The 115,343-nt window shown below is 48.2% G+C and carries 108 protein-coding genes, 2 tRNA genes, 2 pseudogenes and 1 other annotated feature (2 of these 113 cut by a window edge); of the genes and pseudogenes, 63 read left to right on the forward strand and 49 right to left on the reverse strand.

Features of this window, described 5'->3' with window-relative positions; all coding sequences use genetic code 11:
- Together proP and K9N75_RS10900 are read left to right on the forward strand one after the other, a co-directional pair.
- Positions 1 to 423, forward strand: the end of a protein-coding gene (proP, locus tag K9N75_RS10895) for a glycine betaine/L-proline transporter ProP (RefSeq protein WP_039186868.1). The gene continues 1,080 nt to the left of window position 1, outside the view; the window shows 423 of its 1,503 coding nt (coding positions 1,081-1,503); the start codon falls outside the window, past its left edge; its stop codon occupies positions 421 to 423.
- 184 nt (positions 424 to 607) lie between these two features.
- The gene (locus tag K9N75_RS10900) at positions 608 to 751 is read left to right on the forward strand and encodes a hypothetical protein (RefSeq protein WP_020303768.1); all 144 of its coding nucleotides are present in this window, start codon (positions 608 to 610) and stop codon (positions 749 to 751) included.
- Positions 752 to 832: 81 nt separating this feature from the next.
- Here K9N75_RS10900 and K9N75_RS10905 read toward each other — a convergent pair whose 3' ends face one another.
- Positions 833 to 1,111 carry a YjcB family protein gene (locus K9N75_RS10905; protein ID WP_008813388.1) on the reverse strand — a complete coding sequence of 93 codons (279 nt, stop codon included), beginning with the start codon at positions 1,109 to 1,111 and terminating at the stop codon, positions 833 to 835.
- A gap of 172 nt (positions 1,112 to 1,283) precedes the next feature.
- Between K9N75_RS10905 and K9N75_RS10910 the strand changes: the two genes are divergently transcribed.
- From K9N75_RS10910 to K9N75_RS10920, 3 genes are all read left to right on the forward strand, one after another.
- The gene (locus K9N75_RS10910) at positions 1,284 to 2,177 is read left to right on the forward strand and encodes a formate/nitrite transporter family protein (RefSeq protein ID WP_224452571.1); all 894 of its coding nucleotides are present in this window, start codon (positions 1,284 to 1,286) and stop codon (positions 2,175 to 2,177) included.
- 98 nt (positions 2,178 to 2,275) lie between these two features.
- On the forward strand, positions 2,276 to 2,950 hold the full coding sequence (locus tag K9N75_RS10915) for a MarC family NAAT transporter (protein WP_008813390.1): 675 nt from the start codon (positions 2,276 to 2,278) through the stop codon (positions 2,948 to 2,950).
- Positions 2,951 to 3,092: 142 nt separating this feature from the next.
- Positions 3,093 to 3,509 carry a DoxX family protein gene (locus K9N75_RS10920; protein ID WP_008813391.1) on the forward strand — a complete coding sequence of 139 codons (417 nt, stop codon included), beginning with the start codon at positions 3,093 to 3,095 and terminating at the stop codon, positions 3,507 to 3,509.
- A gap of 32 nt (positions 3,510 to 3,541) precedes the next feature.
- Here K9N75_RS10920 and K9N75_RS10925 read toward each other — a convergent pair.
- Positions 3,542 to 4,032, reverse strand: a pseudogene (locus tag K9N75_RS10925) (2-thiouracil desulfurase family protein).
- A 223-nt stretch (positions 4,033 to 4,255) separates the two neighbouring features.
- Here K9N75_RS10925 and K9N75_RS10930 point away from each other — a divergent pair.
- The 3 genes from K9N75_RS10930 to K9N75_RS10940 all read left to right on the forward strand — a co-directional run bounded on the left by K9N75_RS10930 (position 4,256) and on the right by K9N75_RS10940 (position 4,913).
- A tRNA-Ser gene (locus K9N75_RS10930) sits at positions 4,256 to 4,343 on the forward strand.
- Between the two features lie 5 nt (positions 4,344 to 4,348).
- Positions 4,349 to 4,424 (forward strand) — tRNA-Thr (locus K9N75_RS10935).
- A 234-nt stretch (positions 4,425 to 4,658) separates the two neighbouring features.
- Positions 4,659 to 4,913 (forward strand): hypothetical protein, encoded by a 255-nt coding sequence (locus K9N75_RS10940; RefSeq protein WP_004090023.1) that lies wholly within the window; start codon positions 4,659 to 4,661, stop codon positions 4,911 to 4,913.
- Between the two features lie 97 nt (positions 4,914 to 5,010).
- Here K9N75_RS10940 and K9N75_RS10945 read toward each other — a convergent pair whose 3' ends face one another.
- Complete coding sequence (locus tag K9N75_RS10945) at positions 5,011 to 5,187, reverse strand: hypothetical protein (RefSeq protein ID WP_008813393.1); 177 nt, start codon at positions 5,185 to 5,187, stop codon at positions 5,011 to 5,013.
- 242 nt (positions 5,188 to 5,429) lie between these two features.
- On the opposite strand from K9N75_RS10945, the gene K9N75_RS10950 reads away from it, so the two are divergent.
- The 3 genes from K9N75_RS10950 to K9N75_RS10960 are packed head-to-tail and all read left to right on the forward strand — an operon-like array spanning position 5,430 to position 8,251.
- Positions 5,430 to 6,509 carry an ABC transporter substrate-binding protein gene (locus K9N75_RS10950; protein ID WP_224452572.1) on the forward strand — a complete coding sequence of 360 codons (1,080 nt, stop codon included), beginning with the start codon at positions 5,430 to 5,432 and terminating at the stop codon, positions 6,507 to 6,509.
- On the forward strand, positions 6,493 to 7,497 hold the full coding sequence (locus tag K9N75_RS10955; protein ID WP_020303767.1) for a FecCD family ABC transporter permease: 1,005 nt from the start codon (positions 6,493 to 6,495) through the stop codon (positions 7,495 to 7,497). Before K9N75_RS10950 ends, K9N75_RS10955 begins: the two co-directional genes overlap by 17 nt.
- Positions 7,490 to 8,251 carry an ABC transporter ATP-binding protein gene (locus K9N75_RS10960; protein ID WP_375374060.1) on the forward strand — a complete coding sequence of 254 codons (762 nt, stop codon included), beginning with the start codon at positions 7,490 to 7,492 and terminating at the stop codon, positions 8,249 to 8,251. Before K9N75_RS10955 ends, K9N75_RS10960 begins: the two co-directional genes overlap by 8 nt.
- Here K9N75_RS10960 and K9N75_RS10965 read toward each other — a convergent pair.
- The 3 genes from K9N75_RS10965 to kduI form a co-directional block, all read right to left on the reverse strand.
- A complete protein-coding gene (locus tag K9N75_RS10965; RefSeq protein ID WP_224452574.1) occupies positions 8,248 to 8,985 on the reverse strand; it encodes a substrate-binding domain-containing protein in 738 nt (245 codons plus the stop codon). The genes K9N75_RS10960 and K9N75_RS10965 overlap by 4 nt on opposite strands.
- A gap of 227 nt (positions 8,986 to 9,212) precedes the next feature.
- Positions 9,213 to 9,974 (reverse strand): 2-dehydro-3-deoxy-D-gluconate 5-dehydrogenase KduD, encoded by a 762-nt coding sequence (gene kduD / locus K9N75_RS10970; RefSeq protein ID WP_004090015.1) that lies wholly within the window; start codon positions 9,972 to 9,974, stop codon positions 9,213 to 9,215.
- Between the two features lie 65 nt (positions 9,975 to 10,039).
- Positions 10,040 to 10,876: a 5-dehydro-4-deoxy-D-glucuronate isomerase gene (gene kduI, locus K9N75_RS10975; RefSeq protein ID WP_008813398.1), complete on the reverse strand. Its 837-nt coding sequence runs from the start codon at positions 10,874 to 10,876 to the stop codon at positions 10,040 to 10,042.
- 525 nt (positions 10,877 to 11,401) lie between these two features.
- On the opposite strand from kduI, the gene spy reads away from it, so the two are divergent.
- The 3 genes from spy to K9N75_RS10990 all read left to right on the forward strand — a co-directional run bounded on the left by spy (position 11,402) and on the right by K9N75_RS10990 (position 16,048).
- Entirely contained in the window at positions 11,402 to 11,923 is a 522-nt protein-coding gene (gene spy, locus K9N75_RS10980) for an ATP-independent periplasmic protein-refolding chaperone Spy (protein ID WP_008813399.1), read from the forward strand.
- A gap of 297 nt (positions 11,924 to 12,220) precedes the next feature.
- On the forward strand, positions 12,221 to 14,920 hold the full coding sequence (gene acnA / locus K9N75_RS10985; RefSeq protein WP_224452575.1) for an aconitate hydratase AcnA: 2,700 nt from the start codon (positions 12,221 to 12,223) through the stop codon (positions 14,918 to 14,920).
- Positions 14,921 to 15,196: 276 nt separating this feature from the next.
- Positions 15,197 to 16,048, forward strand: a complete 852-nt coding sequence (locus tag K9N75_RS10990) for an ion transporter (RefSeq protein WP_130954872.1) — start codon at positions 15,197 to 15,199, stop codon at positions 16,046 to 16,048.
- Between the two features lie 69 nt (positions 16,049 to 16,117).
- On the opposite strand, the gene K9N75_RS10995 is transcribed toward K9N75_RS10990, so the two are convergent.
- Both K9N75_RS10995 and cls read right to left on the reverse strand, forming a co-directional pair.
- Positions 16,118 to 16,441, reverse strand: a complete 324-nt coding sequence (locus K9N75_RS10995; RefSeq protein ID WP_035502449.1) for an HI1450 family dsDNA-mimic protein — start codon at positions 16,439 to 16,441, stop codon at positions 16,118 to 16,120.
- Positions 16,442 to 16,486: 45 nt separating this feature from the next.
- The gene (cls, locus tag K9N75_RS11000) at positions 16,487 to 17,947 is read right to left on the reverse strand and encodes a cardiolipin synthase (protein ID WP_008813402.1); all 1,461 of its coding nucleotides are present in this window, start codon (positions 17,945 to 17,947) and stop codon (positions 16,487 to 16,489) included.
- A 250-nt stretch (positions 17,948 to 18,197) separates the two neighbouring features.
- Here cls and K9N75_RS11005 point away from each other — a divergent pair, with 250 nt between their 5' ends.
- On the forward strand, positions 18,198 to 18,374 hold the full coding sequence (locus tag K9N75_RS11005; RefSeq protein WP_071603101.1) for a YciY family protein: 177 nt from the start codon (positions 18,198 to 18,200) through the stop codon (positions 18,372 to 18,374).
- 47 nt (positions 18,375 to 18,421) lie between these two features.
- On the opposite strand, the gene K9N75_RS11010 is transcribed toward K9N75_RS11005, so the two are convergent.
- Both K9N75_RS11010 and K9N75_RS11015 read right to left on the reverse strand, forming a co-directional pair.
- Entirely contained in the window at positions 18,422 to 18,913 is a 492-nt protein-coding gene (locus tag K9N75_RS11010; protein WP_004090001.1) for a Dps family protein, read from the reverse strand.
- Between the two features lie 799 nt (positions 18,914 to 19,712).
- Positions 19,713 to 20,009 (reverse strand): YciI family protein, encoded by a 297-nt coding sequence (locus K9N75_RS11015; RefSeq protein ID WP_004090000.1) that lies wholly within the window; start codon positions 20,007 to 20,009, stop codon positions 19,713 to 19,715.
- A 398-nt stretch (positions 20,010 to 20,407) separates the two neighbouring features.
- On the opposite strand from K9N75_RS11015, the gene K9N75_RS11020 reads away from it, so the two are divergent.
- Complete coding sequence (locus tag K9N75_RS11020) at positions 20,408 to 21,079, forward strand: TonB family protein (protein WP_020303766.1); 672 nt, start codon at positions 20,408 to 20,410, stop codon at positions 21,077 to 21,079.
- Positions 21,080 to 21,159: 80 nt separating this feature from the next.
- Here K9N75_RS11020 and yciA read toward each other — a convergent pair whose 3' ends face one another.
- Together yciA and K9N75_RS11030 are read right to left on the reverse strand one after the other, a co-directional pair.
- Positions 21,160 to 21,588, reverse strand: a complete 429-nt coding sequence (yciA, locus tag K9N75_RS11025; protein WP_004089994.1) for an acyl-CoA thioester hydrolase YciA — start codon at positions 21,586 to 21,588, stop codon at positions 21,160 to 21,162.
- Positions 21,589 to 21,706: 118 nt separating this feature from the next.
- Positions 21,707 to 22,252 (reverse strand): septation protein A, encoded by a 546-nt coding sequence (locus K9N75_RS11030; RefSeq protein WP_008813404.1) that lies wholly within the window; start codon positions 22,250 to 22,252, stop codon positions 21,707 to 21,709.
- Between the two features lie 228 nt (positions 22,253 to 22,480).
- On the opposite strand from K9N75_RS11030, the gene K9N75_RS11035 reads away from it, so the two are divergent.
- Complete coding sequence (locus K9N75_RS11035; RefSeq protein WP_008813405.1) at positions 22,481 to 24,253, forward strand: SulP family inorganic anion transporter; 1,773 nt, start codon at positions 22,481 to 22,483, stop codon at positions 24,251 to 24,253.
- A gap of 113 nt (positions 24,254 to 24,366) precedes the next feature.
- On the opposite strand, the gene K9N75_RS11040 is transcribed toward K9N75_RS11035, so the two are convergent.
- From K9N75_RS11040 to hxpB, 3 genes are all read right to left on the reverse strand, one after another.
- The gene (locus tag K9N75_RS11040; protein WP_008813406.1) at positions 24,367 to 25,758 is read right to left on the reverse strand and encodes an L-cystine transporter; all 1,392 of its coding nucleotides are present in this window, start codon (positions 25,756 to 25,758) and stop codon (positions 24,367 to 24,369) included.
- Positions 25,759 to 26,001: 243 nt separating this feature from the next.
- Positions 26,002 to 26,544 (reverse strand): metal-dependent hydrolase, encoded by a 543-nt coding sequence (locus K9N75_RS11045; protein ID WP_020303765.1) that lies wholly within the window; start codon positions 26,542 to 26,544, stop codon positions 26,002 to 26,004.
- 149 nt (positions 26,545 to 26,693) lie between these two features.
- Positions 26,694 to 27,356 carry a hexitol phosphatase HxpB gene (gene hxpB, locus K9N75_RS11050; RefSeq protein WP_040012372.1) on the reverse strand — a complete coding sequence of 221 codons (663 nt, stop codon included), beginning with the start codon at positions 27,354 to 27,356 and terminating at the stop codon, positions 26,694 to 26,696.
- Between the two features lie 226 nt (positions 27,357 to 27,582).
- Between hxpB and K9N75_RS11055 the strand changes: the two genes are divergently transcribed.
- Positions 27,583 to 28,128 carry a YniB family protein gene (locus K9N75_RS11055; RefSeq protein ID WP_004089983.1) on the forward strand — a complete coding sequence of 182 codons (546 nt, stop codon included), beginning with the start codon at positions 27,583 to 27,585 and terminating at the stop codon, positions 28,126 to 28,128.
- Between the two features lie 437 nt (positions 28,129 to 28,565).
- Here K9N75_RS11055 and K9N75_RS11060 read toward each other — a convergent pair.
- Both K9N75_RS11060 and ghoS read right to left on the reverse strand, forming a co-directional pair.
- Positions 28,566 to 29,362: pseudogene (locus K9N75_RS11060) on the reverse strand (fructosamine kinase family protein); the annotation flags it as partial.
- A gap of 283 nt (positions 29,363 to 29,645) precedes the next feature.
- Complete coding sequence (gene ghoS / locus K9N75_RS11065; protein WP_008813410.1) at positions 29,646 to 29,966, reverse strand: type V toxin-antitoxin system endoribonuclease antitoxin GhoS; 321 nt, start codon at positions 29,964 to 29,966, stop codon at positions 29,646 to 29,648.
- 169 nt (positions 29,967 to 30,135) lie between these two features.
- Between ghoS and K9N75_RS11070 the strand changes: the two genes are divergently transcribed.
- The 3 genes from K9N75_RS11070 (at position 30,136) to K9N75_RS11080 (ending at position 34,090) form a co-directional block, all read left to right on the forward strand.
- Entirely contained in the window at positions 30,136 to 30,786 is a 651-nt protein-coding gene (locus K9N75_RS11070; protein WP_020303763.1) for a transglycosylase SLT domain-containing protein, read from the forward strand.
- A gap of 699 nt (positions 30,787 to 31,485) precedes the next feature.
- Complete coding sequence (locus tag K9N75_RS11075; RefSeq protein WP_008813411.1) at positions 31,486 to 32,769, forward strand: SLC5/6 family protein; 1,284 nt, start codon at positions 31,486 to 31,488, stop codon at positions 32,767 to 32,769.
- Between the two features lie 184 nt (positions 32,770 to 32,953).
- Complete coding sequence (locus K9N75_RS11080; protein WP_008813412.1) at positions 32,954 to 34,090, forward strand: ABC transporter substrate-binding protein; 1,137 nt, start codon at positions 32,954 to 32,956, stop codon at positions 34,088 to 34,090.
- 158 nt (positions 34,091 to 34,248) lie between these two features.
- Here K9N75_RS11080 and K9N75_RS11085 read toward each other — a convergent pair whose 3' ends face one another.
- Genes K9N75_RS11085 through K9N75_RS11105 form a run of 5 tightly spaced genes read right to left on the reverse strand, consistent with a single transcriptional unit; the run spans position 34,249 to position 39,053 of the window.
- Positions 34,249 to 34,842, reverse strand: a complete 594-nt coding sequence (locus K9N75_RS11085; protein ID WP_020303762.1) for an ATP-binding cassette domain-containing protein — start codon at positions 34,840 to 34,842, stop codon at positions 34,249 to 34,251.
- Positions 34,842 to 35,648, reverse strand: a complete 807-nt coding sequence (locus tag K9N75_RS11090) for an ATP-binding cassette domain-containing protein (RefSeq protein WP_008813414.1) — start codon at positions 35,646 to 35,648, stop codon at positions 34,842 to 34,844. Before K9N75_RS11090 ends, K9N75_RS11085 begins: the two co-directional genes overlap by 1 nt.
- Positions 35,642 to 36,454 carry an ABC transporter permease gene (locus tag K9N75_RS11095; RefSeq protein WP_224452576.1) on the reverse strand — a complete coding sequence of 271 codons (813 nt, stop codon included), beginning with the start codon at positions 36,452 to 36,454 and terminating at the stop codon, positions 35,642 to 35,644. The genes K9N75_RS11090 and K9N75_RS11095 overlap by 7 nt, the downstream gene beginning before the upstream one ends.
- Complete coding sequence (locus K9N75_RS11100; protein ID WP_224452607.1) at positions 36,454 to 37,407, reverse strand: ABC transporter permease; 954 nt, start codon at positions 37,405 to 37,407, stop codon at positions 36,454 to 36,456. The genes K9N75_RS11095 and K9N75_RS11100 overlap by 1 nt, the downstream gene beginning before the upstream one ends.
- A gap of 56 nt (positions 37,408 to 37,463) precedes the next feature.
- Positions 37,464 to 39,053 (reverse strand): ABC transporter substrate-binding protein, encoded by a 1,590-nt coding sequence (locus K9N75_RS11105; RefSeq protein ID WP_224452577.1) that lies wholly within the window; start codon positions 39,051 to 39,053, stop codon positions 37,464 to 37,466.
- A gap of 294 nt (positions 39,054 to 39,347) precedes the next feature.
- Here K9N75_RS11105 and K9N75_RS11110 point away from each other — a divergent pair, with 294 nt between their 5' ends.
- Both K9N75_RS11110 and mrdA2 read left to right on the forward strand, forming a co-directional pair.
- A complete protein-coding gene (locus K9N75_RS11110; RefSeq protein WP_008813418.1) occupies positions 39,348 to 39,737 on the forward strand; it encodes a DUF805 domain-containing protein in 390 nt (129 codons plus the stop codon).
- A 234-nt stretch (positions 39,738 to 39,971) separates the two neighbouring features.
- On the forward strand, positions 39,972 to 41,885 hold the full coding sequence (gene mrdA2 / locus K9N75_RS11115; protein WP_008813419.1) for a peptidoglycan DD-transpeptidase MrdA2: 1,914 nt from the start codon (positions 39,972 to 39,974) through the stop codon (positions 41,883 to 41,885).
- A gap of 143 nt (positions 41,886 to 42,028) precedes the next feature.
- On the opposite strand, the gene K9N75_RS11120 is transcribed toward mrdA2, so the two are convergent.
- Entirely contained in the window at positions 42,029 to 42,277 is a 249-nt protein-coding gene (locus K9N75_RS11120) for a DUF1480 family protein (RefSeq protein ID WP_008813420.1), read from the reverse strand.
- A gap of 314 nt (positions 42,278 to 42,591) precedes the next feature.
- Here K9N75_RS11120 and K9N75_RS11125 point away from each other — a divergent pair, with 314 nt between their 5' ends.
- Entirely contained in the window at positions 42,592 to 43,650 is a 1,059-nt protein-coding gene (locus K9N75_RS11125; protein WP_008813421.1) for a methyl-accepting chemotaxis protein, read from the forward strand.
- Here K9N75_RS11125 and K9N75_RS11130 read toward each other — a convergent pair.
- Positions 43,647 to 43,850 (reverse strand): DUF1482 family protein, encoded by a 204-nt coding sequence (locus K9N75_RS11130; RefSeq protein ID WP_008813422.1) that lies wholly within the window; start codon positions 43,848 to 43,850, stop codon positions 43,647 to 43,649. The genes K9N75_RS11125 and K9N75_RS11130 overlap by 4 nt on opposite strands.
- Before the next feature lie 110 nt (positions 43,851 to 43,960).
- On the opposite strand from K9N75_RS11130, the gene K9N75_RS22890 reads away from it, so the two are divergent.
- Positions 43,961 to 44,230, forward strand: a complete 270-nt coding sequence (locus tag K9N75_RS22890; RefSeq protein WP_061060075.1) for a hypothetical protein — start codon at positions 43,961 to 43,963, stop codon at positions 44,228 to 44,230.
- Positions 44,231 to 44,662: 432 nt separating this feature from the next.
- Here K9N75_RS22890 and ompC (K9N75_RS11140) read toward each other — a convergent pair whose 3' ends face one another.
- A complete protein-coding gene (gene ompC / locus K9N75_RS11140; protein ID WP_008813423.1) occupies positions 44,663 to 45,811 on the reverse strand; it encodes a porin OmpC in 1,149 nt (382 codons plus the stop codon).
- A 907-nt stretch (positions 45,812 to 46,718) separates the two neighbouring features.
- Here ompC (K9N75_RS11140) and thrS point away from each other — a divergent pair.
- The 18 genes from thrS to arnF all read left to right on the forward strand — a co-directional run bounded on the left by thrS (position 46,719) and on the right by arnF (position 64,050).
- Positions 46,719 to 48,656: a threonine--tRNA ligase gene (gene thrS, locus K9N75_RS11145; protein WP_224452578.1), complete on the forward strand. Its 1,938-nt coding sequence runs from the start codon at positions 46,719 to 46,721 to the stop codon at positions 48,654 to 48,656.
- On the forward strand, positions 48,652 to 49,194 hold the full coding sequence (gene infC, locus K9N75_RS11150; RefSeq protein WP_025801265.1) for a translation initiation factor IF-3: 543 nt from the start codon (positions 48,652 to 48,654) through the stop codon (positions 49,192 to 49,194). Before thrS ends, infC begins: the two co-directional genes overlap by 5 nt.
- A 98-nt stretch (positions 49,195 to 49,292) precedes the next feature.
- Entirely contained in the window at positions 49,293 to 49,490 is a 198-nt protein-coding gene (gene rpmI, locus K9N75_RS11155) for a 50S ribosomal protein L35 (protein ID WP_004089951.1), read from the forward strand.
- 42 nt (positions 49,491 to 49,532) lie between these two features.
- Positions 49,533 to 49,889, forward strand: coding sequence for a 50S ribosomal protein L20 (gene rplT / locus K9N75_RS11160; protein ID WP_004089950.1), 357 nt, complete (start codon positions 49,533 to 49,535; stop codon positions 49,887 to 49,889).
- Between the two features lie 293 nt (positions 49,890 to 50,182).
- Positions 50,183 to 50,307, forward strand: a sequence feature (Phe leader region).
- Positions 50,188 to 50,232, forward strand: a complete 45-nt coding sequence (gene pheM, locus K9N75_RS11165; protein WP_123912837.1) for a pheST operon leader peptide PheM — start codon at positions 50,188 to 50,190, stop codon at positions 50,230 to 50,232. It overlaps the preceding feature by 45 nt.
- Positions 50,308 to 50,521: 214 nt before the next feature.
- Positions 50,522 to 51,505, forward strand: coding sequence for a phenylalanine--tRNA ligase subunit alpha (gene pheS / locus K9N75_RS11170; RefSeq protein WP_008813425.1), 984 nt, complete (start codon positions 50,522 to 50,524; stop codon positions 51,503 to 51,505).
- A 14-nt stretch (positions 51,506 to 51,519) separates the two neighbouring features.
- On the forward strand, positions 51,520 to 53,907 hold the full coding sequence (gene pheT, locus K9N75_RS11175; protein WP_224452579.1) for a phenylalanine--tRNA ligase subunit beta: 2,388 nt from the start codon (positions 51,520 to 51,522) through the stop codon (positions 53,905 to 53,907).
- A gap of 4 nt (positions 53,908 to 53,911) precedes the next feature.
- A complete protein-coding gene (ihfA, locus tag K9N75_RS11180; protein ID WP_004089944.1) occupies positions 53,912 to 54,208 on the forward strand; it encodes an integration host factor subunit alpha in 297 nt (98 codons plus the stop codon).
- 82 nt (positions 54,209 to 54,290) lie between these two features.
- The gene (gene dsrB, locus K9N75_RS11185) at positions 54,291 to 54,488 is read left to right on the forward strand and encodes a protein DsrB (protein WP_008813427.1); all 198 of its coding nucleotides are present in this window, start codon (positions 54,291 to 54,293) and stop codon (positions 54,486 to 54,488) included.
- Positions 54,489 to 54,538: 50 nt separating this feature from the next.
- On the forward strand, positions 54,539 to 55,549 hold the full coding sequence (gene btuC / locus K9N75_RS11190) for a vitamin B12 ABC transporter permease BtuC (protein ID WP_008813428.1): 1,011 nt from the start codon (positions 54,539 to 54,541) through the stop codon (positions 55,547 to 55,549).
- Positions 55,550 to 55,558: 9 nt separating this feature from the next.
- Positions 55,559 to 56,329, forward strand: a complete 771-nt coding sequence (gene btuD, locus K9N75_RS11195; protein ID WP_008813429.1) for a vitamin B12 ABC transporter ATP-binding protein BtuD — start codon at positions 55,559 to 55,561, stop codon at positions 56,327 to 56,329.
- A gap of 282 nt (positions 56,330 to 56,611) precedes the next feature.
- Entirely contained in the window at positions 56,612 to 57,760 is a 1,149-nt protein-coding gene (arnB, locus tag K9N75_RS11200; RefSeq protein WP_185922235.1) for a UDP-4-amino-4-deoxy-L-arabinose aminotransferase, read from the forward strand.
- Positions 57,753 to 58,769 carry an undecaprenyl-phosphate 4-deoxy-4-formamido-L-arabinose transferase gene (arnC, locus tag K9N75_RS11205; RefSeq protein ID WP_020303757.1) on the forward strand — a complete coding sequence of 339 codons (1,017 nt, stop codon included), beginning with the start codon at positions 57,753 to 57,755 and terminating at the stop codon, positions 58,767 to 58,769. Before arnB ends, arnC begins: the two co-directional genes overlap by 8 nt.
- Positions 58,769 to 60,751: a bifunctional UDP-4-amino-4-deoxy-L-arabinose formyltransferase/UDP-glucuronic acid oxidase ArnA gene (gene arnA, locus K9N75_RS11210; protein ID WP_008813432.1), complete on the forward strand. Its 1,983-nt coding sequence runs from the start codon at positions 58,769 to 58,771 to the stop codon at positions 60,749 to 60,751. The genes arnC and arnA overlap by 1 nt, the downstream gene beginning before the upstream one ends.
- Positions 60,748 to 61,668: a 4-deoxy-4-formamido-L-arabinose-phosphoundecaprenol deformylase gene (gene arnD, locus K9N75_RS11215; protein WP_008813433.1), complete on the forward strand. Its 921-nt coding sequence runs from the start codon at positions 60,748 to 60,750 to the stop codon at positions 61,666 to 61,668. Before arnA ends, arnD begins: the two co-directional genes overlap by 4 nt.
- The gene (arnT, locus tag K9N75_RS11220; RefSeq protein ID WP_039186815.1) at positions 61,665 to 63,314 is read left to right on the forward strand and encodes a lipid IV(A) 4-amino-4-deoxy-L-arabinosyltransferase; all 1,650 of its coding nucleotides are present in this window, start codon (positions 61,665 to 61,667) and stop codon (positions 63,312 to 63,314) included. The genes arnD and arnT overlap by 4 nt, the downstream gene beginning before the upstream one ends.
- Entirely contained in the window at positions 63,311 to 63,655 is a 345-nt protein-coding gene (gene arnE, locus K9N75_RS11225; protein ID WP_004089915.1) for a 4-amino-4-deoxy-L-arabinose-phosphoundecaprenol flippase subunit ArnE, read from the forward strand. The genes arnT and arnE overlap by 4 nt, the downstream gene beginning before the upstream one ends.
- Positions 63,655 to 64,050: a 4-amino-4-deoxy-L-arabinose-phosphoundecaprenol flippase subunit ArnF gene (arnF, locus tag K9N75_RS11230; protein ID WP_008813435.1), complete on the forward strand. Its 396-nt coding sequence runs from the start codon at positions 63,655 to 63,657 to the stop codon at positions 64,048 to 64,050. The genes arnE and arnF overlap by 1 nt, the downstream gene beginning before the upstream one ends.
- 46 nt (positions 64,051 to 64,096) lie before the next feature.
- Here the strand turns inward: arnF and K9N75_RS11235 are convergent, their stop codons facing one another.
- Positions 64,097 to 64,360 carry a YjbD family protein gene (locus K9N75_RS11235; protein ID WP_008813436.1) on the reverse strand — a complete coding sequence of 88 codons (264 nt, stop codon included), beginning with the start codon at positions 64,358 to 64,360 and terminating at the stop codon, positions 64,097 to 64,099.
- A 226-nt stretch (positions 64,361 to 64,586) separates the two neighbouring features.
- Between K9N75_RS11235 and K9N75_RS11240 the strand changes: the two genes are divergently transcribed.
- The 3 genes from K9N75_RS11240 to K9N75_RS11250 all read left to right on the forward strand — a co-directional run bounded on the left by K9N75_RS11240 (position 64,587) and on the right by K9N75_RS11250 (position 67,825).
- Positions 64,587 to 65,051: an NlpC/P60 family protein gene (locus K9N75_RS11240; RefSeq protein WP_004089898.1), complete on the forward strand. Its 465-nt coding sequence runs from the start codon at positions 64,587 to 64,589 to the stop codon at positions 65,049 to 65,051.
- Positions 65,052 to 65,276: 225 nt separating this feature from the next.
- The gene (gene lplA / locus K9N75_RS11245) at positions 65,277 to 66,293 is read left to right on the forward strand and encodes a lipoate--protein ligase (protein ID WP_175319920.1); all 1,017 of its coding nucleotides are present in this window, start codon (positions 65,277 to 65,279) and stop codon (positions 66,291 to 66,293) included.
- 89 nt (positions 66,294 to 66,382) lie between these two features.
- Positions 66,383 to 67,825, forward strand: a complete 1,443-nt coding sequence (locus tag K9N75_RS11250; protein ID WP_224452580.1) for a protein adenylyltransferase SelO — start codon at positions 66,383 to 66,385, stop codon at positions 67,823 to 67,825.
- A gap of 873 nt (positions 67,826 to 68,698) precedes the next feature.
- Here the strand turns inward: K9N75_RS11250 and K9N75_RS11255 are convergent.
- The 13 genes from K9N75_RS11255 to K9N75_RS11315 all read right to left on the reverse strand — a co-directional run bounded on the left by K9N75_RS11255 (position 68,699) and on the right by K9N75_RS11315 (position 81,567).
- Positions 68,699 to 69,520 (reverse strand): heme ABC transporter ATP-binding protein, encoded by an 822-nt coding sequence (locus K9N75_RS11255; protein WP_008813439.1) that lies wholly within the window; start codon positions 69,518 to 69,520, stop codon positions 68,699 to 68,701.
- Complete coding sequence (locus tag K9N75_RS11260) at positions 69,513 to 70,514, reverse strand: FecCD family ABC transporter permease (protein WP_061060069.1); 1,002 nt, start codon at positions 70,512 to 70,514, stop codon at positions 69,513 to 69,515. The genes K9N75_RS11255 and K9N75_RS11260 overlap by 8 nt, the downstream gene beginning before the upstream one ends.
- Entirely contained in the window at positions 70,511 to 71,350 is an 840-nt protein-coding gene (locus tag K9N75_RS11265) for a heme/hemin ABC transporter substrate-binding protein (RefSeq protein ID WP_130961551.1), read from the reverse strand. The genes K9N75_RS11260 and K9N75_RS11265 overlap by 4 nt, the downstream gene beginning before the upstream one ends.
- Positions 71,347 to 72,384 (reverse strand): hemin-degrading factor, encoded by a 1,038-nt coding sequence (locus K9N75_RS11270; RefSeq protein WP_039186795.1) that lies wholly within the window; start codon positions 72,382 to 72,384, stop codon positions 71,347 to 71,349. The genes K9N75_RS11265 and K9N75_RS11270 overlap by 4 nt, the downstream gene beginning before the upstream one ends.
- A 124-nt stretch (positions 72,385 to 72,508) precedes the next feature.
- Positions 72,509 to 74,629 carry a TonB-dependent hemoglobin/transferrin/lactoferrin family receptor gene (locus tag K9N75_RS11275; RefSeq protein WP_020303755.1) on the reverse strand — a complete coding sequence of 707 codons (2,121 nt, stop codon included), beginning with the start codon at positions 74,627 to 74,629 and terminating at the stop codon, positions 72,509 to 72,511.
- Between the two features lie 116 nt (positions 74,630 to 74,745).
- Positions 74,746 to 74,949, reverse strand: a complete 204-nt coding sequence (gene hemP / locus K9N75_RS11280) for a hemin uptake protein HemP (protein WP_004089883.1) — start codon at positions 74,947 to 74,949, stop codon at positions 74,746 to 74,748.
- Between the two features lie 113 nt (positions 74,950 to 75,062).
- Positions 75,063 to 75,680: an NAD(P)H-binding protein gene (locus tag K9N75_RS11285; protein ID WP_039186792.1), complete on the reverse strand. Its 618-nt coding sequence runs from the start codon at positions 75,678 to 75,680 to the stop codon at positions 75,063 to 75,065.
- Positions 75,677 to 76,201, reverse strand: a complete 525-nt coding sequence (hutX, locus tag K9N75_RS11290; RefSeq protein WP_224451614.1) for a heme utilization cystosolic carrier protein HutX — start codon at positions 76,199 to 76,201, stop codon at positions 75,677 to 75,679. Before hutX ends, K9N75_RS11285 begins: the two co-directional genes overlap by 4 nt.
- Positions 76,198 to 77,526: a heme anaerobic degradation radical SAM methyltransferase ChuW/HutW gene (gene hutW / locus K9N75_RS11295; RefSeq protein WP_064574020.1), complete on the reverse strand. Its 1,329-nt coding sequence runs from the start codon at positions 77,524 to 77,526 to the stop codon at positions 76,198 to 76,200. Before hutW ends, hutX begins: the two co-directional genes overlap by 4 nt.
- Before the next feature lie 194 nt (positions 77,527 to 77,720).
- Entirely contained in the window at positions 77,721 to 78,776 is a 1,056-nt protein-coding gene (locus K9N75_RS11300; protein WP_224451615.1) for a 3-deoxy-7-phosphoheptulonate synthase, read from the reverse strand.
- A gap of 257 nt (positions 78,777 to 79,033) precedes the next feature.
- A complete protein-coding gene (ppsR, locus tag K9N75_RS11305) occupies positions 79,034 to 79,855 on the reverse strand; it encodes a posphoenolpyruvate synthetase regulatory kinase/phosphorylase PpsR (protein WP_004089878.1) in 822 nt (273 codons plus the stop codon).
- 119 nt (positions 79,856 to 79,974) lie between these two features.
- Positions 79,975 to 80,322, reverse strand: coding sequence for a DUF3024 domain-containing protein (locus K9N75_RS11310; RefSeq protein ID WP_004089875.1), 348 nt, complete (start codon positions 80,320 to 80,322; stop codon positions 79,975 to 79,977).
- A 378-nt stretch (positions 80,323 to 80,700) separates the two neighbouring features.
- A complete protein-coding gene (locus tag K9N75_RS11315) occupies positions 80,701 to 81,567 on the reverse strand; it encodes a beta-1,6-N-acetylglucosaminyltransferase (protein ID WP_224451616.1) in 867 nt (288 codons plus the stop codon).
- Between the two features lie 582 nt (positions 81,568 to 82,149).
- Here K9N75_RS11315 and ppsA point away from each other — a divergent pair.
- A complete protein-coding gene (ppsA, locus tag K9N75_RS11320) occupies positions 82,150 to 84,525 on the forward strand; it encodes a phosphoenolpyruvate synthase (protein ID WP_008813449.1) in 2,376 nt (791 codons plus the stop codon).
- Positions 84,526 to 85,068: 543 nt separating this feature from the next.
- On the opposite strand, the gene ydiK is transcribed toward ppsA, so the two are convergent.
- Positions 85,069 to 86,169: an AI-2E family transporter YdiK gene (ydiK, locus tag K9N75_RS11325; protein WP_008813450.1), complete on the reverse strand. Its 1,101-nt coding sequence runs from the start codon at positions 86,167 to 86,169 to the stop codon at positions 85,069 to 85,071.
- A 683-nt stretch (positions 86,170 to 86,852) separates the two neighbouring features.
- On the opposite strand from ydiK, the gene ydiJ reads away from it, so the two are divergent.
- The 6 genes from ydiJ to K9N75_RS11355 all read left to right on the forward strand — a co-directional run bounded on the left by ydiJ (position 86,853) and on the right by K9N75_RS11355 (position 93,286).
- Positions 86,853 to 89,909: a D-2-hydroxyglutarate dehydrogenase YdiJ gene (gene ydiJ, locus K9N75_RS11330; RefSeq protein ID WP_096080838.1), complete on the forward strand. Its 3,057-nt coding sequence runs from the start codon at positions 86,853 to 86,855 to the stop codon at positions 89,907 to 89,909.
- Entirely contained in the window at positions 89,906 to 90,325 is a 420-nt protein-coding gene (gene menI / locus K9N75_RS11335) for a 1,4-dihydroxy-2-naphthoyl-CoA hydrolase (RefSeq protein ID WP_008813452.1), read from the forward strand. Before ydiJ ends, menI begins: the two co-directional genes overlap by 4 nt.
- A 153-nt stretch (positions 90,326 to 90,478) precedes the next feature.
- On the forward strand, positions 90,479 to 91,471 hold the full coding sequence (zntB, locus tag K9N75_RS11340) for a zinc transporter ZntB (RefSeq protein ID WP_039186775.1): 993 nt from the start codon (positions 90,479 to 90,481) through the stop codon (positions 91,469 to 91,471).
- 395 nt (positions 91,472 to 91,866) lie between these two features.
- Positions 91,867 to 92,181: an antibiotic biosynthesis monooxygenase family protein gene (locus K9N75_RS11345; RefSeq protein ID WP_040012474.1), complete on the forward strand. Its 315-nt coding sequence runs from the start codon at positions 91,867 to 91,869 to the stop codon at positions 92,179 to 92,181.
- Between the two features lie 2 nt (positions 92,182 to 92,183).
- The gene (locus K9N75_RS11350) at positions 92,184 to 92,573 is read left to right on the forward strand and encodes an amino acid-binding protein (protein WP_008813455.1); all 390 of its coding nucleotides are present in this window, start codon (positions 92,184 to 92,186) and stop codon (positions 92,571 to 92,573) included.
- Between the two features lie 5 nt (positions 92,574 to 92,578).
- A complete protein-coding gene (locus K9N75_RS11355) occupies positions 92,579 to 93,286 on the forward strand; it encodes an ArsR/SmtB family transcription factor (RefSeq protein ID WP_061060064.1) in 708 nt (235 codons plus the stop codon).
- Between the two features lie 55 nt (positions 93,287 to 93,341).
- Here K9N75_RS11355 and ttcA read toward each other — a convergent pair whose 3' ends face one another.
- Positions 93,342 to 94,280, reverse strand: a complete 939-nt coding sequence (ttcA, locus tag K9N75_RS11360; protein ID WP_008813457.1) for a tRNA 2-thiocytidine(32) synthetase TtcA — start codon at positions 94,278 to 94,280, stop codon at positions 93,342 to 93,344.
- A 477-nt stretch (positions 94,281 to 94,757) separates the two neighbouring features.
- Between ttcA and K9N75_RS11370 the strand changes: the two genes are divergently transcribed.
- Genes K9N75_RS11370 through K9N75_RS11380 form a run of 3 tightly spaced genes read left to right on the forward strand, consistent with a single transcriptional unit; the run spans position 94,758 to position 96,720 of the window.
- A complete protein-coding gene (locus K9N75_RS11370; protein ID WP_020303752.1) occupies positions 94,758 to 95,495 on the forward strand; it encodes a helix-turn-helix transcriptional regulator in 738 nt (245 codons plus the stop codon).
- 25 nt (positions 95,496 to 95,520) lie between these two features.
- Positions 95,521 to 96,321, forward strand: a complete 801-nt coding sequence (locus tag K9N75_RS11375; RefSeq protein ID WP_130975826.1) for a PhzF family protein — start codon at positions 95,521 to 95,523, stop codon at positions 96,319 to 96,321.
- A 24-nt stretch (positions 96,322 to 96,345) separates the two neighbouring features.
- Positions 96,346 to 96,720 (forward strand): RidA family protein, encoded by a 375-nt coding sequence (locus K9N75_RS11380; protein ID WP_039186755.1) that lies wholly within the window; start codon positions 96,346 to 96,348, stop codon positions 96,718 to 96,720.
- A gap of 82 nt (positions 96,721 to 96,802) precedes the next feature.
- Here K9N75_RS11380 and K9N75_RS11385 read toward each other — a convergent pair whose 3' ends face one another.
- From K9N75_RS11385 to K9N75_RS11405, 5 genes are all read right to left on the reverse strand, one after another.
- Complete coding sequence (locus K9N75_RS11385) at positions 96,803 to 97,219, reverse strand: DUF2000 domain-containing protein (RefSeq protein WP_130954845.1); 417 nt, start codon at positions 97,217 to 97,219, stop codon at positions 96,803 to 96,805.
- 242 nt (positions 97,220 to 97,461) lie between these two features.
- A complete protein-coding gene (gene ompC / locus K9N75_RS11390; protein WP_039186749.1) occupies positions 97,462 to 98,604 on the reverse strand; it encodes a porin OmpC in 1,143 nt (380 codons plus the stop codon).
- Positions 98,605 to 98,953: 349 nt separating this feature from the next.
- Entirely contained in the window at positions 98,954 to 101,017 is a 2,064-nt protein-coding gene (aegA, locus tag K9N75_RS11395; RefSeq protein WP_199372013.1) for a formate-dependent uric acid utilization protein AegA, read from the reverse strand.
- Between the two features lie 450 nt (positions 101,018 to 101,467).
- Positions 101,468 to 105,001, reverse strand: a complete 3,534-nt coding sequence (gene nifJ, locus K9N75_RS11400) for a pyruvate:ferredoxin (flavodoxin) oxidoreductase (protein WP_224451618.1) — start codon at positions 104,999 to 105,001, stop codon at positions 101,468 to 101,470.
- 309 nt (positions 105,002 to 105,310) lie between these two features.
- Positions 105,311 to 105,967, reverse strand: coding sequence for an MgtC/SapB family protein (locus K9N75_RS11405; RefSeq protein ID WP_004089820.1), 657 nt, complete (start codon positions 105,965 to 105,967; stop codon positions 105,311 to 105,313).
- Between the two features lie 284 nt (positions 105,968 to 106,251).
- Between K9N75_RS11405 and K9N75_RS11410 the strand changes: the two genes are divergently transcribed.
- A complete protein-coding gene (locus tag K9N75_RS11410) occupies positions 106,252 to 106,515 on the forward strand; it encodes a putative hemolysin (protein ID WP_004089819.1) in 264 nt (87 codons plus the stop codon).
- Positions 106,516 to 106,592: 77 nt separating this feature from the next.
- Here the strand turns inward: K9N75_RS11410 and hslJ are convergent, their stop codons facing one another.
- A complete protein-coding gene (gene hslJ, locus K9N75_RS11415) occupies positions 106,593 to 107,021 on the reverse strand; it encodes a heat shock protein HslJ (RefSeq protein ID WP_008813464.1) in 429 nt (142 codons plus the stop codon).
- 208 nt (positions 107,022 to 107,229) lie between these two features.
- Here hslJ and K9N75_RS11420 point away from each other — a divergent pair, with 208 nt between their 5' ends.
- Together K9N75_RS11420 and K9N75_RS11425 are read left to right on the forward strand one after the other, a co-directional pair.
- The gene (locus K9N75_RS11420) at positions 107,230 to 107,775 is read left to right on the forward strand and encodes a GNAT family N-acetyltransferase (protein ID WP_130961539.1); all 546 of its coding nucleotides are present in this window, start codon (positions 107,230 to 107,232) and stop codon (positions 107,773 to 107,775) included.
- A 102-nt stretch (positions 107,776 to 107,877) separates the two neighbouring features.
- On the forward strand, positions 107,878 to 108,099 hold the full coding sequence (locus K9N75_RS11425) for a glycogen synthase (RefSeq protein WP_008813466.1): 222 nt from the start codon (positions 107,878 to 107,880) through the stop codon (positions 108,097 to 108,099).
- A 101-nt stretch (positions 108,100 to 108,200) separates the two neighbouring features.
- Here the strand turns inward: K9N75_RS11425 and K9N75_RS11430 are convergent, their stop codons facing one another.
- The gene (locus tag K9N75_RS11430) at positions 108,201 to 109,193 is read right to left on the reverse strand and encodes a 2-hydroxyacid dehydrogenase (protein WP_004089812.1); all 993 of its coding nucleotides are present in this window, start codon (positions 109,191 to 109,193) and stop codon (positions 108,201 to 108,203) included.
- 246 nt (positions 109,194 to 109,439) lie between these two features.
- Between K9N75_RS11430 and K9N75_RS11435 the strand changes: the two genes are divergently transcribed.
- The 3 genes from K9N75_RS11435 to K9N75_RS11445 are packed head-to-tail and all read left to right on the forward strand — an operon-like array spanning position 109,440 to position 112,582.
- The gene (locus tag K9N75_RS11435; RefSeq protein WP_224451619.1) at positions 109,440 to 112,058 is read left to right on the forward strand and encodes a YdbH family protein; all 2,619 of its coding nucleotides are present in this window, start codon (positions 109,440 to 109,442) and stop codon (positions 112,056 to 112,058) included.
- Positions 112,051 to 112,245: a YnbE family lipoprotein gene (locus K9N75_RS11440; RefSeq protein WP_008813468.1), complete on the forward strand. Its 195-nt coding sequence runs from the start codon at positions 112,051 to 112,053 to the stop codon at positions 112,243 to 112,245. The genes K9N75_RS11435 and K9N75_RS11440 overlap by 8 nt, the downstream gene beginning before the upstream one ends.
- 10 nt (positions 112,246 to 112,255) lie before the next feature.
- Positions 112,256 to 112,582, forward strand: coding sequence for a YdbL family probable chaperone protein (locus K9N75_RS11445; RefSeq protein WP_008813469.1), 327 nt, complete (start codon positions 112,256 to 112,258; stop codon positions 112,580 to 112,582).
- Between the two features lie 128 nt (positions 112,583 to 112,710).
- On the opposite strand, the gene K9N75_RS11450 is transcribed toward K9N75_RS11445, so the two are convergent.
- A complete protein-coding gene (locus K9N75_RS11450; RefSeq protein WP_008813470.1) occupies positions 112,711 to 113,316 on the reverse strand; it encodes an FMN-dependent NADH-azoreductase in 606 nt (201 codons plus the stop codon).
- Between the two features lie 351 nt (positions 113,317 to 113,667).
- Between K9N75_RS11450 and hrpA the strand changes: the two genes are divergently transcribed.
- Positions 113,668 to 115,343 carry the 5' end (the start) of an ATP-dependent RNA helicase HrpA gene (gene hrpA / locus K9N75_RS11455; RefSeq protein WP_224451620.1) on the forward strand. Its footprint extends 2,212 nt past the window's final position, so the window shows 1,676 of its 3,888 coding nt (coding positions 1-1,676); the start codon lies at positions 113,668 to 113,670; its stop codon lies beyond the right edge, outside the window.

Consider the following 115,343-nt stretch of genomic DNA (forward strand, 5'->3'; position numbering starts at 1 on the left):
ATATTAGCTATATTGCTGAATGCGTTTACGGGTGTGATGGCGTCTACGCTGCCAGCAATGTTCCCAACGCATATTCGATACAGTGCGCTAGCGATTTCGTTTAATATTTCAGTACTTATTGCTGGTTTGACGCCGACGATTGCAGCTTGGTTGGTTGAAACCACCAACAACCTGTATATGCCAGCCTATTACTTGATGGTTGTGGCGTTAATCGGATTAGCAACGGGCTTGTTTATGAAAGAAACGGCGAATAAGCCTCTTAGAGGCGCAACGCCAGCAGCTTCTGACCGTGCTGAAGCGAAAGAGTTGTTACAAGAGACTTATGACAACATCGAGCAAAAGGTTGAGGATATTAACGAGCAGATTGAAGAATTGGAACGCAAGAAACAGCGTCTAATCGACCAACATCCTAAATTGGATTAAGGTTTTCATTTTCTGTCTAGGGGCCGCTTGCGGCCTCTTTTTATTTCTGCTGCGGGCAACACTCGAACCTTTGGATATAGTTTACGGCATAAATTTACAATTGGTAAACACAGCTTGAATGAGAAAGGTATAGGCTTTTTCTTAATAACGGCAAAGTGATGTTGTCTTTGAGGAGAGTCTGACTATGAACGCGAAGAGAGTTAAAATTGCACAGTCCGTCGCAAAATATGCTGTTGCCCATCATAGTTCGAGCCGTTGGAATACAGCGATGAAAATGCTGAAAGCATCGATTTCTGTCGCGGTTGTTTTACCGCGCAGTGAGCTCTGATTCTATGGATAGCCATTCAAGAGTGGTGGTGCAGGGCACGTCGGTGCTGAACGCGGATGTGCCCTGCAATATGGCGATCAACTACATCATGCTATAGGCGGAGGGTTGGCTCATGACGTCAACAAATACGTCTTTGGCTACGGCCCAAAAGTGGCTCATTCCATCGGTGTTGATTGTCGCGCCAGTGAGTGTCATAACCAACCAACATGCCGTGGCAAACCCGATGCCGCTGAAGGCAAAAGCAACCAAGCTGTGACCTTTCTTACGAAACTTGATGTTCAATGAGCTGGCCACAAACATCATAAAAGTACTCATGATTTCCCAACGGGCGACGATTAGCCCAGTCATAACAGTACCCATGCAACACGATCCTCACTCAACAGTATAATGTGATTTGGATCACATTATATTCTGAGTCATTCAATTCATCTAGCATGTTTCTTCATCAATTAATCTGAGTTTAGCTATCTGCATCTGAAATGAGCGGAATCAGAGTCTACGCTTATTATTGAAACCAACGGAGAGATGCAGAATGAATGATGAGCCCCATAAAGATCGTATTGTTGATGAAAAGCCAGAAAGCGGGTTGAAGGTTGATAATGATGAAGAGAAGCAGGGGAAAGAGATCAATACCGATGAAGATCGCCTTCCGTCACGCGCTGCGGCGGTACATGAAATTATCCGTATGGAAGGTACCAAAGAGCTAGAGCGTGATGTTTGGGCATTGCTCTGGTCTGCTGTTGCCGCTGGGCTTTCAATGGGAGCTTCGCTGATGGCGAAAGGTATTTTCCACGTCAAACTTGATGGGGTACCGGGCGCATTTTTATTAGAAAACTTCGGCTATACGTTGGGGTTTATTATCGTGATTATGGCTCGCCAGCAGTTGTTTACGGAAAATACGCTGACCGCGGTACTGCCTGTTATGAATAAGCCTAATCGCACCAATCTTCTTTTACTGATGCGGTTGTGGGGGCTTGTGTTGCTCGGGAACCTGATAGGCACGGGCTTAGTTGCGTTTATCTTCTGGCATTTGCCGGTATTTGACGTGCAAACGCGTGAGGCTTTCGTCAGCATCAGTCAGAAAGTGATGGAAAATTCGCCGACGGAAATGTTTGCCAACGCCGTGGTATCAGGTTGGATTATTGCCACCATGGTATGGATGTTTCCCTCTGCGGGAGCGGCGAAAATCTGGGTTATTATTATTATGACCTACCTGGTGGCCATCGGCGATCTGACTCATATTGTTGTTGGCTCGGTAGAAATTCTCTATTTGGTATTTTCCGGTCATCGTCACTGGCAGGAATTTATTTATCCATTTGCCGTGCCGACCTTGATCGGTAATATCATCGGCGGCACATTCATTTTTGCGTTAATTAGCCATGCACAAATACGCAGTGAGTTAGATAAAAGCAAGGACAAAAAATGAACATTATTGTGCGAATGGTTTCACTTGAGCTTATTGCCTATACTCTATGGCTTCAATTGACATATAACCCGTCATTCGCACCAAGGATGTGATGCATAATGATTGAATTATTTAAGGCCATAGGGCTAGGATTGGTAGTGATATTACCGTTGGCTAACCCACTGACGACGGTGGCGTTATTCCTCGGCCTAGCGGGAAATATGAACCGCGAGGAGCGAAACCGCCAGTCGTTAATGGCTTCGGTCTATGTGTTTGCCATCATGATGGTTGCCTTTTATGCCGGCCAAGTTGTGATGAACACCTTTGGGATCTCTATCCCAGGTTTGCGGGTTGCGGGGGGATTAATTGTCGCCTTTATCGGTTTCAGAATGCTGTTTCCTCAGCAAAAGATGGAGGATCAGCCAGAGGTTGAAAGCAAAAGTGAAGAGTTAAACAAACACCCAACCGCGAATATTGCCTTTGTTCCGCTCGCGATGCCCAGTACGGCGGGACCCGGCACCATAGCGATGATTATTAGCTCTGCGTCCACCATTAAACACGGCGCTGATTTCCCTGATTGGGTGCTGATGGTGGCTCCGGTGCTGGTGTTTCTGTCCGTTAGTGTCATTCTGTGGGGATGCTTACGCAGTTCTGGCGCGATTATGAAGCTGGTGGGTAAGGGAGGCATTGAAGCTATTTCACGCCTGATGGGATTTTTATTAGTTTGCATGGGCGTACAGTTTATTATCAATGGCATTTTAGAAATCGTGACAACCTTCCACGCGCCTATCTAATTTAATACTCAGATGCAGGCCGCTTTTGTATGAAAGATGGCTTGCTGTTAATGCGATAAATCCTCCGTCATAAATCCTTATTGTGTCCTAGAATTAACACAGGAAGGTAGCAGTTCCATTTTTGCGGATTAAGGAGTCAAAAATGAGTGACGGTATGAAAGACTCACTTATATTGCTGGCTAGGATATTGTTGATGCTGCTGTTCATTATATTTGGATGGTGGAAATTAACCCATTTCGAACTCGCTGTTTCGGCAATGCAGGGTTATGGCGCTCCGTTACCCTATATTGCGGCTATCGTTGCGGTGGTGGTTGAGCTCTTCTTCGGTTTTGCGTTGATCTTAGGGCTGGGGACTCGGCCTATTGCCGCTATCTTTGCGCTCTATGTGCTTGGGACATCCATTATTGGCCACCCATTCTGGAGACTCAGTGGCATGGATATGGTGCTTAACGAAATCAACTTCTATAAGAACATCAGCATAATTGGTGGACTTTTATTGCTGATAGTGACGGGAGCAGGGCGCTACTCTTTGGATTACCGCCTGAGCAAGAAATTGTAGATAGCGTTTTTCTGTCTCCAACTAACGGCCTGCTAGCAGGCCGTTTGCCTATCAGACACAGTGACTGCGGCCTCTAGAGCGGAAAACTCAGCCTCGCTAAAAACGGTAATTCCATTTTTTCGTAATAGATCCGCAGTTAATCCCATTCCTGAGATTTTTTACCGCTGAAGCTACCATCATAAATAAGCGAGCTACCGCAAGAAGGGCTGCCATCGGTGAGTAGGGCAAAACGGCATTGGTGTTTTAATGCCAGTTGTAGGGCGATACTGGCACCAGCCAGATAGCCCGCAGTAACGTCAGTATTATCAGATTCGACGACGGCACGCTCTCCAAGCGGTGAGTAACGAATTTCAGCGCTCAATCGTGGCGTTGGGAAGCCTGCGCTGACTTCAGGGCAGCAGAGTATCAAACGATCTTCTTGCTGCCAGCGTAACAGCGTCGGTGGCATAAATGGTTTTGCGCTGCCGTTATAACGCACTGGGAAGCCCATTAGGCAGGTGCTAACCAGTATTTTTTGTGGGATTAGTCATAAAAAACCTAAAAAACGATAGCTGAACTGAGATAACTCGATACGGTGAGCAGAGTATTATTGCATGAAAAATGGTGATGCTAGAGGCCTAACTGATTAATAAATAGCGATATCTGATTAAAGAAAGTTCATCGTGGCTATTTACTGCGCAGTTGAATAAAATTTTTATTTTAGCGCTGGACAGCCACCGGGAAGGCCGTTAATATCTGCCCCCATTGGAAGGATGGCTGAGTGGTTTAAGGCAGCGGTCTTGAAAACCGTCGAGTGTAACAGCTCCTAGAGTTCGAATCTCTATCCTTCCGCCAAATTCGCCGACTTAGCTCAGTAGGTAGAGCAACTGACTTGTAATCAGTAGGTCACCAGTTCGATTCCGGTAGTCGGCACCATGAGTAAGAAGAAACCACCCTCTGGGTGGTTTTTTTTCGCCGAAAATTTGCCCTCCATTTTGTGTGATCTCCGTTTTGTCAGGCTTATCGGTGATAGTTACATGTTTGTTAATTTAACCACCTTCTGTTTGTGAGCCACATCATAGTTTGGGGGTTATCTCTTTGGCTAATGCTGATGTGATGGGGATAATTAACCGAGTATTAAATTATTAAATCACGTTATGGAAGTGTCGTATGTGTATTTGTGATATCAGCGTTGAAGATACCTTTATACGTCTGCCGTTATCGCCAACGGCTGCATGGATGCTCGATCGTCAGGCAACCCGCGCACTAGGCTGGCGTCGTTTTCTTAAACCTAAACGTGATCAAAAGTTGATGAGCTGGCGTTTAACGCCGCTGAAAGATCGTTATGAAGTGCGGTTCTCACCGAATCGACAGCCTGAGCTTTGGATGTTTAGCGCCGAAAATGCGTTACGCAAGCGTCTTTAGCACTCGTTGATGGATTGTGCCAAACCGCGTAGATCCTATTGCGGTTTGGCTTGCTCTCTTTAGCCTGCATATTCCTACCTCTATTCTTTTCTTGAGATTATTGCTTTTCTTGAGATAATTTCGCTTCCTCTTCGCTGTAAGGCGCCATGATATCTTCTAAGATTTTTAGCCGTTGTTCTGGCGTTAGGTAGAATAAGCCAAGCAATTTATGAGGCTGACGTTCCTGCTGATAGCTCTCTGTAAGCTGATTTAAAAAGCCATAGATCTGTTTCATATTTAACCTCCTACGGGTAAAAATTCATCGTAGGATGTTTAAACATGAACTAAAACTGAACAAATTATTTTTGTTGTTCATGTTTTATATATCTATGAATCATCATGTTTTTATTGCTGTTGTCCGTCCTCGTTAGTCAGGCGGTGTGAGTGGTATAAGCCCCTTAACTCCATAGGGGAACTTGTTTGACACCGGTAAATCGTTATATAGTTTTGTATATAACACAACTTAAGTCACTCACTATGAATCTTTCTACGTCCAAGCTGAGCCATGCGGTTATCGCAGGCGCATCTCTTCTATTCGTCTCTTTTACATCTCTTGCCGACCGCACCGTCATTGACCAACTTGGCCGTCAGGTTACGATCCCCGATCGAGTAAATCGTGTTGTTGTTTTACAACATCAAACGTTGAACTTACTGGTACAGCTTGATGCGGCAGATGACGTCGTGGGCGTTTTATCCAGTTGGAAAAAGCAGCTTGGCCCTGAATTTGAACGTTTTTCTCCACGCTTGGCGACAATACCAATGCCGGGCGATCTGACACAGGTGAATCTAGAAAGTCTGCTAGCTGAACATCCTCAAGTTGTTTTTGTGGCGAACTATGCGCCGCCTGAAATGATTAATCAGATTGAGAAAGCCGGGATCCCCGTAGTAGCGATTTCACTGCGCCATGATGCCCAAAGCGAAAAGGGCAAGCTTAACCCTCAGATGAATGATGAGGAGCAGGCATATAACTTAGGGCTGCAAGAGGGTATTCGTCTGATCGCTAAAGTGGTGAATCGTGAGTCACAAGGTGAAGCGTTGATTGATTATGCCTTCAAGCAACGAGAGACGGTGGGAGCGCGTCTGAAGGATATTCCCGTCGACCAGCGCATGCGCGTTTATATGGCGAACCCCGATCTAACAACTTACGGCTCAGGAAAATATACTGGTTTGATGATGCAGCACGCGGGGGCGATAAACGTTGCAGCGACCAGCATCAAAGGCTATAAGCAGGTTTCAATGGAACAGGTCTTATCTTGGAATCCGCAGGTTATCTTCGTGCAAGATCGCTATCCAGATGAAGTGACTAAAATCACTCGCGATCCGGCTTGGCAGGGCATTGATGCAGTTAAAAATAAGCGAGTTTATCTGATGCCGGAGTACGCTAAGGCGTGGGGGTATCCAATGCCGGAGGCATTGGCTATCGGCGAGCTATGGATGGCGAAACAGCTGTATCCGCAACGTTTTCAAGACATTGATATGAATAAAGCCGCGAATGATTACTATCAGCGTTTTTATCGCACAGCCTGGACGCCAAATTCGCATGCCTCAGTTCAGTAATCGGTACTTTCATTTGCTATTCCCTATGGCGACATTGATTGTCGCCTTCTTTTCGCTCGGCGTCGGCCAATTTACTATTTCGCCGATAGAGGTTTGGCATGCGCTGCTAGCACCTATGCAGACCGATCGGTTAGCGGGGCAAATTATCTGGACGGTCAGGATGCCGCGTATTCTGATGGCCTGTGGCGCAGGAGGCGCGTTAGCGCTGTGCGGTGCGTGTCTGCAGGGAGTATTTCATAATCCACTGGTTGACCCTCACATTATTGGCGTTAGTGCGGGAGCGGCCTTTGGCGGGACGCTGGCAATTTTGCTCGGATTTTCTCCATGGCTGTTGATGAGCTCGACCTTTGCATTCGGTCTGTTAGCTTTAGCGTTGGTCTATGTCATTGCGTCAGCGCTGGGCAAAGAGAATCGCCTGATGCTTATTCTCTCCGGCATTATTCTCAGCGGTTTTTTCTCTGCGTTGGTTAGCCTGCTGCAATATATGGCTGATACCGAAGAGAAGTTGCCGAGCATTGTATTCTGGCTATTGGGCAGCTTTGCAACGGCTAATTGGCATAAGTTGTTGATGATGGCGATACCGCTGGCGATAGCCAGCTTTTTGTTATTTCGGCTGCGATGGCGGATCAATATTTTATCTCTCGGTGATGCTGATGCGCGCACCTTGGGGGTGTCCGTGGTGGGCTTGCGTCGTTTGGTTTTGCTGTTATGTGCTCTTTTAGTGGCGGCACAGGTGGCAGTAAGCGGTGGAATAGCTTGGATCGGCTTAGTGATTCCGCATCTCGCTCGTCTATTAGTAGGGGCGGATCATCGGCGATTACTCCCCGCCGCGTTTTGGTTGGGCGGCGGCTTTATGGTGTTGGTTGATGATGTTGCCCGTACGCTGAGTCAGGCAGAAATTCCACTGGGTATCATTACGGCCTTAATTGGCGCACCGCTATTTGCACTGTTGCTCATCCGCTCGCGGAGGTTCTCTCATGGTGAATAATGTTGCATTAAGCGTTGATGGGCTAACGTTCGGCTATCGGAACGCGTTGTATACACCGCTGAGCTTTGACTGCCGGCGGGGTGAGGTATGCGCCATTCTTGGTGCTAATGGACGAGGAAAAACTTCGTTGCTGAATACGCTAACCGGCGTATTGCCTTTGTTATCAGGTAAAATATCCCGCAGCGCACCGATAGGTTTTGTCGCACAATCTTTCTCAACGGCTTTCGCTTATCGGGTCGTCGATATTGTGCTGATGGGGCGGGTGAATTCTATCGGGTTGTTACAGCAACCAACGCGTAAAGATGAAACTATTGCACAGGAAGCACTGCGAACGTTGGGCATTGAACATCTAGCTGAATGCGATTTTCAGACGCTATCGGGCGGGCAGCGACAGTTAGCCATGATTGCGCGAGCTTTAGCCACCGGTTGCGAAATGCTCATACTCGATGAACCCACGTCGGCGCTAGATCTGTTTAATCAACAGGCGGTTTTGCGGTTGGTTTGCCAGCTAGCGCAAGAGCGCCAGATAAGTGTGCTGTTTACGACCCACGATCCGGCGCATGCACATCTGGTGGCGCATAAATGCCTGATGCTATTAGATGGCAAACGTTGGGCTTATGGCGTCACACAGGAGATGCTCACTGAAGCAAATTTGCTGATGGCATATGGCGTAAGAGTGGAGCGCGCGTCTGTGTTATCGGATGGGCAGCGATATGAGGTACTTACCCCGCTGTTTGAGATTGCTCATGATTAACATGCTGAAAAACCAGCGTTAATGAATTGCTGCTGAAGGCGTGGTGATGAGAGATACTCCGCTAACGGCCGAGCGCTTTCATCACGCAGTGCCAATGCATAAGTGGCAAAAACATTATCTGTATCAGGAATATTGACCACCGCCACGGTCTGATTATTCCGAAGCCACTGTGCATAATGAGTATAACCGACGAAGACATCCGCCAAACCTTGCTGAATGATCCAGCCAGAGGCTATTTCATTTGCCGGAACCTGTAGGCTATCTATTCCTCCCACCAACTGTCGTGCTCGTTGCTTCAGTGATTCACCTGCGTGAGGACGAAGCGCTTCGACGCGATCAAACAACTGCCACGTGTAGTCACCGGAGGGATCACTGCCAGGTGTCGACGTGCCGATGCTAAGTTGCGTATTAGTGAGAAGCTCCAGCCAACTGTCTGATTCGCTGTTCATACATGTGCGTCTAACGGTAAGGCAGAGCCGATTACGCAGGAAGGGCATTATGCTTTGCGCCAGTCCCTGTGCTTGTAGCTTCTGCGGATGTTGCAGGTTAGCTGAGGCAAACAGATCCCACGTTGCACCACGCTCAATTTGCTCGCGCAACAGACCGGCGGGGCCAAACTGCACATGTATATTGATGCCAAATTGCTGGCTAAATTGGGTTAGATGCGGGGAGAGTGCTTTCCGCAAGCTACCGGCGGCGAGCACATTTAGAGATTGAGTTTGGGGTTTCACCATGACACCACGCGATATTAACGATTAAAACGTTATATAAAATTTTATATAGAGTAAGGCACGTTACGGCGGGAGCGTCGGTCTGTCAATGCGCGGGTGATATATCCCCGCCATACTTCAGGTTGTAGGGCGTTGGCGGCACTCACTGACTCCAGACACTTGATGCAATAGTCATTCGAGAAGAGAAAGCTACGCTGACCGGGTATCAGCGTAGCGGGATAGGGCGCTGATTAACGCGCTAACCAACCGCCATCGACGGCGATGGTATAGCCGTTAATATAGTCGGATGCCGGTGATGCCAAGAACACCGCTGGCCCCATCAGATCTTCTGGTAAACCCCAGCGGCCAGCAGGAATTCGGCCAAGAATTTCTTCGCTTCGAGCTTCGTCGGCACGCAGTTGCTGCGTATTGTTGGTTGCCATATAGCCCGGAGCAATCGCGTTGACGTTGATTTTATGCTTCGCCCATTCGTTGGCGAGCAGACGAGTGACGCCCATCACCGCACTTTTAGACGCGGTATAAGACGGCACACGAATACCTCCTTGGAAAGAGAGCATGGAGGCAATGTTGATTATCTTTCCACCTTTCCCCTGCGCAATAAATTGGTGTGCAACGGCCTGAGACATAAAGAACACGGTCTTAATGTTCAGATTCATCACGTCATCCCAATCCTTCTCGCTGAACTCTAATGCATCCTGACGGCGGATAATTCCTGCGTTGTTGACCAAAATATCGATATGGCCAAACTCAGTAGACGCGCGTTTCACCACATCAGGAATGACCGATGTATCGCGTAGATCGGCAGTTAAGCTTAAGAAGCGGCGGCCAAGAGCGGTGATCTTTTCAATGGTTTCGGTGGGTTCAACAATATTAACACCGACGATGTCACAACCGGCCTGTGCTAAACCAACTGCCATACCCTGACCTAAACCCGTGTCACAGCCAGTGACCAGTGCAACTTTACCCTGTAGCGAGAATGCGTCAAGAATCATGTTTTATGTCCTTAAACAGCGGCCAGACAACGTTGGCTAACCGCAAAAGATGAAGTGTAAATGGGTTAGCGAATGTCTTTTACCGCGACGTGATCCATATCGTCGAAGACCTGATTTTCACCAACCATGCCCCAGATAAAGGTATAGGCCTTGGTGCCTACGCCTGAGTGAATTGACCAGCTAGGTGAAATCACGGCTTGTTCGTTATGCATCACAATGTGCCGAGTTTCCTGCGGCTGTCCCATCATGTGGAAAACACAGGAGTCATCGTCCATGTTGAAGTAGAAATAGACTTCCATGCGGCGTTCATGGGTGTGGCATGGCATGGTGTTCCACAGGTTGCCTTCAGCCAGCTCGGTGAGCCCCATTGATAACTGACAGGTTTGTAGTACATCTGGAACCATATATTTATTGATGGTGCGGCGGTTGCTGGTTTTTGAATCGCCCAGCGTTTGTGGTGATGCATCGGCAGGCGTGATCTTTTTGGTTGGATAGGTGGTATGTGCCGGTGCGCAGTTGTAATAGAACTTGGCAGGCTGATTTGTATTTACGCTAGCAAAAACAATGTCACGAGCACCTTTACCTACATAAAGTGCTTCGCGGTGGCCTATTTCAAAACACTCTCCGTCGATGGTAATGGTGCCTGGCCCGCCAATATTAATAATGCCTAATTCACGGCGTTCCAGAAAATAGCTCACGCCTAACTGTTTGCCTACTTCGGCACCGATAGTAACGGTTTTCTGCACCGGCATGACGCCGCCGACGATAATACGATCGATATGGCTGTAAACCATGGTGTATTGGTCTGCATCGAAAATCGTCTCAACTAAAAACTCGCGGCGTAGGCCGTCAGTGTCGAGTTGCTTGGCATGATCGCTGTGGATGCTTTGGCGGACTTCCATCTTTCACCTCGTCGGTTATTCGTTTGAGTATTTATTTGGCATGAACAGAAAGGTTTTCTATCCCTGTCGATGTATGCATGGTAGATCCTTACGCTGCGCAATTCAATAAAAAATGAAACAGTGTTTTGTTTTTATGGGTTTCGTGTTGCGAATTTGGCTATCAGATCACAGACTGTAGGCAAGGGGCTGTGATGAATCATGCCGCTGACTGAGTAAAACAGAGGTTATAGAGACTGAGACAATAAAGCGCTGAGGGTAAGCAAAGTATTAATAATAATGTTTGCTGGAATAAGTGGGGCCAATTTGCTATTTTAGGCGTAATCTTACCGCTGAGTTTAAAATAAACCCACAATCTCCACACTCTCTTCATAATTGCCCATTTTTTGATTTTTCTCCTTTCATTAATTTACTCAGCGTGTAACTACTATATATTTAGAACTATAGACTTAATTCCATCAACACAGTGAACACATTGTTAGAACGACAAATCGTTAGAACGAACACATTATTTGAGGAATGATTACTATGCGTAAATTAACTGCTTTAATGTTGGCTTCATCTTTGGCTCTGGGCGCTTCAATGGCAAACGCAGCGGAAACGACCGCCTCCGCAGCACCAGCACCAGCACCCGCCGCAACGCAGGGGAATGCGACCGCACCCATGATGATGCATCATCAGATGGGTATGAAAGGTCCTCATCGTGGTGGTATGTTTGAAGGGTTGAAACTGACGGATCAGCAACGTGAACAGATGCAAACCATTGCTAAAGAGTTCCGCGCTGAGCATAAAAAACCAATGATGGGCGATCACTTCAAAGAAATGCACAAGCTGGTAGCGAGTGATAAATTTGACGAAAGCGCAGCACGTGCACAAATCGAAGCGAACAATAAAGAGCGCAACGATATGATGCTGGAACGCATGAAAATGGAAAACAAAATGTATAATGTTCTGACGCCAGAACAGAAAAAAGAATTTAATCAGAATTTCGAAAAACGCATCGAAAAAATGCAACAGCGCCATGCTGCGATGGTTGCCGCTGAGCAATAATCGATAAGATTCGACTGGAATAAATATAGCCTCCTGTGCGGAGGCTTTTTTATTTCCCACGATTATTTTCCGCAAGAAATATCCTTCTCCCACTTAACGCGTCGCTATTGGTTTACACCATCTATCGTATCAACTGCCAAATGTTACTAAAACGTTACCATCTATTTGTGTTATCTTTAAAGGTAGCCACAACGTTATCAGGAGATTGCCGCTGGTTGTGATGGTTCTAGACGCTGCATGAGAAGCGTGCTCACGGCCAGCCGGTATCGCTTTAAGCATTATAAGGAAGGAGGAGCTATGTCATCCGATGTGCGAAATCGTCTGAATCAGCAACATCTTGCCCAGCAGTGTGAAAAAACACTAAGTGCCCTGAATACCGAATACCGCTACTACAGTTTGCCCGAGCTGGAAAAACATCTTGGCGATATCAGTCGCTTACCCAAATCCATGAAAGTGCTGCTCGAGAATCTACTGCGTCACCTCGATGGAGACAGCGTGGCTCAGGATGATTTGCAGGCAATTGCCGATTGGATAAAAACGGGACATGCCGATCGAGAAATCGCCTATCGCCCAGCGCGTGTGTTAATGCAAGATTTCACCGGTGTACCCGCCGTCGTCGATTTGGCCGCGATGCGAGAGGCCGTGCTGCGTCTTGGTGGCAACGTTGAGCAGGTTAATCCGTTGTCGCCAGTTGATCTCGTTATCGATCATTCGGTTACCGTGGATCATTTTGGCAGTGAGCAGGCGTTTGGCGAAAACGTTGAGCTTGAGATGGAACGCAACCATGAGCGCTACATTTTCCTGCGTTGGGGGCAAAAAGCCTTTAACCGCTTCCGCGTTGTGCCGCCGGGTACGGGCATTTGCCATCAGGTGAATTTGGAATATCTTGGGCAGACGGTATGGCATGAAGATGTTGACGGTCAGCGCGTTGCTTATCCTGACACCCTGGTTGGTACCGACTCCCACACCACCATGATTAACGGCCTTGGCGTATTAGGCTGGGGCGTAGGAGGGATAGAGGCGGAAGCGGCTATGCTGGGACAACCGGTATCGATGCTGATCCCAGATGTGGTCGGATTCAAGCTGACTGGCAAACTGCGTGAGGGGATTACCGCAACTGATTTGGTGCTGACGGTGACACAAATGCTGCGTAAGCACGGTGTCGTCGGCAAATTTGTTGAATTTTATGGCGATGGTTTAGCCGATCTTCCCTTGGCTGACCGTGCGACTATCGGCAACATGTCACCTGAATTTGGCGCGACCTGTGGCTTTTTCCCTGTCGACGAGGTGACGCTGAGCTACATGCGCCTGAGTGGTCGAAGCGAGGAGCAAATTGCGTTAGTTGAAGCTTATTGTAAAGCGCAGGGGCTGTGGCGAAATGCTGGAGATGAACCGGTATTTACTAGCACTCTGTCTTTGGATATGAGTACCGTTGAATCAAGTTTAGCGGGACCGAAGCGCCCACAGGATCGTGTGCCTCTACCTAAAGTACCTCAGGCGTTTCAGGCTGCGACCGAACTGGAGCTGACCAGTCAGAAGAACCGCGTTGAATTTGAAGCGTTCACGCTGGCGGGTAAAAAGCACCAACTGGAGCAGGGCGCAGTGGTGATTGCCGCGATTACGTCCTGTACCAATACCTCTAACCCAAGTGTTCTGATGGCCGCCGGACTGTTGGCAAAAAAAGCGGTAGAAAAAGGGCTCGTACGTAAGCCATGGGTAAAAACCTCGCTGGCACCGGGATCTAAAGTTGTCACCGACTACCTGAATGCCGCAGGCTTGACTCCTTATCTTGAACAGTTAGGTTTCAATCTCGTGGGTTATGGATGCACCACCTGTATAGGTAACTCCGGCCCGTTGCCGGAACCGATTGAAACCGCGATCAAAGCGGGCGATCTGACCGTGGGTGCGGTGCTTTCTGGAAACCGTAACTTTGAGGGGCGAATTCATCCTTTAGTTAAAACCAACTGGCTAGCCTCTCCACCGTTAGTGGTTGCCTATGCGCTGGCCGGCAATATGAAGGTGAATCTGTCTGCTGACCCGTTAGGTCATGATCAAAAGGGCCATGCAGTTTATCTGAAAGATATCTGGCCAACTGGCCAAGAAATTGCCAACGCGGTAGAAATGGTCAAAACCGACATGTTCCGCAAAGAGTATGCGCAGGTCTTTGACGGTGATGCTGTTTGGCAAGGGATTCAGGTCAAAGGCTCCGCGACCTATGATTGGCAGGAAGATTCCACCTATATCCGTCATCCGCCATTTTTCAGCACGATGCAGGCCGAACCTGAGGCCGTGAAAGATATTCACGGCGCGCGTTTGCTGGCAATGTTGGGGGACTCTGTGACCACCGACCACATTTCTCCTGCGGGTAATATCAAAGCTGAGAGCCCGGCAGGGCGTTATCTGCTGGGGCATGGCGTTGAACGTAAAGATTTCAACTCCTACGGTTCACGGCGTGGTAACCATGAGGTAATGATGCGAGGCACCTTCGCGAATATCCGTATCCGCAACGAAATGGTTCCTGGCGTGGAAGGGGGCGTAACTCGACACATTCCTACCCAACAGCAGATGGCGATTTATGACGCTGCGATGCAGTATCAGGACGAAGGCGTGCCGCTTGCGGTGATTGCGGGTAAAGAGTATGGCTCGGGCTCTAGTCGTGACTGGGCTGCTAAGGGGCCGCGATTGCTTGGGGTCCGTGTGGTGATCGCTGAATCATTCGAGCGTATACACCGTTCAAACCTGATTGGTATGGGGATTCTGCCGCTGGAGTTTCCACAAGGGGTTACACGCAAAATGTTAAACCTGACGGGAGATGAAACATTAGATATTAGCGGATTGCAGCAGCTCACGACGGGGCAAACCGTTAATGTAACCATCACCTACGCCGATGGACATAGTGAAGTGATCCCGACTCGTTGTCGTATTGATACCAGTAACGAACTTACTTATTACCGTAATGATGGGATCTTGCACTATGTGATCAGGAAAATGCTGTAGAAGAATGGCATGTGTCAGGTTCGCGTAGTGTAAGGTTTCAGACTCCCGCCGCTATCATTTTTGATAGCGGCTTTCTTTTGTGCCTTTATCCAGGCGAAACACGCTATATCTGAAACTATGCGAATAACACTGCCAACACACCAACAACCTTAATATGATGAGGCAGGAGTTTACCGTTGGTCACACTTATCTAAATTATCTAAAGCGGTGATGTGATGATGGGATGATAAAATGGGGGAATATAACAGCGGGCTAGCATAATTTTCTGAGGGCAACATGACGGACATGAAAATGGGGACTTGGCGTCAGAAGATATATAGCCACTTGTTTGATATCCGGACCCGCGTTGGCAGAAAGATGGAGTATTTCTGGATTGCTATGGCTGTCGCCAGCGTTTTTCTGGTGTTTATCGAATCTGGTGATCCTCAACCTTTGCGCGTGTTGGTGGCACGTGAGGATCTTTATCTCAAGCTTGAAATATTGTTTACCGCGGTTTTTACCGTTGAATATTTCTTGCGTTTGCTTACGACGCCAAAAGAGAAAAACTATGCGTTTACTTTTCTCGGTGTTATTGATTTATTGACCATTCTGCCACTCTATATTTTGCTGATCTATCCCGAGATGGCAGGGCAGTACGTCACGGTTTTGCGTTTGCTACGAGTACTCAGAGTATTACGAATTTTTAAACTACTGCGTTACATGGGAGCGGCGTCTCTGCTGTGGGATAGCATCATTGGCGTGCGTAAAAAACTATTGGTGTTTTTTACTTTCGTGATGATCTTACTGTGCTTGTTCGGTGGTGTGATGTACGTGATTGAAGGTCCTGAGCATGGCTTTACCAGCTTACCTATTTCAGTCTATTGGGCGGTGGTGACGATGACCACCGTTGGATATGGTGATATCACCCCGCATACCCCAGCAGGGCGAATTTTAGCCTCAATGCTTATTCTGATTGGCTACTCGATTATCGCTATTCCAACAGGTGTTTTAACGGCGCATATGACCGAGGTATTGCAGCGTCGGCGTCACTTGCGTCGTTGCGAGCATTGCCATAAATCGGGTCACGATGATGAAGCCCGATTCTGTAAATTTTGTGGTCAACAGTTAAGTCACTATAGTGATGAATAAACAATAACGCACAGCCTAGGCTGTGCGTTATTGATATAACAAATGATTACGCTAACGTTTAAGGAAAACTTACTCTTTCCACAAGATGTGACAGAGCTTATGGTCTTTCTCGCGGCAAATCAGCACACGGGCAAACACGTCAGTAATATCTTCGGATTCACCATCGGTTAAGCCGATCACGACTTCCACAAAGAAATCAGGATTCAAGTCGAAATCTACGTGATCTTTCCAGTCTTCGGCAGGATCGAATAATTCAGCGGCTCCGCGCTCTTCAAACTGCAGATTAAATAGAATGACATCAGCAGGGTCGAGGTTATCGACAGCCAGCTCAAGGAAAATATCATAGGCCTGATCTAAGGCTTCATCTTCGGTTAGGCGGTTATCTAAATCCATCATAGGAGTGTCCTATCTATCTTGTAAGCATTTTAGCCACGCTATTTACAGCAATGGGCTGAAAAAGTAAAACAGTCGTTCGACTACGCGCTGCCATAATGGGCGTTTTAGCCATTCTGCTTCATCAAGCAGGGTAGAACGAGCGATATAGTCATCTTGTACGCAGGCTAAATCGGCGCCGAAGCCGTCGTCATCGATCACCAACGTAATTTCGAAATTTAGCCAGAGGCTACGCATATCGAGGTTAACTGTACCCACGAGACTAAGCTGTCCATCAACCAGAACACTCTTGGTGTGCAGAAGCCCCCCCTCAAACTGATAGATTTTAACTCCGGCCTCAAGCAGTTCCGCAAAGAACGAGCGGCTTGCCCAACCGACCATCATCGAGTCGTTTTTCTTCGGTACGATGATAGAGACATCGACGCCACGCTGCGCCGCGGTGCAAATAGCATGTAGCAAATCATCGCTTGGCACAAAGTAAGGCGTTGTCATAATGAGCTGCTCACGCGCGGAATAAACCGACGTTAACAACGCCTGATGGATCAACTCGTCAGGAAAACCGGGGCCAGAGGCGATAACCTGAATGGTGTGCCCAGACTCTTCTTCAAACGGCAGTGAATGATATTCAGGCTCGGGAGGAAGAATTCGCTTACCGGTTTCAATTTCCCAGTCACAGGAGAAAATTATCCCCATCGTTGTCGCAACGGGGCCTTCCATACGCGCCATGACGTCAATCCATTGACCCACGCCAGCATCCTGTTTAAAGAAACGTGGATCGACTAAATTCATGCTGCCGGTATAGGCAATAAAGTTATCAATCAACACCACTTTACGGTGCTGGCGTAAATCCATACGGCGCAAGAACACACGCATGAGATTCACCTTCAGCGCCTCAACGACTTCAACGCCGGCATTGCGCATCATTGCTGGATAAGGGCTACGGAAGAAGGTGACGCTGCCCGCGGAGTCCAGCAGTAGGCGACAGTGCACACCCCGTCTCGCTGCCGCCATTAGCGACTCTGCGACCTGATCGGCTAAACCGCCGGGCTGCCAGATATAGAACACCATCTCGATATTGCTACGTGCTAGTTCAATATCGCGGATCAGCGCCTTTAGGGTGTCATCACTGGTGGTCAAGAGTTGTAGCTGATTGCCTTTGACACCGGCAATCCCTTGGCGACGCTCACACAGCTGGAATAACGGCGTGGCGACTTCACTGTTTCCTGTAGCAAAAATGGATTTACAGTTCTTCAGATCGGCAAGCCAATGTGCCGTCGAGGGCCACATTGCCTTGGCTCGCTCTGCGCGCCTTTTGCCTAAGTGAAGTTCACCAAATGACAGATAGGCAATAATTCCTACCAGAGGCAGAATATAGATGATGAGCAACCAGGCCATGGCAGAAGGTACCGCGCGACGCTTCATCAGAATGCGAAGCGTCACGCTGGCAATGAGTAACCAATAGCCGAAAATTGCAAGCCAGCTAATCACGGTATAAAACGTTGTCATAAAGGCGAGTTGTCCTTTCGCAAAAAAGCGTTATCTCAACTGAGTTTACGCACAGTTGTTGAAAGGTAAAACCTTTTCGCTGAGAAAACTAAATGATTTAACTGTCGTATGAGTTTACAGACTGTAACATTAAGTCAATTATGAGATCGCACTCTGCGCGGATTTCTCTGGGGTAAAGCTAAATCGATTGTGTGACAAATGTCACGATGGGTTTATAATGTGCGCGCATTTACCCAGAGAGACGTTTGTCATGCGACGTAGTAGAAATGAAGTAGGGCGCTGGCGTATGTTGCGTCAGGTGCACCGCCGACGCAGTTGCTGGTTAGAAGGCCAATCCCGCAGAAATCGACACATCTATAGTGTTCGCCGCTTACACAAAATTCAGCATCATCGTTCGTTGCTGTATTCTGTTGCTTACGAGTGGTAGAAAAAATTCAGCCCCGCATGGCGGGGCTGGAGCAGATTCTCAGACGTTTATTTGCCCAGATAGGCGTTCAGCATCCAAACCTGTTTCTCTTGTTCCTTGATGTAATCGCTCATCAAAGAAGAAGTACCTTCATCGCCCGCTTCGCTTGCTAGCTCCAGAATTTCACGCTGCTGAGTCAGCAAAATGGAGTAGCCAGACAGCAGACCTTTCAACGTTCCCTTATCGTCAGTAACGTTAGTATCTTCTTTAATATCCGCCGTTTTCAGATATTCGCTGAAGGCATGACGAGGCTGGTAGCCAAGAGTCAGAATACGCTCTGCCAATTCATCAACTTTCAGCAGCAGATCGTTATAGGTTTCTTCAAATTTAACGTGTAATTCAAAGAACTGTGGACCCGTGATATTCCAGTGATAGCCACGTACGTTCATGTACAACACTTGGTAGTTACCGAGCAGGCTATTGAGTGATTCTGCGAGTTTTGCAGATTGTTTGGTATCGAGACCAATGTGAGATTTGGTTGCTTTTTTCGTTGTCGCCATAATCGTAAGTTCCTCATTATTCGGTAAAAGTAATATATCCGTAATAAATCGATATCGATTTTTTGACTCTGAGATCGGTGGACGTTGCTATGGTTGATACCCAGTCATCCAACCTAAAAAAACAGGCTTATGTAAACAATAAGTTAGCACGTGTTTCCTTGACTTCTATCCTGCCAGACTTGATGTAGGAGATCTAGGATCACACGGGTATTTTTGCCAATAGGTGCAATAGGTGCAACAGGTATAGAAAAAGGGATAAACCTGATTTTTCGTCAAGGGAATCTGCAATTAGCGCCAGCTCGTCCTGATAATGCCGCTTAGGAGGATAAAGACCTAATAATATTCTGACTTGTAGGCGGCTTATTCTGCCACTCAGAATATTTATGTACGGGGAAGTGATTGGTGTGAGTGTATCTATTTGAAATTGATGAATATACTTAAGGTGCTTATAAACGAACGCCGTGATGGATTCTTTCTTATAGTGACAATAAGCTGCAAAAAAAAGCCTGAACCTAACTATTAGTGCTGTTTTTTTCAACGAAACGACGGTGTTTTGCTGGTTTAATCATCGTTTTCAAGATGTCTATATAGGTAACCCATAAGTACTAATTATCAGGATGTTGCGGGTCTTGAGGTTTAAGGGTAGACTGCGCAGCATCACTGAATGGTGACAGAAAAGCGCGTTTAGCATTATCAATGATATCTCCATGTAGCCCCGCTAAATGCGCTTCTCTGAATTAGAAAAGGCCTGCTTATGCAGGCCTTTTTTATATCTGAAATTTGGTGTTAGCTCAGTCTATTAGAACACTTTTTTGTACGGGACAACCGTAACGGCCTGATAGACGCCAGCAGCAACATACGGATCGGCGTCCGCCCACGCTTTCGCCTGCTCCAGAGACTCAAATTCGGCAATGATAGCTGAGCCTAAAAAGCCCGCGGCGCCGGGGTCATTGGAGTCAATCGCCGGGAGAGGGCCTGCCGTCAGCAAACGGCCTTCATCGCGCAACACCTGTAGCCGAGCTAAATGGTCAGGTCGAGCGGTCATTCGTTTATCCAGTGCGTCGGGAACATCCTGAGAGAAAATAAGATATAACATGGTGCTAACCCTGATTGGTGGAATGAATTAATGTGATGGAGACAACACCACGTTACGGCATCTGTACTCGGCGTGCAATAAGCCTGTTACCTTGCTGTTAAGGAGTTGAAGAAGGTGGTGTTTTATCCGTCAGTTGAGCGTTTTCTTTTGTTCTGAACGCCTTTGTTCATTGCACATGATTGCTATTTGCATTTAAACTTGACCCCTCGTTAAACGAAGAACATTTGGGTTAAATCAATCCGTCAAATCAGGTTGCTAACACTTTGTCGCTGAAAACATCACCACTGAAGAAGTTTTTTCTGACGCGCCGTCTTTCATGGCCTACGACGTTGTCTGTCTGCTTACATACAACGTTAATCGCAGGCTTACTGTACGCCTCTGCTCAAGAGGTGTTGCATATGCCTGCCGAAGAGCCAGAACCGATTAACGTGGTGATGATTAATCCTGCCATGTTTGCGGCTCCTGCGCCTGTTGCAACGCCACAGCCTGATGCAAAACCTGAAGCTGCACCCCCTCCACCGCCAAAAGAAGAGAGCAAGCCGGAGCCTAAACCGGAGCCCAAGCCTGAACCAAAACCAGAGCCGAAACCGGTGCCTAAACCCAAGCCTAAGCCGGTGAAAAAAGAAGTGGTTAAACCACAGCCTAAGAAAGTTGTTGAAGAAAAGCCGCGTGAAGAAATACCAAGATCGACGGTAACGTCACCGGAGACATCGTCATCCAGCACGTCGACGCATGCGAGCACCTCTACCACTAAGTCGAGTAACAATACGACAAATGCTCCGGCGGTTGCTGCAGCACCGACAGGGCCACAGGCTCTAAGTATTGTGAAACCGGGATATCCAGCGCGCGCTTTCGCACTGAAGCAAGAGGGTAAGGTGGTTGTGCGCTATGACGTTGATAGTGATGGACGAGTGACGAATATCGAGATCCTTTCGGCTGAGCCTCGTAGTCTATTTGAACGTGATGTTAAGCTGGCGATGAAGAAATGGCGCTTTGTACCGGGTCGAGAAGGTAAGGGGTTAACCAAAACCATTATTTTCCGCCTTAGCGGTGATACTGAAATTCGATAGCGTCTTGTTTCTGTTCGGTAAGAAAAAGCCAGTCACATTGCGGACTGGCTTTTTTGTTATTGGATTTCGGTGCTTAAGCGTTAGTCTTCAAAGCCAACGCGAAAGTTTTCTTTTCCTGCTGGCAGCGTGCGTGACTTGTTGTCATCATCAACGGCAACATAGGTAAATACGGCTTCGGTGACGCAATAGCGTTGACCAATAGGGTCTGAGGAGACCTTTTTTACCCACACTTCGATATTTACCGTAATGGAACTACGGCCAGTTCGAATGCAGCGAGCATAGCAGCATACGACGTCGCCAACGGCGACGGGTTTTAGAAACGTGATGCCGTTAACGGCAACGGTAACCACTCGGCCTTCTGCAACTTCTTTTGCCAGAATTGCGCCACCAATGTCCATCTGCGACATGATCCAGCCACCAAAAATATCACCATTGGCGTTAGTGTCGGCTGGCATTGCCAAAGTACGAAGGACAAGCTCTCCCTCAGGGAAACGATGTTTTTCGCTCATAAATGTCAGTCTTAATTCTTTTCAATTACACCCATGATATCTCAAGCTGTCAGCAAATTGCCGCAACTGAATCAATCTAGGGCATATCACTTCCCGTGTATCAGTCTTCGGGAAAACCTTATTTGCTCGTTTTTTGTTCTTCAGCCATATGACGGTAGATATACACACCGCTTAATAACGTGAAGACTAACGTCAGTGCCGTTAAACCAAACACTTTGAAATCAACCCAGACGCTTTGCGGCATCCAGAACGCAACGTAGATATTGGCAAGACCGCAGGCCATAAAGAACAGCGCCCAAGCCGTATTCAAGCGCGACCATACAACGTCGGGCAGAGAAATCTCTTTACCCAACATGCGTTGGATCAATGGCTTCTTCAGAACAATTTGGCTAACCAGCAGCGCAATAGAGAACAGCGCATAAATGACGGTGACTTTCCATTTGATAAACAGATCGTTATGGAAGACTAACGTCAGTGTGCCGAAAATAGCCACCATCACGAAGGTGATGAGCGTCATTTTTTCGACTTTACGATATTTAAGCCATGTCACAATTAATGCGACAGCCGTAGCGGCAATCAATGCGCCTGAGGCAACGTAAATGTCATAAAGTTTGTAACAGACAAAAAATACTACCAGTGGCAGAAAATCTAAAAGCTGCTTCATATACCTGTCCATAAATCAGTTAACCGAGCGACTATACCCGATTCAGTGCGGCGAGGCATTAAAACCCTAACGCGTACCTGTTCTCATTATCGCGCATAATGCGGCTGAGTGGGATGAACACGGCCTATTTTTGCAAATACTTACAAGATGGCATAACGCTTGCTATCACCTTGATAAGTTGGTGACTTACACGCATGATGTAGCAAGAGTGTAAAGAAGGTAAGCGACATGAAATGGAAATTTATTAACGGCTGGATGCCGGGTTTAGCCCTCTTGATGGGGTATCAGCGGGAGTGGCTGACAAGTGATATTCGAGCAGGACTCTCGGTAGCCGCGGTGGCGTTACCCGTGGCGATTGCATATGCCGATCTTGCCGGCGTTGGCGCGATCGTCGGGCTATATTCCTGTGTATTTCCTATGATTGCCTATGCACTCTTTGGATCATCTCGTCAGGTTATCGTAGGCCCAGATACCGCAACCTGTGCGGTTATCGCTGCGGTGGTTACGCCGTTGGCTGCAGGTAATGCCGAACTGCAGTGGCAACTCTGTATCATGATGACGCTAATGACCGGTGGCTGGTGCCTGATCGCTAGCCGTTTCCGCTTAGGTGCATTAGCCGATCTGCTATCGCGACCGATTCTTACCGGCCTATTAAATGGCTTAACGATCACCATTATTGTCGATCAGTTGGGCAAAATATTTGGTTTTCAAACCAAAGCGCGTGAGTTGATTGAGCGTCTTATCTCGCTCCCTCATGATTTACTTTCAAGCCATTGGCCAACCATGTTGCTGTCTTTACTCACGCTGCTGGTGCTTATCGGCGTGAAACGACTGCGGCCAAAGTGGCCTGCACCGCTGATTGCGATGTGCCTCGCGATGCTTTTAGTCTGGTTATTTGACCTGCCATTGTACGGCATCAGAACGATAGGTGGGTTCAGCGATGGTTTACCGATTGTGCAGTGGCCGAGTTTCCAGCCGGGATTGCTGCGCGACTTGGTGATCCCTGCATTGAACCTAGCATTGATAAGCTTTGTCAGCCTGATGCTAACTGCGCGTAGTTTCGCCGCTAAAAATGGTTATGAAGTTAACGCAGATGCGGAGTTTCGCGCGTTAGGTATCGCGAATATCGTTTCAGGTCTGTCACAAGGATTTGCGATCAGCGGTACCAGTTCTCGCACGGCGGTGAACGACGCTAACGGCGGTAAGAGCCAGTTAGTGTCTATTGTGGCTGCCGTGGTGATTGGCGTCGTGGTGTTGTTTTTCACGTCTCCGCTGAAATACATTCCGGTTTCTGCGCTCGGTGTCGTGCTGGTTTATGCTTCGTGGTCGTTGTTGGATTTCCGTACTATTGTTCAATTGCGTCGTCGTAACCCCGCGGCATTTCGCCTTGCGCTATTTACTTTCGCCAGTGTGATGCTGGTGGGGGTCATGCCAGGCATTGGGCTGGCTGTTTTGCTTGGGCTGTTGCAGTTTTTGCGCACCGTTTTTCGGCCAACCGAGCAGTTGCTAGGGGTAAACGAAGAAGGGATGATCCATTCGCTGGGGAATGGGGCGCAGGTGAAAGCCGTAGATGGGGTATTGATGTACCGATTCAACTCGCCGCTGACCTATTTCAACGTCAGCTATTTTAAGCGCCGTGTATTGAATTTGGTTGATGGTATGCCATTCCAGCCACGCTGGGTGGTTATTGATGCGGTTGCTAGCTTTACCTATCCCGATATCAGCGTGATTTCTACCGTGGATGAGTTAAAACGCGATCTTAAACAACGCAACGTTAAGTTGGTGCTGGCGGGGCGTAGAACCGACCTTAAACGCTGGTTTAGTGCTAACCGAGCGAAAGGGGAAGAGAAAGGGCTGCTGTTTGTCTCGGATCTCTATCTGGCGCTTAAGCTCATTCAGAGTAGTGAATGTGTTAACTGCGAACCTTCCCCCGCCGGTGAAAAGAGAATACTCGCGCTGGAAGATAAAACGGCGATGGGACAGATGTCAGAAAAACAGTAGGCGGGAGTTACTTCCGTCAGGTCTTTCAAATAACAACGCCCGATGAATATCATCGGGCGTTGTGCTAAATAAAATCTATGGTTTCGCTTTTGCCTCATGGCAAAGGCGGGTCATCATTGGTGGGCTAGCTCAGCCTCTTCTTCAGAGTCAAAAACATTTTTGTCGGTCTGACGCAGAATTTGACTGGTAATAGTACCTGCCGTCATTGAACCATTGACGTTCAACGCGGTACGCCCCATATCAATTAGCGGTTCAACGGAAATCAGCAGGGCAACTAACGTGACCGGCAGCCCCATGGCTGGCAATACGATCAGCGCGGCAAACGTTGCGCCGCCGCCCACACCCGCGACGCCGGCGGAGCTTACGGTTACGATACCGACCAGTGTAGCAATCCACAGAGGATCCAGTGGGTTAATTCCCACGGTTGGTGCAACCATCACCGCAAGCATCGCTGGATATAAACCCGCACAGCCGTTCTGACCAATTGTCGCACCAAAAGAAGCAGAGAAGCTGGCGATGGATTCAGGCACGCCGATACGGCGAGTCTGTGCTTCAACGTTTAGCGGTATGCTTGCTGCGCTAGAACGGCTGGTAAAAGCAAATGTCAGAACCGGCCATACTTTGCGGAAGAATTTTAGCGGGTTAATACCGGTGAAAGAGAGCAGCAGGCCATGAACCACAAACATAATTGCCAGTCCCAGATAGGATGCAACGACGAAGCTACCCAGCTTGATAATGTCGTGCATATTAGAACCCGCAACGACTTTGGTCATCAACGCCAGTACGCCGTAAGGTGTCAGTTTCATGATCTGACGGACGAGTTTCATGACCAGCGACTGCAGGGTATCGATAGCAGTAAGAACGCGCTTACCTTTGACCTCATCATCTTTCAACAGTTGAAGCGCTGCAGTCCCTAAAATTGCCGCGAAAATAACCACGCTGATGATAGAGGTCGGGCTTGCACCCGTGAGATCGGCAAAGGGATTCTTAGGAATGAATGAGAGCACCAACTGCGGAACGCTCAGATCAGAAACCTTGCTCGCATAGTTCGTGTTAATCGCGGCTAATCGTGCCGTTTCCTGCGTGCCCTGTACGAGACCTTCAGCGGTCAGGCCAAATAGATTGGTGACCAGCACCCCAACCAGCGCGGCAATCATGGTGGTGAATAACAGGGTGCCAATAGAAAGAAAACTGATCTTACCCAGCGAAGACGCGTTGTGCAGCTTTGCTACGGCGCTCAGAATAGAGACGAACACCAGCGGCATCACAATCATCTGTAACAGTTGCACATAGCCGTTACCCACGATATTGAACCAGCTAATGGAATCTTTCAGCAGCGGGTTATCTGAACCGTAAACCAGCTGTAGGCCTAAGCCGAACAGAACCCCCATCACTAAGCCGACGAGTACTTTTTTAGCCAAGCTCCATTTAGTACGACGCGTCTGTGCCAGTAGCAGCAATAGTGCTACAAACACCAACACGTTAATCACGAGCGGTAGGTTCATCCCCATTCTCCATCCAATGTTTTTATATTATGACTGTTTTTATACGTTTCCTGCGGCCCTATAGGACGATCAAGCCTCTTTGGACTTAACACTGACCTACGCTGAAACGTTTAATGTATATATGCTAACAGCACCATTGACCTCGCGCTTATATCCAAAATGAATTTATTATAATTTTTGCATCGAGTTTGTATGTTAAGCCCGCAAAACGCGGAGTTTATAAGCGATGGGATGTGATGTGGGTCATAATTTTTGGCTCACGTATCTGAGTAAATCGTAAAACGGCACGAGATCACCTCCCCAATAGACGGCATATCCCACTAGCGACATGCACAGAATACGTTCCAACTGATTCCCTTTCTGAGAATTGAGAATGGGCAAACGAAAACGCCAACGGATAGGCCACAATAGGGGAACACCAGCCGGTGTGAGCATATCGGCTAGCAGATGGCTGAGATAGCCAATAACCATCGCGTGCATGGCGTCTACGGGGATACCCATATAGCTAGGCATTTCACAATGCAGGAGAAATATTCCGCCGATAACGGCTAACAGACTATGAGTAAATCCCCGATGGCCAAACATGCGGGCAATTGGGGATGATAGCCATTTGAGGCGCTGTCCCAGCACCGATTTGGGATGATCAATATCGGGCCATAAGCAGGTGAGCAGTGCGCCGGGAATGATGTGCCACCAGTCACCATGGGCGAGCGCAGGCGTCAGTTCCGCTTTTTTAGCGAAAATGGCACATGCGACAGAAAAAATGAGATGGCCTTCCGCCGTCATGATAAAACTCGCCGATGCTACTGGTAATTTATCCAGCATATCGGAGTTTTCGCAGGAATCAAGAGGTGACAGCGTAACAGATGGCTGTTTGCTGTATAAATATACATAAAACGGAGCCTAGGCTAGACTCCGTCTATCTTGCAGCAAGATTATGGCTGAATATCTGACGCGCTAAGCTCGTTGAGGTTGTTAAGTTTTACGTCAGCGAGTGCCCAGCGTGGGTCGTTAATATTCTCAGGTGCAGGTACCACGATGGAACGCATGCGGGCTGCTTTGGTTGCAATCATACCGTTGAAAGAGTCCTCCAGCGTGACGCAGTTTAGCGGATCGACGCCCAGCGCGTGGGCTGCATTGAGGTAGACTTCTGGATGGGGTTTACTATAAGGCAAGGCTTCGGCAGACACCACCGCGTCAAAGTACTGGCTGATGTTAAACATTTCCAACACATCGTTAAGCATGTAAAGAGGAGACGCAGAGGCCAAACCGATTTTCATTCCTTGTTGGCGACATAACTTGAGCGCGTGCTCAACGCCAGGCAGCAGCGGTTTGGTGTCACGAACCAGTTCAATCACACGGCGAATGATTCGCTCGGTCACTTCTTCCTGACTCGCGCCTTGCCACGGTGTGCGTTGATACCAAAGCTTAACCACCAGATCGATGCGTAGACCCAGGGTTTCTGGAATGTCTGCTGCATTCACGTCGATACCTAATGAGGAAAAGACATCGTGCTCTCCTTGAGTCCACAGCGGCTCAGAATCTATCAGTAACCCATCCATATCGAAAATTACGGCTTCAATGCGACTCACTGGCATTTCCTCATCTATTGAGATTAACGGCCCCAAGCTGGCGCTTGCAGGCATTCACTTTATTTACTCTAACATTCGCGATGGTTTTGGTTAAGCCAGTTATACTCAACAAGCTTAAAGTTAATCCGAACCCGACCAATCAATTCAACAAGTTGAGATTGCGGGAAGATAAACAGCCACGTAGACTGCCGTTATTCAAGGCGATAACAACGCGAATTAGTAAGGGGATGGTATGACCTACCAACAAGCCGGTTGGGTTGCAGTGATAAAACGGATTTTAGGCTGGGTGGTGTTTATTCCAGCGCTGCTTTCGACCATCGTGTCGGTGCTCAACTTTCTGTATCAGCATAGTCAGAAGCAAGAAGGTTTGAACGCCGTTATGCTGGATTTTGTGCATGTCATGATTGATATGGTCAAATTCAACACGCACTTTCTGGATGTATTCTGGTTCAACTCTCCTGAGCCAGCGCTCGGACAAGGTTTTACCGGTGCCAACATTATGTTCTGGGTTATCTACTGGCTGATATTTGTCGGTGTGGCATTACAGGCCTCTGGCGCACGCATGTCGCGACAGGTTCGTCATATTCGCGAAGGTATCGAAGACCAACTGATCCTCGAACAGATGAAAGGGGCAGAGGGACACAGCCGCGAGGCGCTAGAGAAGCGAATCGTACTGCCGCGCCATACGATTTTCCTCCAGTTTTTCCCTCTGTACATTTTGCCAATTATCGTTGCGGTGATCGGGTATTTTATTTTGAAGTTGCTGGGGATGCTGTAGGTGATTTAAGACAGGGCCTACATTTCGTGTAAGCCCTGTCTAATTATCTCGCTGTTGCGCCCTAAGAAAAAGAACGGCAGAGCTTAATGCCGGTCACTTAAGCGTGATTTTAGGGGAAGTACACCGGGAAGTACACCGATGGGGTCGTAGCAGCTTTAGCTGCCGACAACTTTGCCGGGAGCAAAGTTGAACAACGCTTTAGCGTTGCCCCTTAGGGTGGAACACATGGATGTGTTCCATAACCGCCCCGCGGTGTGCTAGCCCCGTGTATCTCGATCTCTTAAACGATCAGCATTACAGCAGAGCTCGCCTCTATAATTCATTTCCATTCCCCGTTTGCACTCATGTTTACGCTATATCGTTTAGGCCACATCTTTCTCCATCAATTTATCCACTGCCTGAATCGCGGTTTCTAGATGCGGCCCCGCAAACAGGTTGCACATATTGAGCTGATGATAGAGTTGGTAAATTGGCTGGCGATCGATAAACGATGTCGGCAGAGGCCAGACGCTTTGGTAGCCATCGTAAATCTGTGCGGGTAATAAAGGGTATAGCGGCAGCATGGCCAAATCGCACTCGCGATCCCCCCAGTAACAGGCAGGGTCAAAAATTACCGGTCCTTGAGCGCTTAGCCCCATATTCGCAGGCCAAAGATCGCCGTGCAGCAGCGACGGTTGTGGCTGGTGGCCTTGCAAACGTTGTTCTACGGTGCTGACAATGCTGTCGATATCACCAAAGTGAATGCCTTTTTCCGCCGCAAGCTGGAGCTGCCAGCCAATACGTTGCTCGGCAAAGAACTGCGCCCAACGGCGCTGCCACATATTAGGTTGTGGAGAGGTTGAAAGGTGGTTGTCAAAATCCAAGCCAACTGTGGTTGCTCGCTCCACTGATGCAGACGCGCCAGTTGTTGCCCCAGAAGATAGGCATTGTGCGCATCGAGTGGGCGAACCGGCAAATACTCCAGCAGCAAGAAACTCGCTTCACGCGTAGAGCCGACACCGTAAACCTGCGGCGTTCTTACCGTATGGCTACGAGCCAGACATTCAAGCTGATCGGCTTCAGCTTTGAAATCTTGCAGAAAATCAGGGGTGTCACACTTGATGAAAACCTTGCGATCGCCATCGCTAACGCACCATGCTTGGTGAACCTCGCCACCGGCAAGCTCTTGTTTCTCGCGAATGGTAAAGGCTTGGTCAAAATGCCCACTGAGTAAACGACTCACCGCTTGCCACATAGTGTACCCCCTATAATACCGCTGATATTTGAAGCTGCTTGGCGTTAGCTTTGCCTGCTACAACAACTATTTTAGGTATAGATCGTGAAAGGAACTGGCGTTCTATTATCCCGACTCATTGTTGCACGATAGAGTGCGACTCAATAATTCAGGACAGACATATAGGTGAACATAATTGTGTGATGCTATTTTGACCGTAACCGTTGTTGCGATGAACGTAAAGTATAAAAGATGATCACAGGTTATTTTCTGTTAATTGCTTGATCGAAAATAAAGTAGGGCGCTAGTTGCGCCCTTTAGAAGGATTTCTAGCGGCCCAGAGTTGGGTAAAATATTCATCACGCAAAACGGCCTCCACTTCGGGCTCTTGCCCTAATGCGACCTTGCCCAAGGCCTGCGCAAGACGCTCAACGTCACTTTTATCTTGTAGGCTGGTGATGGCGTAACTATTTGGCCCCAGTTCATGCGGGATACCATCAGAATCCGCAACGGTAGTGGCAAACCCCTCAAGCATGAGTTGGTTGTTTAATTTTGCGTTTTCCGCCAGATCGGCCTGCGGATAACTGAAGGTCACTACATAGCAAGCAATAGCAGATTGACTCATGGAGTACCTCAATTGATGCACTTAACTAAATAATAATAGTCTATAAATAAACTAAAAATGTGTATAAAAAGGTGAAATGAGCAACAAAGCGTAAAAATCAACTAGCCAAAGACCTTTTTTTTCTGGCAACATCCACCTCGGACCAACATACGCAGAGGATCTCGCAACGGTGAAGATACGAATCAGTTGCATGTTGGCGGTATTGCTTTTGGCTGGGTGTGCGAAAGAGCAAACACCGCCTCAAACAGTGAAGTTAAACGTCAACAATAATGCTCGCGGTAGTTTTTTAGATGCACGAACGCCACCTGAAGGAGAGTTTGGAACTTACATCCGAACGGCCTCAAACAGTTATGGCATTGATGAAACCTTAATAAAGGCCATTATTCAGGTGGAATCAGGAGGGAATCCTCACGCGGTCAGCACATCCAATGCGATTGGGCTGATGCAGTTAAAGGCCTCTACGGCCGGTAAGGATGCTTACCGCAAGAAGGGGCGAGGCGGGCAACCAACGTCGCGTGAGTTAAAAGATCCTGCTGTCAATATTGATTTAGGCACCGCTTATTTGAATATTTTGCAGAATCAGCAGTTAGCCGGTATTACCAACCCTAAAACCATGCGGTATGCGATGATAGTGTCATATGCCAACGGCGCAGGAGCCATGTTGAGAACGTTTTCGCCAAACCGCAAAGTGGCGATCGACAAAATCAATAGCATGACACCGGAACAATTTTACCAGCATATACAGAAACGACATCCGGCAGCGCAGGCTCCGCGTTATCTGTGGAAAGTAAACACCGCCTATCTGGCGATGGTGCAGTAAGTTGTAAATCAGGCCATGTCCTGACTGTGGTTAGCTTTATAAGGCTGTAGGTTAACCACAGTCATCTCTCCTCTTCTTAATTGAAACCCTAGCGGCGTTGGCTGCATTCACTCACCCGAATCACTTACTCATGTAAGCTCATCGGGATTCGCTCATTTGCCACGTTGCTATGCTTCCAATTAATTCGAGGGGGTAAGCGGCGTTGGCTGCATTCACTCGCCCGAATCACTTACTCATGTAAGCTCATCGGGATTCGCTCATTTGCCACGTTGCTATGCTTCCAATTAATTCGAGGGGGTAAGCGGCGTTGGCTGTATTCACTCGTCCGAATCACTTACTCATGTAAGCTCATCGGGATTCGCTCATTTGCCGCCTTGCTATGCTTCCAATTAATTCGAGGTGAGCGATAAAACCCCGGTTTTTTGTGCTGTAAAACCCAACTTTTGTGACTTTTTTATCAAAATTCTTTATCCTTCTCCCCGCACTTATTCCGCGTAGGTTTTATTTTCTATTTAACTCATTGTTTTTAAACGTTCTTGGAAGTAATGAGTTACCGTTAGCGGAATTGAGCACTGTGCTTCCTGCGCGATATGACCCAGAGGGTCAGCTCCTAACAGCGATCTACAAAATTGCAGGACACATTGGGCAGAACAGGATGTCTGCGTTGGCCCACGTTTCACAAAGAAGGTAAGTGAATTAATGAGTATTATTTCCCCTGATACTGGCCGGGTGGCGACAGAACGCCCGACCAAGTGGAATAAGACAGACACAGTCTGGATGTTTGGGCTCTATGCCACGGCGGTTGGCGCGGGTACGCTATTTTTGCCAATCAACGCCGGCTTAAATGGTCCGCTAGTTTTGATTTTGATGGCTATTTTGGCCTATCCGTTAACCTACCTCCCTCACCGCGCACTCAGCCGCTTTGTATTATCAGGTTCAAGCCGTGATGGTGATATTACCGATGTGGTAGAAGAACACTTTGGCATTTTGGCGGGTAAAGCCATTATGGTGCTGTATTTATTGGCGTTCTTCCCAATCGTGTTGGTGTACAGCATCTCCATTACCAATGCGCTGGAGAGCTTCTTGATAAACCAGTTTCATGTAACACCGCCGCCCAGAGTTTGGTTGAGCTTGGCGGTGGTCGCAGCACTGAGTTTGATCCTGCGCACCGGTAAAGAGACGATTGTGGCAGCCATGGGGATTTTAGTTTTCCCATTGATTGTGTTCCTGTTGGGTATTTCGTTGTACCTCATTCCTTATTGGAACGTTCATGCATTTTTCTCCGGCCTTAGTCAGACGTCGGTGAGCGATCCGCAGCTTTGGCGTTCGCTCTGGCTGGCTGTGCCGGTAATGGTGTTTTCATTTAGTCATGCACCCATTATTTCTTCGTTTTCCTCAACGCAAAAAGGGTTATACGGGGAAGGGGCTGAGCGCCGTTGTGCGCGCATCATGCGCTACAGCTATATGATGATTTGTATCAGTATTCTGTTCTTTGTGTTTAGCTGTGTGATGAGTTTGTCACATGCTGAAATGCTGGCGGCTCGCGATGAAAACATTACCGTGCTTTCCAGCTTGGCGAACAAATTCTCGAATCCACTGATTGCTTATCTCGGACCAGTGATGGCTATTTTAGCAATGTCCAAATCGTATTTAGGGACTTCGCTGGGGGTTACTGAAGGGGCGACTAGCCTGATCGATGGCGCATTCCGCACGGTAGGTAAGAAAGTTTCTTCAGGGGCAACACATAAAATTTCGGCGATACTGCTGTTTGCCATTACGTGGTTAGTGACGTTTCTGAATCCAAGCGCATTGCACATTATCGAGACTATTAGTGGGCCATTGATTGCGGTCATTCTGTTTATTCTGCCGATTTATGCGATTCATAAAGTGCCAGCGATGAAAAAATATCGCTCCATCACCAATCCGTTTGTCTTGATTATGGGGCTGATTGCGTTATCAGCACTGGTTTATAGCCTGTTCTAGACGCAAGCAGAACATCAGAGATAAAGCCGTGCTGAGAAGCGCGGCTTTTTTTTGTATTTATTGCGCCCATTAATACTTAGAAAAGCATTTCGTTTGTAATTAGGTCTAAGATTCTTTATTTTTACGTGCAAATAAAACTTATTATCATTACCAATTGGCCTACTGGTCATTCAAGGAGAGCTTTATGGCACGTAATTTCAACCGATTGGCGTTAGTCTGTATGCTTGCGCTATCAGTTCCCGCGATCGCGACGACTTATCCTTTAACCGTCACCGATACATCAGGACAGACACTCACCCTGAAGCATGAGCCGAAGCGGATCGTGGTGCAAGATGGGCGCGATATTATGACGTTGGCGCTGCTTGACCGGGCCGATCCATTCAGTCGCATTGTAGCGTGGAACAATCTACTGAAAAAAAGCGATCCTGAAACTTTAGCCGTGCTCAACCAGAAATGGCCGGGGGAGGCTGACAAAATTCCGGATATGGGGTTCAGTGATAAAGGCGAAGTGAACTTAGAAAGCGTTATTGCACGCAAACCCGATCTCATGATTGCGCAACTGCGAGCGAAACCCGCGTTGGCAGATACGGGAGTATTGAAGCAGCTTGCGGCGCTGAATGTGCCAGTTCTTTTCGTGGATACCTATTTACAACCGATCGCGAATACGCAGAAAAGCGTTCAACTGCTTGGCGAAGTGCTCAACCGTGAACATGAAGCGAAGGAATATACCGATTTTTATCAGAAGCATTTGCAGGAGATTACATCTATAACCGCTAAAGTGACGCCAAAACCTCGGGTATTCATGGAAGCTAAGGCGGGTGTTGGCGGGGCTGATGCATGTTGCTTTACGCATGGACACGTCGGTTTTGGTGGCATGATTGAAGCCATTGGCGCAGAGAATCTGGGCTCTGCGTTATTACCCGGCGCCAATGGCGATATTGCGATAGAAAAAGTTATCAGCCTTAAGCCTGATGTTTACATAATTTCAGGTGCCCGCTGGAAGAACAAAAACAGTATCGCGGTTCCATTCGGTTACGGTGTCACGCAAAAGCAGGTGGATGATGGTTTTAAGAAGCTGGAAGCGCGTAATGGTTTTAATCAGATAAAAGCGGTGAAAGAGAACCGTTTGTATGGGATGTATCACAACTTCTATAACCATCCATATAACATTGTTGGCTTAGACTATCTCGCGAAGTTTATTTACCCACAGCAGTTTGAAGCGCTAGATCCTGCACAAACGTACCGTACGATTATCTCGACCTTCACCCAGATCCCACCGGCGGATGCCATTTTTGGGGCACAGGCTCCGGTCAATAAATAATTCATAGCATAAGGCCGTAAGCTAACACCGTTTATTTAAGCTCGATTTTAGGGGGAGCACACCGATGGGGTCGTAGCGGCGTAAGCCGCCGGAGCGCCCCGCGGTGTGGTAGACCCGTGTATCTCGATCTTTTAAAAGAACGGTATTAAGCGGCATTTTTACGCCTTAACAGCCACGATCCGTGAACAGATCTGCTCTAGCAGTGCGGTTTGATGGCTGAAAATAATCATGCTCAGCGGGCGCTGTTGCGACTCAATAATCAGTTGTTGCCAGATATCGCGTTGGATGTGGGGATCGAGCTGGGCGGTGACTTCATCCGCTATCAGCAGACGAGTGCGAGGATCGAGAGCCCGTAACAAAGCGATACGGGCTAATTCGCCGCCGGACAGTTGGTTGGGCTTACGTGCTAACCACTCGCGTTTGACATGAAAGCGTGTGAGTTGCATGTCGTCGGGCTGCCATGCATCGCGTAATGCTTGCCCGGTGGTGCGATAGGGATTGAAGGTGAGTTCGGGATGCTGGGGAACCAATTGAACGGGGCAATAGCCTTTTGTCGGCAAAGGCATGCCATCTAACATGATTTGGCCACTTGAACATGATTGCCAATTGGCTAACACGCGACCCAATGTGGTTTTTCCATAGCCACTGGGTGCGGAAATACCTATCCGTTCGCCAGGGGTTACGCTAAGGGAGAAATTATCCCATAGCGTTCGATTATCTTGCTCAATGGTGAGTTGAGACACGCAAAACATCATACGCTCCTCATCGGAAATGAAGCGTCATTGTTAGCAAACAGCGGGTGATATTCTGGCTGTGCCTGCCAGTGTCTACGCAGCGTAGGGCTTCCGTTTCCATTCTTTAAGTCATCAATCGAAATATCATCGCTGATCCGCCCATCATTGAGCGCAACGATGCGATCGGCGAAGCGTGAGGCTAATGACAGATCGTGTGTGACCCATAATACACCGGCACCCTGAGCACTGAGTTCGCGTAGCTGTTGCAGGAGTTGGCAGGCCAAAGGTTCATCGAGCCAAGCCGTCATTTCGTCTGCCAGAATATATTGTGCGCCGCTCAGCGCGGCATTACAGGCCAGAATTCGTTTTGCCATTCCTCCTGAGAGTTGGCGAGGGTATTTAAATAAAACATCGGCCTGCAACTGATAGTGTTTAATTTGCTGATCCAGCGCGAGAGCACAGGTATGGCTGCCGCTCAGCTGTAAGCTACGACTCAGTTGAGTGCCCACTTTTAACAGCGGATTCAGCGAACTTACACCTTGCGGCACATAGCAGAGCGTGTTACCTCGCAGCTGTTGGCATTGCTGCTCATCTAGCGTTTTGCCTTCTAGCTGGATCTCTCCGCGCATACGTAAATTTTGTGGCAGAAGAGCCAGAGCACTTTGTAACAGCAGGCTTTTGCCTTCGCCGCTGCCGCCCACTAACGCCACAATTTCTCCACGGTGCAGCGTGAGGTTGATATCGCTGAGGATTGGTGACCAACGTTTGCGCCCAAACCAGCTATAGCGAGCATTTTCGATGGTGAGATGTTTGAAACTCAGCATGATTGATTCCTTAGCCACAGCTGTTGGATTGCGCGGGCACATTGATCAAAGAGTAAAACGATCAGTAACAGAATGAGCCCTGGAAACACGGCTAGCCACCAGCAGCCATTGCTGAGAAAACGCAGTGCGTCGGCAAGTAAAATGCCCAAAGAAGGTTCATGGGGGGCCAACCCGAACCCGAGGAAGCTCAATGCCGCGCTGTGCAGTACGGCATGAGGAAACATGAGCAGCGTGCCAACAAACCACTGGGGAGCTAGCGCGGGCAGATAATGCGCTCGCCAGCAGTGCCAACGGCTATTACCCAAGCGTTGCGACAGTGTCATATAGTCACTGGTACGAATGCGCTGCGCTTCTGCGCGCAAGATCAGCGCCAGCTTCGGCCAATGAGTCAATGCGACAGCCAATATGACGCCTTGCTTACCGCCGCCCACGGTGAAGCAGATTAAGATCAATAGCAGCAGATGAGGCAAAGAGAGCAGCGTATCAATAATCAAGCGCAGCAGGTGATCGATAGTGGGATGAATTAAGGTGAGACTCGCTACCAGCATGGCAATAATACCGCTGCACAGTGCCGCACCGATGCCTATCTGCAAACTGGTCAAGGCTCCCTGAAAACAACGTAGCCACAGGTCGCGTCCCAGATTATCGGTGCCGAACCAATGAGTCGCACTAGGTGCTTGATACCGCGCTAGCAAGTCCAAGGGAATATCGGCTGAAAGTAAAGAGACACCATACACGGTCAACAGCGCAAGGAGTAAAGCGGAAAGCACAAAACGCAGCAGCGCTGGAGCGGGATTATTCAACATTATTTGTGCTCCAGAATGCGGTTCATTCTTGCAAGTAACATCGTAGACAGCGAGTTGCCGCAAAACACCAATAGGGTGCTGAAGAGTACGATCCCCATCAGTAAGGGAATATCGCCGCGAAGTCCCGCGTCGATGGTGGCTTGCCCTAATCCCGGATAAGCAAAGATTTTTTCGGCTAGCAGCGATCCACCGAGTAATTCTCCGACGGAGGCAAACTGTAGGCACAGTGCCGGCGTGAGGGCATGACGTAGCACCTGCACGCGGAGCAATGACCAGCCGCAGTCGCCCTGGGCTTGAGCATAGCGCACAAAGTCACTGCTCATCACCTCGGCGATTTTCTCGCGCGTGTGCAGCGCGATTTGCCCCAATCCCATCAGACTCAGCGCAATCATGGGTAAAACCAAATGATGAATCCGCTCACCGATGCTGGCGGCTTGGGCATTGCTGCCGGGTTCCCACGCGCAGCAAACCGGAAACCATTGCCAGTGCACAGCAAAAACCACTAACAACAGTAAACCGACCCAAAAGGTGGGCAGAGAAGATAACAGATAACTTAGGCGACAAATGAACCTGTCTGGCCAACGATGAAGATAGCGTCCAGCGGCAAATCCCATTAGCAAACCTAGTCCGCCTGATAGCAACCATGCACCAGCCAAAAGCGCAAAAGACGTGGCAAAGCGCTCACTAATAACCTCGGCGACAGGAGCGTTATACAACATCGAATAGCCGAGATCGCCTTGCAATACCTGTGAGAACCAGTGCCAAAACCTCAGCCATAACGGCTGGTCCAAGCCCCAACGAGCAGCGATCAGCGGGTATTGCTGCGGCGGAACATGCAACAAATCGTTGCCGATATAGGCTCGGATGGGATCTATTGGCGAAAAACTGAGTAGCGTGAAAGTGCCTGCTGACACTAAGGTCAGCAGGCACGCGAGCCTTAGCAGAGTAAACAGTACCCTGCGTAGCGTATGAGAAGACCCCAGACAGAGGCTCGCTTTGACAAGGTGTTTTACTTGCACGTCCACTTCCAATCTTGCAGATTGTTCAATACTGACCAGCTACCATGAATTTCAGGTGCAGGCTTACCTAAGTCGATACACGGATTAGCAAGGTAAGTATGTTGTACATTAAGCAGCCAAGCCCATGCCGCATCGCCTTTCACGCCCACACCGGTTTTGCCGTCCCATTCTACCTGCTGCCAGAAAGGCACGGCTTTCTGCCATGTCGGCGCATCTAATGCTTGCTGCAGATGCTCATCAACGGCTTTATTGCTGTAGTAGCCCGGATTGTAATATTCCACGCCCGCGGCTTTGCTGCTGTAATGATGATATAGCTCCATGGGGTCTAAGCTACCCCAACCAAACAGGGTTGGGTTGGAATGCATATTGCGCTCGACGGTTTCCCAACTACCGGATTGTAGATCCATCTTGATGCCGAGTGGTTCCAACATCGCACGTATGGCCTGAGCAAGGTCGCGACGAGTGCTGTCGCCGCTGGTATACCACAGCGTCAATCTCGCTTCTAATCCGTCTTTGACGCGCACTCCGTCACTGCCCACTTTCCATCCTGCTTCATCTAAAATTTGTTTCGCTTTAGCCAGATCGCCATCTTTAAACGCCGCGTCTTTGCTATCCCACGGGAGGCTTTGCACCGCGCTATAGGCAGGGATAGCATGGCCTTCCATTAGCTGATCGGCGAGAAGTTGGCGGTTAATGGCGTAGTTGATGGCGCGGCGAATGGCGACATCCGCGGTTACATCGTTGCCAATCGGATAACCGTTGGCGTCTTTTTTCCCTGCTGGTGTCATTGGAAATACGATACCGCGGTTTTCAACGCTAGGGCGAACCCAAAGCTTGAGGCCACTTTGCGGTGTGACAGATAAAGAAGGTGGGATGCGCACCAAACCTAGCTGACCACTCTGGGCTGCGGCATAGGCGCTGTCTTCATCTAAGAAGACGAAGACAAGCTTATTAAAGTCGTTTTTATGCCCAGCGTAGTAAGGGTTGGCTTCCACAATCAACTGCTGTCCTGGCTGAAAACTCACTAAGCGGTAGGGGCCTGCGCCAATCGGTTTTTGTGCGTAGGTTTTAGCATCATATTTTTCTGCTGACACGATGCCCAACGAGCCTAATACGTTAACAAAAGTGCTTTGCGGTGCCGATAATACAATCTCTACGCGATGCTCATCTAAGGCCTTTGCAGAGGCAAAATTACCCATATCAATTTTTCCGCCGCCGCGAGCAGCCTGATTATAGGTAAATGCAACGTCTTTAGCGGTCAGTGGCGAGCCGTCTGAAAATTTGAGTTCGGGCTTGAGGGAGAGGGTCCAGATTTTACCGTCTTCGCTGTTGGTTACTTTTTCGGTGAGTAGATTGTCCCAACTCAGGTCGGCTTTCTGTTTCAGTAATGGGCTGTGTAGTAGCAGGTAGCTACCGTGGCTCCATCCAAGTAAAGGATCAAAGCCTTCTGTCGGTTCTTCACCTATTGCCAGTTTGAGCTGATGCTGAGGTGCTGGCGTAGTATCTGCCTGCGTATAAAGAGGTAACGTACTGAAAATCAGAGCGAGGGTATAGGGTAGCGCTTTTAAGTTGAGTGGCATATTGTTTCCTAGATATCTCATTATTTTGTATGACTTAAAGCGGTGGGATTTATAACAGAGGAGGCGGGGCGTAGACATGATTTGCATCAATCCCAGAAGGCAAAGTATGCACTTTTTCCTTTTTTTGCATACTTTACGGTTTGCTGGGTAAATTATGTGCCAATTTTATGGACATACAGTGGATGAAACTATCGCAACGAGACATAATTAATTTTTATTAAACCTGCGCAACTATCACTTGGCAGCAATAGCCGCAGCCAGATGAAGTTTCGGTGCTAGAAATAAGGACAAACGATGGATTGGTATCTAAAGGTTCTAAAAAACTATTTTAACTTTCGCGATCGCGCTAGACGCCGAGAGTATTGGTGGTTTGTGCTCGTTAACGCCATTATTACCATACTTCTCGGTTTTGTGCAGGATGCGCTGGGTTGGAGTAACGCAGAGGGAGAAGGTGCATTAACCATTATTTACGGTCTGTTGCTGCTTATACCTTCGATTGCCGTCATGGTGCGCCGATTGCATGATACCGATCGTAGCGGTTGGTGGGTCTTGATCGGTTTGATTCCTATTGTTGGCTGGTTTGTCTTGATTATTTTTGCCGTGTTCGACAGTCAGCCAGGCACCAACCGCTTTGGGCCAAACCCGAAGGATATTCAAGCGCCGACATCATCCATTATTAGCTGATGTAAAACGTAAACGGCCTAGCACTAGGCCGTTTACACTTGTAACGATGTCCATAAGCGATGTCCATAATAGTTACACCTTGTCATACCCGTTGAATATATTCACATCCTGAAACAATGATGACGATTCATTAGCATCCATCTGGTTTCTCTCGCTTCTTACAGTGTTTAGTCTTAGCGTCCCTTTTCCTGCTGAGTGAATATTACAGGTAGTACGCGTCCTGTAGACTAAGCCATGAGTCGTTTGCCTGAACCTCTACGCGATCACAGCGCTGAAGCTACGCTGTTTGTACGCCGTTCCATTATTGCTGCGGTGGTGGTCGTCCTATTATTCGGCGTTTTAGCATTCAATTTGTACCATTTACAGGTTGAAGAACATGAGCAGTATCAGACTCGCTCCAATGCTAATGATATTAAAACGTTGCCGATTGCCCCCGTTCGCGGGCTTATCTACGACCGCAATGGTATCCCTCTCGTCCAAAACCAAACGCTTTATCAAATCGAACTTATCCCAGGTAAAATTGCCGATCTCGATGCAACACTCAAAGCATTAACTCCGATAGTGGATTTGACGCAGGATGATATCGATAACTTCCATCAGGCCATGAAGTCCTCGCGGCGTTTTGCCGAAGTGCCTTTAAAAGAAGCATTAACTGACGTTGAAGTGGCTCGTTTTTCGGTCAACGAATTCGAATTCCCCGGTGTGTCTATCAGTCGCTATCAGCAGCGCTACTACCCTTATGGTGCAGAGCTCGCGCATGTGGTTGGCTACGTCTCAAAAATTAACGATCGTGATGCGAAGCGGTTAGATGATGCTGGAGAGTCGGAAAATTATGCTGCCGATCATGATATTGGTAAGCAGGGCATAGAGCGTTTTTACGAGTCAGAACTACATGGAAAGACGGGGTCGCAAGAAGTAGAGGTCGACAGTCATGGACGCATCGTGCGTGAACTGGCAGAAATACCGCCTCAGGCGGGTAAAAATATTTATCTGACTATCGACTTGCATCTACAGCAATACATCGAAAAATTATTGAAAGGCCAACGTGCAGCGGTGGTGGTGATGGATCCGCGAGACGGTGGCATTTTAGCCATGGTTTCCAGCCCGAGCTACGATCCAAATCCGTTTGTTAATGGCATTTCTTATAAGTCTTATCAGGCATTGCTAGACAACCCAGACTTACCGCTGATAAACCGCGTCACGCAGGGCGTTTATCCGCCTGCGTCTACCGTTAAACCTTTCATGGCGACGTCTGCACTGTTGGCTGGCGTCATCACACCGCAGACGACATTCTTTGGTCAACCCACGTGGGTATTGCCGGGGACGAATCGCCATTATCGTGACTGGCTAAAAACCGGTCACGGTATGCTGAATGTGACTAAGGCAATCGAAGAGTCGGCGGATACCTTTTTCTATCAGGTCGCCTATGAAATGGGGATTGATCGCATTCATTTCTGGTTAAGTAAATTTGGCTATGGGCAATATTCGGGCATTGACCTGATGGAGCAGGCTAAGGGTGTCTTACCCGATCGTGAGTGGAAGCTGAAGGTTCACAAAAAGGCGTGGTATCAAGGCGACACTATTTCTGTGGGGATTGGTCAAGGTTATTGGACGGCTACGCCGATTCAAATGGTAAAAGCGTTAAGCACCCTTATCAACAACGGCAATACGAAAACGCCGCACTTGATGTATTCCATGAAACAGGGAAATCATGTCGAACGCTATCAGCAACAAGAACATGTGCAGGTTGCCGACCCGAAATCTCCAGTTTGGGATATTGTGAAAAAAGGGATGTTTGGGATGGCGAATTACCCTAATGGCACAGGGTATAAATATTTCCATACCGCGCCTTATGAGATCGCCGCGAAATCAGGAACCTCTCAGGTGTTTGGTTTGAAACAGGATCAGGTCTATAACGCCAAGATGATCCCTGTAAAACTGCGCGATCATATTTTTTATACGGCATTCGCTCCTTATTCAAATCCTAAAGTAGCGGTTGCGGTTATTCTCGAAAATGGAGGGGGAGATGGTGTATCGGCTGCTCCAACGACACGAGCAATATTAGATTACATCTTCGCTCAAACTAAGCCGGAGGAACCCCCTACGCTACCTTCGCCGGATGCGGAACAAATTCGAGATGCGCATTAGCGACATATAAAATGGATGCTGTTTCCAATTTTGTATGTTTAGCAGGTTAACTCAAGATATCCGAGAGATAAGGCCAGACAGGAGGGGGATAACGCCTCAATCTGGCTTATCTAGACGCATTTTTGCCGTAATACCATGGGGTATTAAGCAAAGCGCATAACCCACGCATCGCTTTGACGATCATAATGGTTGCGATATAGCAGCGCATTTTTACCGTCTAGCACGGCAGGAACGGTTGTATGCTCGTCCCAGCCATCAAGCTGCATACATAAATCGGTATTTGATTTGCATGGAATGCTTAACGTGTGGCTGTTTAATTGGGTATCTGGCACGTTTGACAGCTCAGCGTCCTCAACTTCAAAAATCCCGATTCTGACTAACGATTTCCTCATAATTTTTCTCCTGTTTGATTTATTCACCTGCAGGCTGTCATCGAAGAGCCTGTTATTCAGCATAGAAGGGGATATTAAATTTTCCATAAATAAACGGAATTAGTTTCCATTTTTGTTTTTGATATGTGGTTAACTCTTTCTTTTTAATGTTCTTTTTAATTACATAAAAAACACAAAATTTTTACCAAACGACAATAACCTTAAACTTTGTACATCAACTGCCGATAACTTTATGCGTAGTGCATTCTGCTAAGTGAGGCTGTAGCCAAGGCCTTTACCTGATTGATATTTGGCGACATGGAGATCTTCTGACGATGTACACACATTTAAAGCGATGGATTGGACGTAAATGGCACCGGACACTAGAGGTAAAATCGCCAGATTTGGCCTTGCCAACCGAATACGAAGAGAGTGAACACATTGATGGAAAGGAAGATTCCTATGGCGATTGGCTGTGTGATAGCTTTCTTTCAGGGATGAGCGCAGTCGAGATTATCCGTGATTCCTTATTACATTCGAGTCAGAGCTTGATGCAGGAGTTGGTGACGGTTGATGAACTTAACCAAAAGAATGAACTGGCCAGCCAGGGAATGGGGACCCTATCTGAACTCGTCGGTCTTATTGAACATCATTCAGCGGAAGGTATTGGTTACATTGATGAATTAATAGCTGTGCTAAAAGGTATCAACGACAATATCGATGGCATCAATAAGCTTTCAAAACAGACCAACTTGCTGGCGATAAATTCGGCCATTGAGGCAGCCCATGTGGGCGGTAGCGGTGCTGGCTTTTCGGTTATTGCGAAAGAAATTAAACAGCTCTCCTCGGAAATTCAAAGTCAGGCTGCAAACATTACCGATCTGACTCTGGATATAAACCAGCATGCCAAAAACGTCAGCGCTAGCGTGGGTGAGAACAGCCAGTCAACCCACGCGATTCGTATAGCAACAGAAAAAGCTAGCCAGATGTTACAGCAAGTTATCGAGCTATCTGCTCACATGCAAAAAATCATTCGCTTCATTGCAACACAACAGTTTCTCAATACTGTTAAGCTCGATCACGTTATTTGGAAAGCCAAAGTTTATGAGATGATTTTGCATTGTGATATGACTTCAGGCGTCAATAGCCATACTGAGTGTCGATTGGGAAAATGGTACTACGGCGACGCGGGCAGTAGTTTTTCACACTTTAATGGCTTTATCCAATTGGAAGCACCGCATGCAGAGGTTCATCGTTCAGGCCGCGAAGCGCTGGAGGCGTTTAGAGCGGGTAATAACGATGCATTAAAGAAAAGCTTGGCGATAATGGAACAGGCAAGCACCCAAGTGATTAAGCGAATTGATGAATTGTTGACCCAGATTGGGGATGACTAAAATACGCGATGGAAGTCGGCTGCGCGAGTTGCAGGTTGCCAAAAATCGTCAAGCACGTTTTCAAGTGGCAGACAGCCACCACGCTGGATGCGTTGCACCTTCAGCTCTCGCACGCACTGTTCCTCTGTATCAAAACCACCAAGATATAGATTTTCGCAAGAACCATTGAGATAGCAGACCATCATGACGAGCGCGTACATAACCAAACCTTAATGAGTGCTGTGATATTAATATAACCTGTGCCGTCTGTATTTTACTTAAGGAAATTTTAATTTCTCTGTGTAATGATTATTCTAAGACTAATCTTAGTATGGCGTTTGATGAATTAATTGAAACGATTCACCTACGGCTTTACATCAACTTCTTGCCGTTGAAAAAGGCATGTGGAAATCACATAAATGCCCAGAATAGTAAAACAATAGGAAAACTCATAGGCCATGTTAATCCAATAAGAATAGCGGTGAAGATCCTGATTTTTATCGAAGGGTCTGCGCAAGCCTTGAAGGTGAGTAGTGCGGAGATGACTGAGCCGATCAAATACACCGTTTTAACAAAGGCCCATGCTGCTGGATACATCTAATAATTACCTTGGTTTTATCGCTTGTTAAAATGAAAAATCTTTTACGTCATCGATGACACGAGAAAGATGTTATTCGATAGAATTTATGTGGGATAGTGTAACAAATCATGAATGAAAAAACATCGGATTCTCAAATGAAGTCGCGTGGACAAAAATGACAACTGTTCATATATATATACATAGGTGAGAACCAAGCTAACGCTGAGCTTTAAAAGATAATATGTAAAGCAAGATGTTCTCTTGAATAAGTATGCAGAAATAGAGTTGGGTTGTATTTTTTTCGCTTGCTTCGGTGGGAGGTATTTTAGTGGGGGGGAACTAACATTCATTGGATAACGAGGTATGGTGTCATAGATATAAAAAGCCCGAGGTGCCGGGCTAAGATTACTTGTCTTAAATTATTATAATTATGGTTTTTCCCTAAGTGTGCGATTAGAATTGATAAACAATACCAAGTGCAACGGTATCATCGGTATCAATGCCTGCTGATTTAGTAAAATCGTTGTCGTCTAGCATGTTAATTTTATAATCGACATATGCAGACATATTTTTATTGAAGTAGTAGGTGGTACCGAGGTCGATAAAGTTGACGAGTTTCTGATCGCCATAATCACGTGACGCACCACCAGTACCAAGATCTTTGCCTTCCACATAGTTCCAACCGACGAAAGGTTGTAAACCAAAATCAAAGGTATAACCCGTGTACATTTCTACGCCTATTGCTTTGTTAGCATAACCATATGCCTCGTTATGATCGTTTGAATTGCCAAAACGAATCGCATTATAGGATTGCGTGTAATTTGCTGCGGCATAATAGCCACTGTTTTCATATTTAAGGCCAAAGGTATAGGCTTCTGCTTTGTCACCATTCCCCATAATGTTGTTATAGCGACCACCTTTACCGCCGCTATTCTGGTCGTTGGTACGATCAGATTGGAAATAAGCGCCACCTAGACTGAAGCCATACCCAAGCTCATAGGAAAGGGACATACCATACCCATCCCCATTTTGGCCTAACACATCACGACCGCTTTGGTCTTCGGTTTGATCATCATTTTTGCCCTGATATTGTAAGCCAAAGTTTAAGCCATCGACCAATCCAAAGAAGTCACGGTTATGATAGGTTAATACACCTCCAGCGCGTTGGAACATAAAGTTATCAGCACCAACGGTACTGCCGTCGAACTCTGGCTGTAAGTCAGTCCACGACATAATGTCGTAAATAATCCCTGAGTTTCGCCCATAATCTAAGGAACCATAGTCCCCAAACTTCAGTCCCGCAAAACCGAAACGGCTAAAGTTTTTATTATCCTCGCCTTCAGTATGGTTTAGGTTAGCTTGATACTCCCACATGCCATAGCCGGTAAGCATATCGGTGATTTGCGTTTCTCCACTAAATCCACCACGGACATAAGAATGATCGCCGTCTGAATTATCGTTATCTGAAAGATAATGTAGACCGTCAATTTTAAAGTGGAGATCTAGCTTATTGCCGTCTTGATTGTATATTTCAGCTGCTTGTGACGAATTTGCCAATGCCATTAATGCTGGAATTACCACTGCGAGTACTCTGTGCTTCATTTTTATTTTCCTTAATAAGTCTTGTTATGGCCACTTTTTTCTTTTAAGCGTTTAACGATATTTTTCGATATTAATGGGACTAGAATCGATAAACCGTGCCGATATTGTCGCTTTTGCAATTACAGTGAAAGCGCAAAAAATGCTGAAGATAAATAAATATTAAAGTATTGATGTCTGTCACTTTATAATTATTTAACGTAAGCGTCACTGTATTGAACTATAACGACAGTCATCTACATTAGAAGCACATTTTGTTAATTCGTTTTTAGGTTTGAGATATATTGTCTTAACGCCACTGCATGCCAATGCAGATTACGTGGATTCAAAGTGATTAACTCAATTTAGTTAATCACTGTCCATTAATTTATATTTTATTGCCGGGCTGTCTTCTCGGCATTTTTATTTATATTGTTTCAGACTAGCTAAATCTCAATGCAATGACGCGTCGTCTAAATCCACTTATTCACTATGGGTTATTAGTATTCTGAAGGCATAATTATGCACGAGATGGATTTGACTGCGGGGAACGAACAAACTCAGAGCAACATCGAGCGTATAGGTAAAGAGGCCTAAAATACGGAGCAATCCCAAGGTGTGATCTATTTGAAAAATTTGGAAATATCTTTCCTCTAACCGCGCATTATTTGATCTAACGTAACTTTCAGCTAGGGCAGAGCAGGTAAGAATCGTTGGGTAGTCGTGTTTTTGTTTAACCCATTCTCTGTGGGTGTTAATATTGACGGCTGTGGGTGTGAGTATTCAGCAGTACATGTGTTTTGTGTATCTGCCTGCGTACAGATCTTGCAAAGTACAGCAGGATGGCGCTCATAAAACGATGATTTTAAATACAAATTGTTTTCTATATGTGGCCTGTCGTGTGGGTCACCACTGTAGATAAGGAATATAAATGCCTGTTATTACACTTCCTGACGGTAGTCAGCGCCAGTTCGACAAACCTGTATCCGTAATGGATATTGCCATGGATATCGGACCAGGCTTGGCGAAAGCCTGCATTGCGGGTCGCGTAAACGGTGAGTTGGTTGATGCCTGCGATCCTATTACTGTCGATGCCAATGTTTCCATCATTACCGCAAAAGATCAGGAAGGGTTGGAAATTATCCGCCATTCCTGCGCACATCTCTTGGGTCATGCAATCAAGCAACTGTGGCCAAATACCAAAATGGCGATTGGCCCAGTGATCGACAATGGTTTCTACTATGACGTCGATCTTGATCACACCCTGACGCAGGAAGACCTTGAGCTGCTCGATAAGCGTATGCACGAGCTGGCAGATAAAGATTATGACGTTATTAAGAAAAAAGTGAGCTGGCAAGAAGCCCGCGACACTTTTGAAGCGCGTCAAGAACCGTACAAAGTGGCGATTCTGGATGAGAACATCAGCCATGATGATCAACCAGGTCTGTATCACCACGAAGAATACGTTGATATGTGTCGTGGACCGCACGTGCCAAACATGCGTTTCTGCCATCATTTCAAACTGCAGAAGTCGTCTGGCGCGTATTGGCGTGGCGATAGCAACAACACCGTTTTACAGCGTATCTACGGCACTGCGTGGGCAGATAAAAAACAGCTCAATGCCTATCTGCAACGTCTGGAAGAAGCCGCAAAACGTGACCACCGTAAGATCGGTAAGCAGCTAGACTTGTATCATATGCAGGAAGAAGCTCCGGGTATGGTGTTCTGGCATAACGACGGTTGGACAATCTTCCGCGAGTTGGAAGCGTTCGTACGCGTTAAGCTGAAAGAATATGATTATCAGGAAGTGAAAGGTCCGTTCATGATGGACCGAGTGCTGTGGGAGAAAACAGGGCACTGGGAGAACTATAAAGATGCCATGTTCACCACGTCCTCAGAAAACCGCGAGTACTGCATCAAACCAATGAACTGCCCAGGGCACGTTCAGATCTTTAATCAGGGTTTGAAATCTTATCGTGATTTGCCGCTGCGTATGGGTGAATTTGGTAGCTGCCATCGCAATGAGCCATCGGGTTCCCTGCATGGTCTGATGCGCGTGCGTGGCTTCACTCAGGATGATGCGCATATTTTCTGTACTGAAGAACAGATCCGCGACGAAGTTAACAGCTGTATCAAGATGGTATACGACATGTATAGCATCTTCGGCTTTGAAAAAATCGCGGTGAAACTGTCGACCCGTCCAGAAAAACGTATCGGTAGTGATGAAATCTGGGATCGTGCAGAAGAAGACTTGGCCGAAGCGCTGAAAGAAAACGGTATTCCGTTTGAATATCAGCCGGGTGAGGGGGCCTTCTACGGACCTAAGATTGAGTTTACTCTGCATGACTGTTTGGATCGTGCATGGCAATGTGGTACTGTGCAGCTCGACTTCTCGTTACCGGGGCGTTTGAACGCATCCTATGTCGGTGAAAACAACGAACGTTTAGTTCCTGTAATGATTCACCGTGCTATTCTGGGTTCAATGGAACGCTTCATCGGTATTCTGACTGAAGAGTATGCTGGGTTCTATCCAACTTGGCTGGCACCAGTACAGGTACAGGTGATGAATATCACCGATGCACAGGCTGATTATGTCGACAAATTGACCAAAAAGCTGCAAGCTGCTGGTATTCGTGCTAAATCAGACTTGAGAAACGAGAAGATAGGCTTTAAAATCCGCGAACACACTTTACGTCGTGTCCCATACATGTTGGTTTGTGGCGACAAAGAGGTCGAATCTGGCAAAGTAGCCGTTCGTACCCGCCGCGGCAAAGACTTGGGAACCATGGACGTAAATGAAGTGATCGAAAAGCTGCAAAAAGAGATTCGCAGCCGTAGTCTTCACCAATTAGAGGAATCGAGTTATTAAAGGCGGAAAAAGAGTTCAACCGGCGCGTCCTAATCGCATCAACAGAGAAATTCGCGCCCAAGAGGTTCGCTTAACAGGCGTTGATGGCGAGCAGATTGGTATTGTCAGTCTGAATGAAGCTTTGGAAAAGGCTGAGGAAGCAGGTGTTGATTTAGTAGAAATCAGCCCAAATGCCGAGCCGCCAGTTTGCCGAATCATGGATTACGGCAAATTCCTCTATGAGAAGAGTAAGGCGACCAAAGAACAGAAGAAGAAGCAAAAGATTGTTCAGGTTAAGGAAATCAAATTCCGACCTGGAACCGACGATGGCGACTACCAGGTAAAACTCCGCAGCCTGGTTCGCTTTCTGGAAGATGGCGATAAAGCCAAAATCACTCTGCGTTTCCGTGGACGTGAAATGGCGCACCAACAGATCGGTATGGAAGTGCTTAACCGCGTGAAAGAAGATCTGAGTGAACTGGCAGTAGTCGAATCCTTCCCTACGAAGATCGAAGGCCGCCAGATGATCATGGTGCTCGCACCCAAGAAGAAACAGTAAGGCTCTCAAGTAATATTGCCAGCGACGAATTTCGGTTCGTTGCTGGCGTTATTCGCCTCACTGATTCATGTAATTAACAATGCGAAGTGGAAATCGAAATGCCAAAGATTAAAACTGTGCGTGGCGCTGCTAAGCGCTTCAAAAAAACCGCCGGTGGTGGTTTTAAGCGTAAACATGCTAACCTGCGTCATATTTTGACCAAAAAATCTACTAAGCGTAAGCGTCATCTGCGTCCAAAAGGTCAGGTTTCCAAAGGGGATCTGGGCTTAGTCGTAGCGTGCCTGCCGTACGCATAAGTAACTATTTTTTGAATCAAGATTAAGACTTAAGGAGAGCATATGGCTCGCGTAAAACGTGGTGTAATTGCACGCGCACGTCACAAGAAAGTAATGAAGCAAGCGAAAGGTTACTACGGTGCCCGTTCGCGCGTATATCGTGTTGCCTTCCAGGCAGTAATCAAAGCAGGCCAGTACGCTTACCGTGACCGTCGTCAACGTAAACGTCAGTTCCGTCAGCTGTGGATTGCACGTATCAACGCTGCTGCACGTCAGAACGGTATCTCTTACAGCCGTTTCATCAATGGTCTGAAAAAGGCTTCTGTTGAAATCGACCGTAAGATTCTGGCTGACATCGCTGTATTCGACAAAGTAGCATTTGCTGCTCTGGTAGAAAAAGCGAAATCTGCTCTGGCGTAAGCGAGTAGTAGATAATCGAAGAAGAGAGCCTTTAGAGCTCTCTTTTTTCGTTTATATATCGAAGTCGCTCTGAATGTTAAGAGCTGTATCGCGAAAACAGATAGCTGCTTTTGTCTCTCCACGAGCAGGTATGATAGTCGCTGGTGAGTAGAAACGTCGCTGTGTACTGGAGTGTGAGTACTATTTTTCGGTAAAGTGGCGTGTAACGAGCATAGTCTATTGACTTTGCACTGTTTTACGCTTTCAATAGCCTTGCTATCACGTGGATTAATTGGTTTAATATAAAGGTAACGCAAGCATGCACGCTGCTATTTTCCGTTTCTTTTTTTACTTTAGCACCTGAGTTCAGGAGGCTTTGCGCGTAAGAGAAGAAACGAAAAGTAGCGCAGAAAGCCTCCCTCGTGGAGGCTTTTTTTTTGCTTTAGCATGATTTACCGCTTCAGGTTTATTCATGAGCATACTAAGAAGATCGGTACCCCAAACGATTGAAGTTGCGCCAGGGCAGCTTTAAACATGAAGGGTATATACCCTGAGCATTTGAAGTGGCGGTTTCTATAGCAGCAACTTCAAGTGCAAAGGTGAAACTCTCACATCGACAATCGAGCCTAACGGGCTGGAAGAAGAGGAAAGCAATGCCACATCTCGCAGAGTTGGTTGCCCAAGCAAAGGCAGCCGTAGAGAATGCTCAGGATATTGCCACGCTGGATAATGTGCGTGTTGAATATCTGGGTAAGAAAGGCCATTTAACGCTGCAGATGACGTCACTGCGCGAACTGCCGGCAGAAGAGCGTCCCGCTGCGGGCGCTGTGATTAACCAGGCTAAACAGGAAGTTCAGGATGCGCTGAATGCCCGTAAATCAGATCTGGAATCAGCAGCGCTAAATGCACGTCTGGCCCAAGAGACTATCGATGTTTCTATGCCTGGACGTCGCATGGAAAACGGTGGTCTGCATCCTGTCACTCGCACTATCGAACGCATTGAAACTTTCTTTGGTGAACTGGGCTTTGCTGTTGAAACTGGCCCAGAGATCGAAGATGACTATCATAACTTTGATGCGCTGAACATTCCTGCTCACCATCCGGCACGTGCTGACCACGATACTTTCTGGTTTGACGCTACGCGTCTGCTACGTACTCAAACCTCAGGCGTGCAGATCCGCACCATGAAAGAGCAGCAGCCGCCAATTCGTATCATTGCACCGGGCCGCGTGTACCGTAACGATTACGATCAGACCCACACGCCAATGTTCCATCAGATGGAAGGTCTGATTGTTGATAAAGACATCAGCTTCACCAATCTGAAAGGTACGCTGCACGACTTCCTGAATAACTTCTTCGAAGAAGATTTGCAGATCCGTTTCCGTCCTTCTTACTTCCCATTTACAGAGCCTTCCGCGGAAGTTGACGTTATGGGCAAAAACGGTAAATGGCTGGAAGTGCTTGGCTGCGGTATGGTGCATCCAAATGTGCTGCGTAACGTAGGTATCGATCCAGAAATTTACTCTGGCTTTGCATTCGGTATGGGGATGGAGCGCTTAACCATGTTGCGCTATGGCGTGACCGATCTGCGTGCATTCTTCGAAAACGATCTGCGTTTCCTAAAACAGTTTAAGTAAGGCGGGATTATCACATGAAATTCAGTGAACTCTGGTTGCGCGAGTGGGTTAATCCTGCCATTAGCAGCGAAGCATTATCAGAACAAATTACCATGGCCGGTCTGGAAGTCGACGGCGTAGAACCGGTTGCGGGTGAATTCAACGGCGTATTCGTCGGTGAAGTCGTGGAGTGCGGTCAGCATCCAAATGCAGATAAGCTGCGTGTGACGAAGGTTAACGTTGGCGGTGAGCGTCTTCTCGACATCGTGTGCGGTGCACCGAACTGCCGTAAAGGCCTGAAAGTTGCTGTTGCAACCATCGGTGCGGTACTGCCGGGCGACTTTAAAATTAAGGCCGCTAAACTTCGCGGTGAGCCTTCCGAGGGGATGCTGTGCTCATTCTCTGAGCTGGGTATTTCCGAAGATCATGATGGCATCATTGAATTGCCTGCAGATGCGCCGATCGGTACTGATATCCGCGAATATCTACAGTTGAACGACCACACCATTGAAATCAGCGTAACGCCAAACCGCGCCGACTGCTTAGGGATTATCGGTGTGGCTCGTGATGTTGCTGTTCTCAACAAGTTGGCGTTGAACGAACCCGCTATGGACGCTGTTCCTGCGGCTATTCATGATACTTTCCCGATTACCGTCGAATCACCTGAAGCTTGCCCACGTTATTTGGGGCGCGTAGTGAAGGGGATCAACGTAAAAGCGGCGACGCCATTGTGGATGCGTGAAAAACTGCGTCGCTGTGGTATCCGTTCTATCGATCCCGTGGTTGACGTGACCAACTATGTACTGTTGGAGCTGGGCCAGCCAATGCATGCGTTCGACTTGAACCGCCTTGAAGGCTGTATTGTTGTGCGTATGGCGAAAGAGGGCGAGAAGCTGACTCTGCTGGACGGTAATGAAGCCACATTATCCTCAGATACTTTAGTGATTGCCGATCAGCAAAAAGCGCTGGCCATGGGCGGTATTTTCGGCGGCGAGCATTCTGGTGTAAACGCCGAAACCCAAGACGTGCTGCTGGAGTGTGCTTACTTCAATCCACTGTCTATCACCGGCCGTGCTCGTCGTCAGGGTTTACATACGGATGCGTCTCATCGCTATGAGCGCGGCGTTGATCCTGCTCTACAAGCTAAGGCGATGGAGCGAGCTACCCGTCTACTGCTCGATATCTGTGGTGGTCATGCCGGTCCGGTGATTGATGTCACCAATGAAGCTGCCCTGCCAAAACGTGCCACAATCACGCTACGCCGTGAAAAACTGGACCGTCTGATTGGTCATCACGTGGCTGATGCACAGGTTACTGATATTCTGGAACGCCTTGGCTGCAAAGTCAGCTTTGCTAATAATACATGGCAGGCTGTCGCGCCAAGCTGGCGTTTCGATATGGAAATCGAAGAAGATTTAGTGGAAGAAGTTGCCCGTGTATACGGCTACAACAATATTCCAGACGTACCTGTAAAAGCCGATCTGATTATGACTTCACATCGTGAAGCTAATCTGCCACTCAAGCGTGTGAAAACGATGCTGGTCGATCGCGGCTATCAGGAAGCGATCACTTACAGCTTCGTTGATCCTAAGATTCAGGCTCTGCTTCACCCTTCTGAAGCGTCGTTGATTCTGCCAAGCCCAATCTCTGTTGAGATGTCGGCGATGCGTTTGTCTCTGTGGAGTGGTTTGCTGTCTGCGGTGGTGTACAACCAGAATCGCCAGCAATCACGTGTACGTTTGTTTGAAACGGGGCTACGCTTTGTTCCTGATAGTGCTGCTAATCTGGGTATCCGTCAGGATGTCATGCTGGCTGGCGTTATTGCAGGTAACCGCTACGAAGAGCATTGGAATCTGGAGCGTCAGGTTGTCGATTTCTACGATCTGAAAGGTGATTTAGAAGCCATTTTAGATTTGACCGGTAAACTGGATGATGTCCAATTTAAAGCGGAAAAGAACCCCGCTTTACATCCAGGGCAGAGTGCGGCAATTTATTTAGCGGGCAAACGTGTTGGTTTCATTGGTGTTGTTCATCCTGATCTGGAACGTAAACTGGATCTGAATGGCCGCACGGTAGTATTTGAAATCGAGTGGGAAGCCCTTGCAGAGCGCCGTATTCCGCAGGCTCGCGAGATTTCACGCTACCCAGCAAACCGCCGAGATATCGCTGTTGTGGTGGCTGAAAATGTCCCTGCAGAAGATATTTTGGCAGAGTGTAAGAAAGTTGGCGTAAATCAGGTAGTTGGCGTAAACTTGTTTGACGTGTACCGTGGTAAGGGTGTTGCCGAGGGTTATAAGAGCCTCGCTATCAGTCTGGTATTGCAAGATACCACCCGTACACTGGAAGAAGAGGAGATTGCCGCTACCGTCGCAAAATGTGTAGAGGCATTAAAACAGCGATTCCAAGCATCCTTGAGGGATTGAACCTATGGCGCTTACTAAAGCTGAAATGTCTGAACACCTGTTTGAGAAGCTTGGGCTTAGCAAACGGGATGCCAAAGACCTCGTAGAAATATTTTTCGAAGAGGTTCGCCGTGCTCTGGAAAATGGCGAGCAGGTTAAGTTATCCGGTTTCGGTAACTTCGATCTGCGCGACAAAAACCAGAGGCCGGGACGTAACCCGAAAACCGGGGAAGATATCCCGATTACGGCGCGCCGTGTTGTTACTTTCCGTCCGGGGCAGAAGCTCAAGAGCCGGGTCGAAAACGCGACACCGAAAGAGTAATACGCAAGACAAAAAGGCCGCCTGCGGGTGGCCTTTTTCTTATCCTAACTTCCATCATTCTGATGTGAGAGATAATTAGCCGATGAAAGTCAACGATCTGGTCAGTGTAAAAACCGATGGCGGACCGCGCCGCATGGGTAAAATTATTGAAGTGGAAGAGTTCAGCGAAGGCATTATGTATCTGGTGGCGCTGGATGATTATCCGAATGGTGTCTGGTTCTTCAATGAGATCGACAGTCACGATGGCACTTTTGTTGAGCCTTATCACGGCGATGAGTAATCGCATCTCTATGCTGCATCATGCCCAATCGTTCTATGCAAAATTCTGACATGCCGATGCTGTCTCATTTCTCTTTATTACAGCAGCGCCAACAGGCGCGCGATCGTAGCCGATTGCGCATTTTGGCGTTGTTCCTGTTGCTGGCGGTCATTGTTAGCTTGTGTGCAGGCGATCTTTGGCTATGGCCTACGCAGTGGTTTAGTGAAAGTGCCAAACTCTTTGTTTGGCAAATAAGGCTACCACGCGTCATCGCGGTGATGGCGGTCGGTGCCTCACTTGCTGTTGCTGGGGCTGTCATGCAGGCGCTATTTGATAATCCACTTGCGGAGCCTGGGTTGTTGGGCGTATCCAACGGTGCTGGCGTTGCCTTGGTCTTAGCCGTGCTGCTAGGTCAGAGTTTGCTGCCTGTCTGGGTGCTGAGCACATGTGCCATATTGGGGGCGCTGGCAATTACGGCAATCCTCATGTTGTTCGCCCGTCGTCGATATTTGACTAATTCTCGCCTATTACTGATTGGTGTAGCGCTGGGGATTGCCTGTAGCGCAGTGATGACTTGGGCCGTGTACTTCAGTTCAAGTCTGGATTTACGCCAGTTAATGTATTGGCTTATGGGTGGTTTCAGCGGGATTGATTGGAGACAAAAATGGTTGGTGCTGGCATTGGTACCGATTTTTTTGTGGCTGTTACGCCAAGGGAAAGTATTAAACCTCATGTCGTTAGGTGATATTCAAGCTCGGCAGCTAGGACTTTCTCTCGTCGTGTGGCGCAATTTGCTGGTCGTGGCAATAGGTTGGCTGGTCGGCGTTAGCGTAGCATTAGCAGGGGTCATTGGTTTTATTGGTTTAGTGGTTCCGCATATGTTGCGGCTGATGGGGATCACAGACCACCGTGCGCTTTTACCTGCCTGCGCGTTAGGTGGGGCAGGTGTTTTATTGCTGGCTGACGTTGTTGCCCGGGTTGCATTGTTCTCGGCGGAATTACCTATCGGCGTTGTGACTTCTTCGTTAGGGGCTCCGGTGTTTATCTGGATGCTGCTGCGACCGTTGAATAACAAAGAGTAAATGATAAGCATGAGTACAAAGCCACTTATCTTACACAATGTTTCCGTTGGGACGCGTTTATTGCCCTTCAGTGCTCAGGTTGAACGCGGAGCGCTCATTCATATCATTGGCCCAAACGGTGCGGGCAAAAGCACGCTACTCGCGCGGATCGCGGGAATTTTACCCGGAGAAGGCAGGGTGATGCTTAACCAGCAGAATCTCGACGCCTTAACTCCAGCAGAGCTGGCGCGTTGTCGTGGCTATTTACACCAGCAACAGCAGCCTAGTGCATTGATGCCTGTTTTCCAATACCTTGCGCTTCATCAGCCCGTGGGGTGTGATCTTGCTCTGGCTGATCGTGTGGTAGGCGACTTGGCCACGTCATTGGCGCTGGGTGACAAACTTTCACGCCCGTTAACCCAGCTATCTGGCGGTGAATGGCAGCGTGTACGTATCGCGGCTATTTGCCTGCAAGTCTGGCCGGCGCTAAATCCTCAGGCTTCGCTACTATTGTTAGATGAACCCATGAATAGTTTGGATATTAGCCAGCAAGCAGCGGTCGACCAATTACTTCATCAGCTTACCGACGCAGGGATCAGTGTTATCGTCAGCGCGCACGATCTTAATCATACCCAATTGCATGCACATCAGGTTTGGATGTTGCGCGCGGGTGTTATGCAAGACCAAGGGCCGACTACCGAGGTGATGACCGTAAAAAGCCTATCCAAACTTTATGGAATTAATTTTCGAGAGTTAGAAAGTGAAGGGCAGCGTTGGTTTATCTACCAGAATCATATTTGATATAGATAATAAATAATAAGCATGGAAAGTAATAAGCCTAATATTTAATAAACAGTATCCTCAAATTTCTGCGCTATCTCACTTAAATCAATATTTCCTCAACCAAATTCGTACTTTCTTGTGTACATTCGCTATGTTTAGGCTGCGTTTATCTTAATGTTAATCTAAGCTTTTATACTTATTATCGCGCTTAGATAATCGCTAGAACTCATTGATTATGTAGTCACTTGGGTCGACTGTTTCGAGTCAAATCCTCTGCATAGATAAATTGTAAGGTAACGGATGAAAGAGTTTCTCCCATTTTCAGTCCCCTCAATGGGGGAGGATGAAATCGCTGCAGTTGCTGAAGTATTACGTTCAGGTTGGATTACCACAGGACCTAAATGTCAGCAGTTAGAATCGGCTTTTAGTCAATATGTTGGCGCTAAACATGCTATTGCGGTTAGCTCTGCTACGGGCGGTATGCATGTTACCTTAATGGCGTTGGGTATCGGTGCTGGCGACGAAGTTATTACTCCTTCCCAAACGTGGGTCTCTACGCTCAATGTTATTACCTTGCTAGGCGCAGAGCCGGTGATGATCGACGTTGACCGTGATACGCTAATGGTTCAACCCGCCGAAATTGAAGCGGCTATTACGCCGAAAACTAAGGCCATTATACCGGTGCATTACGCTGGTGCTCCCGCTGATTTGACCGCGCTGCGCGAAATTGCCGCGCGCCATAATATTCCATTAATTGAAGATGCTGCGCATGCGGTTGGTACTCGTTTTGGCGAACACATGGTGGGCGCGCAAGGAACCGCTATTTTCTCCTTCCATGCCATCAAAAATATGACCTGTGCTGAAGGTGGCATGGTTGTGACTGATGATGATGAGCTGGCAGATAAAGTTCGCTGTTTCAAGTTTCACGGTCTGGCTGTTGATGCCTTCGATCGTCAAGCATTGGGGCGTAAGCCACAGGCTGAAGTTGTTGCACCGGGCTACAAATATAATCTGGCTGATATTAATGCGGCGATCGCCTTGGTTCAGTTGGAAAAATTACCGGCTATGAATGCGCGTCGTCAGCAATTAGTTGCACGTTATCTGCAAGCACTTCAAGGTTCGCCATTGTTGCCGCTTAAGGTTCCCGCTTATCCACATCAGCATGCATGGCATCTCTTTATGGTACGTGTTGATGAATCCTTGTGTGGCATCGACCGCAATACGATGATGGAGAAGCTAAAAGAACACGGTATTGGCACCGGACTGCATTTCCGCGCCGCACATACGCAAAAATATTATCGTGAAAAATATCCCGATCTTAGTTTGCCAAACACCGAATGGAACTCGGCAAGTCTTATGACCCTTCCTCTGTTTCCAGACATGCAAGATAGCGACGTCGATCGCGTAGTGAAGGCATTGTCTGACATTTTGGAGTCACGCTGTGAGTAATAATGAAGTGATTAAAAATGAGGCTGACGAAATAAAGAAAGTATCTATCGTCATCCCTGTTTTTAACGAGCAAGAAAGTTTACCCATATTAATTAAGCGGACTCATGCCGCGTGTGAGCTTTTAAATAAACCGTATGAAATTATTTTAATTGATGACGGTAGCCATGATGATTCTGCTGAAATATTGACTCAGGCCGCTGAAATTCCAGAAAACCACATCGTTGCTGTGTTATTAAACCGCAATTATGGTCAGCATTCCGCCATTATGGCTGGTTTTAATCAGGTTTCTGGCGATCTGGTTATTACACTTGATGCAGATTTACAGAACCCACCGGAAGAAATTCCTCGCCTAGTGGCAACGGCGGAGCAGGGTTATGACGTTGTTGGAACCGTGCGCGCCAAGCGTAAAGATACCTGGTTCCGCAAAACTGCCTCTAAGATGATCAATATGATGATTCAAAAGGCGACCGGCAAGTCGATGGGCGATTATGGCTGTATGCTGCGTGCTTATCGTCGTCCGATTATTGAAGCTATGCTGCACTGTCATGAGCGCAGTACGTTTATTCCCATTCTAGCCAATACCTTTGCACGCCGTACCATTGAAATTGACGTGCGCCATGACGAGCGTGAGTTTGGTGAATCGAAATACAGTTTCCTTAAGTTAATTAATCTGATGTACGACTTGGTGACGTGTTTAACCACCACACCGTTACGTCTTCTCAGTATCGTAGGCAGTGTGATTGCCCTGTCTGGTTTCACCCTAGCGGTTTTATTGATCGCTATGCGTCTTATTTTTGGCCCGACCTGGGCAGCAGAAGGGGTATTCACGTTGTTTGCCGTGCTCTTTACCTTTATTGGTGCTCAGTTTGTCGGCTTGGGTTTATTGGGAGAGTACATCGGGCGCATCTACAACGATGTGCGTGCTCGCCCACGCTATTTTGTACAAAAAATTGTCTCCGCAGACGCGCTGAAGACACATGTCTCTGTTGAACAACAGGAAGAAGAGTAATGAAAGCCATTGTATTTGCTTACCATGATATCGGCTGTGCGGGTTTGAAAGCGCTAAAAGAAGCGGGTTATGAAATCTCAGCTGTGTTTACCCATACCGATGAGCCGGGGGAGAACCATTTTTATGGTTCGGTTGCTCGTGTCGCAGCCGAGATGGCGCTGCCGGTTTACGCGCCAGATAACGTGAATCATCCGTTATGGGTTGATCGTATTAAGGCCTTAAAACCTGATGTCATTTTCTCTTTCTACTACCGTAATATGCTGAGTCAGGACATTCTGGATATTGCGCCGCGCGGTAGCTGGAATTTACATGGCTCGTTGCTGCCAAAATATCGTGGGCGTGCGCCTGTGAACTGGGCTTTAGTCCACGGGGAAACTCAAACGGGTGTAACGCTGCACCAGATGACGCGTAAGGCGGACGCCGGTGATATCGCGGGGCAACTGGCAGTAGAGATTAGCTCAGACGATACGGCGTTAACGCTGCATAGTAAAATCCGTGACGCTGCGGTGGCACTTTTAGGCCAACAGCTGCCGTTGATCAAAAATGGCGATGTAAAAACAACCGCGCAGGATGAGTCTCAAGCGACCTATTTTGGCCGCCGTACCGCTGCTGATGGTTTGATCGACTGGAGCAAACCAGCATCAACCGTACATAATTTAGTTCGTGCGGTCACCGAGCCGTATCCTGGTGCATTCAGCTATCTGGGCGATCGTAAGATTACCGTTTGGCGCAGCCGTATTGTTGAAGATAAATCAGGTAGCAGACCAGGCACCGTTCTGTCAGCCAAGCCGCTCGTGATTGCCTGTGGTGAAAATGCCCTAGAGATCGTGACGGGTCAAAGCGACGCCGGTTTATATGCGCAAGGTTCGCAATTGGCTAATGAAATGGGCATCGTGGCAAAAGTTCGCCTGTGGGATAAGCCAAATAGCCTGATTAAGCGTCGTACACGCGTATTGATTCTGGGGGTGAATGGCTTTATTGGTAACCACCTGACTGAGCGTCTGCTGCAAGATGATAACTACGATATCTATGGTCTGGATATCGGCTCAGATGCGATTGAACGCTTCATCGGTAATCCGCGTTTCCATTTCGTTGAAGGCGATATCAGCATTCACAATGAGTGGATTGAATACCACATCAAAAAATGTGATGTCATTTTGCCATTGGTGGCAATCGCAACCCCGATTGAATATACCCGTAATCCGCTGAAAGTTTTCGAATTGGACTTCGAGCAGAACCTGAAGATCGTTCGTGACTGTGTGAAATATCAAAAGCGTATCGTGTTCCCATCCACCTCAGAGGTGTATGGCATGTGCAACGATAAAGATTTTGACGAAGATACGTCTAATCTGATTGTTGGGCCAATCAACAAACAGCGTTGGATTTACTCGGTGTCTAAGCAACTGCTAGACCGTGTGATCTGGGCCTACGGCGCTAAAAATGAACTGAACTTCACGCTGTTCCGTCCGTTTAACTGGATGGGCCCGCGTCTGGATAACCTGAATGCTGCACGCATCGGTAGTTCTCGCGCCATTACTCAGCTAATCCTTAATCTGGTAGAAGGCTCACCGATTAAGCTGGTGGATGGTGGGGCACAGAAACGTTGCTTTACCGATATTAGCGATGGTATCGAAGCGCTGTTCCGCATCATCGAAAATAAAGATGACAACTGCAATGGGCAGATCATCAATATTGGTAATCCAGATAACGAAGCCAGCATTCGCGAGCTTGGCGAAATGCTGTTGGATTGCTTTGAACGTCATCCACTGCGTTCTCATTTCCCGCCGTTTGCAGGCTTCAAAGAGATTGAAAGCAGCAGCTACTACGGTAAAGGCTATCAGGACGTTGAGCATCGTAAGCCAAGTATTAGCAATGCTAAACGCCTGTTGCATTGGGAACCAACGGTAGAAATGAAACAAACCGTAGAGGAAACCTTGGATTACTTCCTGCGCACGGTTGATCTCACCGGTGAGGCACAATGAAACGAGTTGGCCTGAGAATTGATGTTGATACATTTCGTGGTACCCGAGATGGGGTACCGCAGTTATTAACCATGCTGCAAAAGCATGAAGTCTTAGGGAGTTTTTTCTTTAGTGTCGGTCCGGACAATATGGGACGCCATTTATGGCGTCTGCTCAAGCCGCGCTTTTTGTGGAAAATGCTTCGTTCTCAGGCCGCATCATTGTACGGATGGGATATTTTACTGGCCGGCACTTGCTGGCCAGGCAAATTAATCGGCAAACCTCATGAGCTGATTATTCGTCATACCGCGTCGTTAGGTCACGAGGTGGGGTTGCATGCTTGGGACCACCACGGTTGGCAAAAAAACGTTGGTCATTGGTCGGATGCGCGCCTGAATCAAGAGTTTCAGCGTGGGCTGGCCGAGATGCAGCGCATTTTAGGCTATTCGGTAGAGTGTTCAGCGGTTGCTGGATGGCGAGCCGATCAGCGGGTAGTGGATATGAAGCAATCCTATCCCATGAGGTATAACAGCGACTGCCGTGGCAGAGAGCCATTCCGTCCTCTTTTGAGTAATGGAAAAACCGGCACGGTGCAAATTCCCGTGACGTTACCAACTTATGACGAGGCGGTGGGAACTCTAACCACAGACGCTCAGTTCAATGACTTCATCATTAATGCGATTAAAAATGACTCTGGTACGCCGGTATATACCATTCATGCCGAAGTAGAGGGGATCGTTAAGGCGGAGATGTTTGAGCAGTTGCTGATCCGTTTAAAAGCCGAAAATATTGAATTTTGCCCGCTGTCAGCGCTGTTACCAAACGATTGGAAACAGCTCCCAACGGGACGTATCGTTCGTTCATCATTCGAAGGGCGCGAAGGCTGGTTAGGATGCCAAGCACCCGTCGCAGAAACCCCAGCGGAGACGTCTTTGTGAGAGTGATAAAAACACTGTCCGGTTTATTGTTCGCCTTGCTGTACCTGTTACCTCTTAACTGGCGCCCACTCTGGCAGCCAGATGAAACTCGATACGCAGAAATTAGTCGTGAAATGTTGGCGCGTGGTGATTGGACTGTGCCACATTTGCTAGGACTGCGATATTTTGAAAAACCCGTCGCGGGTTATTGGATTAACAATATTAGCCAATGGATGTTTGGTGACAATAATTTCGCGGTGCGTTTTGGTTCGGTTTTTTGTACGGCGTTAAGCACGTTGCTGGTCTTTTGGCTGGCAATGATGATTTGGAAAAATACGCGTACGGCCATTCTGGCTGCGGTGATTTATTTCAGCATGTTCTTGGTGTATGCGGTCGGAACCTATAGCGTTCTGGATCCGATGATTACGCTATGGATGTCGGCGGCGATGGTGAGTTTTTACCTCACGCTTAAAGCAACCACAAATAAAGGTAAAATCGGCGGTTATGTCCTGTTGGGTATCGCCTGCGGCATGGGCTTCATGACCAAAGGATTTTTGGCCTTGGCTCTGCCGGTTATCAGTGTTTTACCCATTGTTATTCAGCAAAAACGCCTAAAAGAATTGTTCCTGTTTGGCCCGATAGCGGTGGTCGTTGCCGTCATTCTTAGCGCTCCATGGGCGTGGAGTATCTATCTGCGTGAGCCGGACTTCTGGAATTATTTCTTCTGGGTTGAGCATATCCAGCGTTTCGCCGAGTCTGATGCGCAGCATAAAGCGCCGTTCTGGTACTACTTACCGGTACTGGTTGCTGGCGTGATGCCTTGGCTGGCGCTGCTTCCAGGGGCGATTCGCCACGGCTGGCGCGGTCTTCATCCCGATAGATTTTTCCTGTTTAGCTGGCTTGTGATGCCGTTCCTATTCTTTAGCATCGCGAAAGGTAAACTGCCGACTTATATTTTACCGTGTATGGCGCCGCTAGCGTTGCTGATGGCGCACTATGTTTCAGAGCTGATTGCGCAGGGCAAATGGCGTACGCTGAAAGTGAATGCGGCGATCAATATTCTGTTCGGCGGGGTTCTGGCATTAGCCGTGATTGTGATGGCGGTGGGTAATTTCAAATCCTCGCTGTATGCCCCTGGCGAGTCGAGTGAGATTGTCGTTGGCGTACTCTGCTTTGTTGGCTGGGCGGTATTTGGCTGTATCGCACTGGTTAAAGGGGCGAAATACTGGCTATGGTCGGCGGCGTGTCCTCTGGTGCTCGGTCTTTTCATTGCTCAGGCGGTGCCACAGAAAATCGAAAACAGCAAAAATCCGCAGGCATTTATTGCCGATGTAATGCCACAGTTAGCGAGCAGTCGTTATGTGCTTAGCGACGAAGTGGGTATTGCGGCTGGATTAGCGTGGGAGTTAAAGCGTAGCGATATTCTGATGTTTGATTATTCGGGTGAGTTACGTTACGGCCTGAATTATCCTGACGCCAAAGGTCATCGTATCAATAAGGACGAATTTGCTGCTTGGTTAGCTAACGCTCGTAAAGAGGGCAATGTCAGTCTGATGATTCATCTTTCCAGAGATGAGCCGTTAGATCATGAAGGTTTGCCAAAAGCGGATAGCGTCGAGCAACGGGATCGTTACGTCGTGCTGTTCTACAAGAAAACCCCTCAATGAGTTATTTGTTGCTCTTGCTCGCCAGCGTATTTACGTGTGGCGGGCAACTTTGTCAAAAACAGGCGGTGGTATGCTGGCAACAGAAACCACCGTCCTCACGTCTTCCTACCACTTTGCGCTGGTTGCTTGCGGCCTGCTGCGCACTCGGTATTGCCATGCTGCTGTGGTTATTAGTGCTACAGCGTATGCCACTGGGTATTGCTTATCCTATGCTGAGCATCAACTTTGTGCTGATTACTTTGTGTGCGCATTATTGGTTCGGTGAAAAAGCGAGCGCGCGTCATTGGTGCGGAGTGGCGCTGATTATGTTCGGAATTTATCTAATGAGCCGTGGATTGTGATGAGTAAAGGCTATTTTTGGGCCGCGTGCAGCATTGTGTTAGTCAGCGTTGCGCAGGTGCTAATGAAATCGGGTATGGCGGATATTCCCATTATTTCTTCTTTGAGTATGGAGCCTCTGACCCTGTTGATTGCTTATGCAACGCCGCTACTGATAGTGAGTTTGGGCATTTTAGGCTATGTGATGTCGATGGTGTGTTGGTTCTGCGCACTGCGCTATTTACCGCTAAACCGCGCTTATCCGCTCTTAAGTCTGAGTTATGCATTGGTGTATCTGGCTGCGGTATGTTTACCTTGGCTGAACGAGTCCGTGAGTTGGACAAAAAATGCAGGCGTACTCGCTATTTTACTTGGGGTTTGGCTCATCAACAGCGGTAAAAAAGAGTCTTCCCACTGATGTTCGCTATCCGCAAACACCAGTGGGGTGCGGATACTAAAGGAGGTTAACGTAGGCCACGCGAGTGATTGTTTTTAGACCAGCTAAAGGTTTCATTGCTGGGGACGACTTTCTGTTTCTTCTTCTCTGCACGTAGTTTCTTTGCTTCTTTCTCTAATTCCAACGCAATTTCATTCAGGATCTCATCTTTGATTTTATTCTGCTCTGCGTTGGTCAATGGGCGTTCTAAACTTTTTCTGGCTTGTGCTTGCTTGACTTTTACGCGTTGTAACTGGCTCTCATTGAGGTCTTTCAACGTCAGTTTTTTCATTGTGCGGCACCTTGAGTCAGATATTCTGGGTATCAGTATTACACAGACATGCTCATTTACAGTTAATTAATACGAATATTCTAAAATTTCCGCTGACGTAGCAAAATAATCACGCTAAATTTGCATAATTCGGGGCTAGCAGGTAAATATGTTTAAGATTCGTACAATTTACCAATAAATCAGCCTGACCAATTCGTGAGGCAATGAAGAGAAGCAAAGGGAAATTATGCGTCTTGGTTTTTTAGTCGTAGTGGCAAGTTTAGTTTTGGCCGGCTGTAGTCATAATGCACCGCCGCCAAGTGGAAAGCTGTCTGATTCAATTGCCGTAGTGGCTCAGTTGAATGAACAGCTACGCCAATGGAATGGTGCGCCTTATCGCTATGGTGGATTGGAACGTAACGGCGTGGATTGCTCAGGTTTTGTCTACCGTACTTTCCGAGACCGGTTTGAGATGCAATTACCGCGTACGACCAAACAGCAAACATCCTTGGGAACTAAAGTCGATCGCGACGAGCTGATGCCGGGCGATCTGGTGTTCTTTAAGACGGGGTCAGGTGAGAGTGGGTTGCATGTGGGGATTTATGATACCGATGAAACCTTTATTCACGCTTCCACCAGCAAAGGCGTAACGCGTTCCTCATTGGACAATGTTTATTGGAATAAAGTCTACTGGCAAGCGAGACGCTTATAACGCTGGCTAATCGGTCGAATATTTAATAAACGCTCTTTTATGAGCGTTTTTTTATCCCACTCATCTGAAATAAGCTATTCCTGCCACAGCCGACGGCCTGAATGTTATGATACCCAAAATAATTCGAGTTGCATTGAGGTGGTAAGTAAGCGAGCGCGACCAACAAAAATGCAGCTTGAAGTATGACGAGTATATATTGATACAGCGATTAACCGGAACTTACGGATGACCACTTTACGTTTATTGATTTCAGACTCTTATGACCCTTGGTTTAATCTTGCGGTTGAAGAGTGTATTTTTCGCCAAATGTCGCCAACGCAGCGCGTGCTATTTCTGTGGCGTAATAACGATACCGTTGTTATTGGTCGAGCGCAGAATCCTTGGAAAGAGTGTAACACCCGCCGCATGAGCGAGGATGGGGTGAAGCTGGCGCGCCGAAGCAGCGGTGGCGGCGCGGTATTCCACGATCTTGGCAACACCTGCTTTACGTTTATGGCCGGTAAACCTGAATATGATAAAAGCATTTCTACCGGTATCATTCTCGATGCACTGCACAGCTTAGGGCTGACGGCGGGGGCTTCAGGCCGCAACGATTTGATTGTGACTACCGCCGATGGCGAGCGTAAGGTTTCGGGCTCTGCCTATCGTGAAACTAAAGACCGCGGTTTTCATCATGGGACTTTGCTGCTGAACGCTGATCTCAGCCGTTTAGCCAACTATTTACATCCCGATCCGAAAAAACTGCAGGCCAAGGGCATTACGTCGGTGCGTTCCCGGGTGGCGAATTTGGTTGAGCTCATGCCAGACATCACCCATGAGCAAATTTGTGACGCTGTCACGAAATCATTCTTTAAGCATTATGGTGAGCGGGTAGAGGCAGAGCATATTTCACCGCGCTATGAGCCCGATATGCCTAACTTCAGCGAACAGTTCCTCAAGCAAAGTAGCTGGGAGTGGAATTTCGGTCAGGCTCCCGCGTTCAATCATCAGCTGGATGAGCGTTTCGTTTGGGGAGGCGTAGAGTTGCACTTTGACGTTGAGCGAGGGCTGATTACGCGGGCTCAAATGTTTACCGATAGTCTTAACCCTGCGCCACTTGAGGCATTAGCTGAACGTTTGCAAGGCGTTATTTACCGTAGCGAAGAGATTAGTGCCGTGGTACAGCAGCTCGCCCAAGACTATCCCGAACAGCAAACCGAGCTCCGCGATTTGAATCAGTGGCTATTGCAGCAAGTGAAATAAACTCGCAATCTCCCTACAGAGTACCGGTGTTTGTCACGGGGTATGCGCTCTACACTGTAAACTAAGATGCAGTAAAAATAAGAGGGCGCATGACTCCGTTTATTAATAGCTACCATGACGAGTTACCGGGATTTTATACCGAACTTAAGCCTACACCGCTCAAAGATGCTCGTGTGCTCTACCACAGCCAGCCATTGGCCACCGAGCTGGGCTTAGACGCCGAATTTTTTAGTGGCGAATCTGCGGCGGTATTGCGTGGTGAATCGCTGCTTGAAGGTATGAATCCGATAGCCCAAGTTTATAGTGGGCATCAGTTTGGTGTATGGGCGGGTCAACTGGGCGATGGTCGCGGTATTTTGCTCGGCGAGCAACAACTGCCTGATGGCCGGAAATATGATTGGCATCTCAAAGGCGCAGGGCTAACACCATATTCACGCATGGGTGATGGACGAGCGGTTCTGCGTTCGGTTATCCGAGAGTTTTTAGCCTCTGAGGCTTTACATCATCTTGGGATTCCGAGTTCGCGGGCGCTGAGTATTGTCACCAGCCAGCAGCCCGTGTTCCGTGAGCAGCCAGAACGCGGTGCAATGCTATTGCGCGTGGCGGAAAGCCATCTTCGCTTCGGTCATTTTGAGCATTTCTATTATCGCGAGCAGCCCGATGAGGTGAGAAAACTCGCTGATTATGCTATCCGTCACCATTGGCCACACTTGATGGATGATAAAGATCGTTATGTCCTTTGGCTGCGAGATATTACTGAACGGACTGCGCGTATGATTGCGCTCTGGCAGTCGCAGGGTTTTGCGCATGGTGTGATGAATACCGATAATATGTCGATTCTCGGGCTGACCATCGATTTTGGCCCTTACGCATTTCTTGATGACTATCAGCCCGATTTCATTTGTAACCACTCAGACTATCAAGGGCGCTACGCGTTTGATAATCAACCCGCGGTCGCTTATTGGAACCTGCATCGGTTGGGACAGGCGCTTTCTGGTCTCATTAGCGCCGATCAGATTCGTGGCGCGCTTGATGCCTATGAACCTGCATTAATGGTCGCTTTCGGTGAGCAGATGCGCCAGAAATTGGGCTTCTTTAGTCGTCAGAATCAGGATAATGATTTACTCACTGAACTGCTCAGTTTGATGGCGAAAGAAGGGCGCGACTACACACGCACATTCCGTGCATTGAGCGACGTTGTGTTGAGTGATAGCACTATGGCGCTACGCGATGACTTTATTGATCGTGCTGCATTTGATGGGTGGCATCAGAAATGGCGATTACGGTTGCAGCAGGATGGTGTCGATGATGTCACTCGCCAGACTCAGATGAAAGCGGTGAACCCGAAACGGATTTTGCGTAACTATCTGGCACAGAATGCGATTGAAGCCGCAGAAAAAGACGACGTCAGTGTATTAACGCGTTTGCATCAGGGACTACAGAATCCTTACGAAGATGATGCGGCCTTCGATGATCTCAGTGCGTTACCACCGGATTGGGGGAAGAAGCTGGAGATATCGTGTTCGAGTTGATTGATGGTTTCAGACTATTTCTCTACTAGAATGGTGAAGATTTTCGTCCGCCTGTCAGTATTTTTGTTTCCATGACACCGCTGGCGTAGGCGTCCGACGAGAGGTTACCAGCGCGTAACCTCTCGACTCTCGCGCTTTTTACCGCGTCGCTTGGCCGACCGGTCTCGGAGCGCACATCCTGTACGCCCTCGACCTACCGCCATCTTCCCTGATGGCGGTTCTATCATGCATTCTTTCAACACGAAAATGCGTCAGAATCTTTTTATGTAAAAACGGTGAAGGTTTTCGTCCGCCCGTCAGTATTTTTGTTTCCATGACACGGCTGGCGTAGGCGTCCGGCGAGAGGTTACCAGCGCGTAACCTCTCGACTCTCGCACTTTTTACCGCGTCGCTTGGCCGACCGGTCTCGGAGCGTACATCCTGTACGCCCTCAACCTACCGCCATCTTCCCTGATGGCGGTTCTATCATGCATTTCATCTAACACGAAAAGGACAAAACAATATTGTTTGTCTTTGTCTTTGTCTTTGTCTTTGTCTTTGTCTTTGTCTTTGTTTTTTTAATTGTTTAAGTCTTGGAAGGGAGAGCCGTCACGACAGGGATGTCGTGACGGAGTTTGGGGCGCCCTGGATGGGCGATACCAAACCGGAGCGGGAATGGCGTCTCGGATAAAGCGCGCGAGTGCAGAGACCACGCGCTGGTGGTCTCTGCCCGTACGCCTAAACTAGTGTATCAATGAAGCTCGATATTGACCGGCGGGCGGAATATTACACCGTTACCCCACAAAAGATCGGAGGTCGAAACATTACACCGTTGCCCCATAAAAGATCGGATGGCAAACAAAACCATCAACACAAAACCCACTCAATCACACGTTAGCGCCGCAGATATACCTGTGGTTCCCCGCATTCCGGATGTGGCATTACCCCTAAATCCGCGTGATACCAGCGGGTGAGGGTGTCATCGCTGAGTACTTCTTGAGGCGTTCCCTGAGCGACCAATTGGCCTTGGTGCAGTAGCAGGATGCGATCTGCGTACAGCGCCGCTAAGTTCAGATCGTGCAAAATACAGCAAACGCCAAGAGGTTCACTACGCGTGAGCGATTTTAGCAACCGTAGCGTTTGCTGTTGGTGGTAGAGATCGAGTGCCGAGGTGGGTTCATCCAAAAATAGCCAGCGGGGCTGTGGTTCAGGTTGCCAAAGCTGGGCTAATACGCGAGCGAGCTGAACGCGTTGCTGTTCACCGCCGGACAGAGCCCGATAATCTCGATCGGCAAGAATATCGCAGCCGGTTTGTGCCATCACATGCTCAACGGCGCGCAGATTATGTTCTCCGCCACGACCTTGATTTGGGTAAGGAGAGCGCCCCATCGCCACCACTTCACGGACGCTAAAGGCAAAGGCGAGATCGCTGTGTTGACGCATAACGGCACGCGTACGCGCTAACTGGCGGGGGCTCCATTCGTCGAGTGGCCGTTGTTGTAGCTCACAGTGGCCTTCGCTGGGGGGCAAAAAACCGGTCAGCAATCGCATCAGCGTTGATTTTCCAGCGCCGTTAGGGCCGATAATCGCCACCATTTCTCCGCTTTGTAATGAGAGCGACACTTGCTTAATGAGCCGGCGTTGTCCCAGATGGTAGCTGATGCTATGCGCCTGTAACGCGGGGGACGTTAGCTGAATTTCGGAACGTTTATCCAACGTTAAACTCCTTTTGACGCAGAATCAGCCATAAAAAGTAAGGGCCGCCGATCAGGCTGGTGAGCATACCTACGGGCATCTCCGCGGGTGAAACTAGCGTACGCGCCAATGTATCTGCGGTTAACAACAAGCAAGCACCACCTAGTGCTGAACAAGGTAACAACCAGCGGTGGTCTGCGCCTAAACGCATTCTCACCAGATGCGGAATAACTAAGCCGATAAAGCCGATAACCCCACTAACGGCTACTGCAGCACCGACTAATACCGCGCTCAGTAGCAGCAGTTGGCGCTTGGTTTTCGCCACGTTAATCCCTAAATAGTGTGCTTCTTCATCACCGAGCTGTAGAAGATTGAGACGGCGAGCCATCAGAAGTGCAGCCGCGCTGGCGGGAAGTATCAGTGAGGTGGCAGCCAGCAAGGTTCCCCACTGTGCTTGGCCTAAACTACCCATACTCCACAGTGAAAATTGGCGTAGTTGCTGGTCATTGCTGATATAGCTGAGAACGCCAACCAATGCAAAGCACAGCGCGTTGATAGCAATACCTGCCAGCAGTAAACGGGATAAAGAGCCGTGCCCACCGCGGCTGAGACCGTAGATGAGTAAAGAGATAATCAGACTGCCGCCGAACGCCGCGAGCATATGGCTATAGAGCGCCAAGGTAGGGGCTAACGTCATGGGCATAACGATGACTAGCGCAACGCACAGTGACGCACCGCTGCTGATGCCTAACAGCGTTGGATCGGCCAGCGGGTTGCGAAATAGCCCCTGCATGATAGCTCCAGAAACCGCCAACGCAATGCCGACTACCGTGGCGAGTAATACGCGCGGTAGTCGGATATTCAGCCAGACTTGCCACATTGCATCATCCAGCGGCGTTTCCCACAGAGTATGAAATGACAGGCGAAGGGCTCCCATATTGGCCGAGCCTAACCCGAGCGCCAGCAAAAGGACGATGAGGACGCTGAATGCAATGCGTGGCGATACTTTTGTCATCTCTGTGCTCGCTCCGCAGCCTGACGCAATGCGGCTAATGCTTCAGGCGTTTTTAAGCTAAAGCCGAGCAAAGCCATATCATCAACGATGAGGATCTGTTTGTTTTTAGCCGCAGGCGTCAGCGCCATGCCAGGTAATTCCCAGACCTTGTTAACGTTGCCTAAGGTTTTAAATCCATCAGTGGTCAACAAGATCAAATCGGGCGCACTCGCTACAACGCCTTCCTGCGAGAGAGGACGATAACGAGAAAAACCTTGCATGGCGTTTTGCGCGCCGCTGGCTTTAATAATTGCGTCGGCTGCAGTGTCTTGCCCAGCCGCCATCGGCGTCATTCCACCGTGGCTGAGAATAAACAACACCTTAGTTTTGAGTGGTGTATGAGGGATGGCGGCGAGCTGCTGCTCGTATTTTTGGGCCACTTCTACACCTTGTTTTTCTAAATTCAGGGCACTAGCAACCTGCTGGATTTTGTGTGGAACATTTTCGAGAGAAGCTTTGCCACTGACAGGAACGACTTTCACGCCGACATCAGCAATCTGACGAAGCACGAGTGAGGGCTCTGCCAGTTCCGTCGCTAACACCATTGTCGGCTTAAGCGAAAGAATACCTTCCGCATTGAGTTGACGCATATAGCCCACATCAGGAAGTTTTTGGGCTGCGGGGAGGGTACTGGTTGTATCTCTGGCAACTAGACGATCGCCAGCGCCTAGCGCATAAACAATTTCGGTGACGTCACCGCCGACGCTAACGATGCGGTCGGCTGCGACGGCGTTCATAGAGAATACAACCATCAGCGGTGCAGAAAGCACCGCCGCAAGGCGGCGGGCTAATGTCATGCGGCAACTCCATTCAGACGTGGTAAGCCATTGATCTGGGTACGCCACTGTTCTTGTTCTGGCTGTCCTTCGGTACGCTGGCCAAACAGTTGGGCGATCTGAGTACCATCTTCGGCGAAAATCTCCAGACTCGTGACGAAACCATCTTTAGTCGGTTTACGGGTGATCCAGCTTTCTGCAATCGCGGTTTCAATCAGGTGCAGAGTAAAGCGGGCGTTAAAGATATTAATCCACTCATGGTGTGGCACCACGCGCTCAATTTTACCGGTGAAAATTTGTACGCAACCGCGATTACCGACAAAGACCATGATCTCGTTCTGGTCTTCTTTAGCGGTATTGAGCAGATGGGTTAGGGCACTGTTATCTACTCGGTAAGCTAAATCATCACCCACAGCAGCGAAGGCTTGCTGACGTGACAGATTATGGCGTCCCAGTAGCTGGAAGAATTGGTGAACATCGGTCATGGCGCGCCATTCACTATCAATAACAGCGTTGTCGATACGGCTATTTTTTGTTTCATGCGGTATCGGTTGGATCTCTAAGGCTGGGTTTTCGTCGCTGACGAAACGACCGATAAGATCATTCCATGCGGTCATATCGGTATTTGGCGTCGTGTAGACTTTATGCAGCGCATCACCTTGAGCATCGAAGAACTGCACGCTGTGGCGTTCACCGTTGCGGCTCTCTTCGGTTAATGTGAACGCGCTGCTCCAATGCTGAAGGAACAAGCGTAGATCGATGCTGCCTGGGTTTAAAATTAACCCCGCGTGGCCGTGCAGGTGCTGGTTTTCGTAACTGCCCAGTTGTTCATGAACGGCGTATTCGTTACGCGTGATGGCCTTAACTTCGCCAACGGATTCTAATGCAGCCAGCAGAGTACGGGCATCCGCATTCAGACGGCGTGCGCCGTGACCAACGCGGGCGTGCGTAAGCTCGGCCTCGCTGACATTCAGAATTGCCGCCAGATCTCGGGCATATTTTCCGCTGTTCTGCTCTTTGGCAGTCAGGTATTGCTCGTATAATGCAGATGTCATTTTGTCTTCCTTTTTATGGTGTTACAGGGTGCTTAAATGAATCAAATCAATGAGTGGTGCTATAGATACAAATGAGAAACCTCCCCCTAAACAGGGAGAGGTTGGAAACGCGTCGGAGCCGCGATTACCACTGGTAGCTCACCAGCAGTTTTCCGTTGATGCCATCCTGAATCACACCTTGTGATGAGTAGTATTCTTTGTCGAAGGCGTTACCCAGAACGACGCTTGTGGTCATGCCGTTGAATGAATCTTTGCCTTTGTAGCTAACGTAGAAATCGTTCACGCCGTAGCCGGCTTGTGGTGCGGTTCCGGCATTAACCTGATTGTTACGATCGGCGAAGGTACCGACCCAGCCTACGGAGAAACCGGTGGTGCTAATAGGTACGTTCACTTGGCTAGTGACGGTGTCTGGATTGATGTTATCTAGCCATTCTCCGGTTTTCTGATCTTTACCACGAGTACGGTTATAGGCCAGACTCCAATCGAACCAGTCTGTTTGGTACTCCATTGCCGCATCCCAGCCCCAGATTTTGGCTCGGTCAATGTTGGTTGACGTAGTGCTGCAATCGATACAGCCGAATCGACCGTTAACAAAGCCCATATCCATCGTGACCTGGGTTTTGATGTAGTCCTTAGCTTTGGTACCGAAGTAACTTGATTTGAACTTCAGGGAGTCATTTGCCATCAGCACGTCGTCAAAGCGCAGACCAAATCCAACTTCTTGGGTTTCATTGGTTTCAGGCTTCAGATTGGGATTTGGCTTCCAATAGTTCGCCATTCCTGGACCCATTTGGAAGTGCAGGGCGTCGTTATACATTTCACCCATTGTTGGTGCACGGAATGCTTGGGCATAGCTACCGAAGATCATCAACCAGTCGGTTGGGTTAATGGTCATTGCGGCACGCGATGACCATTTGTCGGCATTAACATCATCGTAGCCGTCGCTGCTACCTTTATAATTGTCGTAGCGAGTACCGGCTACAATATCGACGGGTAAGTCGCGCAGCGTAATTTCATCCTGCAACCAGCCAGAAGCAAATTTGATATCTGCCTGTGGGAAACCTGTGGTCGCGCCGCCTGGCGTCTGCTTCTGTTTGTAGGCTTCTGTACCGTAAGTCAGCAAATGAGAGGCAAAGCTGTCGGCAAACAGACGGCTACGGTTTTCCAGTTTGGCTCCGTTCGTGGTTTGCTTGCGCTCTTCGTACGATGTCCCGGTTGGGCTAGCGTTAATTTTCACTTCAGAGGTATAGCCCGTCAGCGTGGCATCGAGCCAGTCTTGACCCACCGGTTTCAGTTTGTAGGTCGCCTGTGCATCGCGCTGAATAGTGGAGCGGTCGGTCATGACGTTGCCGGTGCCGGCATTTTCTGTCTGAGGGTTTTTAGGTTCACGCGCGGCATTGTTGTAATAACGCAAATCACCGGACAACGATTGGTTTTCGTCAATTGTCCAAGTTCCTTTGGTGAGAACGTTGCTGATGGTTTCATCATTCGGTGAATTAAAGCCGTTACTCATGCGCAAGTTACCGCGGTCGCGGGTGCTAAATGAGATAATGCCGTCTAAATCATCGGTTTTTCCGTATGCGCTCGCGCCCATACCGAGGCTGTGATCCTGTGTGCCTGCAGTGCCAAATACGCGATAACCCGTATTTTTGCCCGGCATCAGCAGGTCTGCGGCATCGACGGTTTCGTAAGAGATTACGCCACCCAATGCGCCGCTGCCGTACAGTAAGGCTCCTGGACCACGCACCACTTCGACGCGTTTGATAAGCGCAGGATCAAGGAAGGTGCCGTTTAGATGTCCAGTATCCGTGCCTTGACGAACGCCATCAACCAGAACTAAAACACCGCGGCGATCGTAGCCGCGCATGCTGATATCTTGTCCATTAGCACGGCTACCGCCAGAAATGGTTACCCCTGGAATATGGCGCAGCATGTCGGGTGCCGAGCTGGCAGTCATGGTTTCCGGATCGTTGTTTTCTAGAACAGACACCATCATTGGCGCTTCAAAGCTGTCACGTTCGTTGCCTGTTGCGGTGACGGTCATAACGCTTTGCTGGCGGTTGCTGTCTTTGCCACCCGCAGGCGTGTTTCCAGTGTAAGCAATTTCTTGAGACGTGGAGCTAGCGGGAGTATCAACCAATGTATCCGCATGAGCGAATAAAGGTAGGGCGCAAGCCACTGCAATGCTTAAGCGGGAAGGACTAAAGGTTGAACGAGCCAGCCTGGCGCGGGTGGAACAAGACATGGGGCAACACTCCGTATGTATTAAAACATAGCATCAGGGCTGCTGGCTGCCTTGCCTAATAAAAGGCTGGGTGGCTGGCAAAATTAATGTTTGGATTAAAGTTAATGGTGTACTGATTACTTGGTCAGGATCAGTTTGCCTGATTTTGTTTGGCGCAGTTGATACTGTTCGCCTTGGTGCTGAATAATGACTTTTCCCTCGTCGCCTAACAGTGCGTGACTGTCAATCGTTGCCGCAGCCGAGGTATATAGCGTAGGGCTTTGGTGAGTCGACAAATTCAGCAGATCAACTGATTGAGGATCAATATTCGGCTTTTCCATATGCGCTCTTTCTTACAAATAGTAAGTGAATGTTAATTGTTATCACAATGAGAATCATTATCATGAAATGCGCTTGGCACAGCAAGATATTTTTGCAAAAAATGTGAACCTTTTTATGGTTTCAGCATCGGGTCAATCAGCGCGAAAATTTTCCCGTATGAACTTTCATCATCTATCAGCATTTGAATAAGCAAGGCAACGTCAGCACGACGAATAAGGCCATGTGCCTCTCCCTGAATACACTGTCCGTTTCCGGTTGCTTCGCCGTTGAATAGCCCACCTGGGCGCAAAATACAGCTTTGTAGCTGACTGGTTTGCAGCCAGCACTCCGCCAGTGATTTCTCACGCACTGCTTGTCCAAAGGCCTTTTTGGCGCGTTCAGAGAGGGTAGGCCAACTATCTCCACAGCCAATAGAGGTGACTAGCATCATATGGGTGAGGCCACAGCGCTCAGCGGTATCAATGATCAGTCGATTCCCCAGATAGTCGCCTTCACGGCTGCCTAATGTAGAGACAATTCGAGCTTTTTCGCCTGCCATCCGACAGATTTTTTCAACCTGATCCGCGTTGAGTGCATCGCCTTCAAGCACCGTTACACCTTTTTTGCGTAGAGTGTCGGCCTGCTCTGGGTTTCTGACGAGTGCAAAAATAGGGCGCTTTTCGTGTAGACCTAGAGTGACCAATTCGGCACCTACGCCGCTGCCCGCACCGAAGATTAACCAAGGTGTCATACACAAGACTCCAGCTTTGTTGCGATCTTGCTAGGCAACGTACGGAAGGCATCTAACTGTTCGGTCAGCAATTTGCGGTGGCTATCGCGGCCAACAAAAATTTTCATCATGGCGCGGCCAGCCTCGTTGATGAACCAGACTGATGCGGTGTCCATTCCCATAAATGGGCGCTCGACCAGCGCGATATGTCGGCAATGAGTAGCGCGAATATGGCCACTGAGACCTTTTTTACTGCGTAAGTTAAAGAAACCATGGCGATGAGTGCCGGTGGGTAATTCGCCATGAAACTCAAGGATTAAGTCATCATTGTTGACCAGCGTAGTGACGTCGCCCCACTGGGTGATTTCATCCCAAACCGCGTCAAACTGTGTGCCGTCGAAGATCTGCGCACCCGGCGTCAAACGGATAACGTCTAACGGAGTGACGTTGTAACGCTTGGCAATATCTTCAACCGTGCCGTCTGGGTTGGTGCTTAGGTATGCCATTAAATCGTGTTGTTGTGCAGAAGAGGGAGTGCTCATGCTGTTGGCTCCAAAATAGGTTGCTTGGTTTCTAATAGTTGAGGGACAAGGGTTTGTAATGCCTGCATAAGGTTGCTCGCCCAGAAACGGCCAGCGGGAGTCAGGCGAAAACGAGTTCCGTTAACCTGCATTAAGCCGCATTTCTGCCACTGTTGCAGTAACGGAAGGAGAGGTGATGGATCGGGAAGTACGCGTTTAAGGTCGAAATGTCCCACCTCAATGCCGCCTTGCAGCGCCAAACGCCAGCGGTGCTGCTCGCTGCGTGACGTCATCATCATGATCGGCTTGCGCCCTTCATCTAGCTTTTGATAATAACGTTCAAGGCTGCGTTCCATCATATAAGACTGACCGTCGATATTTCCGCCAGCACAGCTGCCAAAAGCAAGGCAGTCCGCCCCTTGTTTGATCAGCAGATTGTACAGATTTCGCTCCCTTGTGGTGCGCGCCCAATGGCTGTTACTGAGTTGACGCCAGCCTTCATCGGCTAAAAAGGCTTCTCCCGTGAGGTAAAAGTCTCGGCGTTGAGTGACGTCGGGGAGCGTCACGCGTTTGTTTTCAACGGCCTTTCCCAACGGAGTAGATGGCAAAAGGTTAAGCGCATAGAGGTCAACGCCGTCTAACGGTAGATCGCTGACAATGTCGAGATCGTTTTGCCAGTCCTGCATGGTTTGTTCTGGCAGGCCAAACATGAGGTCGCACACCACGGCCGCACGATCGCGTTCAGCCAATTGGCGCATAAACGCAACGGCTTCTTCGCCAGTAGCTCGCCGCCCCATACGCTGACGGATGCGGGTATTGAAGGTTTGAATACCGATCGAAAAGCGGTTTGCTCCGGCTTCAAGGCAGGCATCGACGCGTTCATCATCGAAATTGAGAATACGGCCTTCAACGGTGATTTCACAGTCTGGAGCCAACGGAAGCAGGCGTTTCAGCGTGCTGATAATACGATGTAGCTGAGACGCAGACAGCGCGGTCGGCGTGCCTCCGCCAAAATAGATCGCGTGGATAGGCGCAGACTGATTAAGCGGGCTGGAAGCCTCCATTTCTATTTCGCGCACCAGATAGTCGCAATATTGTTCGGTTGCTTCTGTTTCCAGTTTATTTTGATAGAAACCGCAGAATTTGCAGTGTGTCGCACAGAAGGGAATATGCAGGTACAACAGGCGCTTATTCGCCTCGACGCTACTATTCAGAATGCTTTGCCAGTGTTGATCAACGCTTTCTGGCGAGACTGGCTTTTGATTTCGCCATGGCATGGTTGCCCATCGGTCACGGAAAGGAATACCTTCTTCCGCGGCGAAATAGGGCGCTAGATCCAAATACATGCGCAAATTTCCTTGGTGACTTTTTTGATAAAGGTCGACATTAAATGATAATCATACTCATTTGATCAACAGGGAAATCACTATAGAATGATCTACGTCAAAACGAAATGATAATTAATACAAGCATGATTAAGGCGTAATCAAGCGAAAAAAAACCGGCTCGATGGCCGGTTCATGAAGACGACGAGTGTGAATTAGGATGATGACAGCCGAGCGCTAACGGCATCGGCCACTAACTCGAGTAAAGTTTCGGTATCTTTCCAGCTCAAACACGGATCGGTGATTGACTGGCCGTAGGTAAGTGATTGTCCCGGAACATTTTTCTGCGTTCCTTCGACTAAGAAACTTTCAGCCATGACGCCTACGATGGCCTGTGATCCATCGCGGATTTGTTGTCCGACATTAGCGGCTACGTCTAGCTGACGACGGTGCATTTTTTGGCAGTTACCATGGCTGAAGTCGATAACCAGATGCTCAGGCAAATCAAACTCACGCAGGCTGTCGCAGGCACTGGCGATGTCATCGGCATGATAGTTCGGCGTTTTACCACCGCGCATAATGATGTGCCCGTAGGGATTGCCGCTGGTTTGGTAGATGGTCATCTGGCCATGCTTATCGGGGGATAAGAACATATGGCTAGAACGCGCCGCACGGATGGCATCAATCGCAATACGTGTATTACCGTCAGTGCCATTTTTGAAGCCTACCGGACAGGAGAGCGCTGACGCCATCTCGCGATGGATTTGGCTTTCGGTGGTGCGTGCACCGATTGCCCCCCAACTGATCAGATCGGCGATATATTGACCGGTCACCATATCAAGGAACTCGGTGGCGGTTGGTACGCCTAATTCGTTCACCTTCAATAGCAGTTCACGAGCTAAGCGAATGCCGTGATTGACGCGGTATGAGCCATTGAGATCGGGGTCGGAAATTAATCCTTTCCAGCCAATCACCGTGCGCGGTTTTTCAAAATAGGTCCGCATGACAATTTCCAAGCGGTCTTGGTATTTGTCACGCATTGCTGATAAACGCTGGGCGTAATCAACGGCAGCATTGATATCATGGATCGAGCAGGGGCCAACAATAACCAGTAGGCGTTTATCATCACCACTGAGTATGTGTTCAATTCGCTTGCGTGACGCTGTCACGTTTTCTGCGACCTGCAATCCAACAGGCAGTTGCTGCGCCAGTTCTTCAGGCGTAACAAGGGTGTCGATGCGCGCGGTTCGCAATTCATCGGTCTTGTGCATAACCATCTCTAAATCTGTTCTTCGCTACGGCAGGAGTACCGGGAAGTGATGACGATCACAATAAAGCAATTGACAAACAAATCAATAGCGGACTGTTCATTTTATGTACGAATGACGTACTTTTTTACTAGTACATGTGTACGATGTGATTGAGTGTGTGTTTTTAACACGAAATTACGATGTTGGTATGAGGGAAAAACCAAACTAATAACGCACAGAAACTACTATCCTGTGCGTATCTAACGATGAGATTAGCGTTAATACATCCGTCGGCTCAAACCTAGAGTATCGAGGATCTTAGTGGCAATCTCTTCAACCGAGTGGTTAGTGGTGTTGAGGTAGCGTATCTGATTTTTGCGATATAGCGCTTCTACTTCCGCTAATTCTAAGCGGCACTGGCGCATGGAGGCATAGCGGCTGTTTTCGCGGCGTCCTTCACGAATTGCGGCTAGACGATCTGGATTTATCGTTAAGCCAAAGAGTTTATGCTGATGTGCCTTCAGTGCAGGAGGCAATTGTAGATTGTCCATATCATCAGCGGTGAACGGATAGTTTGCCGCACGGATACCAAACTGCATGGCGAGATAAAGACTGGTGGGGGTTTTTCCACATCGGGAAACGCCGAGCAGAATGACTTGCGCTTGGTCGAGGTTACGCAGCGAAATGCCGTCATCGTGCGCTAATGTATAATCAATGGCGGCGATGCGAGCATCGTATTTCAGCAAGTTATGTTCGGTTAAACCGTGCGTTAGATTCGCGACGTGCACGGGGCTCATGCCCAGTTCGTCCTGCAAAGGGGCGACCAGAGAACGGACGATATCCTGACAAAAACCTTCACTGCTGTGAATGATTTCACGAATTTTTGGCGAGACAATCGAGTAGAACACCAGCGGGCGAGAGCCGGTGCGATGATAGATATCATTAATTTGCTGACACACGGCTTCAGCGCGCGTTTCAGTTTCAACAAAGGGTAACGTAAAAGAGGTGATATCGACGGGGAATTGCGAGAGCACCGCATGTCCGAGAACCTCGGCGGTGATTGCCGTGCCATCTGAAATATAAAATACGCTTCTTTCCACTCCGCGCTCCTGTAGGGACTTTCTTGTGTTGTTCCTACTCTAGCGCACTCACATTTTATTTACATATTTTATATTTCAAACTGGTGGCATCGATACGGCTTTGTTCTTGCGCTGAGAGCTTAGCCGAAGAAGCAGCCAAATTCATCGCGATCGACAATGCGCATGGCGATGCTGAAAGAAGGAACGGTGTCATCTTGATAGAGGTGCCATTCAGCGTTTGGGCGCATCCAGTAGAGTGTCCACTGTTTAGTATCTTCGACGTAGGTAATTTTTATCGATGGATGTTCAACCATCTTGGATTTCTTACTGTCGTCGGTGGCATGCAACTCGTAAATGTCGATGTCATGACCTTTGATACGGTACTGAAGGTCTGATTCATGTCGCATATTCTCAGCAGGACGGCGTTTAGACAAAAATAGATCCATGCAGCGAGTGATATCTTGAAGCTCTGATTCAGTGAAAATCATGGTATTAACCTTAAAGCGATGAGCATACTAATTTAGTGAGCATCCTGACTTGGGAGACCGTCTATAGTGACGCTATGCCTATTTACGTATACCCACATCGTTGACGTTGAATCGGCAGCTGGCTTGTTGTCTCGATAAGGCGAGCGACAAGTTACTGATACAAAACCAAGGATTTGGGGTATGGTTAAACAACTGAAAAGGCCAACAATTTAGGAAATAGGCCTGAAGCTCGTATAAAAATGGTATTTTAACTAAACATAAGGAAAATCATGAAAATAATGGGAATAGTCTCATAATTTCACCCTATGTAGATGCATAAAAATACGTTTATTTGAGCAAAAAAGCAAATTCCCTGACAGGGATAGCGCTGAAAATGATTTAAATGATGTTTTTAGCAGGAATAAAACTCGGCGGCATCGAGATGTGCTTTTCTAAAATAGTTAAAATGTCGCTATCAATCGTTTCATCAAATTTTCTAGCAAAAAGATTTTTGCTGGAACATAACTGTTTTTCATCCAGACTCGTGAAGTCGCGGGGTCTAAGCTTAATATCTCCCATTGGGATCCAGTCAATAGCTCTTTTATCGTCATTGATTACGCTAGGGGGATAAGAGGTATTCATCAATACGGTTTGGAAGAAACCTTCGTCTGCGATGAGCGAATGGCGATAAAAATCACGAAATTTCTTAATTTCATCGCTGTGAGTGACAAATTCACAAAACTCTCGACATAAGATCATCCACTGATTGCCAATGTAAGGCGTAACGTCTTTCATGAAGGGGCGATTTCTGGAAGGTACTTCAGTGATGTTACGTCCTGATTCCTCGACATATTTTTCTATCCGATGCAGTGTTTCAGGGCGAGTGTCTTTTTGGTTAGACATTTTAATGAAGTTGCGACCTTTATTTTTTTTAAGAAATTGGCAAATATTTTCTTGGGATTGCAGTGGGAAGTCCTGACCGCTGAGGTTAATGAAGAACTCCCAAGAATCACTTTTTTCTAACAGCATTTTCATGCCACGTAATTCTGCATCCACTAAACTATAGCCGCCCCAGTTGGCATCCATGCTTTCTATTAAAGATGCATTGGGGTATTCGCTCAGGAAGTGGTGGATATCTTGATGAATTTCTTCGCTTGAGCTTTTATCTATATGGACAACATATTGGTTATCCGCATGATAAATGGCTTTAAAGAGTCGCTTAAATTGGTTCGGATAGTGGTGGACAAGCAGGAAATAGGCAAGCATAGAAATTCCTTGGTGAGAATTAAATTCTATTAAACAGACGGAAAGCATAGCGCTTCGTTATGCTTCGTATGCACATGAAGAAAATGAAAATTAAAAAAATCTGATGGACGTGAAATGCGAGAACGCGTTGGAGAGATATTCACAACAGCCGAGTCGTGAAAATATTAATAATGGGAGGAATTTATTCTTCTGGCTGATGATGGAGCAACTTAACACCGATGTAAGGTAATAGCTATTTATAAATACAATGCTTATTTAGAGGACTGCTCAACCCGCGCTGAGACGATGTGCCGCAGAGATATCGTGTGGGGGGCGTAACCAAATCATATGGACATAATAACTATAGTAATCGTTTGCCTGTGAAGAATTGATTGCCCTTGGTTTTGCTCTGGTTATTAGCTGACGGATTTCAGCTTGTCAGAGTAAAAAAGTGCGGTTTGAAGAAAATTCATGATATTTACCAATAGGTGGATCGATTCACCTGTCTTGGCGAAACCTCACATTGTGCTAGTCTGAAAACGCCGAATTTGCGGCCACAATTATTTTCTGTACCCATCTTTGAATGTGAAAAGGATTGTCTCGATGTCTAGTAACGGCCCTGACTTGCATAACGTGCTTTGGTACAACCAGCTCGGAATGCACGATGTTGATCGGGTGGGGGGCAAAAATGCCTCTCTGGGTGAAATGATCACCAATCTGTCTGAGCTTGGTGTTTCCGTGCCGAATGGTTTTGCCACCACAGCACAAGCGTTCAATGATTTTCTCGAACAAAGCGGTGTCAATCAGCGTATTTACGAATTGCTGGATAAGACAGATATCGATGACGTTGCACAACTGGCTAAAGCGGGCGCACAGATCCGCCAATGGGTCGTTGAAACGCCATTTACTCCTGAGCTAGAGCGCGACATTCGCAGCGCATATCAACAGCTCGCCCAAGACAATGCCGATGCCTCTTTTGCCGTGCGCTCTTCGGCCACCGCTGAAGATATGCCAGACGCATCGTTTGCTGGTCAGCAAGAAACCTTCCTTAACGTTCAGGGCATTGAAGCCGTTATGGTCGCGGTGAAGCACGTCTTTGCTTCGCTGTTTAACGATCGTGCGATCTCCTACCGCGTGCATCAAGGGTACGATCATCGCGGCGTAGCACTGTCTGCTGGCGTACAACTGATGGTGCGCTCAGACCTGGCTGCTGCTGGTGTTATGTTCACGATTGATACTGAGTCTGGTTTTGACCAAGTCGTGTTTATCACGTCGGCCTATGGCTTAGGTGAAATGGTGGTGCAGGGCGCGGTTAACCCAGACGAATTCTATGTGCACAAGCCAACGCTGCAAAATGGTAAACCCGCGATTGTGCGTAGAACCATGGGCTCGAAGAAAATCCGTATGGTGTATGCCGATAGTCAAGAGCACGGTAAGCAGGTACGTATTGAAGATGTTGAAGAGGCGGCGCGCAATCGTTTCAGTTTGAACGATCACGAAGTCGAGCAATTGGCGCATCAGGCTTTGATGATTGAGAAACACTATGGCCGCCCGATGGATATCGAATGGGCCAAAGATGGTCATACCGGTAAGTTATATATTGTTCAAGCGCGTCCAGAAACCGTTCGTTCTAACGAACAGGTGATGGAACGTTATCAACTGACAGGACATAGCGAAGTATTGACTGAAGGCCGTGCTATCGGCCATCGCATCGGTGCAGGCCCGGTTAAGGTGATTCATGATATCAGCGAGATGAACCGCATCGAGCCGGGTGATGTGTTGGTTACCGATATGACCGATCCCGATTGGGAGCCGATCATGAAGAAAGCGTCGGCAATCGTGACTAACCGTGGTGGGCGTACTTGCCATGCGGCGATTATTGCTCGTGAACTGGGCATTCCGGCCGTCGTTGGCTGCGGTGATGCAACAGATCACTTAAAAGACGGTCAGAAAGTGACGGTCTCCTGCGCAGAGGGTGACACGGGCTATGTTTACAGCGACATGCTGGATTTTACGGTGCATAGCTCTCAGGTATCGACGATGCCTGAACTGCCGCTGAAAATTATGATGAATATCGGCAATCCCGATCGCGCTTTCGACTTTGCACGTTTGCCAAACGAAGGTGTGGGCTTAGCCCGCTTAGAATTTATCATTAACCGTATGATCGGTGTCCATCCGCGCGCGCTGCTGGAGTTTGATCAGCAAGATGCTGAGACACAGGCTGAAATCAAGCAGATGATGCAGGGCTATGATAGCCCGGTTGAATTTTACGTGGGACGTTTGACGGAGGGCATCGCTACTTTGGCCGCCGCGTTCTGGCCAAAACGCGTTATCGTGCGCCTGTCAGACTTTAAGTCTAATGAATATGCCAATCTGGTGGGTGGTGAGCGCTATGAACCGCATGAAGAGAACCCAATGCTGGGCTTCCGCGGAGCAGGTCGCTATGTCGCTGACAGCTTCAAAGATTGCTTTGCGTTAGAGTGCGCTGCAGTGAAACGCGTGCGCAACGATATGGGGCTGACTAACGTCGAAGTCATGATCCCGTTTGTTCGTACCGTTGCACAAGCAGAAGCGGTAGTGAATCAACTCGCGTCCGAGGGCTTAAAGCGTGGCGAGAACGGGTTGAAAGTCATCATGATGTGCGAGATCCCGTCAAATGCGTTGTTAGCAGAGCAATTCCTTGAGTATTTCGATGGTTTCTCTATCGGCTCTAATGATATGACTCAGCTTACGCTTGGCTTAGACCGTGACTCTGGCGTCGTTTCAGAACTGTTTGACGAACGTAATGAGGCCGTGAAGGCGTTGCTCTCAATGGCGATACGAGCAGCGAAAGCACAAGGAAAATATGTGGGTATTTGTGGGCAGGGTCCATCGGATCATGAAGATTTTGCACGCTGGCTGATGGACGAAGGTATTGATAGTTTGTCCTTGAATCCTGATACTGTTGTTCAAACGTGGATTAATTTGTCAGAAAAATAGATTTGCATATTAATTATACGTAATTATTTCTAAGCGGCTGCTAAATACAGTCGCTTTTTTTTGCTTAATTTCGCAAAGCCGCAGGTGAAAATAGATGGGTTAGCAAGAAAATGATTGATTATTCATCGATCAAAAAACAATAAAAAAAAAGCCCATCATAGGGTGATGGGCAAAGACTACACACAGCAATTCGGTAAGAAGTGACGCTTGAACAAGCGGCTCCTTTAGGGGTACTTAGCAATCTAAGTTACTGAACATGATAGGTATCATGGCTTGCATCGTCATTAAGAATCATCTGAATAACATTGAAGACTTATTATATAACGAATTATCGGGATAACGACAATGACTTTTGTGAAGAGAATTAAGAATATTCCCTAAAGGATGAAAAAGTAGACAGTAATATAAAAGGTAAATACTTATTTATTATTTATTAAGCGAGCAAGTTAAGGATATTCTTAATTTCACGGTTTAAAAACACGAATTATCTGATTAATTAAAACGGGGCCCATGGCCCCGTGATAGTTTATATATATAAATATATTATAATTGATCCAGTTCCTTCGCTACTTGCTCCACATCTTTGCTTGGCTCAGGGGCTTCGTGAACCCATGCCGAGACCAGACGATACGAGACGGCAAGAACCACTGGCCCAATGAATAGGCCAATCATACCGAAGGCGAGCAGCCCACCGATAACGCCAGATAAAATGAGGATCATGGGGAGATCTGCGCCCATCCGGATGAGCGCTGGGCGGAGGAAATTGTCCAGCGTACCGACCACACAACTCCAGACGAGCAATACGGTGCCCCACGTTGTATCACCGGTCCAGTAGAGCCAGATGATAGCAGGGACTAACACCAGCAATGGACCTAGCTGTGCCAGACAACAAATGAACATTAAGACCGTGAGCAGCGTGGCATAACCGATACCGCTGATAGCCAAGCCAATCCCGCCAAGAACGGATTGTACTAATGCAGTGACCACCACACCAAGAGCAACGGCTCGAATGGCCTGAGCGGCCAGTACCACGGCGGCGTCGCCACGGTCAGAGCCTAAACGGATCGCAAAATGGCGGATGCCTAAGGCGACGTCTTCACCCCGGCTATATAAAAGTGCACTAAATAACAGCATCAGCGAACAATGCAGCACAAAAGAGCCTACGTGAGCTGCCTGTGCGACAAACCAAGTGATGGTTTGTCCGATATAGGGCTGGATTTTGGCAATGATGATACTGCCGCCACCCGCTAACATTGAGTGCCAACTGTTATAGAGCTTATGCCCCACCGCAGGAATGCTTTTTAGCCAGAGTAGGTCTGGAACAGACCAATTTTTAGCGGAAGAGGCCCAGTCTAAAACAGGGCCGCTATTATCGATTAGGCTGCCAATCACTAAAGCGATAGGAATAATAAAAAGCAGAAGAAGTAACATCGTCATCAGGAGTACAGCTATCCAGCGTTTACCCCAAAATATGTTCTGTAGCTTAATAAGTACTGGCCAGGTGGCAATAACAATCATGCTTGCCCAAGCGAATCCAAGAATAAATGGTCTCACTACCCACAGGCAGGCAACTATCATGAGGGATACAAACAAAACCCCAAACATAATGCGGGGTAAGTCGTATTTGTGCTGCGAATTATACATTTGAAATCCATCCTAAAATAGAACATTGAGTTCCCTATGCCTATGATGAACTATCATTGGCAAAAACCCTAGCGCCTCTATGTAAGCAAGCATAGCAGCTGGATGTTATTTGAGCGTGGATATTCAATTAATTAAAAGAAAAACCCACTGAGATATGATCGACAGTGGGGGCAGAGCAAAAGATAACTTAGAGGGTGGTGAAATAATGAGCGATAAAAGCGATCACCGTAGCAGCTGAAAATAACTGCGCAACAAATTCGATGGAAGTTTTAGGGAAATACATCAGTGAACTCACTCAATAGCGATAACCAGAGTTGCAGTATCTATTTCGAATCTTAACGAAACATTAAGAAATAGCCGTGAGCGGTTTTTTTACCGATACGTTTTTTCATCAACATAAAGTTCGGAGAATTTCGCACGTAGGCAGCGATATCGTTTGCATGGTTGCAATCGCTTTGTTAGTAAAAGGTAAATTTTGTTTGGGTTCCCATCGGCATCCACACATTTTTTGTGATAGCTTCTTAAGGTTCGTATTTTTGTCTGAGGCAAAAATACGTATGAATAATAAGAAAGGATGAATCTGCCTTTCAGGTTCAGGAACTGCGTACAGGCGCAGATAGTTTGAATGTGAGCACGCTTTGATAACTCTTATTTGATAAGCCTCCATGACAGGGTCGAGACGGATGATCCCACAAATTTCACAGGCGCCAGGACTCGTTCAACGAGTGCTAGATTTCTTACAGTCACTCAAGGACAGCGGTTTTACCGGCGATACTGACACGAGTTATGCCGCCCGTCTGACAATGGCGACGGACAATAGTATTTACCAGCTTTTACCTGATGCAGTACTTTTTCCTCGCTCTACGTCGGATGTTGCGCTTATCGCGAGGTTAGCCAGCGAAGAGCCTTACCGCACGCTAGTCTTTACTCCGCGCGGTGGCGGCACGGGCACCAACGGACAGTCGCTCAATCGCGGTATTGTGGTGGATATGTCTCGCTACATGAATCGCATTTTGGAGATCAATCCGCAGGAAGGCTGGGTAAGAGTAGAAGCTGGCGTGATTAAAGATCAGCTGAATCAATATCTAAAACCCTATGGTTACTTCTTTGCGCCTGAGCTCTCCACCAGCAACCGCGCTACGCTCGGCGGCATGATAAATACCGATGCTTCAGGACAGGGGTCACTGGTTTACGGCAAAACATCCGATCACGTTTTGGCACTGCGCACGGTTCTGCTAGGGGGCGAATTACTCGATACTGCACCTATTCCCGTTGAGTTAGCAGAAAAGCTGGCGAATAGTGGTACTAAGAGCGGCAATATCTATCGCGCAGTGTTGGATTCCTGTCGTGATAATCGTGCGTTGATTATTGAAAAGTTTCCCGTCCTAAACCGTTTCTTGACCGGCTACGACCTGCGTCACGTATTCAGCGACGATTTACAGACCTTCGATCTGACTCGCATTATTACCGGTTCAGAAGGGACGTTGACCTTTGTTACCGAAGCTAAGTTGGATATCACGCCGATCCCGAAAGTGCGGCGCTTGGTCAACATCAAATATGACTCCTTTGATTCCGCGCTACGTAACGCACCTTATATGGTTGAAGCTAAAGCGTTGTCGGTAGAAACCGTCGATTCTCGGGTGTTGAATCTGGCGCGTGAAGATATCGTTTGGCACTCGGTTAGCGAACTGATCCTTGATGTCCCTGATAAAGAGATGCTGGGCTTAAATATCGTTGAGTTTGCTGGGGATGATGCCGCGTTGATCGACGAGCGTGTTGCGGCGCTATGTCAGCGCATGGATGAGCTAATGGCCACGCAGCAGGCCGGCGTCATTGGGTATCAGGTTTGCGAAGAGCTTGCTGGTATTGAGCGAATCTATGCGATGCGCAAAAAAGCCGTAGGTCTGCTGGGGAATGCCAAAGGACAAGCGAAGCCCATTCCTTTTGTTGAAGATACCTGCGTGCCGCCACAGCATCTGGCTGACTATATTGCCGAATTCCGCGCTTTACTTGATAGTCATCAACTGACCTATGGCATGTTTGGGCACGTAGATGCTGGCGTCCTACACGTACGTCCTGCTTTAGATATGTGCGATCCGCAGCAGGAAATGCTGATGAAAACGTTATCGGATAACGTTGTGGAACTGACGGCCAAATACGGCGGGCTTTTGTGGGGAGAACATGGCAAAGGTTTTCGTGCCCAGTACAGCCCCGCGTTTTTTGGTGAGGCGTTATTTACTGAACTGCGTCGCGTTAAAGCGGCGTTTGATCCAGATAATCGATTAAATCCGGGCAAAATCTGTCCTCCTTTGGGATGCGATGAACCGATGATGCAGGTTGATGCAGACAAACGAGGCACCTTCGATCGACGTATTCCGCTTGAGGTGCGTAGTGAATTTCGCGGCGCAATGGAGTGTAACGGTAACGGCCTGTGCTTTAACTTTGATGTTCGTAGTCCGATGTGCCCTTCGATGAAAATCACCGGCGACCGCATTCACTCCCCGAAAGGACGAGCGACGTTGGTACGTGAATGGCTGCGTTTACTTTCGGAACAGGGTGTTGACCCGTTAACGCTGGAACAAACGCTGGGTGAGCAGTCTACCGTGCGTGCGATGATCGAAAAAACGCGTAATACGTGGCACGCGAAAAAGGGTGAGTACGATTTCTCCCACGAGGTGAAAGAGGCGATGTCGGGCTGTTTGGCCTGCAAAGCGTGTTCGACACAGTGCCCGATTAAAATTGACGTGCCGGGTTTCCGTTCGCGTTTCCTTCAGTTGTATCACACTCGCTATTTGCGTCCGGTGCGAGATTATCTGGTTGCAGGCGTGGAAAGCTATACGCCGCTAATGGCCAAAGCGCCGAAGGTGTTTAACTTCTTCTTTAGCCAGCCGTGGCTGCGTAAGATGAGTGAAAAGCGTATCGGTATGGTGGATTTGCCTCTGTTATCCACGCCAACGCTCAAACAGTCGTTGGCTGGGCACAGCGCTTACCAAACCACATTAGAACAGTTAGAAAAGCTCGGCGAGTCAGATCGCCAGCGGCATGTGCTGATCGTACAAGATCCGTTTACTACCTACTATGATGCGCAGGTAGTGGCTGATTTTGTGCGGTTGGTTGAACGATTAGGCTTCCAGCCGGTTTTACTGCCGTTCTCGCCGAACGGCAAGGCGCAGCACATTAAAGGTTTCCTGACTCGTTTTGCTAAAACCGCGCAGAAGACGGCTGATTTCCTGAATCGAATTGCGCGGCTGGGTATGCCGATGGTGGGTGTTGACCCCGCGCTAGTACTTTGCTATCGGGATGAATATCGCGAAATTTTAGGTCAGCAGCGCGGTGATTTTAGCGTCCAACTCGTACATGAGTGGTTGCTGAAAGCGTTACCGGAGCGAGAAACATTACCGCCACAAACCGGTGAGGCATGGTATCTTTTCGGCCATTGTACTGAAACTACGGCGCTGCCAGCGAGCACTCAGCAATGGCAGAAGATTTTTGCTCGCTATGGTGCAACGCTAGAAAATGTCAGCGTTGGATGCTGCGGAATGGCTGGGACCTATGGTCACGAGAGTAAAAATTTGGCTAACTCACTAGGCATTTATGAGCTGTCGTGGCATCAGGCGCTGCAACGTTTACCGCGTCAACGCTGCCTCGCTCCCGGATATTCTTGCCGTAGCCAGGTCAAACGTATTGAAGGTAACGGGTTACGTCATCCATTACAGGCACTTTTGGAGATTGTTCGATGATTTGGAAACGTGCGGCAACGCTGGAACAGCTTAATCAGATCGGCCATGATTGTATGGTAGGACACTTAGACATTCAGATCACTCGAATAGGCGACGATGAGTTGGAAGGTACGATGCCAGTCGATCATCGTACGACTCAGCCTTTTGGACTGCTGCACGGTGGTGCCTCGGTGGTCTTGGCTGAAACGCTGGGTTCGCTGGCGGGATATTTATGCACCGAAGGTAAACAACAGGTAGTTGGGCTGGAAATCAATGCTAATCACATACGATCTGCGCGTGAGGGGCGAGTACGTGGTGTCTGTAAGGCAATACATATTGGCCGCCGCCATCAGGTATGGCAGACCGAGATTTTTGATGAGCAAAACCGGTTGTGCTGCACTTCTAGACTCACGACGGCGGTAATTGAAACGGCTTAGCACCAGAGCCCAGATTTGATACGCCCTTCAGTGCAAACTGTGGGGCGTATTAGTTTACGGATTGGCAAGTATGATAAGTTAAACGAAGGTTTAAATTTCAAGGCGTTAAGGCTAATATTAACGGCAGTGTTTGGGCAATATAAAGGGGATGTTGTGACAGACGTTAATGTCATTTCAGGCGAACAATTAAAGATTCAGGATGCGGTTTACGCTTTACAGCTTGACGGTAAGGGAGGCAGCGTTCCTGTGACGGACCTGACTCAGGCATCGTGTGAACATCCCTGCTGGCTGCATTTGGATTACGCGCGTGAAGAGAGTCAGAACTGGCTGAATAGTACCTCTTTACTGCCTGATTCAGTACGTGAATGCTTAGGCGGTGAAAGCATGCGCCCGCGAGTCACGCGTCTGGGTGATGGTACGATGATTACGCTTCGCAGCATAAACTTCAATAATGATTCCCGCCCAGACCAGCTGGTGGTTATTCGTTTGTACATGACGGATAAGCTGGTGGTATCGACTCGCCATCGCAAGGTTTACGCCATCGATGAAGTGCTGACCGATCTGCAAAACGGTACGGGCCCTGTAAGCAGCGGTGATTTATTGGTACAGGTCGCCGATGCACTGACCGATCATGCCAGCGAATTTATTGAAGATCTGCATGACAAGATTATTGATTTAGAAGATAACCTACTGGATCAGCAAACGCCAGAAAGAGGGCAGCTCGCGCTCATCCGTAAGCAGTTGATTGTTCTACGCCGCTACATGGCGCCGCAGCGTGATGTGTTTGCACGTTTAGCCAGCGAGCGTTTGCCGTGGATGACCGATGACGATCGCCGCCGCATGCAGGATATTTCAGATCGCTTAGGTCGAGGGTTAGATGATTTAGACGGCAGCATCGCACGTACCGCTATTTTGGCCGATGAAATCTCAAACTTGATGGCGGATGCAATGAACCGCCGCACTTACACGATGTCGCTTCTCGCTATGTTGTTCTTGCCGACGACGTTTTTGACCGGTTTGTTTGGCGTTAACCTTGGAGGCATTCCGGGGAATACCTCACCGGTTGCCTTCGCGACATTTTGCTTTTTGCTAGTTTTATTGTGCGTTTGCGTTGTGGTCTGGTTAAAACGCAGTAAATGGTTATAGTGAGTTATGCGGTAAAATTTTGTGGTAAATCAAATAAATCGGAATGAAAGGGTAAAACAGCCTGCGATATTGAGCCACATCAACATTTATCCTTTAGAGGTAGGGCAAACTTCATCTCGCAGGTGAATGCAACGCCAAGCGATGGGCGTTGCGCTCCATATTGTCTTACTTCCTAATTTTTGAATTATTGCATAGCACATTTAATTCGTAACATGCCGACTTTTGTCGGCATTTTTTTTGCCTGAAACCTAGCCTAATACCTATCGACCCCTTCATCCCGCGGGTCTCCTTATCACCCAATTTCATTTTTGTTCTCTGGATATTTCGTTTTTCAACGAAGCATTCTCGAACGAAATCGCTAGATTAATGCTTATCAACCGACCGGAGGGGAAATGATGATAGCAGTGATCTTTGAGGCTAATTCGCACCTAGATAAGCAGGCCCGCTATTTAGAAATCGCAAGTGAATTGAGACCATTACTCGAGCGGATTGACGGTTTTATTGCGATAGAGCGATTCCAGAGCCTGTTGGAGCCGGGGAAGATCTTGTCACTGTCTTGGTGGCGTGACGAGGAATCGGTTTTGGCATGGAAGAAGAATGTCTTTCATCAAGAAGCACAGGCTGAAGGGCGTGAGTCTATTTTCTCGTATTACCGAATCAGAGTGGCCCATGTCTTCAGGGATTACTCATCAGAAAATAGAGGGAAATGAGCATGTATGATATGCATATTATCTTGAAAAACTCGCCTGGAGAGCTGGCTTGGTTAGGAAAAACGCTGGCACTTAACGGTATCGGAATCGAAGGAGGCGGCGTCTTTGCGTTAGGCGGTGAAAGCCACGCTCACTTTCTGGTCGCCGACGGCTATAAGGCCAAAACGGTTCTTGAGAGCGAAGGATTTCGCGTCTACGGCGTATGCCGCCCGTTGATCAGAGTGCTAAGGCAGGAACGTTTAGGGGAATTGGGGGCAATTGCGGCAGCGCTATCTGAGAAAGGTGTTAATATTTTAACTCAATATAGCGATCATGCTAACCAGCTTATTCTCATCACGGATAATGACATAATCGCTCAGCAAGCCACCGAAAAGTGGGCTGTGAAGGTCTAATAGATATGCATAACACGATAAATGCCGAGCAGTTTACTCGTGCTGATGTGCTTGAAGACGCCATGTCTGGCGTGGCTGCTGCCATGTCAGATCCGTCTCGCGTAAAGATACTTTGTGCGTTGATGGACGGAAGGGCATGGACGGCAACTGAACTGGCCGCCGTTACCGACGTCGCGTCCTCCACGGCCAGCGCGCACCTTAACCGGCTCTTAACGAATAAGTTGATTATCTGTTTATCGCAGGGACGGCATCGCTATTACCGTTTGGCGGGAAAGGAAACTGCCGAGCTAATTGAGATGATGATGGGGATTTCATGGCAACTCCATCCTACACCTGTAACGAGAACGCCGATTGAATTGCGTATGCTTCGGACCTGCTACGATCATCTTGCGGGTGAGATTGCGGTGAAAATATATGATGCAATGAGCCATGCTGGATGGTTTGGCGCAGATGGGACATTTTTAACTGATGAAGGGTTTCGACAATTCAAAATATTGGGCATCGATCTAGAACATAAAACCAAGCGAAAGATCTGCTGTGGCTGCCTTGATTGGAGCGAAAGGCGGTTTCACCTCGGTGGCGAAGCAGGGGCACAATTTTTTGCGCTGTGCGAACACAAACATTGGCTACAAAAAGTTGCGGGTTTTCGTCAGGTCAATATGACGTCGAATGGAAGGAAGGCCATTTCGCGACTGTTTCAGATTGAGTGTTGATACAACGGTTGAAAAAACGCCGCTGGACGCGGCGTTAATCTAAGGCTCTGACGAATTATTTAACTTCGACCACGTCCAGACGAATCGCATTATCAAAGTTTGGCGCGTCTTCATCCTCGGTTAATCCCACAGGGACTAACGGAAGCTCTTCACGATCAAAGGCCAAGTCACCACCGTCAACCACTTCACTCCCGTGCTGGATCCCTTTGAAATCGAACAGGTTGGTATCAGCTAAGTGAGAAGGCACCACATTTTGCATTGCGCTAAACATGGTTTCGATACGACCAGGGTGACGGCGATCCCAATCACGCAGCATATCTTTAATCACCTGACGCTGTAAGTTTGGCTGTGATCCGCACAGATTGCACGGAATAATCGGGAACGCGCGTGCTTCGGCAAAACGCTCAATGTCTTTTTCACGGCAGTAAGCCAGAGGGCGAATGACGATATGTTTGCCATCGTCGCTCATCAGCTTTGGTGGCATGCCTTTTAGTTTGCCGCCGTAGAACATGTTTAAGAACAGCGTCTGCAGCATATCGTCACGGTGATGGCCTAGTGCAATCTTGGTTGCGCCCAACTCGGTTGCCGTGCGGTATAAAATTCCGCGACGCAGACGCGAGCACAGGGAGCAGGTAGTTTTCCCTTCGGGAATCTTCTCTTTCACAATCCCGTAGGTGTTTTCTTCTACAATTTTGTATTCCACACCGATGCTGTCTAAATAGGCCGGTAGAATATCTTCTGGGAATCCTGGCTGTTTTTGATCGAGATTAACCGCCACTAAACTGAAGTTGATAGGGGCGCTTTGCTGTAGGTTACGCAGAATTTCCAGCATGGTGTAGCTATCTTTGCCGCCGGACAGGCAAACCATAATGCGGTCGCCTTCTTCGATCATGTTGTAATCGACAATGGCCTCACCGACGTTGCGGCGCAGGCGCTTTTGCAACTTGTTAAGGTTGTATTGCTCTTTCTTGCTTATGGTCTGATCTTCTGACATTGAATATGTATCCGGTGTTATGGGGCTCGCAGGGGAAAACGCCCTACAGGCAATAGTCGTTTCATGCGTAAGCGGGTCATCTGGCATTTTACCAGCTCATGGCACATAGCCGGAGGGATCCCGCGTTGCTGCGTGGCGTGTATGGTACGGATTACGGCGACGAATTCCAGTGGGTTTTACAGCTTTGTTCCATAAAGCACCGATAGCAGAAAGCGGATAGTATGACTTCTGCCTAGGGATCGTGGCTCTGGGCATAACATTTCTCAACATCATGAACTGCTTGTTCGTGGTGTATCCGAATTCTATTTTCGTTCCCAAAATGGCACGTCAAGAATCCCTAACGTTTTGGTTTCATGCTCATCGAGCGAGACAAAACCCGCATGAATTCAACATAAAGTTGAAATAACAACTTTATGTTGATATTGTCGTATCAAGTGATACTCGCTAAACCTGTTATTTCTAGAGTCCTGAATCCGCATGAAAACGATGTTGAATGAACCCTGTCTTTCAGATACCACCGATCCTGCCATCATTACTGAACGCAGGCTGGTGCTGAAGGTATTGCGTAGCGCTTTGCAAATGCTTGGCTGCGTCGTTGGTCGCAATACTGAAGTGGTTCTCCACGATCTCACCCATCCGGAAAACTCGGTGATTGATATTGTTAACGGACACGTTTCTGGGCGCCGTATAGGGAGTTCTGTGCTATCGGGTCCACAAAACGATCGCGGCTTCAGTGCAGTGATGCAGGAGATAAAAAACGAGTCTTGCGGCGAACCTTCAGTGGTCGGGGGATATGAGACATTGACGCCGACGGGTAAAAAACTACGCAGTGCAACGGTCGTTTATCGGGATGCTCAGGGGCATCCGTTTGCCAGCCTGTGCGTGAATGCGGATATCAGCGGCATTGAAGCGGCACAAGCCTGTCTGGCGCAGTTATTGGCAAGCGGTATTCAGACGACTGAACATCCGGTATCTGAGCCACCGGATATGGAAATTCTGATGGCAGAAATCATTCAAGATGCAATGCAATGCACCGACGTTAAAAACGGCGTGATGAATAAAAAGGCCAAACTACAAGCGGTGCGCCAGATGCAGGAACGGGGAATATTCATCGTAAAAGGTGGGGTTGAGAAAGCGGCAAAGGCACTCGGCGTTACGCGCTATACCATTTACAACTATCTTGAAGAAATCCGTCAAAGCCAAACTCGCGTCTAAGTATGACGATCCTTGGGGAAATATCATGCAAATTGAAATTTTTCAGGTTGATGCCTTTACCTCCCAAATTTTTGGCGGGAATCCAGCTGCGGTGTGCCCATTAGAACAATGGGTTGAGGATGAAGTGCTTCAGAAAATTGCGGCAGAAAACAATTTGTCAGAAACCGCATTCTTTGTGCAAAAGAGCGACATTATTGAACTGCGCTGGTTTACGCCACTCGTGGAAGTCGATCTCTGTGGGCATGCGACGCTGGCGACGGCGTGGGTATTGTTTAATCAACGTGGCGCGACACAGGATACGTTGAGATTCGCTACGCGCAGCGGCGTGCTGAGTGTTTCTCGTGACGGTGAGTTTTTGGTGATGGATTTTCCCGCAAAAAAACCGGAGCTCATTGATGTTCCTGAAGGTTTAGCGCAGGCGCTGAGCCTAAATACGCCTATTCGCCAAGTCTACAAGGCCGATGACTATATCGTGTTGGTGGATTCGCCAGAAATAGTGGAAGCTCTACGACCAGACTTTTCGCTGCTTGCGCAATATCAAGTGCGAGGCGTGGTGGTAACCGCTGCGGGGCACGATTGTGATTTCGTTTCACGCTGGTTTGGTCCAAACGTCGGTGTTAATGAAGATCCTGTTACGGGGTCGGCTCATACTTGCTTAGCGCCGATTTGGGCTGAAAAACTTCGGCGTGACGATCTAAGCGCTCAACAGGGCGGCTGCAGAAAAGGGCAGTTAGGTTGTCGGCTTTATACGAATGCAGAGGGGGAAGATCGCGTGATTATTCGCGGTCAAGCGGTGCTGTATCTTCATGGGATTATTTCTGTTTAGTTTTTCACTTTTGAGGGGCATTGTATGTCTTCTAACCTACAGCGTTTTGCCAGTGATTTGCCGTTTCCATTTGCCAAAGCGGTACGTGCAGGCGACTTCTTGTTTCTGTCGGGGCAGGTTTCAATGTCTCCAGACGGCAAGCCGCTTTATGGCAGCGTAACGGATCAGTCAGAAAATATTATGCAGAGTATTGCCAAAACTCTTAAAGAGTGCGGCTCTGATATGGACTCTATTGTAAAAGTAACCGTTTGGTTATCCGATATGAAACACTTTGCAGAATTTAATCAGGTATATGCTACTTATTTTAAACATGGTTATCCTGCTCGTTCAGCAATAAGCTGTGAACTGGTGATGGGTTTAGATGTGGAAGTGGAAGTACAGGCGATGATTAAAAAATAAATATATTACACAAGTTATGTGAGATTAAAGTAAAAAAGCATGGTTCAGGACATGCTTTTTTTTCGTGGTTAATTAAATGTGGCTATTTATAAACTGAGAATTTTTTAGTGATAGGTTTCAGTTTTTCTGTGTTACCAAATAAGGCAATGGCAATAAAATCAAGATTATCTATTTCCGTGTTTAACGTATCAGCGATCTGTTGCTCTGCGGAGTGAGATAACATCGTGTTCGTAAAGAAGTTATATGCTATTTCTGCATCTTTGGCTTTTTGTACCGCGCTAGCGAGTTGGCTACTGTTCTTCGCTTGTAAAACCACGACAGGGTAATGACTCATATTGGCTTGTAATCCCGAACTGGCATTTGGATATGCATCAAATAGCATTTCTTTAGCACAATCGGTAATTCCAGCGCTAAGATGACTGGCCGCATTCATTAATGTGCTAACTTCGTGATTGCGATTAAGGATGATATAAAGCTTCATCTCATTATCTTCGTACATTTTAAACTCTCGGCGTTGAATAATCTATTTAATATATATTATTGTAATTTTAAATTCAAATTATACATGAACGCGCAGGTGTTTGTTTTTAAATGCGCTAAGCGCAGAGAAATACGGAAAAGTAAATGACTTTAGTTAATGAGCCATTAAGGAGAACAACAGTGATTGTCAGCTGATAGATAAAGAAAAACCGCAGTAACCTCTACTGCGGTTGGGAAGAAAAGGTGTAACACTAACCTTGATTAGAACTGATAAACCAGACCTACTGCAACAACGTCATCGGTAGAAATACCGTTGTCTTTGTAGAAGCTGTCATCGTTGTCTAACAGGTTGATTTTATAATCAACATAGGTAGACATGTTTTTGTTGAAGTAATAGGTCGTACCGACAGAAACGTATTTAACCAGATCTTTGTCACCAATGCTGTTTGCAGATGTTTGAGCATTGGCACTATAGAGGTCTTTGCCTTTAGATTGTAGGTAAGAGACTTCTGGACGCAGACCGAAATCGAACTGATATTGCGCAGTGACTTCAAAGTTTTGTGTTTTATTCGCAATTTGATTGCTGTCGCCGTCACCGTATGGGGTCATGTTGTTGGTTTCAGCGTACATGGTGGCCAAATAGACGTTATTAGCATCATATTTCAGACCTACAGTCCATGCGTCAGCTTTGTCACCGCGAGCGGTGGACAGATTACTTTGCTGATCGGTACGATCTGATGATGCATAGCTAGCACCCGCACTAATGCCCATGCCGAAGTCATAAGTGGTCGATAAACCGTAGCCATCGCCATTCTGGTGCTGAACATCGCGTGAGTTGTTGCTCAGTTTTTCGTTGTCGTTATTCGTACCGTCGTTTTTACCTTGATACTGAACGGCTACGTTCAACCCATCAACCAGACCGAAGAAGCCATTGTTACGGTAGGTTGCAACACCGTTAGTGCGGCCTGTCATGAAGTTATCCGCCTGAGTATAAGAGTCGCCCCCGAACTCTGGCAGCATATCGGTCCAGCCTTCCACGTCGTACAGAACGCCGTAGTTACGACCGTAGTCGAATGAGCCGTAGTCACCAAATTTCAGGCCAGCAAAGCCCAGACGGGTAAAGTTACCGTCGCTGCCGTTGCCTTCGGTGTTATTCACCTGAACGTTATACTCCCACTGACCGTAACCGATCAGTTGGTCTGTAATCTGAGTTTCACCTTTGAAACCTACACGCACGTATGACTGGTCGCCATCTTTGCTTGAGTCGTCAGAGAAATAGTGCAGACCATCAACTTTGCCATACACATCCAGCTTGTTACCGTCTTTATTATAAACTTCTGCGGAGTGTGCTGCGCCAGCCGCTAACAGAGCTGGGATAACCATCGCCAATACTTTTCTTTTCATGATAAATTCCTAATTATTTTCTGTGTGAATAAAAACACGTAATCCATAGGTTGTAATCAATCATTACAGCCATTAGATGCTAACGATTAAGTTCCATTTACCTGTAAATGTAATTTGTAATAAGTTTATTAAAAGTAAGATTAAAAATGACTGCGGTAATCTTTATTCGTTTCGTGAATATTTCAATTAAATTAATTAGTTTGTAATTTTTGATTAAGTTAGCAATGATTTATTTTTAATTGCAAATCACTTATTTCTTTTTTTGCATTTACAGTCACACTTTATTTTTCATTTTAGCAATAAAAAAGCAGACCGAAGTCTGCTTGTATTAATTATACTGATACGTATTTTATGCTGCATTCTCTGGGGTTATTGTTGGGCGCTGAACAGGGACATGTAGATACTGCATTATGCCGTCTGCGGCATGACGACCCTCAGCAATCGCTGTTACAACTAGGTCAGCGCCACGCACCGCATCACCACCTGCAAATATTTTTTTATTGCTGGTTTGATATGGAACTGTGGTTTCAACGCTGGCGACAATGCGTCCCCATTTGTCTAGTTTCACATTTTCAGACTCAAGCCACGGCATTTTGTGGGGGTTAAAGCCGAAAGCGATAACCACAGCATCGGCAGGCATCACAAACTCAGACCCAGGAACGGGTTTAGGGCGACGGCGACCGGCTGCGTCAGGTTCACCCATGACGGTTCTCAGCATCCGAATACCCGTGACTTTGCCTTCGTCATCAATTTCAATGCTCAGTGGCTGCACGTTAAATTCGAACTCGACGCCTTCCTCACGCGCATTTTTGACTTCTTTCTTGGAGCCTGGCATGTTGGCTTCATCGCGACGGTAAGCACAAGTTACCGTTTCAGCACCGTGGCGAATGGATGTCCGCACGCAGTCCATCGCGGTATCTCCGCCGCCAAGCACCACGACACGTTTGTTGGCCATGCTGATGTAAGGTTCGTCTGGGAGCTCGGGTAATCCCATGACCTGTTTAGTATTGGCAATCAAGAAAGGCAGGGCGTCATGAACGCCGTCTGCGTCTTCATTTTCCAAGCCCGCTTTCATTGATTGGTAGGTGCCGGTGCCAACAAACACGGCATCATACTCGTCTAATAGTTCGGTTAGCGTAATATCGCGGCCAATTTCCGTGTTCAAGCGGAACTCAATACCCATGGCGCTAAAGATCTCACGGCGATGTGCGAGAATAGATTTATCCAGTTTGAAAGATGGAATACCAAAAGTGAGCAGGCCACCGATTTCAGGATGACGGTCGAAGACCACCGCCTTGATACCGTTACGGGCAAGAATATCGGCACACCCCAATCCAGCAGGTCCAGCACCGATGATGGCAACGCGTTTATCAACGGGCTTGACGTATGAAAGATCGGGCGTCCAGCCCATTTCAAATGCTTTGTCTGAAATGAAGCGTTCGATATTGCCCACCGTGACGGCGCCAAACTCGTTGCCTAACGTGCAAGAGCCTTCGCAAAGGCGATCTTGTGGACATACACGGCCGGTCACTTCTGGGAGACAGTTGGTTTGATGAGAAAGCTCTACGGCTTCCAAAATCCTGCCTTCTTTCACCAATTTTACCCAGTGTGGAATGCGGTTGTGCAAAGGACAGGTCCATTCGCAAACGCTGTGGCTGCCGCATGAGAGGCAGCGGCTTGCTTGACCACTGGCTTCTTCTTGAGTAAACGTCGGATAAATTTCTACGAATTGTGCCTTACGGATCGCAATCGGTTTTTTCACCGGATCGTGGCGCGCTGGCGTATTCAGCATCTGTGGAACTTTGCTGGTTTTACCTTTCGTTTTAGCGCTGGTGGTAGGCATGATAATGGGGGTTGCTGACTGAATCGTTTTACTGGCGCTACCGTCGAAGAGTAAACCTGAATCGTCATTCATCATGGCGCGCAGTTGGCGCTGATGACGAAGATTGTTGAGTACATGATCGTCAATCAGTTTTAGCGCATTGCTTGGGCAACTGGCGACGCAAGAGGGTTCATCTGCAACACCGGCACATAAATCACATTTATGTGCGTTAGCGAATACGCCATCGGGTTGGGTTTCGCTAGGCGCTGGGTGTGTAATCACTTCCATTGCGCCGAAAGGACATGCGACGACGCAGGTTTTACAGCCGATACATTTTTCCTGAATAACCTGAATGCTGTCATCACGTTTCTCAATGGCGTGATTGGGGCACACGTTAGCGCAAGGTGCATCTTCACAATGGCGGCATAATACGGCGGTGTGTTTATGCTCAATTTTGAGCACATGGATCCTTGGCTGGAATTGTGCGGGAGTCAGCACATGTTCACCATGGTTGTGAGCCATTACACAGGCAACTTCACAGGCACGGCAACCGATGCAGTTCTTAGCATCAGCAATAACAAATCGATTCATAACGACCTCACCCACATCCGGTTAATTATAAGTTTGTTCCGGTTATGCACATAGCATGCAAAGATTAGGGAAAATGACTTATTGAAGGCTAAGGAAATAGCCAATTGTGCAACGTATCACATTTATTCTGGCGTGACTGGTTAAAACATCAGCAGTGCCTTAGCTAAGATGCGCTGCGTCAATTTTTAATAGCGGTATATTTCTGATTGTTCTCCACGCAATATCAAAATGACACATACAACTTATCAAGGTTGTGACTATTGATAATGTGAGCGTATATCTAGATGAACGCTTTTAGTGAAAATAGCTTATTGGTGAAGCCGTTTATCGGAATAGTGCGGATCGGGGATGTATTCTTATTCGTTGGCGCCAATGTATTAATAAACCTGCATTAATAAAAAAGCGGCGCCAATGGAGGCACCGCTTTTAATATAACCGCCTAACTGAGCGTTATTCAGTATCGTCAGACAGAGGTTTTCCCGCCAACTGGCTTAAGAACTCAAAGCGTTTCTTCAGATCGGCAGTTGCATCGCGATACAGTTGTTGGGCAACTTCCGGCTCCTGCGTGTTCAAGCGGCGGAAACGCTGCTCTTTTAGCAAGGTATCGGCCAGATCAATCGATGGTGGCCGAGAGTCAAGCGCCAACGGCAGTTGGCCTTCATCGCTGCGGCGCGGGTCAAAGCGATACAGTGGCCAGAACCCAGTCGCAGTGAGCTGCTTCATCTGTTCGTGGCTGTAGGCCAGATCATAGCCATGTTCCTCACACGGACTGTAAGCAATGATCAGGGAAGGACCCGGATAGGCTTCGGCTTCCTGAATAGCCTTTACCGTTTGGTTTAGCTGAGCACCGAGAGAAATTTGCGCGACATACACATGACCATACATCATCATGCTAACGCCCAAATCTTTACGCGCTTTGCGCTTTCCATGCTCGCCAAATTTGGTCACCGCGCCTAATGGTGTTGCTTTGGACTGTTGACCGCCGGTATTGGAATAGCATTGTGTATCGAGCACCAGAACATTGATGTTCTCCGTCAGACTCAGCACATGGTCGAGTCCACCAAAGCCGATGTCATAAGCCCAGCCATCGCCACCAATCAACCAAACCGATTTATCTACCAGATAGTCTGCATCCGTGATCAACTGACGAGCATCATCAGAGTCGATGTTTTGCAGTTCTACACGCAGTTTTTCAACCTGAATGCGGCGCTCTTCAATGGGGAGATCCGGTTGGCGTAGTTCATTCAGCAGTTCCTGCGGCAACTGTTCTGCCAGACTATCGAGTAGGCGATTCACGCGCTGGCGATGCTGATCGATCGTCAAGCGGAAACCGAGGCCAAACTCAGCATTATCCTCAAACAGTGAGTTTGCCCAAGCAGGACCACGTCCGTCGGCGTTAGTGGTATACGGCGTGGTGGGCAAGTTACCGCCATAGATAGATGAACAGCCGGTGGCGTTGGCGATTAATAAACGGTCGCCATACAGTTGGGTGAGTAATTTGATGTACGGCGTTTCGCCACAGCCAGAGCATGCGCCAGAGTATTCAAACAGCGGTGAAATCAGCTGTGAGGTGCGAATATCGATTCGCTCGATTTTGCTGCGATCGATTTCCGGTAGGTCGAGGAAGAAATCAAAGTTTTCTTTTTCCTCGGCGAGATGGTCAAGTCGGGACTTCATATTGATCGCTTTTATCTCAGGATTTTGGCGATCTTTAGCTGGGCAGACTTCAACACAAAGGTTACAGCCGGTGCAATCCTCTGGGGCGACCTGCAGCACATATTTTTGTCCACGCATATCGCGTGCTTTGACATCCAATGAGTGTAATGAGTCCGGCGCATGTTCCATGGCTTCCGGCATCACGACTTTGGCGCGAATAGCCGAGTGCGGGCAGGCGGCAACGCAGTGATTACACTGGGTACACAGTGGCGCTTCCCAGATAGGGATTTCTTCGGCGATATTGCGTTTTTCCCAACGCGTCGTGCCGGTTGGCCATGTGCCATCGGGTGGGAATGCGGAAACCGGTAAGGCATCACCAAGACCCGCCAGCATGGCGGCAGTAACCGTTTTAACGAAGTCTGGTGCGTCATCGGAAACGACAGGTGGGCGCAGGCTGCTAGTGTCATCAATGGGCTGTAGCGGAATTTCTGTTAGCGCTGCCCGCGATGCGGCAAGTGCCTGCCAGTTGCGTTCAACGATTTCATTCCCTTTGCTGCTGTAACTGCGGGTGATCGCATCCTGCAGCAATTTCAACGCATCATCACTTGGCAATACGCCCGTAAGATGGAAGAACGCCATCTGCATAACGGTATTGATGCGCGAGCCGAGTTTGCATTCACGGGCAATTTTTGCCGCGTTAATGATATACACCTGCGCCTGACGCTGATGAAGCAGTGCTTGGACATCGCGGGGTAGGTTGTGCCAGATTTCATCCGCGCTGTAAGGGGTATTGATAAGGAAGATGCCACCCGTTTTTAGGTGTTCAACCATTTGATATTTTTCAATAAACTGCCATTGATGACAGCCAATAAAATCGGCTTGGTTGATCAAGTAAGCTGAATTAATCGGGTTGTCGCTCACCCGCAGATGGGAAACCGTTAACCCACCGGCTTTCTTGGAGTCGTAAACAAAATAGCCTTGGGCAAACAGCGGGGTGCTATTACCGATAATCTTGATATTGTTCTTGGTCGCAGAGACGGTGCCGTCGCTGCCTAAACCATAGAACAGCGCTTCTAAGCGAGTACGTTGTGGTAACAGTTCGTCGCTGAGCGGCAAAGAGAGCCCAGTAACGTCATCGAATATCCCCACGGTAAAGCGTGGACGTGGATTTTCCAGCTTCAATTCATTGAAGACGGCCAACGCACAGTCGGGGCCAAACTCTTTCGATGAGAGGCCATAACGACCGCCAATAACGCGTGGCAGGGTGTTGCGTTCGCCACGACTAAATGACTCCGCCAGCGCGGTCATGACATCCAGATAAAGTGGCTCGGCTAATGCGCCAGGCTCTTTGGTACGATCCAGAACGGCAATCCGTGTGGCAGAGTCCGGCAGCACCTTCAGTAACTGCTGTGCAGAGAAGGGGCGGAACAAACGCACCTTGAGCACACCGACTTTTTCATTACGGCTAAGAAGAGTATCGACAACTTCTTCACAGGTGCCGATGGCGGAGCCCATCAGGATAACGACGCGCTCGGCTTCGGGATGACCATAATATTCGAAAGGCTGGTAGTGGCGGCCGGTAACGTCCCCAAACGCCTGCATGGCGTCAGCGACATGTTGATAGGTCGCGTCGTAGTAAGGGTTAGTCGCCTCACGGGATTGGAAATAGGTATCAGGATTCGCTGATGTGCCGCGGATTACCGGATGGTCAGGTGTCAGCGCTCGGGCACGGTGGGCATCAATCGCTGATTGGGGTAGCAGTGTTCTGAGTGTATCGTCAGACAGCGGGACAATTTTATTGATTTCATGCGAGGTTCGGAAACCATCAAAGAAATGAATAAAGGGTACGCGACTATTGAGCGTTGCCATGTGGGCAATAAGCGCAAAGTCCTGCGCTTCCTGCACGCTGTTGGCACACAGCATGGCACAGCCCGTTTGACGCACGGCCATGACGTCGGAGTGATCGCCAAAAATGGATAACGCATGGGTTGCCACAGTACGGGCAGCGACGTGCAGGACAAAAGGCGTAAGCTGCCCGGCCAATTTATACAGATTGGGGATCATCAGCAGGAGCCCCTGCGATGAGGTAAAAGAGGTCGCCAGCGCACCTGTTTGCAATGCGCCGTGAACGGTAGCTATCGCGCCACCTTCGGACTGCATTTCAACAACGCGTGGGATGTCTCCCCAGATATTTCGGCGTCCATCGCCTGACCAAGAGTCCGCTTGTTCCGCCATGGTAGAACTTGGCGTAATAGGATATATAGCGATAACTTCACTGGCTCGGAAAGCCACGGAAGCCACTGCGTTATTACCATCAGTGGTGATCATTAAATGTACCTTTTGTGCTCACTATCTAATACCCGTCATCCTCCAAACAACCTGTATTGGCGGGGGTTTGAAATCATTCGGATATATTACATTGGACGCAGCAGTAACAATCGAGCCACGTCTCGTCATGTTTTCATCATAGCAAAGCATAATTAGCGAGCTTGTCAGTTTCATGGCATTGATGAAATTGGGGGGACGAGAAATTAACAGTAAAGGAAGGGAATTAATATTAATTTACATATTGTCATGTTCTCCAATAAGAACGATTAAAAAATACCTTATTGGAGAACTGACGGGGCAGATAGTGGATTATCGAATATCGATAAAATGTACGCCGTTCACCTGCTGCAATTTCTGATATACGTCACTGATATCTTGTTTTGGACGAAGCGTTAATTCCAGTGACATCTCGCATAGCTCGGTATCGTTATCATGCTGGTTTACGGTTAAATAACCTGGCTTTAGGCGCATCTGTTGTAACGCTAATAAAATTCCAGACACGCTGGCAGGCAATAGCTGAATAATCACCGAATGGTGATGACCGATCAGACGATTGCTAAGCTGGCGGAAAACCTCAAGCACAATCAACGTCATTAACGTGCCGTAGATACCGATTTCATACATACCACTCCCGATAACCAAGCCAATGGCCGCAGTGACCCAAAGACCGGCAGCGGTAGTGAGTCCTCTCACCACTTGTTTTTGAATCATAATGGTGCCCGCGCCGAGAAAGCCCATTCCGCTGACAACCTGTGCCGCGATACGGCTAGGGTCTAGGCCGACGTGTGATTCCATCAAGATGTCGTTGAATCCATACTTGGACACGATCATAAACATGGCGCTGCCGATACCAACCAGGACGTGCGTGCGCAGGCCGGCTTCCTTAGCGCGCAACTGGCGTTCAATGCCGATGAGGCCGCCAAGAAAACCCGCTAATACGACGCGCAGCAATAAATCAGTAATCATTTGTTCCTCTCGCTGTAATTTTATTGTTTTGCAGAACGATTAAGCGTAAAAACGAATAATTATTTTATGGTACGCCCAGACTGCTGAAACCGATGATTTTAGCCTAACCCGCCCGTCGGAAAAACAAGTATGCGTACCTTAAATGAGTCATCGCTTCGTATTCAGGTTGTTCAGTGTAAAAATATACTGGCGTTAAATATGTTTGTGTAAAATCCGAACGCTAAAAATACGCCGACATAGGATCATCGATAAACAGTCTTTAGGGTTTAGAGGAGAGGGTAGACATGATAGCTAAACTTGGGTTGGTGCTCGCGGCGGGCATTCTGTTGTCGGCATGTAGCAGTGAACCTGAACAACAGGCAACCAGTGCTAACGTTCATCAGCGTATTGATATGTCGGACGCCGCCGTTGAAAACTGTGCGCTGGCGGGGGGGACTCTGGCGCTCTCAAGTCAACTTGACGGTAGTTCCGTAGGGATGTGCCAATTACCTGATGGTAAACGCTGTGGTGAATCGGCTTTGGTGCGCGGCGCTTGTCCAGCGAATTAACGCGGTAGGGCATACTTTAGAAAAATGAATAGGCCGGCCATAACAGCAGCCGGCTTTGTGTATTCGATGAAGTTGGGTTACATCCAATCTTTCTGCTGATATACCAGCGTATGGTTGGCATTCTTCAGCGTCAATTGTCCTTTAATCAGTGAAACCTCTGCACCCTGACTCAACACGTCGGTAATGATGGGATCTAGCGCTGCGCGTGCTGGGTCGATACACGCCATACGGGTTGATGCTAGATGCTCAACTTTCAATATATTGTTTTGCAGTTCTCCCTGGCCCATAAAGCGGTTACACATTGCGCCAGAAACATGCATTTTCTCGCCAAACTCAATGCCTGGTTCCATACGGTTTTTATCGCCGCCAATCGTTTTTCCGTCTACGCTTTGCAAAACAAAATGGCGATGCAGTAGATCGCTTTGTTGTAAAGTTTGCGGTGCCTGAGTCGTACAGGCAGCAAGTAAAACCGTGCTTAATGCCAGAGATACAGCTTTGAATTTCATTATATTGCCTCAAACTATTTTTACAGAATAATTGGCGGTAACTTTCCAAAAGCTCACGCTATTTTACTCGTTTGCTGTGATAGATGACACATTTCATCGGATGTGAATTTATTTTTTATATAAAAACCCTTTACCCAATATGGTTTTGTTTGCTTCAGCTATTTATTTCGGTTTATAAATCAACAAAGACGAATATTTAGAGGATGTTATGGTGCTCGATACGCCGGTATTAATGACAGAACGTTTGATTCTTCGTGCACACAGGCTTGATGATTTTGCTGACCTGTGCGCGATGTGGGCCGATCCTGAGATCGTAAAATTTATTGGGGGAGAACCACAAACTCCCGAGCAAGTTTGGCAGCGTCTGTTACGCTATACAGGTAACTGGGCGCTTTTTGATTATGGCTATTGGGCCGTTTTCGATAAGAGCACACAGCAATACATTGGCAATATTGGTCTGGCTGAAAACCATCGCGATATCGAGCCACGTTTGCGTTACCCGGAGATGGGGTGGACGTTCAACCCTGCTTTTCATGGCAAAGGTTATGCCGTAGAAGCGGCAAAATGTGTGCTTGCTTGGGCTGATGAAGTACTGAAAACGCCGGTGTGTTGCATCATCGACCAAGATAACGTTCGTTCAATCCACTTAGCTGAAAAATGTGGCTTCCTGCTGCGTAAAGAAACTGGCTACCACGGCAACATGATTTACATCATGGAACGCCAAAATGCGATCGTCGACACGAAATTGCTTTAAATACAAGCACGCAGTGTTTAGTCGCCGGAGTCCATCTAGGTAATACTAGATATAGCGCAGCATATAAGCCTTTTTTCATAATCAGAAAGAGGAGTGTGCACAATGGTAAAGACTACCGCATCGCGTGTTTCAACCAGTGATGGAAGTCATTTTGGCGAAGGCAGCATGGACTTTCTTGCCAGTAGTATTGCGTTAATGGAGTCTCAAGGCCGTGAGGTAGATGCCAGCAAGGTGTGTGGCAACATGTCGGTCAAACAGCGAGAGCTGTTCAATCAACGTTTAACTCATTATCGTCAGGCATTATTGGCAGACCAGACGGTCTGATTTGACGATGGCGCTTAACGCCAATATTTCCTCCTGAATCATCCATAAAAAACCCCAGCCAAAACTGGGGTTTCGTCTCTATCGCTATCCGACCCCGAGCGCTAAGCGGTCAGTAGATTGTCGCAATGTTCACCGTTTGCGAGGGCACGGATGTTACCCAGTGTGGTTTCAGAAATGCTGGTTAGCGCCTCTTCGGTTAAGAATGCCTGATGACCGGTAAACAACACGTTATGACAGGCAGACAGGCGACGGAATACGTCGTCCTGAATAACGTCGTTAGACTTATCTTCGAAGAACAGATCGCGTTCGTTTTCGTAGACGTCCATCCCCAGCGAACCAATTTTTTGCTGCTTCAGCGCCTCAATGGCGGCGTCAGAATCGATCAGACCACCACGGCTGGTATTAATAATCATCACGCCACTCTTCATTTGGCTAAACGCATTGGCATCCAGCAGATGATGATTTTCAGGTGTGAGTGGGCAATGCAGGGTAATCACGTCAGATTTTTCGTACAGCGTCTTCAAATCGACATACTCAGCGCCCAACTCTAACGCCTGTGGGTTAGGGTATGGGTCGTACGCCAGCAGCTTCATACCAAAGCCTTTCAAGATCCGCATGGTCGCCACGCCAATCTTACCGGTGCCGATAACGCCCGCGGTACGGTTGTGCATGTTAAAACCAATCAAACCCTCCAGCGAGAAATTGGCGTCACGGGTACGCTGATAGGCGCGATGAATACGGCGGTTCAGGCTCATCATTAAGCCTACGGCATGCTCAGCTACGGCTTCTGGGGAGTAGGCTGGAACGCGAACGACCTGCAACCCCAACTCTTTGGCGGCAACTAAATCAACGTTATTAAAACCAGCACAGCGTAATGCAATGATTTTAACGCCCAGAGCGGCCAGCTCGGTGAGCACTTCGCGGCTCGCATCGTCGTTCACAAAAATGCAAACCGCCTCACAGCCCTGTGCGACTTTTGCTGTTTTAGCGCTGAGTAAAAAGTCAAAAAACTCCAGCTCGAAACCGAATTCTTTATTTACTAGTTCTAGATACTTACGGTCATACTGTTTAGTACTATAAATCGCGAGCTTCATAGAGGATTCTCCACCAAAAAGATGTGATCATGATAGCAAAAATGGCCAAAAGAAACAAAGCGGCCAGCGGCGGCGGGTAAACATAAACGTATTGTCGTTGAACCTAAAATGAAAGATGTCGCTGAACGAAATTTGAGCTCAGCCATCGTATCAACGACCACATTTATCTAGGATTTTGCCCGATTCATTCAGATGCATCCATTATTATGATATGTTGCGGCTGTTTATTGAAAAGCAAGGCGAATTATGATCAAGTGGCTCAAAAGGTTATTTGCAGCGCTGATCGCCATATTATTGGCATTAACGTTTCTCTGGTTAACGGTGGCACATTGGCTGCCGTCGGTTATACAACATTGGCTTCCTACGGGGACGACGGTACGTTTTAGCGAACGTCCGTTTTGGTCGAACGGGGCATTGCATCTCCCAGGACTGAGCTATCAGGCTGGGGACTGCCGCTTGGGCGATCTATCGCAGGCGCGTTTACGCTATCACCAAGGGCGCTGGCAGATGTTGGCGGAAACGCTGGATGTAAATACCCAGTGCTTGGAAAAACTGCCTTCCTCAGACTCCCCCTCGGCGCCGCTTGAGCTGGATAAAATCCAACAGTCTCTCCCGCTGTTTGATATCGCAGTGAACCATCTTATTGTCAGTCCGTGGCAGGATTATGCTGGGGCAATTAGCGTTGCTAACAATGTGGATGGACAGACCATCCGCTATCGCAGCGATCGTCTTAGTGTCGATGCACGTCTGGATGACAAGCAGAAACTCACGTTGAAAAAGCTTTCGCTGAAAGTGCCACAAAGCGATCAACCGCTTGAGCTCGATGGCGAGCTGCAAATTCCGTTGGATCTGGCGTCATTACCGCGCAGCGGTGCGATGCAGGCACAGTTGAAAACGCCATTTATTGATGCGCCTTTACAGGTGATTTCTTCGTGGAAAAACAAGCAGGGCAATTTAACGATTATTGCTAAGGGCGATAAAACGCCGTTAGCGAATTTACCGTGGACGGTAAGCCGCCACGAGATTCATATCAACAAAGGGCAGTGGCGTTGGCCTTATGCGCAGCAGCCATTGCAGGGCGGTATTGATGTCACGCTGACGGACTGGGATAAAAACTACCAGCAAACGCAGATTGAAGCGCGAATGAATGTGCTGACTCAGGGCGCTCACGGCAAAGGCAACGTGGTAGTCAATCTTGGGCCGGGCAAGCTCAGTGTGATTGACAGCAGCATGGCGTTTCGGGTCACTGGACTCGTCAATAGCCAAAACCTTTCCCTAACGGCGTCGATTCCAGGACAGCTAACCGGAAGTGTATTGAATCCGTTGCTAACGTTAGACAGCGGTTCGCTGTTGCGCGCATGGGGCAAGCTGGATGCTCAGACGACGTTGCAAGAAGTTCGCTGGCCGCTGGCCGGAATTAAGCTCAACGCTGAAGGTGTCACAGGGCGTCTTCAGGCCATCATGCGCGTAAAAGATAGCTATTGGGGAAGCTTCAAACTTCACCTTGACGGGCAGGCGGCACAATTTCTTCCCGACCAAGGACGTTGGCAGTGGCAATATTGGGGCAATGGCGATCTGCCACCGCTTGCCGCTAAGTGGGACGTCGGTGGGCGCGGGGAGTGGATCGGTAATGTGATACGCTTGACCCAGCTTTCTACCGGATTCGATAAGATTCATTACGGTATGATGACGGTAATGAAGCCACGGCTTTCCATCGGGCAACCCGTCGAGTGGGTTCGTGATGAACAACAGCCAAAATTCAACGGCGCATTTATCCTCGATACCCGCAAAGTCGAGTTTGAGAACGGGGGGTATCTGCCGCATGCGGTTTTGAACCTTGCGGCTCAGGGCTCTGCACCGGACCATTTTTTGCTCAAAGGCGATTTGCATGCCGAACGCATTGGCCCCATTAAGCTCAATGGACGCTGGGATGGCGAAAGACTACGTGGAGAGGCTTGGTGGGCCAAGCAGCCAACGGCGGTATTCCAACCCCTGTTATCGCCTGATTTGAATATCACGCTACGCGATGGTGACTTCTACGCCCAAGCGGCTTTTTCTGCTGCGCGTGCACAAGGCTTCGAAGCCGGTGGTCATATGGTGGTGAAGAATGCCGGAATGTGGCTGAAAGACGGTGAAATGAGCGGACTGGACTTTGTCATGGCCTATCGCTTAAAAAACGAAATCTGGCAGTTAGGCGCTAAACAGCCAATCAGCCTGCGCATTAAACATCTGTCGAACCTGTTTGAAATGAGCAATATTTCAGCCGACCTGCAGGGCTACTATCCTTATAGCGACAGTTCGCCGTTGGTACTGTCTAACGTCGGTGTTGATATGCTCAAGGGACATATCGGTTTTGATGCGCTACGCCTGCCAGAGCCAGCTTCAACCGTACTGCGGCTGAAGGACATTGATTTAAGCGTACTGTTCACCGCACTCAAACCGAAGCAGTTTGCGATGTCTGGCCGCGTTGATGGAGAGTTACCGCTGTATTTGAAAGATAAGCAGTGGCTGATCCGTAATGGTTGGATCAACAATTCTTCGATGCTGACGCTACGGCTCGATCCCGATATGGCCGACGCGATGGCGGAAAATAATCTAGCGGCAGGAGCGGCGATTGAATGGTTACGTTATATGGAGATCAGCCGTTCGCGAGCCGACGTGAATTTAAGTAATTTAGGGGTGCTCACGATGGCGGCAACCATTCGAGGGGTGAATCCTCAGCAGAACGCACACCGTGAGGTGGTGCTTAACTATCATCATGAAGAGAATATTTTCGAGCTTTGGCGGAGTTTACGTTTTGGCGATAATTTACAGGAGTGGCTGGAGCAAAGCCTCTCAACCCCTGCGAGGAGTGAGCATGAGTAACCTTAAGGTTTGGCTACTGGCTACCATAGTATGTGTGCCCTTGACGGGCTGTGTACCGCGGATTGAGGTGGCAGCACCTAAAGATCCGATTACGATCAATATGAACGTCAAGATCGAGCATGAAATTCATATTAAAGTGGACAAAGACGTCGAGAATTTATTGAAAACCCAATCTGGCCTGTTTTAAGGAGATTCCGATGAGAAAATCGCTAATCGCATTGCTCGGTGCAGGCCTACTTTTCAGCAGCGCGGTATTTGCTCTGACGCTGGATCAAGCCAAACAGCAAGGTCGCGTAGGGGAAACGCTGAGTGGTTATATTGTGGCACTCAAGCAGGATAAAGAAACGTTAGCGCTGGTCGAGCAAATCAATACGGGGCGCGCGGAGAAGTATCAAGAAGTGGCGAATAATAACCATATCAGCCGCGAAGACGTCGCTAAAATGGCGGGGCAAAAGCTGGTGGAACGTGCAGCATCAGGTGAATATGTGCGTGGCATTAACGGCCAATGGCTCCGAAAGCCCTAGCGAAGAGGTTGGGATGACTTCATAAACAAACGCGCTCACAAGGAGCGCGTTTTTACTTTCTGCATCATAACTCTTTAACTAACCACTCATCCGGACACAGGATCTAGAGGGGATAATGCAATATTGAATTATGCGGTTGCCAATTGGCTGATCAGCGCTTTGGCATCTTGCTGCGCTTTAGTTGCCATATCTGGGCCGTAGGCGATTCCTTCTTCGAATACGAACTCTACGTCAGTTAGGCCGATAAAGCCTAAGAAGACGCGCAGGTAAGGCGTAACCAGATCGGTGTCGGTATCTTTGTGAATACCACCACGGCTGGTCAGCACGTAGACTTTTTTACCTTTCAGTAAACCTTCAGGACCGGCCTCGGTATAACGGAACGTCACACCGGCACGCGCGACTAGGTCGAAGTAGTTTTTCAACTGAGTCGAGATGTTGAAGTTATACATCGGGGCCGCAATCACAATCACGTCGGAAGCTTTCAGCTCTTCAATCAAGGTGTTCGACAGATCCAATGCATCCTGTTGGCGAGGTGTCAAAGGCGCATCAGAAGGGCGTAATGCACCGACTAACTCTCCATCCAGAACCGGAATTGGATCTGCAGCCAGATCACGTACCTGAATCTGGTCATCGTTATGCTGTTGGCGCCATTGTTCGACAAAGTAATCAGCCAAAACGTTTGACTGAGAGTAGTTAGCCAGAATACTTGATTTAAGAACTAATACTTTGCTCATGGTAATTTCCTTGTGACCTAATACTGTTAGGTATTATCAGACTATTTGTTGAAATCAGGACTTGTGTCCATCGCATGGAAGACACTTTATTCATAAAACCCCATCAGTGATAGCGCAATAATTCGAGCTCTTTGTTCAATTAAATTGAATATGGCGAGATTGCCTGCTCTGTCTGCATGGCGATATGAACGGCGGGTGAGAGAGATTGCGGCGGTGCTACTGCTGCCCAACGTTGGCCTGTGATACAATTACAGACAGAATTTGTCTCAGTGACATCATTAAAAACAACAGATAAACGGTGGTTTTACATTTTCACCTGTTGTCCGCCATCCGTTTCAAGGAATATTGATTGTGACATCCCCGCTTAGCGCCATCGCCTCGCAGCTTGATGAACTGATGCTGCGCGATAAACAGCGTTTGATGCGCCGCATACAGGGCGCCAAAAAGGTTAAAAAGGCTGAAAGCCAACAGGCTATCGCTGATACGCTTGCCGTCGATCTGGCCAGCGCGCTGCAACGCGTGGAATCTCGACGTGCTGCCTGTCCAAAAATTACCTATCCGGAAAACTTGCCGGTTAGCCAAAAGAAAGACGAAATACTCGCCGCGATCCGCGATCACCAAGTTGTGATCGTTGCCGGTGAAACGGGGTCGGGGAAAACCACTCAACTGCCGAAAATTTGTCTGGAGCTTGGGCGTGGGGTAAAAGGTCTGATTGGCCATACCCAGCCGCGTCGTTTAGCGGCTCGATCGGTCGGTGATCGTATCGCGCATGAGCTTGATACGACGCTTGGTGGCGCGGTGGGCTATAAAGTTCGTTTTAACGATCAGGTGAGTGACAACACGTTGGTCAAACTGATGACCGACGGTATTTTGCTGGCTGAAATTCAGCAAGATCGCATGTTGATGCAGTATGACACCCTGATTATCGATGAGGCGCATGAACGTAGTCTAAATATCGATTTTATTCTCGGCTATCTACGCCAGCTACTGCCTAAGCGTCCCGATTTGAAAGTGATCATTACGTCGGCGACCATTGACCCTCAGCGTTTCTCGCGTCATTTCAATAATGCGCCCATTATCGAAGTCTCTGGGCGAACCTATCCGGTCGAAGTGCGTTATCGCCCCGTGGTGGACGATGCTGATGATGTCGACCGTGACCAGCTTCAGGCGATTTTCGATGCCGTGGATGAACTTGGACGAGAAGGACCGGGAGATATCCTGATCTTTATGAGCGGCGAGCGTGAAATCCGTGATACCGCCGATGCACTCACCAAGCTGAATTTGCCGCATACCGAAATTCTTCCGTTATATGCTCGTTTGTCAGCTAGCGAGCAAAATCGCGTTTTCCAAAGCCACCATGGTCGCCGTATTGTGCTGGCAACTAACGTGGCAGAAACTTCGTTGACCGTGCCGGGAATTAAGTACGTTATCGATCCGGGCACGGCGCGAATTAGTCGCTATAGTTTCAGAACCAAGGTTCAACGCCTGCCGATTGAACCGATTTCTCAGGCTTCGGCCAATCAGCGTAAAGGACGCTGCGGTCGCGTGTCTGAAGGTATCTGTATCCGTCTCTACAGCGAACAGGATTTCCTGTCACGCCCAGAGTTTACCGATCCTGAGATTCTGCGAACTAACTTAGCGTCGGTTATTCTACAAATGACGTCGCTTGGACTGGGCGATATTGCCGCATTTCCGTTCGTCGAAGCGCCCGATAAGCGCAATATTCTTGACGGTGTGCGGCTTCTTGAGGAACTGGGTGCCGTCAGTACTTCAGAACAAGGGCACCAACAGCTTACACCGCTCGGACGCCAGTTGGCACAGTTGCCTATTGATCCTCGCTTGGCGCGTATGGTGCTGGAGGCGCAGAAGCACGGCGCAGTTCGCGAAGTGATGATCATTACGTCGGGGCTGTCTATTCAGGATCCTCGTGAGCGTCCGAGTGAGAAGAAACAAGCCTCGGATGAAAAACATCGCCGCTTCGCTGACAAAGAGAGCGATTTTCTATCGCTGGTGAATTTGTGGGATTA

The sequence above is a fragment of the Hafnia paralvei genome (genome assembly GCF_020150375.1).
GTDB classification, from domain to species: domain Bacteria; phylum Pseudomonadota; class Gammaproteobacteria; order Enterobacterales; family Enterobacteriaceae; genus Hafnia; species Hafnia paralvei.

Coding starts and splice junctions, on each gene's coding strand:
- K9N75_RS11010 (WP_004090001.1), bottom strand. CDS start 18,913: ATGGCGACAACGAAAAAAGCAACCAAATCTCACATTGGTCTCGATACC.
- arnA (WP_008813432.1), top strand. CDS start 58,769: ATGAAAGCCATTGTATTTGCTTACCATGATATCGGCTGTGCGGGTTTG.
- pheS (WP_008813425.1), top strand. CDS start 50,522: ATGCCACATCTCGCAGAGTTGGTTGCCCAAGCAAAGGCAGCCGTAGAG.
- K9N75_RS11380 (WP_039186755.1), top strand. CDS start 96,346: ATGTCTTCTAACCTACAGCGTTTTGCCAGTGATTTGCCGTTTCCATTT.
- K9N75_RS11090 (WP_008813414.1), bottom strand. CDS start 35,648: ATGCTGAGTTTCAAACATCTCACCATCGAAAATGCTCGCTATAGCTGG.
- K9N75_RS11095 (WP_224452576.1), bottom strand. CDS start 36,454: ATGTTGAATAATCCCGCTCCAGCGCTGCTGCGTTTTGTGCTTTCCGCT.
- rpmI (WP_004089951.1), top strand. CDS start 49,293: ATGCCAAAGATTAAAACTGTGCGTGGCGCTGCTAAGCGCTTCAAAAAA.
- K9N75_RS11285 (WP_039186792.1), bottom strand. CDS start 75,680: ATGACACCTTGGTTAATCTTCGGTGCGGGCAGCGGCGTAGGTGCCGAA.
- K9N75_RS11450 (WP_008813470.1), bottom strand. CDS start 113,316: ATGAGCAAAGTATTAGTTCTTAAATCAAGTATTCTGGCTAACTACTCT.
- K9N75_RS11260 (WP_061060069.1), bottom strand. CDS start 70,514: ATGACAAAAGTATCGCCACGCATTGCATTCAGCGTCCTCATCGTCCTT.
- pheT (WP_224452579.1), top strand. CDS start 51,520: ATGAAATTCAGTGAACTCTGGTTGCGCGAGTGGGTTAATCCTGCCATT.
- kduD (WP_004090015.1), bottom strand. CDS start 9,974: ATGATTCTTGACGCATTCTCGCTACAGGGTAAAGTTGCACTGGTCACT.
- btuD (WP_008813429.1), top strand. CDS start 55,559: ATGAGTACAAAGCCACTTATCTTACACAATGTTTCCGTTGGGACGCGT.
- ttcA (WP_008813457.1), bottom strand. CDS start 94,280: ATGTCAGAAGATCAGACCATAAGCAAGAAAGAGCAATACAACCTTAAC.
- cls (WP_008813402.1), bottom strand. CDS start 17,947: ATGACAACGTTTTATACCGTGATTAGCTGGCTTGCAATTTTCGGCTAT.
- K9N75_RS10905 (WP_008813388.1), bottom strand. CDS start 1,111: ATGGGTACTGTTATGACTGGGCTAATCGTCGCCCGTTGGGAAATCATG.
- K9N75_RS10900 (WP_020303768.1), top strand. CDS start 608: ATGAACGCGAAGAGAGTTAAAATTGCACAGTCCGTCGCAAAATATGCT.
- hxpB (WP_040012372.1), bottom strand. CDS start 27,356: ATGCCAGTGAGTCGCATTGAAGCCGTAATTTTCGATATGGATGGGTTA.
- K9N75_RS11315 (WP_224451616.1), bottom strand. CDS start 81,567: ATGCTTGCCTATTTCCTGCTTGTCCACCACTATCCGAACCAATTTAAG.
- K9N75_RS11105 (WP_224452577.1), bottom strand. CDS start 39,053: ATGCCACTCAACTTAAAAGCGCTACCCTATACCCTCGCTCTGATTTTC.
- K9N75_RS10945 (WP_008813393.1), bottom strand. CDS start 5,187: ATGAAACAGATCTATGGCTTTTTAAATCAGCTTACAGAGAGCTATCAG.
- K9N75_RS11310 (WP_004089875.1), bottom strand. CDS start 80,322: ATGATTTTCACTGAATCAGAGCTTCAAGATATCACTCGCTGCATGGAT.
- K9N75_RS11345 (WP_040012474.1), top strand. CDS start 91,867: ATGATAGCAGTGATCTTTGAGGCTAATTCGCACCTAGATAAGCAGGCC.
- K9N75_RS11075 (WP_008813411.1), top strand. CDS start 31,486: ATGAGTATTATTTCCCCTGATACTGGCCGGGTGGCGACAGAACGCCCG.
- ydiK (WP_008813450.1), bottom strand. CDS start 86,169: ATGTATAATTCGCAGCACAAATACGACTTACCCCGCATTATGTTTGGG.
- arnD (WP_008813433.1), top strand. CDS start 60,748: ATGAAACGAGTTGGCCTGAGAATTGATGTTGATACATTTCGTGGTACC.
- dsrB (WP_008813427.1), top strand. CDS start 54,291: ATGAAAGTCAACGATCTGGTCAGTGTAAAAACCGATGGCGGACCGCGC.
- hutW (WP_064574020.1), bottom strand. CDS start 77,526: ATGTATTTGGATCTAGCGCCCTATTTCGCCGCGGAAGAAGGTATTCCT.
- arnB (WP_185922235.1), top strand. CDS start 56,612: ATGAAAGAGTTTCTCCCATTTTCAGTCCCCTCAATGGGGGAGGATGAA.
- hutX (WP_224451614.1), bottom strand. CDS start 76,201: ATGAGCACTCCCTCTTCTGCACAACAACACGATTTAATGGCATACCTA.
- K9N75_RS11085 (WP_020303762.1), bottom strand. CDS start 34,842: ATGTTTTGCGTGTCTCAACTCACCATTGAGCAAGATAATCGAACGCTA.
- K9N75_RS11355 (WP_061060064.1), top strand. CDS start 92,579: ATGCATAACACGATAAATGCCGAGCAGTTTACTCGTGCTGATGTGCTT.
- arnF (WP_008813435.1), top strand. CDS start 63,655: ATGAGTAAAGGCTATTTTTGGGCCGCGTGCAGCATTGTGTTAGTCAGC.
- K9N75_RS10955 (WP_020303767.1), top strand. CDS start 6,493: ATGCCTCAGTTCAGTAATCGGTACTTTCATTTGCTATTCCCTATGGCG.
- K9N75_RS10940 (WP_004090023.1), top strand. CDS start 4,659: ATGTGTATTTGTGATATCAGCGTTGAAGATACCTTTATACGTCTGCCG.
- K9N75_RS11430 (WP_004089812.1), bottom strand. CDS start 109,193: ATGAAGCTCGCGATTTATAGTACTAAACAGTATGACCGTAAGTATCTA.
- K9N75_RS11055 (WP_004089983.1), top strand. CDS start 27,583: ATGACCTACCAACAAGCCGGTTGGGTTGCAGTGATAAAACGGATTTTA.
- K9N75_RS11270 (WP_039186795.1), bottom strand. CDS start 72,384: ATGACATCTGCATTATACGAGCAATACCTGACTGCCAAAGAGCAGAAC.
- ompC (WP_008813423.1), bottom strand. CDS start 45,811: ATGAAGCACAGAGTACTCGCAGTGGTAATTCCAGCATTAATGGCATTG.
- aegA (WP_199372013.1), bottom strand. CDS start 101,017: ATGAATCGATTTGTTATTGCTGATGCTAAGAACTGCATCGGTTGCCGT.
- K9N75_RS10920 (WP_008813391.1), top strand. CDS start 3,093: ATGAGTGACGGTATGAAAGACTCACTTATATTGCTGGCTAGGATATTG.
- K9N75_RS11425 (WP_008813466.1), top strand. CDS start 107,878: ATGGTAAAGACTACCGCATCGCGTGTTTCAACCAGTGATGGAAGTCAT.
- K9N75_RS11385 (WP_130954845.1), bottom strand. CDS start 97,219: ATGTACGAAGATAATGAGATGAAGCTTTATATCATCCTTAATCGCAAT.
- ppsA (WP_008813449.1), top strand. CDS start 82,150: ATGTCTAGTAACGGCCCTGACTTGCATAACGTGCTTTGGTACAACCAG.
- spy (WP_008813399.1), top strand. CDS start 11,402: ATGCGTAAATTAACTGCTTTAATGTTGGCTTCATCTTTGGCTCTGGGC.
- K9N75_RS11235 (WP_008813436.1), bottom strand. CDS start 64,360: ATGAAAAAACTGACGTTGAAAGACCTCAATGAGAGCCAGTTACAACGC.
- K9N75_RS11370 (WP_020303752.1), top strand. CDS start 94,758: ATGAAAACGATGTTGAATGAACCCTGTCTTTCAGATACCACCGATCCT.
- K9N75_RS11125 (WP_008813421.1), top strand. CDS start 42,592: ATGTACACACATTTAAAGCGATGGATTGGACGTAAATGGCACCGGACA.
- thrS (WP_224452578.1), top strand. CDS start 46,719: ATGCCTGTTATTACACTTCCTGACGGTAGTCAGCGCCAGTTCGACAAA.
- mrdA2 (WP_008813419.1), top strand. CDS start 39,972: ATGAGTCGTTTGCCTGAACCTCTACGCGATCACAGCGCTGAAGCTACG.
- K9N75_RS10965 (WP_224452574.1), bottom strand. CDS start 8,985: ATGGTGAAACCCCAAACTCAATCTCTAAATGTGCTCGCCGCCGGTAGC.
- K9N75_RS11030 (WP_008813404.1), bottom strand. CDS start 22,252: ATGAAGCAGCTTTTAGATTTTCTGCCACTGGTAGTATTTTTTGTCTGT.
- ihfA (WP_004089944.1), top strand. CDS start 53,912: ATGGCGCTTACTAAAGCTGAAATGTCTGAACACCTGTTTGAGAAGCTT.
- K9N75_RS11130 (WP_008813422.1), bottom strand. CDS start 43,850: ATGTACGCGCTCGTCATGATGGTCTGCTATCTCAATGGTTCTTGCGAA.
- K9N75_RS11275 (WP_020303755.1), bottom strand. CDS start 74,629: ATGTCTTGTTCCACCCGCGCCAGGCTGGCTCGTTCAACCTTTAGTCCT.
- K9N75_RS11040 (WP_008813406.1), bottom strand. CDS start 25,758: ATGAACCTACCGCTCGTGATTAACGTGTTGGTGTTTGTAGCACTATTG.
- K9N75_RS11080 (WP_008813412.1), top strand. CDS start 32,954: ATGGCACGTAATTTCAACCGATTGGCGTTAGTCTGTATGCTTGCGCTA.
- hemP (WP_004089883.1), bottom strand. CDS start 74,949: ATGGAAAAGCCGAATATTGATCCTCAATCAGTTGATCTGCTGAATTTG.
- K9N75_RS11265 (WP_130961551.1), bottom strand. CDS start 71,350: ATGACATTAGCCCGCCGCCTTGCGGCGGTGCTTTCTGCACCGCTGATG.
- K9N75_RS11045 (WP_020303765.1), bottom strand. CDS start 26,544: ATGACGGCGGAAGGCCATCTCATTTTTTCTGTCGCATGTGCCATTTTC.
- K9N75_RS11035 (WP_008813405.1), top strand. CDS start 22,481: ATGAAATGGAAATTTATTAACGGCTGGATGCCGGGTTTAGCCCTCTTG.
- lplA (WP_175319920.1), top strand. CDS start 65,277: ATGACCACTTTACGTTTATTGATTTCAGACTCTTATGACCCTTGGTTT.
- K9N75_RS11435 (WP_224451619.1), top strand. CDS start 109,440: ATGATCAAGTGGCTCAAAAGGTTATTTGCAGCGCTGATCGCCATATTA.
- K9N75_RS11350 (WP_008813455.1), top strand. CDS start 92,184: ATGTATGATATGCATATTATCTTGAAAAACTCGCCTGGAGAGCTGGCT.
- K9N75_RS10990 (WP_130954872.1), top strand. CDS start 15,197: ATGACGGACATGAAAATGGGGACTTGGCGTCAGAAGATATATAGCCAC.
- K9N75_RS11410 (WP_004089819.1), top strand. CDS start 106,252: ATGATAGCTAAACTTGGGTTGGTGCTCGCGGCGGGCATTCTGTTGTCG.
- arnE (WP_004089915.1), top strand. CDS start 63,311: ATGAGTTATTTGTTGCTCTTGCTCGCCAGCGTATTTACGTGTGGCGGG.
- K9N75_RS11110 (WP_008813418.1), top strand. CDS start 39,348: ATGGATTGGTATCTAAAGGTTCTAAAAAACTATTTTAACTTTCGCGAT.
- btuC (WP_008813428.1), top strand. CDS start 54,539: ATGCCGATGCTGTCTCATTTCTCTTTATTACAGCAGCGCCAACAGGCG.
- K9N75_RS10915 (WP_008813390.1), top strand. CDS start 2,276: ATGATTGAATTATTTAAGGCCATAGGGCTAGGATTGGTAGTGATATTA.
- K9N75_RS10995 (WP_035502449.1), bottom strand. CDS start 16,441: ATGGATTTAGATAACCGCCTAACCGAAGATGAAGCCTTAGATCAGGCC.
- K9N75_RS11120 (WP_008813420.1), bottom strand. CDS start 42,277: ATGAGGAAATCGTTAGTCAGAATCGGGATTTTTGAAGTTGAGGACGCT.
- yciA (WP_004089994.1), bottom strand. CDS start 21,588: ATGAGCGAAAAACATCGTTTCCCTGAGGGAGAGCTTGTCCTTCGTACT.
- K9N75_RS11300 (WP_224451615.1), bottom strand. CDS start 78,776: ATGCACAAGACCGATGAATTGCGAACCGCGCGCATCGACACCCTTGTT.
- K9N75_RS11420 (WP_130961539.1), top strand. CDS start 107,230: ATGGTGCTCGATACGCCGGTATTAATGACAGAACGTTTGATTCTTCGT.
- ghoS (WP_008813410.1), bottom strand. CDS start 29,966: ATGAGTCAATCTGCTATTGCTTGCTATGTAGTGACCTTCAGTTATCCG.
- K9N75_RS11020 (WP_020303766.1), top strand. CDS start 20,408: ATGCCTGCCGAAGAGCCAGAACCGATTAACGTGGTGATGATTAATCCT.
- K9N75_RS11375 (WP_130975826.1), top strand. CDS start 95,521: ATGCAAATTGAAATTTTTCAGGTTGATGCCTTTACCTCCCAAATTTTT.
- rplT (WP_004089950.1), top strand. CDS start 49,533: ATGGCTCGCGTAAAACGTGGTGTAATTGCACGCGCACGTCACAAGAAA.
- nifJ (WP_224451618.1), bottom strand. CDS start 105,001: ATGATCACCACTGATGGTAATAACGCAGTGGCTTCCGTGGCTTTCCGA.
- K9N75_RS11405 (WP_004089820.1), bottom strand. CDS start 105,967: ATGATTACTGATTTATTGCTGCGCGTCGTATTAGCGGGTTTTCTTGGC.
- K9N75_RS22890 (WP_061060075.1), top strand. CDS start 43,961: ATGGCGTTTGATGAATTAATTGAAACGATTCACCTACGGCTTTACATC.
- K9N75_RS10950 (WP_224452572.1), top strand. CDS start 5,430: ATGAATCTTTCTACGTCCAAGCTGAGCCATGCGGTTATCGCAGGCGCA.
- menI (WP_008813452.1), top strand. CDS start 89,906: ATGATTTGGAAACGTGCGGCAACGCTGGAACAGCTTAATCAGATCGGC.
- hslJ (WP_008813464.1), bottom strand. CDS start 107,021: ATGAAATTCAAAGCTGTATCTCTGGCATTAAGCACGGTTTTACTTGCT.
- K9N75_RS11440 (WP_008813468.1), top strand. CDS start 112,051: ATGAGTAACCTTAAGGTTTGGCTACTGGCTACCATAGTATGTGTGCCC.
- acnA (WP_224452575.1), top strand. CDS start 12,221: ATGTCATCCGATGTGCGAAATCGTCTGAATCAGCAACATCTTGCCCAG.
- K9N75_RS11240 (WP_004089898.1), top strand. CDS start 64,587: ATGCGTCTTGGTTTTTTAGTCGTAGTGGCAAGTTTAGTTTTGGCCGGC.
- K9N75_RS11015 (WP_004090000.1), bottom strand. CDS start 20,009: ATGTTATATCTTATTTTCTCTCAGGATGTTCCCGACGCACTGGATAAA.
- kduI (WP_008813398.1), bottom strand. CDS start 10,876: ATGGAAGTCCGCCAAAGCATCCACAGCGATCATGCCAAGCAACTCGAC.
- ydiJ (WP_096080838.1), top strand. CDS start 86,853: ATGATCCCACAAATTTCACAGGCGCCAGGACTCGTTCAACGAGTGCTA.
- K9N75_RS11250 (WP_224452580.1), top strand. CDS start 66,383: ATGACTCCGTTTATTAATAGCTACCATGACGAGTTACCGGGATTTTAT.
- ompC (WP_039186749.1), bottom strand. CDS start 98,604: ATGAAAAGAAAAGTATTGGCGATGGTTATCCCAGCTCTGTTAGCGGCT.
- K9N75_RS11005 (WP_071603101.1), top strand. CDS start 18,198: ATGCGACGTAGTAGAAATGAAGTAGGGCGCTGGCGTATGTTGCGTCAG.
- K9N75_RS11445 (WP_008813469.1), top strand. CDS start 112,256: ATGAGAAAATCGCTAATCGCATTGCTCGGTGCAGGCCTACTTTTCAGC.
- K9N75_RS10910 (WP_224452571.1), top strand. CDS start 1,284: ATGAATGATGAGCCCCATAAAGATCGTATTGTTGATGAAAAGCCAGAA.